Here is a 92,601-nt window from a genome sequence, read left to right as displayed (position 1 = left end):
TAAAAAAGTGACTAAGTCCACCTTTTTTCTTTCTGCCCCTTGGAGTAAAACACATCCAGAGCTTGTGAATCAGATTAAAGAAAGTGGATTTGAGATCGGCAGTCATGGCCATAAACACGAAAATTACAGTAGCTTAAGCGATGAAGATATTCGTAAGCAGATTTCCATTGCTCATACCACATTAACCGAACTGACGGGACAGTCCCCGAAGTTGATCCGTATGCCTAATGGCGACTTTGATAAAAGGGTCCTTCAGGTTGCCGGCACTTTAGGCTACAAAACCATTCAGTGGGATACAGATTCCCTGGACTGGAAAAACCCTGGTACTCAGGTCATAATCGACCGTGTTGTAAATAAAGCGCATCCTGGCGATATCGTCCTTCTGCATGCCAGTGATTCCTGTAAACAAACACATGAAGCCTTGCCCGTCATTATCGACAAGTTGCGCGCACAAGGCTATGAATTCGTGACTGTATCTGAACTGCTTCAACAGGGTACAGTAAAAGGCAAAGAGGTACGCGATCAGGCACTGGGTCTTTAAGGAGTTATTTTACATCGTTCTCAGCTAAAAACCAAAAGCAAATCGACATATTTCTCCGCATTCATCCGCATACTATCCACATTCATGATGAAGGAGGAATACGGCCATGAATTGGACTCGTTTGCGATTTGTTAGCACGGTATGCGTACTGGGCGTTGCACTGAGTGGCTGCGGCTCGGATCAGGGTTCTGCGCCCCCCCAGAACAGTTATAAAGAGATGAAAACGATGGTTGTCGATATCTTGAAAAGCGATGACGGAAAAAAAGCCGTAGAAGAGGCTTTAACCGGGGAAAGCACTTCAAAAGAAGGACAATCCGGTCAAAGCAGTGAAGAGGGTGGGGCTGGTGGTGGATCTGGTGGCAGCATGGGAATGAAAATGCTTATGCCCATGCAATCGGCTGAACAGATGAAGATCGCAGTCAAAGATACTTTGGTATCACCTGAATATAAAAAAGAAATCGAAAAAATTATGACTGATCCGCGTTTTGCCGGAGAATTTGCCAAAGCCATCAACAGCCAAAGCAAACAGCTTCATATGCAACTTATAAAAGACCCTTCTTATCAAAAATCAATTGAAGCGATGCTTAAGTCGCCAGAACTGACCAAGATGTATATGGACTTAACTAAAACTCCTGAATATCGCAAACAATCTATGACAGTCATGCATGATGCCATGCAGAATCCGATTTTTCGGCTTGAAGTCATGAATTTACTTAAAACTGTCGTACAAGAGGAACTCCAACCTAAGGTTGAGAAAAAAAGCGGTGAGCAAGGTGGCTCTGCTGATCAGAAGCAAGATGGTGGTGGTGGTGGAGGCGAAGGAGAACAAGGTGGAGGCCAATAATAAAAAGGCTGGTTCAACAACCAGCCTTTTTTTCTTATTCAAATTCCGCGTGCAACGTCGTAATTTGAGCAGCAATATCATTGTAAATTGCCCCTGTCGCCGACTCGGATTTATATACGGATGGAGAAAAGTCGGCTTCTGAAGGGTGATTGTCTGGGATACCCAGCGGAATTTGCGCCAGCAGCTTCGTATGAAGGGTATCTGCCAGCATAGCCCCGCCACCGCGTCCAAAAACATAGTCCTTTTCTCCGGTAGAGGATACATAATAGGACATGTTCTCCACAACACCAATGACCTTATGATCTGTTTGGAGCGCCATAGCCCCTGCACGTGCAGCTACAAAAGCTGCAGTTGCATGTGGGGTAGTGACAATGATTTCTTCACTCTGCGGAATCATTTGATGTACGTCAAGCGCTACATCGCCAGTCCCTGGTGGTAAATCGAGTATCATATAATCCAGTTGTCCCCATTCAACATCACTAAAAAACTGTCTGAGCATTCTCCCCAGCATGGGACCTCTCCAAATCACCGGATTGTTCTCTCTGACAAAGAAGCCCATAGACATGATTTTGATACCGAATCGCTCCACCGGCTGAATGATACCATCTTCGACAGAAGGAACCTCCTCCACCCCGATCATATCCGGCACGCTAAATCCATAGATATCCGCATCAATTAAACCCACACGCTTCCCCTGTCTAGCTAAAGCAGCAGCCAAATTTACAGCTACTGTCGATTTTCCGACACCACCTTTTCCGCTTGCAATGGCAATAAACCGGACGCCAGATGCTGGGCTAAGCAGCTCATGTTCTTCCATACCGACAGCATGTCCTTTGGTCAAAACCGGGTCAGCGGCTTCCTCGGTATTCTCCACAGCTTGAATTGCGGACTTTTCATGCTCAGATGCCTCACGAATACGAATATGGACGTGGCTTAATCCCGCCTCTTCTAATGTCTGCCGGATTTCCCGCTCCAGTTCTGCACACGTCTCTTCCTGGCTATTCAAACTAATAGCGGTCAGGGATACCCGATCCTCTTTAACAACCACATCCCGAATAAAATGGAGATCGACTAGACGGCGTCCTGTTTGAGGCTCCCGCACTTGTTGAAGTAGCTCTATAACTTGCTCTCTTGATTGCATGAATTATCAGCACCTCTGCTTTAATGAATTACGGAGTGGTAAACACTTACAGTATACCACTATCTGGCCTCAGGTGCTGGTGAGATCCCCTTTTCCCCGGCACTGTAACGCAAAATCCCCTTATATATGGACGCCGCCACCTGCCTTTGATAGGTCACGTCACTTAGTCGTCTAGCTTCCTCTGGATGGGACAAAAATCCGACTTCTACAAGGGCTGATGGCATTTTGAGAGCTTTCAATAAATAAACTGTGTTCACGGTCTTAGCCACTCTGTCCGTATTTTCCAAGTTGCGTTTGATTTCTTCCTGAATTAAAGACGCCAAATTCTCGTTATCTGCATGGTTAGGAACGTAAAAGGTCTGGGCTCCACTCCAACGGCTCGACGGAATACTGTTCATATGAATACTTAGAAAGAGGTCCGCTTTCTGCTCCTCAATTATACGCACACGCTGCTTCAAATCCTCCGTTTTTCTTCTGGAATAACCTTTCGTTTCTTGCTGCGCCAGGTCGCGATCATCCTCACGTGTCATGACAACAACAGCACCTGCTTGCTGTAAATAATCCCGCAAATAAAAAGCGATTGCCAGATTAATATCCTTTTCAATAATCCCTTCTTTGCTAACCGCCCCTCCATCAGGCCCTCCGTGTCCAGCATCTAGGGCAATTACTTTACCAGTAAGGGGTAAACTCCAATGGGTCCAAGCTCTCGAAGCAGGTATCTCATACAATGCCAGTGTAATAAATAGAACGGCGAGACAACAGCCCAACAGCATTTTTTGCAACGTCCGATAGCGAATCCACAGTGTAACCTCGTTTTTACGATTATTTTTTTGCATAACAAAACGCCTCCGTCCTATACAGATACTAATAATCTATATGGGACGAGGCGTGTAGATAGTACAACTCAGGCATGAACAAATTCTTTCATACCTTCAATCAGCACTTGAGCGACTTCTGGTCGTGTAAATTCAGGTGGCGGGCAAACCCCAGAGCGCAACAATTCCCGTACCTTGGTGCCCGAGAGCGTTAAATGATGCTCCTTGGGATGTGGGCATGTTTTACTTGAGGCCATATTTCCACATCGGGTGCAATAAAAGCTGTGTTCAAAGAACAATGGAGTAATCGCCAGCTCTTCAGGTGTAAAGTGCCTGAAAATTTCCTGTGCTTCGTAGGTACCATAATAGTCTCCTACACCGGCATGATCCCTTCCAACAATAAAATGGGTGCAGCCATAGTTCTTTCGCACAATAGCATGGAAAATGGCCTCTCTAGGACCCGCGTATCGCATGGCAGCAGGAAATACCCCCAGAAAAGTCCGATCAGCCGGATAATAATTGTCCAACAGCACCAGATAGCTCTTCATACGCACATCTGCCGGAACGTCATCTGACTTGGTTTCACCAACGAGTGGGTTTAGAAACAAAGCATCCACAATCTCCATCGCGCTTTTTTGAATGTACTCATGTGCCCGGTGTACCGGATTTCGTGTTTGAAATCCGACTACTGTTTTCCAGCCTTTTTCTGCAAAATAGTCGCGTGTCTGTGATGGTGTATAGTAAAACTCACTAAATTGTGTGGGCTCCGGCCGATTCAGCACTTGCACACATCCACCAACATACGTAGCAGGTCGATCTAACAGTTTTTTTACGCCAGGATGAGCCGGGTCATCCGTCTTGAATACTCGTCTGGCTTCCTCAGCCTGATCTACCTGATAAATACTTTCAATATCAAGTACAGCATAAATAGTACCGTCTGTTTCACCCACCAAAGCCACCTGCTGACCTAATTTCAATTCACTGGCTACACTTTCTGCAACTGCAAGAGTAATGGGAATACTCCAGACTGTACCATCGGCAAGACGCATATCTGTTACCACCGACCGATAATCAGATTCATTCATAAACCCCGTCAAAGGAGAGAAAGCCCCCACTCCAATTAAATCCAGATCAGAAATGGTCCATGAGTTTACACGGATTGGGAACAATTCCTCTGCGGCCTGCAAAAGTGCTTTTTGCTTCGGTCCTGTAATGATTTTATCAACAAGTGTTCCGCCATGCGGAAGAATTGCAGTCATAATGCACTTCCCTTCTCTTCAGTAAATATGACTCATAGCTACCTGAATACCATTTTATTGATGGAGCCCACACTCCGTTTTCTCATTGCCTGACCAGCGACCTGCACGAGGATCTTCACCTGGTAGGACCTCACGGGTACATTGCTCACAACCGATACTGGGATAATTGCGATCATGCAATGGATTATACAGCACTTCATGAGTACGGATATAGTTCCATACATCCTCGGATGTCCAGCTTGCCAAGGGGTTAAATTTAACGAGTCCAAACTTTTCGTCATACTCTACCTTTTTTGAATTCGCACGGGTAGGGGCCTGATCCCGGCGAATACCGGTAATCCATGCATCGTATTGTGACAAAATACGTGTCAGCGGCTCAACTTTGCGTATACCACAACATGTGTTTGGATCTGTTTTCCACAGTTCCTCTCCATGTTCAGCCGCTTGCTCTTCAGGAGTAATTAAGGGAGAGACCCTAACAAAATCCAAGTTATATCTGGCTTTCATCTGATCTCGCGTATCATAAGTTTCTTGAAAATGAAAGTCGGTGTCCAAGTAAAAAATGTCGGTGGAAGGGCTAATTTTTTGAAGCATATCTACTAGTACTACATCTTCTGCTCCGAAGCTACAAGCAAAGGTAAGATTGGGAAATGTAAGAACAGCATACTGGATAATTTCCTCTGGCGTAGCCTCTTCCAGTTCAATTGCCTTGACTCTAATCAACGCTTCTTTCTCCAATAAATTCATTATCAATGCGCCTCCATATGAAGATTCATAAATAAGTGTCACTCCAATACCGACTAAACTAATAAGATTAAATACAGTATAAAACTTTCACAATCATTGTCAATCCACGGCAAAATGTCCTGATGCAAGCATTTATCCACCTAAATTTGCAGGAATGTTGCTCTGTCAGCATTCTTTAATGCTTTCTTGCGTATCCAACCAAGTTCATTGGCTTTATATAAAATATTCTTATACCAAACACTTGAAAATGGTCCATAGGCTCTTTGGTTACTAAAAATAACTAGTGTAGCTGAAGGTATGCTTGAATGGAGGCTTTTTACGTCAACAAAGACGGCTTGTTCTCTACTCTGCCGAAGACAAAGGCGTACCACCAGTACGCTTTTAAACAAAGGGCTTTCTTATATAACATTATATGGGAATAGTTTGGTCCTTGAAGGAATACATCCTATAGTTTTGACTTTGGAAGAGCAAGCCGAACGTGCGGATAAGCATTTTTTTGACAACCTACCTTGCTACGCAAAATTACTTAGTTGAATGATTTCTATAGCCAAAATGTATTATTGTACTATACATATGCTTGTGGATCTTCTGAGTGAAATGCTTTAGAGGCATCTAGGAGCAGCGTATCCTAATCTTGGCCTAGTGCGCGGCAGCCATCGGTAATGCTGAACAGCTTTGGGTTGCTTGATCAAGCAAGAATCATCTGTAGAAGAAAGCAACATCGTTTCTGAATCTAAGATTATCGAAGGGTGCTAACCGAGGGAATTGAAAATAACTTTAGGTTTCAAAGCTCTTATTTTGCATTCCAAAGATGAAGTCCGTATGTGGACGAGTTCAGATGAGGGCAAAGGTAAAATAGACTTTACTCGAATTTTTTAGCCAGATGAAACCCACTATACTTTTCTGGAGCTCTGGCATCACCGATGCTTTCATTGTGGAAATTAAAAAGAAATGACTGCGCGCTGAACTCTTGTTATGCCTTTATCCCATCCTAAAGCGCTTGTAGAGGCAATTCCCGAGGAATTGATCCACTGGGACACAAGCAAGACTCTTATCGCTACTGGAAGCCTATTTAAAGCCTGTCATCAAGGAGGGTCAATTTTATGAGGGTAGACACAGTCGGACAATACATGGTGCTCCCAGTTATAGTTTGGAGCGATTGCTGTGTAGACTATTTCCATTACCAGTAACATGTAAATCGCCGTTGCCATTGCAGTAGCCTAGAAAGCGGACAGTGCTAGGCTAAGGAGCGTCCTTCTCTCAGTGCACACAAATAAAAAGAGGTATTCCTTGCCGTATCCCTAGCTACGCCCAAAACAACTGTACAAGAGGCATAGACAGTACCAGCCAGAACATATCAAGGGACTTTACATAAACAACTGAAAGCAAAGTATCTCGTGAAACAGCACTTAGCAGAGAATATTAAGATGAGGCTAATTTGATAGTCGAACATTATATTTTAGTCACAGGTTATAAACATTACAGAATAAACTCCGTGTAAATAGCAAACTGTATTTGTGTATAACAATATCGTCTTCAATTACATCGTGGATAACTTTTCGTGTTCCATGCATTTGCATGCGGTTATTTATGTATTCGCAGAAACATGCTGAAGCCCATGAATTTTAGAGTAGGTCTACTTATCCACATGTGGATAATAATCAGGAAATGACTAAATAAAAAAGAACCCTTTCCATAAGGAAAAGGTTCTTCTGTATTCGAAATATTAACGTTTCGAGAACTGTGGTGCACGACGAGCGGCTTTGAGACCGTATTTTTTACGTTCTTTCATACGTGGGTCACGAGTCAAGAAGCCTGCTTTTTTCAAAGCTGGACGGAATTCCGGATCTGCTTTCAACAGAGCACGGGAAATACCGTGGCGAATTGCGCCGGCTTGACCAGAGATACCACCACCATGAGCGATAACGAGTACGTCATAGCTGCCAACTGTTTCTGTCAGGTTCAGTGGTTGTTTTACGATCAGTTTGAGAGTTTCCAAACCGAAATATTCATTAATATCACGCTTATTGATGACAATGCGTCCTTCACCCGGTACGAGACGAACACGAGCTACCGAATGTTTACGACGACCTGTCCCATAGTATTGTACTTGTGCCATGAAACTGTCCTCCCTTTTAATTATCCGCGAAGTTCGTAAACTTCAGGTTTTTGTGCTGCATGTGGATGCTCAGTGCCTCTGTAAGCTTTAAGTCTCAGCTTCATTTTCTCGCCTTGACGAGTTTTAGGAAGCATACCGTGAACAGCCAATTCCAACATACGCTCAGGCTTGTTCTTAACCATTTCTTGTGCAACCGTTACTTTCAGACCACCCGGATGCAGGGAGTGACGGTAGTATTTCTTGTTCTCCATTTTTTTACCGGTCAATACGATTTTTTCCGCATTGATTACAACAACAAAATCACCTGTGTCCACATGTGGTGTAAATTGTGGCTTGTGTTTGCCGCGAATCAACGCAGCCGCTTCGCTTGCCAGACGGCCGAGCGTTTTGCCTTCGGCATCAATGATGTGCCAGTTGCGCTCAACTTCATTTGGCTTCGCCATATACGTAGTACGCATGAAAAGTATCCTCCTTAAGTTCGTTAACAGAAATCATCATTTATCTTCGTTCGTTAAGTTGCTGCATTATTGATGGATTAGATGTTAATTTAAAGTGATTATCTTAATTGGGGCTGTGGGAAAGCCATTAAGAAAACACAACTTTTATATTACAGGATAACCATCAATTCCGCAAGGGTAAAATCAATGTTTTTTGATGTTTTCGTCGTACTCTACATTCCAGAGCGTTAAAGCGTGTCCAACGGCCGTAGGTCCGGCCTTTGAACGATTTTTCGCCTCTAAAATGGAAGGAATATCATCCGACGATTTTTTGCCTTCTCCCACTTCCAGCAAAGTACCCATAATAATCCGAACCATGTGCTGCAAAAATCCGCTACCTGTAATATAAGTATGGATAATTCCCTGATCATCCGAGTCCGGACGTGAAAAGGAATGGTCTACTGTCATATAGGCTTCGTAAATAGTGCGAACATGATTCGTCTTTTGGGAACGTCGAGATGCGAACGAAGTATAGTCAAAGGTGCCAACTAAATGAGCTAACCCTTCCTCCATCGCTCTTACATCCAGACTCGTTGGATGATGGGCCTGTGTACGACGGTGAAAGATGTCCGGAAACCGGTTCGCATTAATACTGTACCGATATGTCTTCCGCTTCGCCATGCGGCGCGCATGAAAGGACAGTGACACCTCTCTCGCATCCGTAACGATGATATCACGAGGCAACCAGGCATTAAGTGCCAGACACCAGCGCTGTAACGGAATCGGCGATTCAGTGTGAAAATTGAATACCTGCCCGTATGCATGTACACCTGCATCTGTACGGCCTGAGCCTGTAATTTTAAGACGCTCGCCCGTCAATGAGTAAATAGCATGTTCAAGGCAGTCCTGAATGGTGTTACCGTTAGGCTGCGTCTGAAAGCCATCATAGTGGGTTCCGTCATAGTTCACCTTCATGCACAAGTTCCGCATGCTTCTCACACCTTTGTAGGGGTAGTCTCTGGCCTTGCAAGGAATAACCGAACATAACAAAGGAGAAGCCCCTCAAGGACTCCTCCAAGAGAAAAAAAGGGTTGTTCAGAATCAAGCCGATTCTGTCCACCCTTCCCTCATCTTCGCCTGTTTACGCGCGGTCAACCAATTCCAGATATACCATTGGAGCGGCGTCGCCACGACGAGGTCCCAATTTCAGGATACGAGTGTATCCACCTGGACGCTCAGTGTAACGTGTAGCCAATTCGCTAAACAGCTTTTGGATTGCATCCTGCTCACCATCCAAAGTTTCACGGCGAACGAACGCAGCCACTTGACGACGTGCGTGCAGATCTCCTTTTTTCGCTTTGGTGATCAGTTTTTCAGCAATAGAACGAACTTCTTTCGCTTTAGCCTCAGTAGTTTGGATACGCTCATACAAGAACAGATCGGTTACCAAATCACGAAACAAAGCTTTACGGGCACTGGAGTTACGGCCCAATTTTTGGTATGCCATGTAATTTCCCCTCCTTCACAAAAACGTTGCTGTACTATTCTTCCGTACGAAGTCCTAAACCAAGTTCCTCGAGCTTCTCTTGTACTTCTTCCAAAGATTTGCGACCCAAGTTACGGACCTTCATCATATCTTCTTCAGATTTAGTCGTGAGTTCTTGTACCGTATTGATACCAGCGCGCTTAAGGCAGTTATAGGAACGGACGGAGAGATCCAGCTCTTCGATCGTCATTTCAAGAACTTTTTCTTTCTTGTCTTCTTCTTTTTCAACCATAATTTCAGCATCTTTTGCCTCGTCCGTGAGACCCACGAACAACATCACATGCTCGGTCAAAATTTTGGCTCCAAGGCTCACTGCTTCCTCGGGACGAATACTTCCGTCAGTCCAAACCTCAAGTGTCAGCTTGTCATAATTCGTAACCTGGCCGACACGCGTATTTTCTACGCCGTAGTTCACGCGTGCAATCGGAGTGTAGATGGAGTCGACGGGAATGACGCCGATCGGCTGGTCATCACGTTTGTTCCGATCCTGCTTAACGTAACCGCGACCGCGATTGGCAAAAATACGCATGTGAAGTCTCGAACCCGGTCCGAGCGTAGCAATGTGAAGATCCGGATTAAGAATTTCCACATCACTATCCGCACGGATATCTCCTGCCGTTACAACTCCTTCGCCTTCCGCATCGATTTCGAGTACTTTCTCTTCATCCGAGTGGATTTTAAGCGATAAAGCTTTCAAGTTCAGAATGATCTCCGTTACGTCTTCCTTCACACCGGGAACCGTTGCAAACTCGTGCAGAACCCCATCGATCTGAACCGATGTGACTGCTGCCCCCGGTAACGAGGATAACAGAATACGGCGAAGCGAGTTTCCCAGCGTCGTACCGTATCCGCGTTCCAGCGGTTCTACTACGAATTTTCCATAGGTGCCATCATCATTGACGTCAACCGTCTCAATTTTCGGCTTTTCGATTTCTATCACTGCAATATCCCTCCTTCAAAACGTCGCTCCTATATGAAACATTCACCTTATCCATAGTCTATCATGCAGTATACCTAAACATCCATTCTTGGCAGTTTGTGCCGGATCTATACTACACGCAGAGGAGAAATCTCATTAGACGCGACGACGTTTTGGAGGACGGCATCCGTTATGAGGTACCGGAGTTACGTCTTTGATCAGGTTAACTTCCAAACCAGCAGCTTGCAAAGAGCGGATTGCTGCTTCGCGACCTGCACCAGGTCCTTTAACCATGACTTCGACAGTTTTCATGCCGTGTTCCATAGCAGCTTTAGCAGCAGTTTCTGCGGCCATTTGCGCTGCAAATGGAGTAGATTTACGGGAACCACGGAATCCCATGCCGCCTGAGCTGGCCCAAGAGATTGCGTTACCGTGTGGATCTGTGATCGTAACGATCGTGTTGTTGAACGTGGAACGGATGTGTGCCACGCCAGTTTCGATATTTTTACGGTCACGGCGTTTTGTACGTACAACTTTTTTCGGTTTAGCCATTGAATGTTATCCTCCCTTCTTATTTCTTTTTGTTCGCTACAGTCCGACGAGGACCTTTACGGGTACGAGCATTAGTTTTAGTACGTTGTCCGCGAACAGGCAACCCACGACGGTGACGAACACCACGGTAGCACCCAATCTCAGTCAGACGTTTAATATTCAAGGAAATTTCACGACGCAGATCGCCTTCTACTTTAACTTCTTTGTCGATCGTTTCACGTAATTTGCTCACTTCATCTTCAGTCAAATCACGAACACGCGTGTTTGCACTGATGCCTGTTTCCTTCAAGATTTTCTGAGAAGTCGTTTTACCGATTCCGAAAATGTAAGTCAAGGCGATCTCAACGCGTTTGTCACGTGGCAAATCCACACCAGCTATACGAGCCATTTTACGCTACACCCCCTTCTATTAACCTTGTTTTTGTTTGTGTTTCGGATTTTCGCAAATAACCATTACGTTCCCTTTGCGGCGAATGACTTTGCATTTTTCGCAAATAGGTTTTACAGAAGGTCTTACCTTCATGTTGATTACCTCCTCCAAGCTTTACCCTGGTAAAACTCGCTTCGTGAACATTCACATCGTTTTGCCGAGCAAAACAAGTTTTTTAAATGACATACGTTTAATAAAAACCTGCATGAATTACTTGCGGTACGTTATACGGCCTTTGGTTAAATCGTAAGGCGATAACTGTACAACCACCTTGTCGCCTGTCAAAATACGGATAAAGTGCATCCGCAGCTTTCCGGAAACATGAGCAAGAATTTGATGACCGTTCTCCAGCTCTACCTTGAACGTAGCGTTCGGCAGTGGCTCGATTACCGTACCTTCAACCTCAATGACATCTTCTTTGGCCAAAGTCAGTCTCCTTTCTCTTCAGCTTGGTATTCGGACGAGTCCAGGAAAGTTTTCACTGCATGGCGCAGCTTTCCATTCGTCACCCGACCGCTTTCGTATAAACTGTTTACAATCTCGCTACTAATCTTTGGCTGAGGCACCAAATGAAGAACATTTTTCTTCTTCGCTTGATCAAACTTTCGTTTATCCCCATCCGCAATATATACAAACCTGCTATCTGCTACTGAAACGACAACCGCAATCTGTCCGGCACCTCTGCCTTTCAGAATCTTCACCAGCTGACCGATTTGCAGGTTTCCTTGCTGAATCATTACAATCACCTACGCACTCAGTTTCGTGAAAATGTCCATGCCGCCCGTTTCGCACGTCACCGCTTGCTCGTTATGAGCACATGAGGTTACGTTCATCGTAACGACCGTCCAGTTGTCTTCCAGCGTCCCTACATGGTGAGAACCTATCTGAATCATTGATTCAATAGCCAGCCCAATGCCGGTTTTCAGCCTCGGCCCCTGCTCAGGAATACCACGGTTTGGATTCTCAATATATTGCTGAATGGCATGCGACATTGTAAACTGGCGAGTTTTCGCGATGATATCGCCTTTGTTTAACTTGCGTTTGCCGGGAAATCCGTGCACCAGTTGTTCGTTGACTGAAGCGCAAATGCTAGCAGGAAAACCGTTATAACCTTTAAAAGACGGCACAGCTCCCTGACTGCGAATATACCGATCAGCTAAATGATCAAGTTCACCGGTCGTAATACCGGGCTCGATGTGTCCTGCCAAGAGATGATCCGTTTCCGTATCTATTCTCTTAGCTTTCCTCATAAAGCTTGATTCCGTCCCCGACTTGCAAATGATCATTACAGCTAACCCCGCAACAAGGACACGATATTTTGGGAAACCACATCAATATCCTGTTCTCCGTCAATATGACGCAGAAGATTCTGGTTCTCATAAAACGTGAGGAGTGGTGCTGTTTTATTACTATATTCGTCAAGTCGTGTTCTTACGCTATCTTCATTATCGTCAGGACGCTGATAGAGTTCCCCACCGTCTTTATCGCAAATGCCTTCAACCTTAGGAGGATTAAAGACAATATGATAGCTAGTTCCGCAGCTTTTACAAACCCGCCGTCCTGTGATTCGTGCCAACAAGTTGTCACTATCCACTTTCAGGTTGATGACGTCATCTAGCTTCGTATTCAAACGACCCAAAATTTGATCCAAGGCTTCAGCTTGAGCCAAAGTTCTTGGAAAACCGTCCAGCAAGAACCCTTTCTTGCAATCTGGCTGTTGTAGCCGTTCTTCAACGATACCGATTGTTACGTCATCCGGAACAAGTTCACCCTTGTCGATATATTCTTTAGCTTTAATGCCAATAGGTGTTCCCTGTTTCATCGCTAGGCGAAAAGCATCACCTGTCGAGATATGAGGAATGCCGAATTCCTTCACAATGACATCTGCTTGTGTACCTTTACCAGCCCCCGGAGGGCCCATGATCAAAATATTCACAATCTGTCACTCCTCAAGACGACCCCTACACAAGAAACAGCACAAAAGGTGCCGGTAAGCATGCGAACATCCTAAGCCGGTACCTATTGCCTATTTGTTGATGAAGCCTTTGTAATGGCGTTTGATCAGTTGGCTTTCGATTTGCTTCATTGTATCCAATGCTACACCAATGATGATGAGCAATGAAGTACCGCCAATTTGCACGGAACGAGGCAAGCCCGAAAGCGAACCGAAGAATACCGGCAAAACGGATATGACTGCCAGAAACAAGGCTCCTGTCATTGTCAAACGTGACATTACTCGTGTCAAGTATTTCTCCGTGGCTTTACCCGGGCGAATTCCCGGAATATAACCGCCGTTTTTCTTCATATTGTCGGCCATTTGCTGCGGATTCATCTGTACAAAGGTATAGAAGAATGTGAAACCGATAATCATTACGACATACAAAACCATGCCCAGCGGCTTGTCATAATACAAGTAAGTGGTAACCCACTTAGCCCAAACATGATCTGCCCAGAAACTCGCAATAATTGTCGGGAATTGCAGCAATGATACCGCAAAGATTACCGGAATAACGCCTGCCGCATTAATTTTCATCGGAATATGCGTATTCTGGCCACCGTACATTTTGTTGCCAACTACACGTTTCGCGTATTGTACCGGGATTTTCCGAATACCTTGCTGGATGTAGATAACACCAACAATAATCAGAACAATCACCAGGGCAATTATAATTGCCTTCAGAATATTCATAAACAGCTGATCTGCCTGAATAAACTGAGATTCTACAACCGTCCGAATATGTCTTGGAATACCCGCTGCAATCCCTGCGAAGATAACAATAGAGATACCATTGCCGATTCCCTTTTCGGTAATTTGCTCACCGAGCCACATAAGGAACGTAGTTCCTGCTGTAAGCACAATGGCAATGACCAGATAATCTGCAAAAGTGGCTCCTGGAATCATCGCTGCACCGTACAGTCGATTAAAGCCAATCGACGTTCCGAATGCTTGAATCAGGCCAAGTATTACCGTACCATAACGCGTAATTTGAGCCAACTTCTTTTTACCATGCTCTCCTTGTTTAGCCCATTCCGCAAGTTTCGGAATCACGTCCATTGACAGCAACTGTACAATGATGGACGCTGTAATATATGGCATAATCCCGAGGGCGAAGATCGAAAACTGATACAATGCGCCCCCTGAGAAGGTGTTAAGGAGTCCAAACAACTCGCTTCCTGCCTGATCCTGAGAAGTAAAGACTTGCTTGTTCACGCCGGGAACCGGCACAAAGGAGCCAATACGATATACAAAGAGTATAAACAGGGTGAACAGGATTCGGGTTCTAAGATCCTCAACCCGCCATATATTTTTCAGGGTCTTGAACATTAGATCACCTCGGTTTTACCGCCGGCAGCTTCAATTTTCTCTACCGCAGATTGAGAGAACTTGTTCGCTTTAACTGTCAATTTCACAGTGATTTCACCGTTACCCAGAATTTTGATTCCGGATTTAGCGTTTTTCACAATGCCATTGTTCAGCAAAAACTCAGGGCTTACTTCTGTACCCGCTGCAAAACTGTTCAAATCTTCGATATTCAAAACCGCATACTCTTTACGAGTAGGATTTACGAAACCGCGTTTAGGCAAGCGACGATACAGTGGGTTTTGACCACCCTCGAAGCCCGGACGTACACCACCGCCGGAACGAGCGTTTTGACCTTTATGACCACGACCAGAAGTTTTACCCGTACCGCTACTAGGACCACGACCCAAACGTTTACGTTCTTTGCGGGAGCCTGGAGCTGGGGAAAGCTCATGTAACTTCATCGTTCGTTGCACCTCCTTGATTATTGTTAAAATACTTTATTTCTTAAGCCTCAATTTCTTTAACAGAAACCAAATGGCTAACTTGATTAATCATCCCGCGAATAGCTGCATTGTCGGGTTGAACTACTTTATGGTTGATTTTACGCAAGCCGAGCGTTTTAACAGTCGTTCTCTGATTACCAGGACGGCCGATCAACGAACGAACGAGGGTAATTTCTAATTTCGCCATGATATTCCCTCCTTAGCCCAGCAGCTCTTCGATGGATTTGCCGCGCAATTTTGCAACTTCTTCAGCGCGTTTCAAGCGGGACAAACCTTCCAAAGTCGCATTGACCATATTCATGGAATTCGAAGAACCCAAAGATTTTGTCAAGATATCACCTACACCAGCAAGTTCCAGTACAGCACGAACCGGACCACCAGCGATAACTCCAGTACCTTCCGATGCCGGTTTCAACAGAACCCGGCCAGCACCGAACTTACCTGTAACAAGGTGAGGAATTGTTGTTCCTACGAGTGGAACGTGAACCAGGTTTTTCTTAGCATCTTCAATACCTTTGCGAATTGCATCAGGTACTTCGCCAGCTTTACCGATTCCAGCGCCTACCCAGCCGTTGCCGTCGCCCACTACTACCAGAGCACTGAAGCTGAAACGGCGTCCGCCTTTGACAACTTTAGCTACACGATTAATATTTACTACTCTTTCAGTCAGTTCCAAAGTATTCGGATCTACACGCAAGTCGTTAACCTCCTTTTGAGAAATGTCTTAGAATTCAAGGCCTGCTTCGCGAGCTGCATCAGCCAAAGCTTGAATCCGTCCATGATACAAGTATCCACCACGGTCAAATACGATGTTAGCATGGCCTTTTTCTTTCGCACGTTTAGCAACGAGTTCGCCAACTTTACGAGCTGCTTCTACACTACCGCCGTTTTTGATTTCGCTGCTCAGTTCTTTATCCATAGTGGATGCAGATACCAATGTTACACCAGCTACATCATCAATCAGTTGTGCGTAGATATGCTTGGAAGAGCGGAATACGTTCAAACGAGGACGTACAGCCGTACCTTCGATTTTCTTACGTACACGCAGATGTCTTCTGACACGTGCTTTATTTTTATCTTGTTTTGTAATCATCTCAAGTTTTCACTCCCTTCAGTTTGCCTTTTAAAACTTTATACTAAGACGCACTGGGTAAAAAAGAAGTACGAAGTCTTTCCTGCAGAAAGACCGCACAAAGTCGGTAAGAAACTTATTTCTTCTTACCGGCTTTACCTTCTTTACGAATGATGCGCTCGCCTTCGTATTTAATCCCTTTACCTTTGTACGGTTCAGGTTCACGAACGGAACGAATTTTAGCAGCGTAGGCACCTACACGCTCTTTATCAATTCCGCGAACGATGATTTTAGTGTTCGAAGGAACTTCGAATTCGATGCCCGCTTCCGGTGTGATTTCAACCGGGTGAGAGTATCCAACGTTCAGAACGATTTTATCTCCGGATTTGCTTGCACGATATCCGACCCCAACCAGCTCCAGAGATTTTGAAAACCCTTCAGTTACACCACTTACCATGTTGTTGACAACGCTGCGGGTTGTTCCATGCAAAGAGCGGTGAAGTTTGTTGTCCGAAGGACGAACTACATTAATTTCATTGTTTTCCACAGTAACGGACATGTCTTTATGAAGCTCACGAGTCAATGTTCCTTTAGGACCTTTAACTGTGATCGCTGTGTTGTTCAAAGTCACGTCAACACCACTTGGTACTGTGATTGGTTTACGACCAATACGGGACATATCTGTTGCACCTCCTATCTTTTAAACGTTATCTTACCAAACGTAGCAAACAACTTCTCCGCCGGCTTTGGACTGACGTGCTTCTTTGTCGGTCATGATACCTTTGGATGTTGAAATGATTGCGATCCCGAGTCCACCCAATACGCGTGGAATCTCATTGCTCTTCGTGTAAACGCGAAGACCTGGTTTACTGATTCTTTTCAAACCTGTAATAACACGCTCGTTGTTCGCACCGTATTTCAAGAAAATACGGATAATCCCTTGTTTGCTATCTTCAACAAATTCCGCATCACGAATGAATCCTTCACGTTTCAGGATGTCGGCGATTTGTTTTTTCATTGTAGATGCAGGCATTTCTACTGTTTCGTGACGAACTGTGTTCGCGTTACGAATACGAGTAAGCATATCTGCAATTGGATCAGACATAGTCATTGTGTATAAACCTCCTTCCCAAACAGGACTTTTTACCAGCTTGCTTTTTTCACGCCAGGAATCTGGCCTTTATAAGCTAATTCACGGAAGCAAATTCTGCAGATCTTAAACTTTTGCAGTACCGAATGTGGACGACCACAACGCTCGCAACGAGTGTAAGCACGAACTTTAAACTTTGGTGTGCGTTGTTGTTTGACTTTCATTGAAGTTTTTGCCACTTAGCCTGACACCTCCTAAATAGTTTCGGAGAACAGGGTGTCTTTAAAATCAGACGCCCGAAACGTTATGCCAACATTATTTTGCGAAAGGCATGCCCAGCTGAGTCAGAAGCTCACGGGACTCTTCGTCAGTTTTGGCAGTCGTTACGATAACGATGTCCATACCACGAACTTTATCAACTTGATCATACTCGATTTCCGGGAAGATCAACTGTTCTTTCAGACCAAGCGTGTAGTTACCACGTCCGTCGAAAGCTTTTGTCGATACACCATGGAAGTCACGTACGCGAGGAAGAGTAATGTTGAACAATTTGTCCAAGAAATAATACATACGCTCGCCACGAAGTGTTACCTTTACACCGATCGGCATGTTTTCACGCAATTTAAAACCTGCAATAGATTTTTTTGCGCGAGTGATTACTGGTTTTTGACCAGCAATCAGCTGCATGTCGTTGAGAGCTGAATCAAGTACTTTGGAGTTTTGGACTGCGTCGCCAACACCCATGTTGATTACAACTTTCTCGATTTTAGGCACTTGCATCACTGTTGTATAGTTGAACTTCTGCATCAAAGCAGGAGTGATTTCTTTCAAGAAACGTTCTTTCATTCTTGTTGTAGCCATGAATCATATACCTCCTTTCTTCAAAAAATAATTAGTCGATCACTTCGCCAGAACGTTTTGCAATGCGCACTTTTTTTCCGTTGTCCAAAACTTTGTAACCAACACGGGTTACTTTTCCGCTCTTCGGATCAATGTGCATAACGTTGGAAACGTGAATCGGAGCTTCTTTCTCGATGATGCCGCCTTGTGGATTCAGCTGATTAGGCTTTTGGTGTTTTTTAATCATGTTAACACCTTCCACAAGCACACGGTTTTGACGAGGGTAAGCAGCGATAACGCGACCTTTTTTACCTTTATCTTTACCTGTAATCACCAGAACAGTGTCGTCTTTTTTGACGTGAAGCTTGTTGTTATGGGATTCCAGAACTTTTTTCACTTTTGGCATTTCGTACACCTCCTACGGGCACATTTTAAGGTGAGTTTAGATCACTTCCGGAGCCAAGGAAACGATTTTCATGAAGTCCTTGTCACGAAGTTCGCGAGCAACTGGTCCGAAAATACGAGTACCACGTGGGCTCTTGTCTTCTTTAACGACCACTGCTGCGTTCTCGTCAAATCCGATGTAGGAACCGTCTTTACGGCGGATAGAACGTTTAGTACGAACAACAACCGCTCTTACTACATCACCCTTTTTGACAACGCCGCCTGGTGTTGCTTGTTTTACGGAACAAACGATCAGGTCACCAATTTGAGCTGTACGACGTCCCGTACCACCGAGCACACGGATACACATCAGTTCCTTCGCGCCGGAATTGTCAGCTACAGTCAAACGTGTAAATGGTTGAATCATTTATTTATCCTCCTTTCGGAAAAACTACACTACATTAGATTATAACAGCTTTTTCAACGATTTCGACCAGTCTCCAGTTTTTGTCTTTGGACAAAGGGCGAGTTTCCATGATTTTAACAGTATCACCAATTTGTGCAGTGTTGTTTTCATCATGAGCTTTGAATTTCTTAGTTACTTTAATACGTTTATGGTAGAGATCATGTTTTTTGTAAGTTTCTACAGCAATCACAATCGTTTTATCCATTTTGTCGCTGACTACTTTACCGACTAATACTTTACGGGCATTACGTTCGCTCATTGTTGGCCTCCTTCCTAATTACAGGCGGATTTTCCACCCGGTCTGTTATCTTAGCTAATCCCAAGTTCTCTTTCACGGATCACAGTTTTAGCACGAGCAATTTCCTTACGCACAGCGCCGATCCGAGTCGGGTTATCAAGCTGACCGGTAGCGAGTTGAAAACGAAGGTTGAAAAGTTCTTCTTTAAAACCGGAGATCTTTTGTTCGATTTCAGCAGTGGTTAGGTTGCGGAATTCACTAGCCTTCATTTGCTTCACCACCCAATTCTTCACGTTTCACAAACTTAGTTTTGATTGGCAGTTTGTGAGCGGCAAGACGCATTGCTTCACGAGCAATCTCTTCCGGAACACCAGCAAGTTCGAACATAATCTTGCCTGGTTTCACTACTGCAACCCATTTTTCTACGTTACCTTTACCACTACCCATACGAACCTCAAGAGGCTTCTGAGTAATTGGTTTGTCAGGGAAAATTTTAATCCAAACCTTACCACCACGTTTGATGTAACGAGTCATCGCAATACGAGCAGCTTCGATTTGACGGTTAGTAATCCATGCAGGTTCAGTAGCTTGCAAACCGTACTCACCAAAGTTCAGTGTAGTACCGCCTTTTGCACGACCCTTCATATGACCACGTTGTTGTTTACGATGTTTTACGCGTTTTGGTACCAACATGATTAGTTGCCTCCTTCCTGAGGAGCTTGTTTCTTAGCTGGAGGAAGAACCTCTCCACGATAGATCCATACTTTTACGCCAAGACGACCGTAAGTAGTATGAGCTTCCGCTGTACCATAGTCAATGTCGGCACGAAGCGTATGCAGTGGAACAGTTCCTTCGCTGTACCCTTCGGAACGAGCGATTTCGGCACCGCCAAGACGTCCGCCTACTTGAGTTTTAATTCCTTTTGCTCCGGAGCGCATAGTTCTTTGAATCGCTTGTTTCAAAGCACGACGGAAAGAAACACGACGTTCCAATTGTTGTGCAATGCTTTCAGCAACCAGAATTGCGTCCAGTTCAGGATTTTTAATTTCAGAAATATTGATGTGTACCTTTTTACCGCCTGCGATTTTAGTAATTTCATTACGCAGATTTTCAACTTCGGAACCACCCTTACCGATAACCATACCTGGTTTCGCAGTGTGAATCGTTACGTTGACACGGTTAGCTGCTCTCTCGATTTCAACACGGGATACAGCGGAGTCTTTCAATCTTTTTTTCAGATGTTCACGAATTCTAACGTCTTCCAGCAAAAGATCACCGAAATCTTTGCCTGCATACCATTTGGATTCCCAATCACGGATAATACCGATTCGGAGTCCGACGGGATTTACCTTTTGGCCCACACGTTTTCCCTCCTTATTTTTCAGATACCACCAGAGTAATATGACTGGTGCGTTTGTTGATACGGCTTGCACGACCCATTGCACGCGGGCGGAATCGTTTCATTGTAGGACCTTGGTTTACAAAAACCTGAGATACTACCAATTTATTTACGTCCAAAGAGTAGTTGTGATCTGCATTCGCAATCGCAGAATTCAACAATTTCTCAACGACTGGAGAAGCGGACTTTGGAGTGTGACGAAGAATTGCAATCGCCTCACCAACCTGCTTACCGCGAATCAAATCGATAACAAGTTTCACTTTGCGAGCAGAAATCCGCACGGATTTAGCATGTGCTTTTGCTTCCATTGAGTTTACCTCCTCTCAAACACTACGCTGTGTTGATTATCTTCTTGTTTTCTTATCGTCATCCGTATGGCCTTTGTACGTACGTGTTGGAGCGAATTCGCCCAATTTGTGTCCGACCATATCTTCCGTTACGTATACTGGCACGTGTTTACGACCATCGTATACACCAAACGTATGTCCGATAAATTGTGGGAAAATCGTAGAGCGACGGGACCAAGTTTTGATTACCACTTTTTTGTCCGACTCGTTCAAAACCTCTACTTTTTTCAACAGGTAACCATCAATGAATGGTCCTTTTTTGAGACTGCGACCCATTTATGAATCCTCCCTTCGTTAAAACGTAGTCGTTCCTTAATATGTTAACGTGCGACTTAAGCGCACGTTTTATTACTTAGTACGACGACGAACGATGTACTTATCAGATGCTTTACCTTTTTTACGTGTCTTGTAACCAAGGGTTGGTTTACCCCATGGAGACATTGGAGATTTACGTCCGATTGGAGCGCGACCTTCACCACCACCGTGTGGGTGATCGTTAGGGTTCATTACAACACCGCGAACTTCAGGACGTTGTCCCAACCAGCGACTACGACCGGCTTTACCGATTTTCACCAGTTCGTGGTCTTCGTTACCTACAGAACCGATTGTAGCGCGGCAAACTTTCAGAATGCGGCGAACTTCACCAGAAGACAAACGAATTGTAACATACTTTTCTTCTTTACCAAGAAGTTGGGCTTCCGTACCAGCAGCGCGAACGAGTTGGCCACCTTTACCCGGTTTCAATTCGATGTTGTGGATAACCGTACCTACTGGAATGTTTTCCAATGGCAAGGAGTTACCGATTTTGATATCGGAACCTGCACCGGATACCACTTCGTCTCCTACTTTCAGACCTTTAGGAGCGATGATGTAACGTTTTTCACCATCCACATAGTGGATAAGTGCGATGTTGGACGTACGGTTTGGATCATATTCGATCGTAGCAACGCGGCCCGGTATTCCATCTTTGTTACGTTTGAAGTCAATAATACGGTATTTACGTTTGTGTCCGCCGCCTTGATGACGAACTGTAATTTTACCTTGGTTATTGCGTCCAGCTTGCTTGCTCAGAGGTGCCAGCAACGATTTCTCGGGCTGATTAGTTGTAATCTCCTCGAAAGTAGATACAGACATAGCACGTCTGGCCGGGGACGTTGGTTTATACTTTTTAATTGGCACTGAGTTTCCCTCCTTACTTTACAGTTTCAATTATACCGTTTCAAAAAACTCAAGCGGCTTACTGTCTTTGCTCAGCGTTACGAACGCTTTCTTCCACTCGCTCGTATAGCCGGAATGACGTCCGTAGCGTTTTGGTTTTGCAGGAACACGAAGCGTATTTACGTTACTTACTTTCACGTTAAAAATGGCTTCGATTGCTTTTTTAACTTCGACTTTGTTAGAACGAATGTCAACCTCGAAAACGTATTTCAAGTCATTCATCATACCAGCCGTACGTTCGGTGATAACCGGACGTTTGATAATATCACGAGGATCCTTCATTACGCGAGCACCTCCTCTACCTTCTGAACTGCTTCCTTCGTAATGATCAGTTTGTCGTGTCCGAGCACATCAAGAACATTAATGCCGTCTGCGGCTACAAACTTCACACCAGGAATATTACGAGCGGACAGTGCTACATTATCATCATAGCTAGGAGCTACGATCAATGCTTTACGATCAGCTTTAAGGTTATTCAAAATGGCTGCGAATTCTTTCGTTTTAGGTCCGTTCAGTGTAAGAGCGTCCAATACGATAATTTCATTCTCAATCACTTTGGATGACAACGCCGATTTGATCGCCAGACGACGAACCTTTTTAGGCAATTTGTAAGCATAGCTGCGTGGAGTGGGACCGAATACAGTACCGCCACCAACCCATTGCGGTGCACGGATCGAACCTTGACGAGCGCGGCCAGTACCTTTTTGTTTCCAAGGTTTACGTCCGCCACCACGTACTTCAGAACGTCCTTTTACTTTGTGAGTACCTTGACGCAGGGAAGCCAATTGCATAACAACAGCGTCATGAAGAACGTGCTTATTCGGCTCGATACCGAACACTGCGTCGTTCAATTCAATTTCACCAACTTGGCTGCCGCTAATATTAAATAGTGCTACTTTTGGCATTTCGTGTTCCTCCTTTCTTCAGTTGTTTATTTTTTCACCGTTTCTAATACTTTAACGAAGCTATTTTTAGGTCCTGGAATGGAACCTTTCACGAGCAATACATTACGTTCCGTATCGATCTTAACAACTTCAAGACGTTGGATCGTTACCGTTTCATGCCCCATGTGTCCTGGAAGGTGTTTACCTTTAGGAACGCGGTTAGCTTGAATGGAACCCATAGAACCTGGACCTCTGTGGTAACGCGAGCCGTGTGCCATTGGTCCGCGGCTTTGTCCCCAACGTTTGATAACGCCGGCAAAACCTTTACCTTTAGAAATACCTGTTACGTCAACGAATTCGCCTTCTGTGAAGACATCAGCCTTCAGTTCTTGGCCAACCTCGTACGCAGCAAGGTCGATGCCACGAAGTTCACGAACGTAGCGCTTAGGTGCAGTATTTGCTTTTTTCGCATGTCCTGCTTCAGGTTTGTTGGATCTTTTTTCTTTCTTATCAGAGAAACCGAGTTGGATAGCTTCGTATCCATCGTTTTCCAGATCTTTCTTTTGCAGAACAACACAAGGACCTGCTTCGATAACCGTAACAGCAAGTACGTTACCTTCAGGGGTAAACACTTGAGTCATTCCGAGTTTTTTTCCTAAGATACCTTTCATGTTGACACCTCATTTCTTTTCCTAATTACATATTACAATTTAATTTCGATATCTACACCGGACGGCAGGTCCAAGCGCATCAAGGCATCCACAGTTTGTGGAGTCGGGTTAACAATGTCGATCAAACGCTTGTGTGTGCGCATTTCGAACTGCTCCCGGGAATCCTTGTACTTGTGTACCGCACGGAGAATAGTAATGATTTGTTTTTCAGTTGGCAGCGGAATTGGCCCGGATACACCTGCGCCCGAACGTTTAGCTGTTTCAACAATTTTCTCAGCGGATTGATCAAGAATTCTATGATCGTAAGCTTTCAAACGAATACGAATTTTTTGCTTTGCCATTTTAGTCCCTCCTTCTATCGCCCAATTTGGTATCGGACATACTCCGTGAAAATTTTCCGACAGCCCTCCCATGGCAAAGGGGCCGGGTGTGTCAGTAACCTCTCACATCATCGCACAGTCACAAACAACATTAGTTATTATATCGAATAGTTCTGCCTATTGCAAGCAAAAACTAAAAAACAATGCATCTTATTTTCAAAAGATACAATTGTGTTCGCAGCTTGCGATTTTCCCAAGAGAAAAGCCCCCGCACCAGGGCAGGGGCTCGTTTAGCTTCGTTCCAATACAATGTTACTCGTTCCAGTACACTGTTGCTCTATTTAAAGGCTAAAGCCTTCTTATTTGGAGATTGTTGCTACGGCACCAGCGCCAACTGTACGTCCACCTTCACGAATAGAGAACTTAGTTCCTTCTTCGATAGCGATCGGGTTGATCAGTTGAACAGTAACCGTGATGTTATCACCAGGCATTACCATTTCGGAACCTTCTGGCAAAGTAATGATACCAGTTACGTCAGTTGTACGGAAGTAGAACTGTGGACGGTAACCAGTGAAGAAAGGTTTGTGACGTCCACCCTCTTCTTTAGTCAAAACGTAGATTTGAGCAGAGAATTCTGTATGAGGTTTAACAGAACCTGGTTTAGCCAATACTTGGCCACGCTCGATTTGTGCACGATCTACACCGCGAAGCAATGCGCCGATGTTATCGCCAGCTTGAGCAGAGTCAAGCAATTTACGGAACATTTCTACGCCTGTTACTACGGATTTACGGGATTCTTCTTGAATACCGATGATTTCGATTTCGTCGCCCACTTTAACAGTACCACGCTCTACACGGCCTGTTGCAACTGTACCACGACCAGTGATGGAGAATACGTCCTCGACAGGCATCAAGAAAGGCTTGTCAGTATCGCGTTCTGGAGTTGGGATATAAGTGTCGATTGTTTCGAACATTTCAACGATTTTCTTAGCATAGTCGCCCTCTGGGTTTTGCAGAGCTTCACGAGCGGAACCGCGAATGATTGGAGTGTCGTCGCCTGGGAAGTCATATTCGCTCAGCAAGTCACGAACTTCCATTTCAACCAATTCCAGCAACTCTTCGTCTTCAACCATGTCGCATTTGTTCAGGAATACAACGATGTAAGGAACACCAACTTGGCGGGACAACAGGATGTGCTCGCGAGTTTGCGGCATTGGGCCGTCAGCTGCGGATACAACCAGAATCGCTCCGTCCATTTGTGCAGCGCCAGTGATCATGTTTTTAACATAGTCGGCGTGACCTGGGCAGTCAACGTGTGCATAGTGACGGTTAGGTGTTTCATATTCCACGTGTGCAGTGGAGATTGTGATACCGCGTTCGCGCTCTTCTGGAGCTTTATCGATTTGATCGAATGCTACAGCAGCACCACCGTAAGTTTTGGACAATACAGTTGTGATTGCAGCAGTCAAAGTAGTTTTACCATGATCGACGTGACCAATAGTACCGATATTAACGTGCGGTTTGTTACGTTCAAACTTAGCCTTTGCCATTTGAACAATTCCTCCTCAATAACTTGTTTTATTTTAGGCTGCCGGATGCCCTTTTGGTAAAACCTTAAGTATACCGGTCAGCTGATACATTGTATTACTCGCCGCCTTTGGTTTTGGCAACGATCTCTTCAGCAATGCTCTTCGGCACTTCTTCATAATGAGAAAGTTCCATAGAGAACACGCCGCGTCCTTGTGTACCGGAGCGAAGTGTAGTCGAATATCCGAACATTTCGGACAAAGGCACCTTCGCACGAATGATTTGAGCTCCACTACGGGAATCCATACCTTCAATCCGACCACGACGGGAGTTCAACATACCCATTACGTCACCCATGTATTCCTCAGGAACCGTTACTTCAACTTTCATAATCGGCTCAAGCAAAACTGGTTTACATTTGTCTTTCGCTGCTTTCAGCGCCATTGATCCGGCAATTTTAAATGCCATTTCATTGGAATCGACATCATGGTATGATCCGTCCACGATTGTAGCTTTAACGTCCACAAGCGGGAAGCCTGCGATAACGCCGTTTTTCATTTGTTCCTCAATACCAGCAAGAGCAGGTGCGATGTACTCTCTAGGAACAGAGCCGCCGACTACCTTACTTTCGAATTGACTACCAGTACCTGGTTCGAGTGGTTCGAACTCAACCCATACGTGACCATATTGACCACGACCACCGGACTGACGAACGAATTTACCTTCGACACGTGCTGGAGCACGGAACGTTTCACGGTAAGCAACCTGTGGTTTACCCACATTCGTTTCTACCTTGAACTCACGACGCATACGGTCAATGATGATGTCCAAGTGAAGCTCACCCATACCTGCCAAGATGGTTTGACCTGTTTCTTCGTTAGTATGAGCTCGAAGAGTTGGATCCTCTTCAGTCAACTTACCGAGAGCTACAGACATTTTATCTTGGTCAGCTTTGGTTTTAGGCTCAACCGCGATTTCGATAACCGGATCAGGGAAATTCATGGACTCGAGAATAACAGGACTCTTCTCATCACACAGTGTATCACCTGTACCTGTATCTTTCAAACCTACGGCAGCCGCAATATCACCAGAGTAAACTACAGTGATTTCTTGACGACTGTTCGCATGCATTTGAAGAATACGTCCGATACGTTCGCGTTTACCTTTTGTTGCATTCAATACGTAAGATCCGGATTGAAGAACACCGGAGTATACGCGGAAGAATGTCAACTTACCAACGTAAGGATCCGTCATGATTTTGAAGGCCAATGCGGAGAATGGCTCTTCATCGGAAGAGTGACGTTCAACTTCCGTACCGTCTTCCAAATGCCCTTGAATACTTGGCACGTCAGTAGGAGCCGGCAAATAGTCGAGAACAGCATCCAACATCAGCTGAACACCTTTATTGCGGTAAGAAGATCCACAGATAACTGGGAAGATTTTAACTTCTACAACACCTTTACGGAGAGCGGCTTTAATTTCGGCAACCGAAATTTCTTCGCCTTCCAGGTATTTCATTGTCAATTCTTCGTCCAGTTCAGCAACCTTCTCGATCAATTCATTACGGAGTTCCTCAACCTGATCTTTGAATTCCGCAGGAATTTCTACTTCTTCGATATCTTGACCAAGATCATCTTTGTACATATGAGCTTTTTGTTCAACGATATCGATAATACCAGTAAAATCATTTTCTGCGCCGATTGGCAATTGAATCGCAACTGCGTTCGCTTGAAGGCGATCACGCATGTCGGAGACAACATTCAAGAAGTCGGCACCAATGATATCCATTTTGTTTACATATGCGATCCGTGGAACGCCGTAGCGATCAGCCTGTCTCCATACGGTTTCGGACTGAGGCTCAACGCCTTCTTTCGCACTGAAAACACCAACTGCTCCGTCCAATACACGAAGGGAACGTTCAACTTCAACAGTGAAGTCAACGTGCCCCGGGGTGTCGATGATATTGACGCGGTGACCTTTCCAGGCAGCGGTCGTCGCAGCGGAAGTAATCGTGATTCCGCGCTCTTGTTCTTGTTCCATCCAGTCCATTGTCGCAGCGCCTTCGTGAACTTCACCGATTTTGTGCGTACGGCCTGTGTAGAACAAGATCCGCTCTGTTGTTGTGGTTTTACCCGCGTCAATATGAGCCATGATCCCGATATTACGTGTATTTTTCAAGGAGAACTCTCTTGCCATGAAATGGGTCTCCCTTCAAAATTGAAGTTATTTTTTTGAGCTGAATCCTACCAACGATAGTGAGCAAACGCTTTGTTTGCTTCAGCCATTTTGTGCGTGTCTTCACGTTTTTTCACGGAAGCGCCTGTGTTGTTGGAAGCATCGATAATTTCAGCCGCCAAACGCTCTTCCATGGTTTTCTCACCGCGGTTGCGGGAGTAGTTTACGAGCCAACGTAATCCCAGGGACGTACGTCTTTCTGGTTTTACCTCGATTGGTACTTGGTAGTTGGCACCGCCGACACGGCGTGCTTTAACTTCCAGGACTGGCATGATATTCTTGATAGCTGCTTCAAAAACTTCCATCGGGTCATTCCCCGTACGTTCTTGGATAAGCTTGAACGCATTGTACAGAATGCTTTGAGCAACGCCTCGTTTTCCGTCGAGCATGATGCGGTTGATCAAGCGGGTAACCAACTTGCTGTTGTATACCGGATCTGGCAACACGTCTCTTTTGGTAACTGGACCTTTGCGTGGCATGGATATCCCCCTTTCTTACATGTTAAACCGACATATGCGGTTTATATCTCATTAGGATTTTTTAGCTTTAGGGCGTTTTGCGCCGTATTTGGAACGAGCTTGCATGCGGTTGTTTACGCCTGCAGTATCCAAAGCACCGCGAACGATATGGTAACGCACACCCGGAAGGTCTTTTACACGACCGCCGCGAATCAGCACTACGCTGTGTTCTTGAAGGTTATGTCCAATACCTGGAATGTAAGCAGTCACCTCTACACGGTTCGTCAAGCGAACACGAGCATATTTACGAAGTGCGGAGTTTGGTTTTTTCGGAGTCATAGTACCTACACGAGTGCACACTCCGCGTTTTTGCGGGGCACTGATGTCGGTAGCTTCACGTTTCAAGGCATTAAAACCTTTTTGCAAAGCCGGTGATTTCGATTTCTCGATTTTGGCTTGACGTCCTTTACGAACCAGTTGGTTAATAGTTGGCATGTTGGTTGCCACCCCCTTCCTCAATTTTTGCTGTTACTTTACAAACCTTATCTAAGCCCACAGACCCAGGCGGTTCATAAAAGAACAAATGAAAAGTCTTTGCCGCCAAGAATAACAATTCCTTAGACAAAAACGTTCCTTACCCTATTGTTTTACGATAGCAGCCATTGCGGCTCCCACTTCAATCCCACATGCAGCTCCGAGATTTTTCATTGTGTCTACGAGAGTCACTTTGACTCCTTGCTTGTTGCACAAAGCAATGATGTTGGAAGTGAGACGCTGATCTGCGTCTTCTGCCACATATACTTCTGAGGCAAAGCCCAATTCTACCATACGAATGGTTTGTTTGGTACCGATTTTGACATGAGCATCTTGCAGTCCCTGTTCTTTAGACATATCTCATTCCTCCGAAAAGACCCAATAGCATATAGGCTGCTCACGCACCTTTGCTATATTAGCATTGACTATAAGTAATGTCAAGACAATTATAAACTATAATCCATTTAAACAGAATAGTACGATTCATTTTTGAAAAAACACCGGAGCACCGTCTGCTATAGCTTTTATGCAAAGCTTATGTCTACGGTGTTCCGGCAATCATACTATTTTTATATTACTCGGCCGAAATTGGTTCGAGCTCCTCAGATGGAGACTGCCCCTCTTCCGGTTGGGCAAATTTCACGCTACGGTAACGGTTCATACCTGTTCCCGCAGGAATCAACTTACCAATAATTACGTTCTCTTTCAGCCCAAGCAACTGATCGACCTTGCCTTTAATAGCTGCATCAGTCAAGACACGAGTAGTTTCCTGGAAGGATGCTGCTGACAAGAAGGAGTCAGTTTCCAGAGAGGCCTTGGTAATACCGAGCAGTACCGGCTTAGCTACCGCTGGTTCTTGACCGCTGAGAATCGCTATCTTGTTTGCATTTTCATACTCATGGACATCAACAAAGGAGCCTGGAAGTAAGATCGTGTCGCCCGCATCAATGATACGGATTTTACGCAACATTTGACGAATCATAACTTCTACGTGCTTGTCGTTGATTTCCACGCCCTGGTTCCGGTATACGCGTTGAACTTCCTGAAGGATATAGTTCTGCACCCCGCGAATACCTTTAATACGCAGCATTTCTTTAGGATCAATCGAACCATCCGTCAGTTCGTCCCCAGCTTCAACAGTCATACCTTCGCTTACGCGCAGGCGGGAACCATACGTTACTGAATATGTTTTCGTTTCGGCTTCACCCTGAATGTCAATCTCACGGCGGTCTTTACCTTCACGAACTTCTTTAACTGTACCGTCAATTTCACTAATAGTTGCCTGACCTTTAGGATTACGTGCTTCAAAAAGCTCCTGGATACGAGGCAAACCTTGTGTAATATCGTCACCCGCTACGCCGCCTGTGTGGAACGTACGCATAGTAAGCTGTGTTCCTGGCTCACCAATGGATTGTGCAGCGATAATACCAACTGCTTCACCAATCTCAACGTGTTTACCAGTAGCCAGATTGCGACCGTAGCATTTCTTGCAGACGCCATGTTTAGCACGGCAACTTAGTACAGAACGAATCTGAACTTTGTGTACACCGGCTTTAACAATCGCTTCAGCTTTGTCGGAGTCAATCAGTTCGTTACGTCTAGCCAAAATCTCGCCAGTCTCAGGATGACGTACCGTTTCAAAGCAATAGCGACCTTCCAGACGGTCATAGAGATCCTCAATCACTTCTTTACCGTCCTGAATACGACTTACTGTGAAGCCTTTATCCGTTCCGCAGTCTTCTTCGCGCACGATAACATCCTGTGCCACATCTACGAGACGACGAGTCAGGTAACCGGAGTCAGCCGTACGGAGGGCTGTATCCGCCAAACCTTTACGCGCTCCGTGAGTGGAGATGAAGTACTCGAGTACTGTCAGACCTTCACGGAAATTTGATTTGATTGGGAGTTCGATAATACGTCCGGATGGATTGGCCATCAGACCACGCATACCACCGAGCTGAGTAATCTGTGACTTGTTACCCCGCGCTTTGGAGTCCACCATCATCATGATAGAGTTGTAGCGATCCATGGACTTCATCAATACTTCGGTAATATCATCTTTCGCTTTAGACCAAATGTCGATAATCCGGTCATAGCGTTCTTCATTCGTAATCAGACCACGACGATACTGATTCGTCACAACTTGCGCTTTGTCCTCAGATCCCTTAAGAATCTCTTGTTTTTCCACCGGCACGATTACGTCCGATACAGCAACGGTTACCCCTGCACGAGTGGAATACGTAAAGCCAAGCTGCTTGATTTTATCCAGAATTACAGCTGTTTCTGTTGTATGGTAAGTCTCAAAACAACGGGCAATGATATTACCAAGGTAATCCTTGCCTACTCCGTTAGCTTGCGGAGCGTTTTGAATGGCTTCTGTAAGATTTACACCCTTCTCGTAAACAAAGAACTCCTCCGCAGTACCATAAAGCAGGTTCGCACGGGTCGCATCATTGATGTACGGGAAGCTTGCCGGGAAAATTTCATTAAAGATAATTTTACCAACCGTTGTGATCAACATCGCTTCCTGTTGTTTTTCCGTAAAGCTCGTTTTATTCAAAGCTTTAACCGGAATAGCTACACGAGCATGAAGACCAGCTGTACCGCGTTGATAAGCCGATATAGCTTCATTCATGTTGCGAAGGATCATATTGCTTCCTTCTTCTTCTTTGTTATCCATAGTCAGATAGAAAGAACCAAGAACCATATCCTGGGAAGGTGTAACAACTGGCTTGCCGTCTTTCGGATTCAAAATGTTGCCGGATGCTAGCATAAGCAAACGAGCTTCAGCTTGAGCTTCCGCAGACAACGGAACGTGAACAGCCATTTGGTCACCGTCAAAGTCGGCATTATATGCAGTACATACGAGCGGATGCAGACGAATCGCACGACCCTCAACCAAAATCGGTTCGAACGCCTGGATACCGAGTCTATGCAACGTAGGGGCACGGTTCAGAAGAACTGGATGCTCCTTGATTACTTCTTCCAGCACATCCCATACTTCTGCACTCACACGTTCTACTTTACGCTTCGCGCTCTTGATATTGTGCGCCAAACCTTTGTTCACTAGTTCTTTCATAACAAAAGGTTTGAACAGTTCAAGTGCCATTTCTTTCGGCAAACCGCATTGATACATTTTCAAGTACGGACCTACAACGATAACGGAACGACCAGAGTAGTCAACACGTTTTCCGAGCAAGTTCTGACGGAAACGTCCTTGTTTACCTTTCAGCATGTGGCTGAGGGATTTCAAAGGACGGTTACCTGGACCTGTAACAGGACGACCACGACGACCATTATCAATCAAGGCGTCAACAGCTTCCTGCAACATCCGTTTTTCATTTTGTACGATAATATCTGGCGCACCTAGATCTAACAGACGTTTCAGACGGTTATTACGGTTAATAACACGACGATACAAGTCGTTAAGGTCAGAAGTAGCGAAACGACCACCATCCAGCTGTACCATTGGACGAAGCTCAGGAGGAATAACAGGAAGTACGTCCATGATCATCCAATCCGGTTGGTTGCCGGAGTTACGGAATGCCTCAATAACTTCAAGGCGTTTGATTGCACGGTTACGACGTTGTCCTTGAGCTGTACGCAGCTCTTCTTTCAAGAATTCCAACTCTTTGTCTATATCCAAATCTTGAAGAAGCTTTTTAACCGCTTCAGCACCCATACCTGCCTGGAAGCCATAGCCATATTTTTCACGATAGCTACGGTATTCTTTCTCGGACAGGAGTTGCTTTTTCTCCAAAGGCGTATCTCCTGGATCGGTTACAACATAAGATGCGAAGTAAATGATCTCTTCCAGAGATCTTGGAGACATATCAAGAGCAAGACCCATACGACTTGGAATGCCTTTAAAGTACCAAATGTGCGATACAGGAGCAGCCAACTCAATATGGCCCATACGCTCACGGCGAACCTTAGCGCGAGTAACTTCTACTCCACAACGGTCACAGACAACACCTTTATAGCGTACACGTTTGTACTTACCGCAATGACATTCCCAGTCTTTCGTAGGTCCGAAAATTTTCTCGCAAAATAGTCCTTCTTTTTCCGGTTTAAGCGTACGATAGTTAATCGTCTCCGGTTTTTTGACTTCTCCGCGGGACCAAGAACGAATCTTTTCGGGGGAAGCAAGCCCGATTTTCATATATTCGAAATTGTTAACGTCCAACAAGGAGCAACCCTCCTTAACCAAATCCTGAGTTTTTAGGTTTGATACCGCCCAGCAACACCGGGCGGTATCAAGAAACCTGATCCATTCTAGAATGGATCAAGGTATATAACAAAGCTGATATGAGTCAGTCAGCAGTCAAACTACTCTACGCCAACCTCAGAGCCTTCCAGATTCAAACTCAGCTTATCGCCGGTTGTGTCATCCTCATCATCAAGCTCTCTCATTTCGATCTCTTGTTCGTCTTCAGACAGAATCTTCACGTCCATACCCAAGCTTTGCAGCTCTTTGATCAAGACCTTAAATGATTCTGGAACACCCGGTTCAGGTACATTTTCACCTTTGACAATGGATTCGTAAGTTTTAACACGTCCAACCACATCATCGGATTTCACAGTCAAAATTTCCTGAAGCGTGTACGCTGCGCCGTAGGCTTCCAATGCCCATACTTCCATCTCCCCGAAGCGCTGTCCACCGAATTGAGCTTTACCACCCAATGGTTGTTGCGTAACGAGAGAGTAAGGACCTGTAGAACGAGCATGGATTTTATCATCGACCATGTGCGCCAGTTTGATCATGTGCATGACACCGACAGTAACTTCACGTTCAAAACGATCACCCGTACGTCCGTCATACAACACAGTCTTACCATTACGTTGCATGCCTGCCTCTTCCATTGTATCGAATACGTCATACTCCTTGGCACCATCGAATACTGGAGTTGCCACATGAATACCAAGACGCATTGCAGCCATACCCAAATGGACTTCAAGCACCTGTCCGATGTTCATCCGTGAAGGTACGCCCAGCGGGTTCAGAACGACCTGTACTGGTGTGCCATCCGGCAGGAACGGCATATCTTCTTCAGGCAAAATACGGGCAACGACACCCTTGTTACCGTGACGTCCAGCCATTTTATCGCCTTCGGAGATTTTACGTTTTTGAGCAATATATACACGAACCAACTGATTTACACCTGGTGGCAATTCATCACCATTTTCACGTGTAAACACCTTTACATCTACAACAATCCCGTCTGTTCCGTGAGGAACTCTCAAAGAAGTATCGCGAACCTCGCGTGCCTTCTCACCAAAGATTGCGTGTAAGAGACGTTCTTCAGCTGTCAATTCAGTCACACCTTTAGGTGTAACTTTACCAACGAGAATGTCACCTGCGCCGATTTCGGCACCAATACGAATGATTCCACGCTCATCCAAGTTGCGAAGCGCTTCTTCACCGACATTTGGAATGTCGCGAGTGATTTCTTCAGGTCCAAGCTTCGTGTCACGAGCCTCGGATTCGTATTCCTCAATATGGATCGAGGTGTATACATCTTCCTTAACCAGTTTCTCACTCAGCAGGATCGCATCCTCGTAGTTGTAACCTTCCCAAGTCATGAAGGCAACGACAACGTTACGTCCCAACGCCAACTCACCCATCTCTGTAGATGGACCATCCGCAAGAATATCGCCAACTTTGACAATATCTCCTCTGTTCACAATCGGACGTTGGTTGATGCAAGTTCCTTGGTTAGATCGCATAAATTTGTGTAATTTATACTTAACAATGTCGCCCTTCACTTCAGCGCCATCTACAGTTTCGATACGACGCAACCAAATTTCGTTAGCCGAAGAACGTTCGATAACTCCGTTGTATTTGGATACAACGCAAACACCAGAATCTTTCGCAGACTTGTGCTCCATTCCTGTTCCGACCAATGGAGACTTCGGAATCAGAAGTGGGACAGCCTGACGCTGCATGTTGGAACCCATCAATGCGCGGTTAGAGTCATCATTCTCCAGAAACGGAATCAATGCAGTCGCGACCGATACGACCTGTTTAGGCGATACGTCCATGTAATCGACACGGCTACTAGCCATCGGAATAATGTTATCAGACTGTTTATTATAACGGACAATGACGACCTCATCCTTAAAGGTGTTTTCCTCCGTCAATTCCGCATTCGCCTGAGCTACGATGTAGTTATCTTCTTCATCAGCAGTCAGGTAATCAATCTGCTCTGTAACTTTTCCGGTTTTTGGATCTACCCAACGATAAGGTGCTTCGATAAATCCGTACTCGTTGATGCGTGCAAAAGTGGACAAAGAGTTGATCAAACCAATGTTTGGTCCCTCCGGTGTCTCGATAGGACACATGCGGCCGTAGTGACTCGGATGGACGTCACGTACTTCCATACCCGCGCGTTCGCGCGTCAAACCGCCGGGTCCGAGTGCAGACAGACGACGTTTGTGCGTTAATTCAGCAAGCGGATTCGTCTGATCCATGAACTGAGACAGCTGCGAGCTACCAAAGAACTCTTTAATCGAAGCAATTACCGGACGTATGTTAATCAGCGCTTGTGGCGTAATTACATTAGCATCCTGAATCGACATTCTTTCACGCACTACGCGTTCCATACGGGACAAACCGATACGGAACTGGTTTTGGAGCAACTCACCTACAGAACGTAAACGACGGTTACCCAAATGGTCAATATCGTCCGTACTTCCGATTCCGTGAAGCAAGTTAATAAAATAACTGATGGAGGAAATAATATCGGCAGGCGTAATATTCTTAACCGATTTATCAATATTTCCGTTAGCAATCAGTTTTACTACTTTACCATCCTCAATTGGTGAGAATACATCGATCGTTTGAAGTGGAATATCATTGCTTTCTAGCACACCACTCGCAACATGATACGTACGATGTCCTACTGATTCCTCCAGTTGGGCCAAAATCTCGTCCAACAGGCGGCGATCTACCATTTGCCCGGCTTCAGCGATGATTTCACCAGTCGTTGTATCAATCAAAGTCTCAGCAAGTCGTTGATTGAACAGACGATTTTTGATGTGAAGCTTTTTATTGATTTTGTAACGGCCTACGTTGGCCAGATCATAACGTTTTGGATCAAAGAAGCGCGCAACCAGCAAGCTCTTTGCGTTATCCAGTGTAGGCGGCTCACCCGGACGGAGACGCTCATAAATTTCAATCAGCGCTTTCTCGGTGGAATCCGTGTTGTCTTTATCAAGTGTGTTGCGGATATATTCGTCATTGCCGAGCAAATCCAGAATCTCAGCATCAGTGCCAAAGCCCAGCGCACGCAGCAACACCGTAACCGGAATTTTACGGGTACGGTCAATCCGGACATAGATAATATCCTTCGCATCCATCTCCAGTTCGAGCCAAGCCCCCCGGTTAGGAATTACCGTTGCGGTGTATGTTGTTTTCGCATTCTTGTCGACTTTTGTGCTGAAATAGACGCTGGGAGAGCGAACCAACTGGCTGACAATAACCCGTTCCGCACCGTTAATAATAAACGTACCCGTTTCAGTCATCAGCGGGAAGTCTCCCATGAATACTTCCTGCTCTTTCACTTCCCCGGTTTCTTTATTAATAAGCCGGACTTTTACCCGAAGCGGTGCTGCATACGTAACGTCGCGTTCCTTTGCGTCGTCAACGGTATATTTGGGTTCTCCGAGAGAATAGTCGATAAACTCCAGAATCAGGTTTCCAGTGAAATCCTGAATTGGCGAAATATCCCGAAACATTTCCCGTAATCCTTCCTCCAAAAACCAATCATAGGATTTTTGTTGGATCTCAATCAGGTTCGGAACCTCGAGTACCTCATTAATACGTGCATAACTGCGCCGAGTGCGTCGACCATATTGAACAAGATGTCCTGCCAACTTAAACTCACCCCTCATGTCTACTCACTTTAAAAATACATTGCGAACCTCTGTTTGTGACCTTATAATAAGACACATACAGAAGATTCAATCTTACAAATACAGAAAAGCCCTTACTCGAATGCATTCGAAAAAAGAGCAACGTATCTGCAGAATCCTCTTACCGGAAGATCTTCATCACTTGTAGATTTGCCCAAAATGGTTGTATTATACGTAATAGAGATAAATACTATACCTACTACGCATAAATCTATTGACATTTCAACAAACTAAAGCCATGGAGGGCATCCTAATACTGACATTTTATAATAATATCACAGACCAGGATTCAAGTCAATGGTCCTATTGCATTTTCTCAAAAACTTTTTTCAGCCTTCAAAATTCGATAACCTTTATCCTTTGTAACTTCCTCTACATGACCGAAAAGGCTCTCTATCTTAGCACTCGCCGAAGGGGCCCCCTGCTTTTTCTGAATGACTACCCACAAAACTCCACCCTCGTTTAAATGCTCATAAGCAAGCTCAAAAATGGTATGCACTGTTTCTTTCCCTGCACGTATAGGAGGATTCGTCAAGATCACGTCAAAACGTTCATTCTTCACTTCCGCAAACAAATCGCTTTGCTTAATGGTGACATTCTTAACCCCATTACGTTCCGCATTCTCTATCGCTAGTTGAACCGCTCGCTCATTAATATCAACCATTGTGACGTGTCCCTCTGGGACAAGCGCGGCTGCCGCCAGACCAATCGGCCCGTAACCGCATCCTACATCCAATACCGTGGCTTGTGCAGGAAGCTGCATCGCTTCAATCAGCACACGACTCCCGTAATCAATTCCCTGCTTTGAAAAAACGCCTGAATCGCTGGCAAAACGGTATGACCGCCCCCGAAGCACTGTTTCCAGGCTCCGTCGTTCATGCGCCGTCTCTGGCCGCTTGGAGTAATAATGATCAGCCATTCATGCCCACCTCTTTCGGTTGTACTACCATCATAGCCTTTACAATAACCTTTCAGACATGCTGGTACTACCGTTTTACAGCAACAAACCCCTTGAAGATCACCTCAAGGGGTTTGTTTTAGTTCATTGTCTGCTAGAAAGCAGTCAATTATTTTACTTCTACAGAAGCGCCTGCTTCTTCCAATTTTGCTTTAATGGATTCAGCTTCTTCTTTAGCGATTTTTTCTTTCAGTGGTTTTGGAGCGTTGTCAACCAGTTCTTTTGCTTCTTTCAGGCCAAGACCTGTGATTTCGCGAACTGCTTTGATAACGTTGATTTTGGAAGCGCCAGCGCTTGTCAAGATTACGTCGAACTCGGATTGCTCAGCTTCTGCTGCGCCACCTGCTGCGCCACCTGCTACAGCTACTGGAGCTGCTGCAGTTACGCCGAATTCTTCTTCGATTGCTTTCACGAGATCGTTCAGTTCCAATACGGACATACCTTTAATTGCTTCCAAGATTTGCTCTTTACTCATGGTTGAACCTCCATTTAAATTCGTATTTTTTTGTTTTCAACTGCTATACAGCAGGTTTAATCCCTAACTTATGCGCTTTGCTCTTCTTTTTCTGCAACAGCTTTAACTGCAAGCGCGAAGTTGCGCACAGGAGCTTGAAGCACGCTGAGGAGCATGGAAAGGAGACCTTCGCGGGATGGCAGTTCTGCCAGTGCTTTGATTTCCTCAACACCGATAACGCGACCTTCTACAACTGCACCTTTCAGTTCCAGTGCATTGTTCTTCTTAGCGAAATCGTTCAAGATTTTAGCTGCAGACACTGCATCATCTTTGCCGAACGCGATTGCAGTAGGACCTGTCAATACTGCGTCCAGTTCAGTCAATTCTGCTGCCGCAGTTGCACGGCGGAGCAGTGTGTTTTTCAGCACTTGAAATTCGATTCCGGCTTCGCGAAGCTGCTTACGCAGCTCAGTTACTTGGGCAACATTCAGACCGCGATAGTCTGCAACCACAGTTGTTACGCTCTCGCGCAATTTTGCAGCTACAACTTCAACAGCTTCTTGTTTTGCTTGAATCACCTTTGCATTTGCCAAACTGTACACCTCCTGATCAATTTATCCGCTTTGTTCGAAGCACCCGATCTGGTGATCTTACAAAGCTTGCTTTCATAAGCATGAAAAAAGCCTCCGTAGAGTACGAAGGCTTGATAAATCTACATGGACGGGACAAGCCCGTCACATGAAACGTTCTATCATAACACCTCGGTAGGAAATTAAGCCCGAAGGCACCTACTGTCTACGGTAAGCATATTCAACTTTAATGGTCAGTCACAAGGACTCACAACTTTTATAGAATAACAAATTTGATTGAGTGTGTCAATCAAAATATTATCTGTAAACAGATGCGTTCACACGTGCACTTGGTCCCATAGTCGAAGAAATAGCGATGTTTTTCAGGTATACACCCTTAGCAGCCGCTGGCTTCGCACGGTTCAAGGCTTCAACCAAGGCTTTAAGGTTCTCGTTCAGCTGTTCAGCACTGAAGGAAGCTTTGCCGATTGGCGCATGAATTTGACCGGCTTTGTCGAGACGGTATTCGATTTTACCGGCTTTAATTTCTTGAACAGCCTTGGCAACGTCGAAAGTAACTGTGCCTGCTTTAGGGTTAGGCATCAAACCTTTACCACCGAGCAAACGACCCAGTTTACCAACCTCACTCATCATATCAGGTGTCGCAACGCAGACGTCGAATTCGAACCAGCCTTGTTGGATTTTGTTGATCATATCTTGATCACCAACAAAATCAGCGCCAGCCGCTTCCGCTTCTTTCACTTTGTCACCTTTTGCAAATACCAGAACGCGTTGTGTTTTACCCGTACCATGCGGCAGAACAACAACACCACGAACAGCCTGGTCTTGTTTACGGGAATCTACGCCCAGACGAACTGCTGCTTCAACGGTTTCGTCGAATTTAGCAGTCGCAGCCTTTTTCACCAGTTCAACGGCTTCTAAAGGCTCGTAAGTTGCTTCGCTGTCAATCAGCTTAGCAGCTTCCAGGTACTTCTTACCATGTTTAGCCATAATGTTTTCCTCCTTATGTGGTATTAGCGGATATTCCTCCCACACTTGCCGGACAGTCAAACTGCCGGCACACGTAGATTAATAAAATTAATCTACGATGGTGATACCCATGCTGCGAGCAGTACCTTCAACCATACGCATTGCCGATTCTACGGAAGCTGCGTTAAGGTCAGGCATTTTTTGCTCTGCAATTTGACGAACAGCAGCGCGATTTACAGTTGCAACTTTCGTTTTATTCGGTTCACCGGAACCTTTTTCGATTTTAGCAGCAACTTTCAACAGAACAGCAGCCGGTGGAGTTTTGGTGATGAACGTAAAAGAACGATCCTCAAATACCGAAATTTCAACCGGAATAATCAGGCCTGCTTGATCAGCAGTACGAGCATTGAACTCTTTACAGAATGCCATGATGTTGACACCTGCTTGACCCAAAGCTGGACCTACTGGAGGCGCTGGATTAGCTTTCCCTGCAGGAATCTGCAGTTTTACCATTTTAATTACCTTTTTTGCCATGGATGACACCTCCTTGACTCAATAGTGGTAGACGGACCTATCGATCCTCCCACAAGAAACCTGTAAGAAAAATCTATATTTTCTCCACTTGAGTATAATCCAACTCAAGCGGGGTTTCCCGTCCAAACATGTTGACGTGAACCTTAAGCTTGCTCTTCTCAACCAAAATTTCTTCCACGGAGCCCACAAAATTCGCAAAAGGACCAACTTTAATTCGCACGGATTCCTTAACATCGAATTCAATCTTCGGTTTCGGCTCTACCATGCCCATATGCTTCAGAATCTGTTCAACTTCTTCTGGAAGCAATGGCGTCGGTTTGGAACCCGAGCCTGTCGACCCTACAAATCCCGTAACACCTGGTGTGTTGCGTACAACATACCAAGAGTCGTCGGTTTGGACCATTTCGACTAAGACATAACCAGGGTAGACTTTACGCATAACGGTTTTTTTCTTACCGTCCTTGGTTACCAGTTCTTCTTCCATAGGAACAAGAACACGGAATATCTTGTCTTCCATGCCCATGGACTCAACGCGTTTTTCCAAATTGGCTTTGACTTTGTTCTCATACCCTGAATAGGTATGAACGACGTACCATCTTTTTTCCATATCAAGCCACCTGGAACCCTTCCTAGATAATCGCTTCGATCACAGCGGAAATGCCGATATCGAGAACCCAAAAATAAATCGTGACGAACGCAATTGTCCCTATGACAATCAGCGTATAGTTGGTCAGTTCTTTACGATTGGGCCAGCGAACCTTCTTGAGTTCAGCCCAGCTTTCAGAGAAAAAGGAAAACAGAGACTTGAAACTGCGTTTCACGCCGACTACACCTCCAAAAACTATCTGGTTTCCCGATGAGAAGTCTGTTCGTTACAGGACTTACAGAATTTCTTCATCTCCATGCGGTCGGGGTGATTACGCTTGTTTTTCGTCGTTGTGTAATTTCTTTGTTTGCATGTTGTACAAGCCAAAGTAATAATTACCCGCATGATGTGCACCTCCCGAAGACATCCAACACCGGAAGTCTCATAATTGATCCTAAAAAAAACCGCGAATTTAGGCCTACCTAAAACACTTTATCACACGGGGTTTTCCATGTCAACGAATGTTTGCATACAATTCGCAGTCCCGGCTGTGGTGCATTTTAACATCTGTGCATCCTTTAAAACTGTTCTCTGAAAAGCTGCTTCAAAAATCAAGGCGATATCTATTATTCATCTTTTTTAGTATAAATCATTTGTAACACTTATAAACCTGCATAATCTACCTATAACGAATAAAAAAAGACTCGGACTCGAGCCTTTTCCCTGTCAGCCTCTACTTTCAACTATCTCTTACTTCCAGATACTTTTCAAGTTTACGCTTGACCCGTTGCAGCGCGTTATCAATGGATTTCACATGGCGGTCAAGATCCTCTGCAATCTCCTGATACGAACGTCCGTCTAGATACAACATAAGTACCTTGCGTTCCAGCTCGCTCAGAATCTCGGACATCTTGTCCTCAAGGCCCACAAACTCTTCCTGATTGATTATCAGCTCTTCAGGGTCACTTACTTGTGTTCCGCAAATCACATCGAGCAACGTCCGGTCTGACTCTTCATCATAGATGGGCTTGTCCAGAGATACGTAAGAGTTCAGAGGAATGTGCTTTTGTCGTGTAGCCGTCTTAATTGCCGTAATAATCTGTCGTGTAATGCACAACTCGGCGAAAGCCTTGAACGAAGCAAGCTTGTCTCCCTTAAAATCACGAATGGATTTGTAGAGACCAATCATGCCCTCCTGAATAATATCCTCGCGATCAGCACCAATCAGGAAGTAGGATCTGGCCTTGGCCCGCACAAAGTTCCGGTATTTGTTGATCAGAAACTCCAGCGCTTCCCCATCACCTTCATGGACTGCTCCGACAATGTCTTCATCATTTTTGTAATCAAACTTTGACAACATGATATCCTTGAGGTCCACACTCACTAACAATCCCTCCGGCTGCAACGCAAGGTACCCGTTACTCTCTCAAATATACGACAAGTATACGCGATGTAACCTGATACCGTCAACCACAACAACCTAAAAAAGAAGAGCGCTAACAAAATTGTCAATGGTTTCAAAATGGAGGAGGGTCCAATTATTGGTTTATTCTCTTCTCCATCGTTCAAACAACTTTCGAAGCTCCGGACTCAGTTTGGCATCTAGCGAGTTACGGGACAATTTGGCACTATCCTGCTGGATTCGCTTCTGCACTTCCCTTTCGGATTCCTCAATCTCGATCAGTAATTCCCGCGCCGACACCCTGAGTGCACCTTGTCCAAATGTGACATGTTGTTCTACCTGATCGCTTGTGGCTACGTAAATACTTCTTCTTTTACTGCTCAGCTCCCGAACTAATCGCTCGATGCACTCATCAGCAGTTTCTTTTTCTCTGGTAAAATAAATCTGGACTTTGCTCTGGGCAAAAGTTTTACCCAATCCTGGCACCCTGTAAGCATCAAATACGACGATGACTCTTCTGCCGGAATACGCCTGATGATCCGCCAGCCGTTCAAGAAGTCTGTCCCTCGCTTCCTGCATACCAGATTGTACCAGTGCGGAAAGTTCGGGCCAGGCTCCAATCATATTGTAACCGTCCACAAGCAGAACATCCCGCATGTCAGCCATATCATTAGCCCCGTGCCTGTCGTCCGCGCAATACTTCGTACATGACAACACCTGCAGCTACAGAAGCATTAAGGGAATTAATTTGCCCCGCCATTGGCAGCTTGACGAGTACATCGCATTTCTCACGGATCAAACGGCCCATCCCTTTATTTTCGTTACCAATGACAATGGCTACCGGTCCCGTGAATACTCCATTCCCAAAGACAGGGTCTTTCGCTGTAACATCCGTACCAACTACCCATACACCCTCTTCTTTAAGACGGTCAATGGTTTGTCCCAGATTGTTTACACGCGCCACCGGGACGTACTCCACAGCACCTGCCGATGTTTTGGACACCGTTACAGTTACAGCTGCAGAACGCCTTTTCGGCACAATAACACCATGCGCTCCAGTACAGTCCGCTGTACGAAGGATGGAGCCCAAATTATGAGGGTCTTCAATCTCATCCAGCAAAATTAAAAACGGCTCTTCTCCCTTATCACGAGCAGTGGCGAGCAATTCTTCCACTTCAACATAGGCAAAAGGCGCAGCTTGCGCGACCACTCCCTGATGCTGAATGCCCGGAACCATTTGATCCAACTTACGCTTGTCCACCTGCAAAACAATGATTCCTGCTTTTTTCGCCTCAGCTGTAATCGGCAGCGTCAAATGTTTTTGTGCATTATCCGCAATCCATATTTTATTTATCGTTCTGCCTGAACGCAATGCCTCCGTTACCGAATGCTTACCGGCAATCCATTCTTCTTCCATCTCTAGCTTCCTCCCGGGAAACGGACGATGCTTGTTCCATCCAGTCCGTTCCCATTTATGATTTTTCTGTATTTTCCATTTGTGCAATTCCGAACGTAATCAACTCTCTTAATCTGTCCAAATGTCCATCACAATAAAGAGATCCAACCAACCCTTCCAGTGCAGTGGCATGCCGATACTCAAGCACATCAGCATTTTTGGGCAAACTTCCTGATTTAGCATTTCTTCCTTGTCGGACAATATCGCGTTCTTCTTCCGTCAGTACCTTTTCCAATAGCCCCAACATGCGACTCTGCGCCTTGGCGGAGACTAGCCCTGTGGCTCGCCGATGCAGATGGTTTGGACGCAGATTAGGCTGAGCCAACAAATATTGCCGGACAGCTACCTCGTACACTGCATCACCAATGTAAGCTAGTGCAATGGGGGGCATCAAACGGGCTGGCTTGGATGCAGGGTACGGGAACCAGTTCCCCGTACCCTCCGATGCTTCTGAGTTCATTGGCTTATCACTCATTTTCGCCGCCACCGCATACCCTGCGCCGTATCTTCAAGCACAATGCCTTTTGCAGCCAACAGATCGCGAATTTCGTCAGCTCTACCCCAGTTTTTGGTCTTACGAGCTTCGACACGTTCTGCAATTAACTGCTCGATTTCGTCATCCAGCAACTCTTCACTCGGTTCCGAATAAATGCGAAGTACGCTATTCATCGAATGAAAGGTATGCAATACAGCTTGTAGTTCCGCCTGATGTACGACATCTCGCTGCAACAAATGGTTTGCTTCGCTAACCCAATCAAATACAGCAGTAATCGCATCAGGTGTATTGAAATCATCATTCATTTTTTCGCCAAACTGCTGCAAAATTCCGTCGAGCTTCGTTTGCAGTTCCGTCGATACTCCCCCATTACCTTCCAGCGCATTAGCTAAACGATGCTTCACATTGGCAACTGCATTGGCGATCCGCTCGACACTGTTCTCCGCCTGACTCATAGTCTCTTGGTTATAGTTCAACGGATTCCGGTAATGTGTCGACAACATAAAATAACGTAAAGCCTCCGGCTTGTGGTGAGCGCGCAAATCTTTAACCAAAATACCATTACCGAGTGATTTCGACATTTTTTCATTATCTATGCGAATATATCCGTTATGCATCCAGTAGCGAGATAAAGGCTTACCCGTAATCACTTCAGATTGTGCGCATTCACATTCATGATGCGGAAATTGCAGATCCTGTCCGCCCCCATGAATATCCAGTGTATCCCCCAAATAATGGCGAGCCATAGCAGAGCATTCGATATGCCAGCCTGGTCGTCCATCTCCCCAAGGGCTCGACCAATGAATTTCACCCGGCTTCGCTGCCTTCCAGAGTACAAAATCCTCGGCATTTTCCTTGCGTTCATCCACATTGATGCGAATTCCGAACTGAAGCTCTTCCAGATTTTGACCTGATAGTTGTCCGTAATCTTTGAACTTTTTGGTCCGATAGAATACATCGCCATCATTTTCATAAGCATAGCCTTTGTCTACCAATTCCTTAATAAAATCAATAATCAGGTCCATACTCTCTGTTACACGAGGGTTCATGCTGGGAGCAGGAACATTCAATCCTGCCAGATCCTCATGGTAGGCAGCAATAAATTTCTCAGCAACTGCCGAAACATCCATATCAAGTTCCCGAGCTTTGCGGATTAGTTTATCATCGACATCCGTAAAATTCACCACATAGTTTACATCATAGCCCAAGTACTCCAGGTAGCTCCGCACCACGTCAAATACAATTACAGGTCGTGCATTGCCAATATGAATGTAATCATACACGGTAGGTCCGCATACATACATTTTAACCTTTCCAGGCTCCAGTGGCACAAAAGGCTCCCGACTCCTCGTCATTGTATTATAAATTTGAAGCGGCATTGTTATGTTCCTCCCTCATGAAAATCATTTTTCTAATTTATTCTCTTGGGTCACCTGATGTTTCTGAGCGGATGGCCCATCCTTCAAATCAGATATTTCTGCACGCAAACGTTCAATTTCCCGTTGAAGTTCTCTCATAGAGTCCACAACCGGATCAGGCAATTGATGACTAAGTCGGTCTGGCCGCCTACCATCCTGTCTGACAACTCGCCCCGGGATGCCCACCACCGTACTGTTTGGTGGGACTTCTTTGAGCACAACCGAGTTGGAGCCAATGTTGGACTGTGCCCCAATCGTAAAAGAGCCCAATATCTTCGCACCAGAGCCGATAACAACATTATTCCCAATGGTCGGATGGCGCTTCCCTTTCTCTTTCCCAGTCCCGCCGAGTGTGACCCCCTGATACAATACGACATCGTCGCCAATCTCACAGGTTTCACCGATGACAACTCCCATGCCATGGTCAATGAACAGCCGATCTCCGATACGAGCGCCAGGATGAATTTCAATGCCTGTCATAAACCTCGATACCTGGGATATAACACGGGCTAGAGTACACCAGTTTCGCAAATAAAACCAATGTGCGATTCGGTGTGCCCAAAGGGCATGAACGCCGGAATACGTAAAAATGACCTCAAGCTTACTCCGGGCGGCCGGATCATTATCCAAAACAGTCTGAATGTCGGATTTGAAATGTCTGAACATGTCGCCCTCCTATTCCCTTCATATCCTTGCCGCATCATCACAACACTTCACGTTCCGCCAATTTTCGCATCCACCAGCACTCTTCGACATTTTTCTATCTATAATGAGTCTGAGTCTGATAAAAAAGAAAAAGCGCCTCCGCAGCCTAAGCTGCAGAGACGCATGAACGTGGTCCCACTCTGCTTCGAACATATCTGCTGCATAAAAAGCAAAGCAGTTCGTCTTTAGCGTCCTGTAACGGGAACGACTCGGCACGCCCTTGTCACATCAGCATTTGACGCTAATGAGAGTTCGGGCGCACGGCTCCCAGGCGCATTTCCTCCGCAGGTCATCTGGACGGCTCTCAGCCTGGGGTTTCCCCTCGACCGTCCTCTCTGGCAGATGCCCTTATGCAGTGTACTTCTCCTGTTCGCAGCCTTTACACGTAAATATCAATCCGTATCAATGGAGTCATTATAGCGAAAAGACAACAAATTGACAAGAAACATCAGCCTTTAATTTGTGCCTTAAGACGATCCAGTACCTTGTCACGTCCGAGCAAAAAGATAGTTTCATTCAGATCCCGTCCATGAGTTTGGCCTGTAAGAGCCACACGAATCGGCATGAATAGTTGTTTTCCCTTAAAACCGGTTTCCTTTTGAACTTCCTTGATCAGCTTAGCCATTTGTGGAGCTGTAAATTCCTCGCTCGTTTCAACTTTACCTGCAAAAGCTCTAAGTACCTCCGGAACCTGCTCTTCGGCCAATACAGCTGCTGCTTCAGCATCCAGTTCCAGATGTGAACGGAAAAACAACTCAGACAACGCTACAATATCGGATGCAGAAGTCATCTGTTCCTGGTATAAGCGAACCAGGGCCTTAGCCCAATCCAGTTGTTCCGCAGACAGTTCAGTCGGCAACAGCCCCGCTGCCTGGAGATGTGGAATCGCCATGCTGGCAATTCGCTCAGGATCAGCCTTTTTAATATAGTGATTGTTCAGGTAAGCAAGCTTATTTGTATCAAACACAGCCGGACTTTTGGACAAACGATTAGGATCGAAAATCGAAATCAGTTGTTCCCGATCATAGATCTCTTCTTCACCTTCCGGGGACCAGCCCAGCAGTGCAATGAAGTTGAATATAGCTTCTGGCAAATAGCCCAACTTGTCATACTGCTCCATGAACTGAATAATGGATTCGTTACGCTTACTGAGCTTTTTGTGATCCTCGCCTACAATCAGCGTCATATGACCGAAGCGTGGCGGCTCCCAGCCAAGAGCTTCAAAGATCATCAACTGCCGCGGTGTATTGGAAACATGGTCTTCACCCCGTAGTACATGCGATATTTTCATCAAATAATCGTCAACTGCTACAGCGAAGTTATATGTCGGAATACCATCCTTTTTGACGATAACAAAATCGCCGCTTTCCTTGGAATTGAATGTAATTTGACCTTTTACGATATCGTCAAACGTATATTCACGATCTTCCGGTACGCGAAAACGAATACTTGGTACACGGCCCTCTGCTTCAAATGCTTGGCACTGTTCTTCTGTTAGATCACGATGTTTCCCAGAATAGCGTGGTGTCTCCCCACGTGCCGTCTGCTCTTCACGCTCGCGCTCCAGCTCTTCTTCAGTGCAGTAACAACGGTAAGCCAAACCACGGTCCAGCAAATCCTGCCAGTACGTTTTATATATGTCCAAGCGTTCAGTCTGACGATAAGGTCCAAACTCGCCTCCCACGTCTACGCTCTCATCCCAGTCCATACCCAACCATTTCAAATATTTAAGTTGGCTTTCTTCTCCGCCCTCAATATTGCGCTTCACATCTGTGTCTTCGATACGAATAATAAATTTCCCACCTTGATTGCGGGCAAACAAATAATTAAATAATGCCGTTCTGGCATTTCCAATGTGCAGATGCCCTGTAGGGCTTGGTGCATAACGTACACGAACTTCCGTGCTCATATAATCTCCTCCAAATTGAATTACTCAAGATGATAGCATTTACTTGATAAGACAGACAACCGATTGAGCCGCGATTCCTTCACCCCGTCCGGGAAACCCGAGTTGCTCTGTCGTGGTCGCCTTGACGTTCACCTGGGATAGCTCCTCTGCTTCCAGCGCCCGAGCGATGACTTCATTCATCTGCGGAATATACGATGCCATTTTGGGCTTTTGTGCGATAATCGTAGAATCAATATTCCCCAAGCGATATCCTCGCTCTTTAGCTAGTCCCCACACATGCTCCAGTAGCTTAAGACTGTCAGCATCCTTAAATTCTGGGTCGTTATCCGGAAAATGCTTCCCGATGTCTCCCAAGCCAAGCGCGCCCAAGATGGCATCGCTAATGGCATGTAGCAGCACGTCTGCATCGGAATGGCCCAACAAACCTTTTTCATACGGAATGTTTATACCTCCGATGATGCATGGCCTTCCTTCCACCAGCTGGTGGACGTCAAATCCTTGTCCCACTCTGATCACTTGATATCCTCTCCCTCTGTTTTTACCCATAACGCCGCCATATCCAAATCCTCAGGCGTAGTAATTTTGATGTTCTTGTAGCTGCCTTGAACGACAGTAACCGGAATTCCTAGCCGCTCTATCAGCATAGAATCATCTGTTCCCAAGAATCCCGACTGCTCCGCTTCCTCATAGGCTCGCAGCAGATCGGAAAGACGAAAAGTCTGTGGCGTTTGAATACTCCACAGACTTCGGCGATCCGGCGTTGCTGTAATGATACCATCCCCGTTCACTTGCTTGACTGTATCCTTTACAGGTACTGCTGCTACAGAAGCACCAGTACGCTGGGCTGCCTCAAGGCATGAACGTACAAGCTCAGGTTGAATTAGTGGACGCACACCATCATGCACCATCACCCAACCCGCTTGTAAGTGGCGCAGACCGCGATAAACCGAATGCTGGCGTTCACTGCCACCAGCCACCACCCGTACATTTTTACCGATTTTGTATTGATGAATCCAATCTCGGCAGCGTTCCACATCTCCTGTCCCAGTCACCATCACCATTTCATCCACTTCGGGCATAGCTGCGAATATTTCAAGTGTATGTATGAAGATGGGCTTGTCCCGCAAAAGCAGAAATTGCTTGCTCTCCTGCGTCCCCATACGGGAGCCGCGCCCTGCTGCCACAATGACAACTCCTACCCGATTGTTCATTCAAATAACTCCTGCCCTGATCGCACTTGGACGATCCGTATGATAACACATCTACTTCATCATACCGCGTTTATTGAGCTTTTTCCAATAATTTTGGTTTGGCAAAGATCATACGGCCGGCTGAGGTCTGAAGTACACTCGTGACCAGCACCTCCATCAGAGAGCCAATATAGTCACGTCCGCCTTCTACAACAATCATCGTGCCATCATCCAGATAGGCTACACCCTGCCCATGCTCCTTGCCGTCTTTAATAATCTGCACCATAATTTCCTCACCGGGCAATACGACAGGCTTCACTGCATTCGCCAAATCGTTAATATTCAGCACTGATACACCTTGAAGTTCGCATACTTTATTCAGGTTAAAATCATTAGTTACAACTTTACCCTGTAACACCTTTGCCAGCTTAACCAACTTACTGTCGACCTCTGAAATCTCCTCAAAATCACCTTCGTAAATGAGCACATTTACATCCAGTTCTTTTTGGATTTTATTCAAAATATCCAGACCTCGCCGTCCACGATTACGCTTAAGTAAATCTGATGAATCTGCAATATGCTGAAGCTCCTCCAGCACAAATTCAGGAATTACAATTGTTCCTTCAATAAAACCTGTTTTGCAAATATCCGCAATACGCCCATCTATAATGACGCTGGTGTCCAATATTTTATGTTCCTCCAGCTTGCGTTCTTCTACACCCGTTCCCCGACCAAAAAAACCAGAACTCCAAAAGGATGACAGCTCGTCCCGCTTTTCTAGCCCAACCATCAATCCGACATATCCGCATATCACGGTAACAGCCGTCTGGATAAGTTGACCCGGGGCCCCCAACCATGAAAAAAGCGGGTAAACTGCTAAGGAAAGTATCAATCCCACCGCTAAACCAATCACACCTGCCATCATCTCGTTCATCGGAATTCGTACCAAGCCTTCAATGCCCTGCTGCAACCGATTCGCCACGGATGCCCCTACGAATGAACACCCAGCCATAAATAGCACTGCTCCCGCCATCATCCAAACAATCATTCCTGGTAAAGACCCATCACTCAACCATTGCGGCATCCACGTTACAATGCCTCCTACCCGCTGGTATAACGTATAGCCAAACCATGCTCCGCACAATCCTGTAAAAGTTAAAATAGCCTTTCTCCACATTGAGTCTCTATACCTCCTTTATTTTCTTTTCATATAGTCTGCTATTTATTGGATACATAGCATTTCTCTTACCAGTATGATCCATTTTCATCATAACTAACCCTGTGTTTTCACTTTTTATGCATAAAAAAAAAGCATTTATCTCCCTGAAATGCTTCAAGGAAATAAATGCTTATTCTTATTCTTGCTTGATACTAACGCTGTGAATGACGATATTGATCGTCCTGTTCTTCCTGACTGGAACGCTCCCGACCACGTCCACGTCTGCGTGACAGCTTACGAATGTTCAGCTTCATGCCATACAATGCATACAGCACCAGCGGTACAAAAATCAGCTTCGACAGCTGGTCAGGGAATTTAACAGCCAACACCACCGCTGCAATTACGACCCATGGAGCAACCCAGATCGCTTTTTTGGGGAGGCCGACCTTTTTAAAATTAGGATATCTCATGGAGCTGACCATCAAATAAGAAACCAGCAACATGGCAATCGACATGTATAACAATGAAATATCGTTATGGAATAAGGACAAAGTCGCTAATACCCCACCTGCTGCCGGAATTGGCAAACCCGTAAAATAACCTGGTACACCAGGACGTACGTTAAATCGAGCCAAACGCAACGCTCCGCACATCGGGAAAATGGCAGTAACCGTCCAAGCGAGAGCCGAATTCGCATCATGAAAAGCAACCATGTACATAATAACTGCGGGAGCAACACCAAAAGATATCATATCTGATAAGGAGTCCAGTTCTTTACCGAATTCGCTTTGGGCATTCAGGACCCGGGCCATCCTTCCATCCAGTCCGTCCAACAACATGGCGACAATAACCATAATAGCGGCAAGACTGTATTTTCCGTCTACAGCCAATAAAATGGCGATCATTCCGAGAAACAAGTTACCTAAGGTACACATGTTCGGAATTGATTTGGTAATCATCTCTTCACCTCAATGTATGAATTGTTCCATTATAATCCTTTCACTGTATTACATTTACATTTGCCTGTCAATGAAAACTTGTTCCTGCAAACGTTTAAGACCTTCTTTAATCGTACGCGCACGAACCTCTCCAATACCATCCACTTCATCCAGTTCTTCTATCGTTGCTGTCATGACATGCGGAAAACGTCCAAACCGCTCCACCAGATTATGAATAATCACATTCGGCAAACGCGGTATCTTGTTCAGTACCCGATAGCCGCGTGCAGCAATATACTCTTCTGATGTCGCAGCTGAAGAAGGGTAGCCTAGTAAACGTACAATATGATTCACATCCAACAATTCGTCGTCCGTAGAACGTTTGAGTCCCAATATAATTTCACGAATTTTCTCGTCGCTATCGTCTTTGGCATAATCCTTATACAGCAACCATGCTTCTTCCTCAATGTTGCTGACAAGCTCTTCCATCTGCATACTAATCAGACGGCCCTCATTTCCGAGCTCGTTAATAAATCGTTTGATCTCCATTTTGATGCGCAGTACCATTTCGATCCGCTGGATGACATTAACGACCTCCGGCATGGTAACCAGCTCTTCAAATTCAGACGCTGTCAAATTCGTAGAGGCTTGCCCCAACACGGATCTATATTTCTCTAACGTCTGAATAGCCTGATTGGCTTTCGTCAAAATAACCCCGATTTCCTTGAGGGCATACCGTAATGTCCCCTGATACAAGGTAATAATATTACGCCGCTGGGAAATAGACACCACTAGTTTGCCAGTCTGCTTTGCAACTCGTTCTGCTGTCCGGTGCCGAATTCCTGTTTCAATTGAAGAAATGGAGGAGTCCGGAATCAGTTGCGTATTGGCATATAAAATTCGTTTTAAATCCTCGCTCAATATGATTGCGCCGTCCATTTTAGCCAACTCATACAAATAGTTCGGCGAAAAATCACAATTAATGGAGAAACCGCCATCCACGACTTCCATAACTTCTGGGCTATAGCCAACGACCAGAAGAGCACCCGTTTTGGCACGCAAAACGTTTTCCAACCCGTCGCGAAAGGGAGTTCCCGGTGCCACAAGCCGCAGCAAATCGTTCATTTTATCCAGTTGGCTCGCTTCTTTCATTCTCAATGCCCCCTAATCTAATGCGGCTGCCAGTGCATCTGCCACCGTTCCTACTCCTATAATTTGAATCCCTTTCGGATGTGTCCAGCCCTTCAAGCTTTTCTCCGGCATGATCACCCGTTTGAAACCTAGTTTCTCCGCTTCCCGTACTCGCTGTTCTGCTCGGGATACCGCACGCACCTCACCTGTCAGTCCCACCTCGCCAAAAATCACGTCGTACGGCTTGGTAGGAGCATCCCTAAAGCTGGAAGCAATGCTCACAGCTATAGCCAAATCCACCGCCGGTTCATCCAACTTCACGCCTCCAGCTACGTTGAGATAGGCGTCCTGGTTTTGCAAAAACATGCCCATCCGCTTTTCTAGCACGGCTATGATTAATCCCATTCGATGATGATCGACTCCTGTGCCCATTCGGCGCGGAGATGGAAAATGCGTAGCTGCAATCAATGCTTGCAGTTCAACCAATACAGGTCGGGTTCCTTCCATACTGGCTACAACAGTAGAACCCGCTACCCCCAGTGGTCGTTCAGACAGGAATAGTTCAGAAGGATTTGACACCTCACGCAAACCGCTTTCAGCCATTTCAAAAATACCAATTTCATTTGTAGAACCGAAACGGTTTTTAACTGCACGCAAAAGCCGATACGTATGATGACGCTCTCCTTCAAAATAAAGCACACAATCAACCATATGTTCCAACAAACGTGGACCTGCAATGGCCCCTTCCTTGGTCACATGTCCTACCAATACCGTAGCAATACCTAGCCCCTTGGCAATTCGCATAAAGCGTGAAGTACACTCCCGCACCTGAGCCACACTACCTGGTGCACTCGTCACCTCAGGCAAATATACGGTCTGTATCGAGTCGATGACCAAAAATTCCGGCTTCAAGCTGTCCACCGCTTCTTCAATCGTCTCCAAATTCGTCTCACATAATACGTATAGGCTGGGGGACAAGGCACCGAGCCGATCTGCACGTAGTTTCGTTTGACGGACAGATTCCTCACCAGACACGTACAGCACCTTTAAACCAGTTAAAGCTAGCTCATTAGATGTTTGCAGCATAAGCGTAGATTTACCGATTCCCGGATCACCGCCCACCAAAACGAGTGAACCCGGCACCACACCTCCACCGAGTACTCGATTCAATTCGCCAATTCCCGTCAAAATTCGTGTTTCTTTGCCACTCTCCACCTCTATAATAGGCAGTGGCTTGTCTTTTGTGCTATGAGTAAGAAGGGAAGACCCCATTCCTTGAGTTTTTACAACGCTTTCCGTTTCTTCGACCATGGAATTCCACGCCTGGCATCCAGGACATTTTCCGTACCATTTGGGCGATTCATAACCACATTCCGTACAGGAAAATTTAGTTTTCACTTTAGCCATACTTTATTCCTGGGCTCCTTATTGACGACGATAATGTCAAATTTATGTTCATACAGCCCAGAAAGAGCTGTAACAATAAAAGTTTACCATTGAAGCTTGGCGGACGTAAAGCAATATCACAAACTTTCCCAAAGCATTTACCCAACCATTTCACCGTGTTTTATACATAAAAAGGGTGTCTTCGCAATAGCTTTCCAGCCTGCGAGACACCCTTTTCTACTATTTATTTAGTAAACTGCTTTAGGACTTGGCAGATACATTATCCTTTTTCGTTACAGTCAATGCACCATTCTCCTCATCAATGAAGAGAGAGTCACCCTTAGTAATGTTGCCAGTCAACAGTTCCTCGGACAGGCGATCTTCAATATGCTTCTGGATTGCACGACGCAATGGACGCGCACCATACGCTGGATCAAAGCCTTCCTTGGCAAGGAATTTTTTAGCGTTGTCTGTCAACTCGAAGTCCACCTCATACTCATTCAGACGCTTACGCAGCTCCTCAGACATGAGTGACACAATTTCGGCAATATGTTTTTCTTCGAGAGAATGGAAAACGATAATTTCATCAATCCGGTTCAAGAACTCAGGACGGAAGCTTTTCTTCAGTTCATCCATCACTTTGCCCTTCATATTATCGTAATCCGCCCCAGCGTCCACTACAGCTGTAAAACCAAGCGTGGAGTTACGTTTAATCGCCTGTGCACCAACATTAGATGTTAGGATGATGAGTGTGTTACGGAAATCGACGACACGACCTTTGGAATCTGTTAGACGACCATCTTCCAGCACTTGCAGAAGAATATTGAATACTTCTGGGTGTGCTTTTTCAATTTCATCCAGCAACACAACAGAGTATGGCTTACGACGTACCTTCTCAGTCAGCTGACCGCCTTCTTCATATCCAACGTACCCTGGAGGTGCTCCTACCAGACGGGACGTGGAGTGCTTCTCCATATATTCGGACATATCAATACGGATAACCGCATTTTCATCTCCAAACATGGATTCAGCCAAGGCGCGTGCCAATTCTGTTTTACCAACCCCAGTTGGGCCGAGGAAAATAAAGGAACCAATTGGACGCTTCGGATCTTTCAGTCCGGCACGTGCCCGGCGAATCGCCCGGCTTACTGCCTTAACTGCTTCATCCTGTCCAATTACCCGCTCATGCAGCAACTCTTCCATATTCAACAAGCGGTGTGTTTCTTCCTCTTTCAGCTTGCTGACTGGAACACCTGTCCAGATTGCAACGACCTGAGCGATATCCTCTGGTGTAACTTCAGAATCTGTACGACCCTGTTGTTCTTTCCATTGGTTTTTCGTCACGTCTAGCTCTTCACGGATTTTTTGCTCTGTATCACGCAACGCTGCCGCTTTTTCAAACTCCTGACTTTGTACCGCTGAATCCTTTTCCTTACGGATATCTTCCAGACGGTTTTCCAGCTGTTTCAGGTTTGGCGGTACAGTGTAAGAATTCAGCCTTACTTTGGAGCCCGCTTCATCAATAAGGTCAATAGCCTTATCTGGCAGGAAGCGGTCGGTGATATAACGATCTGACAATTTTACAGCCGCTTCAATAGCCTCATCTGTGATCTTTACACGGTGATGCGCTTCGTAACGGTCACGCAGGCCGTACAAGATTTGAATCGCCTCTTCTGGAGAAGGCTGATCCACTGTAATTGGTTGAAAACGACGCTCCAAAGCAGCATCTTTCTCAATATATTTGCGGTATTCATCGAGCGTGGTCGCACCGATGCATTGCAGCTCGCCACGTGCCAGAGCAGGCTTAAGGATGTTGGACGCATCAATTGCGCCTTCCGCTCCACCAGCACCAATCAGCGTATGCAGCTCATCAATGAACAATACGATATTACCCGCTTGACGAATCTCGTCCATAATTTTTTTCAAACGATCCTCGAATTCACCACGATACTTGGTGCCTGCTACCACAGAACCCATATCCAGTGTCATTACGCGCTTGTCGCGCAACGTTTCAGGAATCTCATTTGCTATAATTTTTTGGGCCAATCCTTCGGCAATCGCTGTTTTACCTACCCCAGGCTCACCGATCAGAACCGGATTGTTCTTTGTACGGCGGCTGAGCACCTGAATTACGCGTTCAATTTCCTTGCTACGCCCAATAACAGGGTCCAGGTTGTTTTCCTTCGCAGATGCCGTCAGATCGCGTGCCAGACTGTCCAGAGTTGGCGTGCTGACATTAGCTGGAGCACCGTGATGGCTGGAAACAGCCTCGCTGCTGCCGAGCAATTGAAGCACTTGCTGACGCGCTTTGTTCAGACTGATGCCCAAGTTGTTCAGTACACGCGCTGCTACGCCTTCACCTTCACGAATAAGACCAAGCAAAATATGTTCTGTACCTACATAGGTATGGCCCAGTTTGCGGGCTTCATCCATAGACAGTTCGATGACTTTTTTGGCGCGTGGAGTATAGGCAATGTTCGTCGGTTGCTCTTGACCGCGTCCAATCAGCGTTTCCACTTCATCCTGGATTTTTTCCAGTCCCAGCCCTAAACCGATTAAGGCTTTCGCGGCTATTCCTTCACCTTCACGAATGAGGCCTAGCAAAATGTGCTCTGTGCCAATGTTGTTGTGTCCCAATCGAACAGCTTCTTCCTGAGCCAAAGCAAGCACTTTCTGTGCACGTTCCGTAAATCTTCCAAACATCATATATCCTGCACCTCCACAGTGTGTATTTCAGATCATTCTATATATTAAAGGGTTGTGCCTAATTTTTGCCGGATCAGCTTCGCCCGGTACATATCGCGCTCTTCGGTATTCATTTTATCCCCAAAGCTTTTTTGCAGGAACCCGGGTTGTGTCATCACATTCAGCTCATTCATCGCTGCGGTGGAAGGACGCTCCAAAATCCCTAAATCTACGCCAAGACGTACATCGGATAGCCGCTGTGCAGCCTCCTTGGAATCCAATACTGCTGCATATGACAAAATACCGAATGAACGCATCACCCGATCTGTAATTCGCAGCATAGATTCATTCATTAGCCTTTCTCTGGCAGAACGCTCGTGCTCAATAATTTGTAGCACCACGCCATGTAGATTCTCAATAATCTCCGCTTCGGTTTGTCCCAGTGTAATCTGATTAGATACCTGAAACAAATTTCCGACCGCTTCGCTGCCTTCACCGTAAATGCCACGAACTGTAAGACCTACCTGTGAAACAGCAGACAATATACGATTGATTTGATGAGTCATAACTAATGCAGGCAAATGCATCATCACCGAAGCTCTCATACCTGTGCCGACATTCGTCGGACAACTGGTCAGAAAACCTCTCCGATCATCAAATGCATAATCAACATGCGCTTCAAATGCATCATCAATAATCATAGCGCGTTCCCAAGCTTCCCTAACCTGACATCCCGGATATAAGCACTGGATACGCAGATGATCCTCTTCGTTTATCATAACACTAACCGATTCATCATCGCTAATTAAAACAGCACCGTTACGAGATTCGTTCGCCAAATTTGGACTAATCAAATGCTTCTCAACCAGCACCTGCTTGTCGATCTCATCCAACTCGGATATTTTCAACGTATGAAAAGTACCAAAACCGCCTAAATCATCATACTGAAGGATATCCGTCAATCGTTGAAGTGCTTCTTCCGACTGCTGATTGGTAGCAAGCATGGGAAAAGGCAGATGCTGCAAGTTACGCGCAATTCTCACCCGGCTGCTAATGACAATCTCCGAATCCGCAGCATCACCACGCATCCAGTCACTTAGCGGCTTCTCCGTAAACCGAATATTGGGCATTACGCATCCCTCCTACTCTTCACAAACTTTACTCTTCAGTCATTTCTTTTTCAAGCTCTCTGATTTGATCCCTAAGCTCAGCAGCTGATTCAAATTCTTCCTGTACAATATGCTGTTGCATCTCTTTTTTCAAATCGTCAATTTGCCGTTTAACCTTCAGTCGGCCTCCAGTGCGAACCGGAACTTTACCAACATGATTCGTACTGCCATGCACACGCTTGAACAGAGGGTCCAGACGACTATCAAAATATTGATAGCACGACGGGCATCCGAAACGTCCCAGCTTACTAAACTGTGCATAGGTCATGCCACAATCCTTGCATTGCAGGTTCTGCGGACCACTGTGGCCTGGAGACTGGCTCTTTGTACTGGAGTCAAAATCCAGCATCCCCGACAACAAGCTATGAATCGAAAAGCCGTTAGGTGTTCCAGGGATCATCTCCCCTTTTTCCTTGGCACACGTCTCACAAATATGAAACTCTGTCTTTTCGCCATTCACAATTTTGGTGAAATGCAAAGTTGCCGGCCGCATATTACATTCTTGGCACAGCATAAAAGCACCTCCTTCAATGTCAGGATTTATACCAATCCCTACATCCAAACGTTAGTCTCTTTCCACACACTATTTGGTCGCCAGCAACGAAATCAGCATAGCCTTAAGCAATCTTGCTCGCAGTTGATCACGATAGGGAAGCTTCAGTAATAATGTATCCCTTGATAAAGCAGCCTTCATTAAATTAGCTTCCCTTTTGCTTAAAAAATGGGCTTCCTCTAACTGATAAATCAGTCCTTCGGCTGCCGATTGGCTTATTTCCTCCCCGATGCTCTGATGAAGATGTGTATGGATGGCATGCTGTGCAGGCAGCTGAATTCGCTGAATACGAATGTAGCCCCCGCCACCGCGTTTACTTTCCACCACATAGCCTTTTTCCAGCGTAAACCGGGTGCTAATTACATAATTAATTTGCGACGGCACGCAGGAAAAGCGGTCAGCCAGATCATTGCGCTGAATCTCCACTAAACCTTGGGGACTTTCCAGCAATATACTCTTCAAATATTGTTCAATAATATCGGAAACATTGCGCATTTCATCATCCTCCACTAACGGAAACGCAAGTATTCAAGTACATTTCACGCTCCACAGAGTCCGCCGTATATTGAACTTAACCAAACGGTAAAGTCACGAATCTAAGCTGTATTCAGGCTATTGCCTGATCTACATCCATTGGAATTGTACCGTTTTGTCTCTAGTGTGGCCTTTATTTGCGATTAATCATACACTTCTCTTATGTTCATAAGAGTCAGCTCCTAACTATACGCAAATCATTTCGATCCTCATTTACTTCTTTGCTATCAAAATCACCTTATACAGCTAATCCATCAGCATAGTACTTCTACAGAATCGCACTAGGCTTGATTGACTTTGACTTTCTTTGACTATATTCATATTATAGCACATTATTCATTTTTGCCAAGGGGTCAATACCATTTTTCGCAATCTAATTATGTTTTATACAATACCATAAAAAAACTCTTCCCATTACAGAAAGAGTTTTGAAAATTATGATAACCACACAAGTTATGTTCCCTGAAAGATGGAGCCTAAGAAGAACTAAATGGGCCTTTATCAGAAAAAATCCAATAAGAACGTTTGTTTTACCGGTATTACACGTTTAAGGGCAGACACAGACTCACTGCTGCCTTCAATACGCCCCCATTTATACAGATCATCAGCCTGCTGGTAGCCAAGCATCAGAGTCGTCAGTGACTGAATCCCAAGTTTCAAGTCAGCTACTATGGCGTTTTCAGATAAATTGCTTATATCCACTCTCTCCAGATGTCCTTGCCCCTCCGTAGTAATCGTTAATCTCCATAATCCATCATTCCATGGAGCATACCGATCAGTCAGATTTAAGGTTAAACTTGTTTCTTCTCCAATCTGTTCAAAAGGGTATCTTTCTATAAAAGCAGCTGCATCCACAATACGACCCATAAAATAAGGCACAGTTTCCTGTTGAATTCGTGGATCATCGAGTAAAAATGGCAGATTGTCATCTGCTGGAACGTAATTAAATTTACCTTGGGCTATCATTGAGTCATGATTTGCAAAATAAGTCCATAAAGCCCGACGAGCCGTCTCATTTTCATATACCAACTCATCACAATTCAACTGTTTATCTTCAATTTTGTATAGTGCATATCCCTGAGGATCGCCTGTTTCAGAGTAATATACCGCAGTTCGATAGTTCTCATTTAAAATCCGCTCTTGCCACCATTCCTTATCTCGTACCAGCGTGCCATTATAACGAGATGCATACGCTTGATACACTTGGTCCAGTTCTGAAATATCTTTGACATCGCGTTTGACTGTACCTTCTGTTTTAAGTTTTGCAGGGAATTTATCAATGGGAATGACGTACTTTTTATATTCAATATACGTTTCCCATCCAAATTTACGATAGAAGGCAAAGGAGAATGGATGCAGAAAAGAAAGGCTTTGTCCCGCAGACTTCATTTCTTCAAGCGCATGCGTCAACAAACGTGACACCATGCCTCCGCGACGCTTTTCTGGCCATGTTGCCACACCAGCAATGCCCCCCATATCAAAAACCTGACCGTTTATGTATACCTGTAGGGGTAACAAAGTCAGTTTAGCATTCAAGTCATGTCCGTCGAATATTCCCCATGTTTGCTTTGGTTTGAATTTCTTCTTGGATTTTTCCAGATCCTCCAGGGACATTGTAAACTGAAAAGCATATTGAGATAATTCAATAGCCGCTTCAAATTCCTCACGTTGTAATTGTCTGATCTCCATAACTTCGTCACCTCGCTCGTATACTTGGGCATCCATAAAAAAGATTATACACTTAGAGTGTGGCAAAGCCTCTTCCCTCTGTCAACCTTAGAAGCAGGTGGCCATCTAAAAACACATAAAAAAGGATGATAATCTCATTGAGATTATCATCCTTTTCACTTTTGCTTGGCGACGTCCTACTCTCCCAGGACCCTGCGGTCCAAGTACCATCGGCGCTGGAGGGCTTAACGGTCGTGTTCGGGATGGGTACGTGTGGAACCCCTCCGCTATCGCCACCAAACATGAATTTACATCGTAAATTCTTTAACAGGAATCAGCATCGCCAAATGCTGTGTGTTCGCTTGTTTCATATAAGCTACTTGAGCTTATACAATACAAAACTTACACCCTGAAAACTGGATCCGAAACTCATTTGCGTTTTATTTTTAGGATAAGCCCTCGACCGATTAGTATTGGTCAGCTCCATGCATTACTGCACTTCCACCCCCAACCTATCTACCTCGTCGTCTTCAAGGGGTCTTACATACTGGGAAATCTCATCTTGAGGGGGGCTTCACGCTTAGATGCTTTCAGCGCTTATCCCTTCCGTACATAGCTACCCAGCGGTGCTCCTGGCGGAACAACTGGTACACCAGCGGTACGTCCATCCCGGTCCTCTCGTACTAAGGACAGCTCCTCTCAAATTTCCTACGCCCACGACAGATAGGGACCGAACTGTCTCACGACGTTCTGAACCCAGCTCGCGTACCGCTTTAATGGGCGAACAGCCCAACCCTTGGGACCTACTTCAGCCCCAGGATGCGATGAGCCGACATCGAGGTGCCAAACCTCCCCGTCGATGTGGACTCTTGGGGGAGATAAGCCTGTTATCCCCAGGGTAGCTTTTATCCGTTGAGCGATGGCCCTTCCATGCGGTACCACCGGATCACTAAGCCCGACTTTCGTCCCTGCTCGACTTGTAGGTCTCGCAGTCAAGCTCCCTTCTGCCTTTGCACTCTTCGAATGATTTCCAACCATTCTGAGGGAACCTTGGGGCGCCTCCGTTACTCTTTAGGAGGCGACCGCCCCAGTCAAACTGCCCACCTGACACTGTCCTCGCACCGGATCACGGTACCAAGTTAGAACCTAGATACGATCAGGGTGGTATCCCAAGGATGCCTCCCTTCAAGCTGGCGCTCAAAGTTCAACGGCTCCCACCTATCCTGTACAGATCGTACCCAAATTCAATATCAAGCTGCAGTAAAGCTCCATGGGGTCTTTCCGTCTTGTCGCGGGTAACCTGCATCTTCACAGGTATTAAAATTTCACCGGATCTCTCGTTGAGACAGCGCCCAAGTCGTTACGCCATTCGTGCGGGTCAGAATTTACCTGACAAGGAATTTCGCTACCTTAGGACCGTTATAGTTACGGCCGCCGTTTACTGGGGCTTCGGTTCATAGCTTCGCCCGAAGGCTTACCACTCCCCTTAACCTTCCAGCACCGGGCAGGCGTCAGCCCGTATACTTCGCCTTGCGGCTTCGCACAGACCTGTGTTTTTGCTAAACAGTCGCTTGGGCCTTTTCACTGCGGCCCCCTCGGGCTATTCACCCTACCGAGGCACCCCTTCTCCCGAAGTTACGGGGTCATTTTGCCGAGTTCCTTAACGAGAGTTCTTCCGCGCGCCTTAGAATTCTCTTCTCGCCTACCTGTGTCGGTTTGCGGTACGGGCACCTTCTCCTGGCTAGAGGCTTTTCTTGGCAGTCTGAGATCATGACCTTCGCTACTATAATTTTCGCTCCCCATCACAGCCCAGCCTTAACGATGTGCGGATTTGCCTACACACCAGCCTCACTGCTTAGACGGACATCCATCAGTCCGCGTCACTACCCTACTGCGTCACCCCATCGCTCATAACGGATTACGGTGGTACAGGAATTTCGACCTGTTGTCCTTCGACTACGCCTATCGGCCTCGCCTTAGGTCCCGACTTACCCTGAGCGGACGAACCTTCCTCAGGAACCCTTAGGCTTTCGGCGGATCTGATTCTCACAGATCTTTTCGTTACTCATACCGGCATTCTCACTTGAATGCAGTCCAGCGCTCCTTACGGTACACCTTCAACCCGCATTCAACGCTCCCCTACCCCTGATGCAAGCATCAAGCCATAGCTTCGGTGGTGTGTTTAGCCCCGTTACATTTTCGGCGCAGAGTCACTCGACCAGTGAGCTATTACGCACTCTTTCAATGGTGGCTGCTTCTAAGCCAACATCCTGGTTGTCTGTGCAACTCCACATCCTTTCCCACTTAACACACACTTGGGGACCTTAGCTGATGGTCTGGGCTGTTTCCCTTTCGACAATGGATCTTAGCACTCACTGTCTGACTCCCGGAACTAAATCTATGGCATTCGGAGTTTGACTGAGCTTGGTAACCCTTGCGGGCCCCGCACCCAATCAGTGCTCTACCTCCACGATTCTTTTTTCCGAGGCTAGCCCTAAAGCTATTTCGGGGAGAACCAGCTATCTCCGGGTTCGATTGGAATTTCTCCGCTACCCCCACCTCATCCCCGCATTTTTCAACATGCGTGGGTTCGGGCCTCCAGTGCGTGTTACCGCACCTTCACCCTGGACAGGGGTAGATCACCCGGTTTCGGGTCTACGTCCACGTACTCATTCGCCCTATTCAGACTCGCTTTCGCTGCGGCTTCAGCTCTTCACCTTAACCTTGCACGGGAACGTAACTCGCCGGTTCATTCTACAAAAGGCACGCCATCACCCATAGATCGGGCTCTGACTTCTTGTAAGCACACGGTTTCAGGATCTATTTCACTCCCCTTCCGGGGTGCTTTTCACCTTTCCCTCACGGTACTGCTTCACTATCGGTCGCCAGGGAGTATTTAGCCTTGGCAGATGGTCCTGCCGGATTCATACGGGGTTTCACGTGCCCCGCACTACTCGGGATCCGTCTCGGAGAGAACAAGTTTTGAACTACAGGGCTTTTACCTTCTCTGGCGGGCCTTTCCAGACCTCTTCATCTAACCGGTTCCTTTGTAACTCCATGTGAGACGTCCCACAACCCCAAGGAGCAAGCTCCTTGGTTTGGGCTAATCCGCGTTCGCTCGCCGCTACTGACGGAATCACTATTGTTTTCTCTTCCTCAGGGTACTTAGATGTTTCAGTTCCCCTGGTCTGCCTCTATTCTGCCTATGTATTCAGCAGAAAGTGACTGTCGATGAAGACAGCCGGGTTTCCCCATTCGGACATCCCCGGATCAAAGCTTGCTTACAGCTCCCCGAGGCTTTATCGTTGTTCGCCACGTCCTTCGTCGGCTCCTGGCGCCTAGGCATCCTCCGTGTGCTCTTTGTAGCTTAACCTAGACTTTTCTTTCAAAGAAAGAAAATGTCGATGTTCGATAAAGAATGATTTTTGCCAAAGGCAAAAGATCTTTCCTTACCTGCTACCTTTATTTCACTTGTTTACACAAGATCAGCTTAAAGGAATATTCTAAAACGCAATTTCGTTTCGGTATCCAGTTTTCAAGGTGCAAAGCTGTTTGATTATCAGTCAATCTCCAAAGAGTTAACGATTCTCATACAGTTTAAGATGAAATTGTAATTGGTGGAGCCAAGCGGGATCGAACCGCTGACCTCCTGCGTGCAAGGCAGGCGCTCTCCCAGCTGAGCTATGGCCCCTCACAAGTTCCATCAAAACTGAACAAATGGAATGATGATTTTTTTGAAGCTTACGCTTCATATTTGAATGTTTCCATTGCAGGAAACGATTCTCCATAGAAAGGAGGTGATCCAGCCGCACCTTCCGATACGGCTACCTTGTTACGACTTCACCCCAATCATCTACCCCACCTTCGGCGGCTGGCTCCCTTGCGGGTTACCCCACCGACTTCGGGTGTTGTAAACTCTCGTGGTGTGACGGGCGGTGTGTACAAGACCCGGGAACGTATTCACCGCGGCATGCTGATCCGCGATTACTAGCAATTCCGACTTCATGTAGGCGAGTTGCAGCCTACAATCCGAACTGAGACCGGCTTTTCTAGGATTGGCTCCACCTCGCGATTTCGCTTCCCGTTGTACCGGCCATTGTAGTACGTGTGTAGCCCAGGTCATAAGGGGCATGATGATTTGACGTCATCCCCACCTTCCTCCGGTTTGTCACCGGCAGTCTGCTTAGAGTGCCCAGCTTGACCTGCTGGCAACTAAGCATAAGGGTTGCGCTCGTTGCGGGACTTAACCCAACATCTCACGACACGAGCTGACGACAACCATGCACCACCTGTCTCCTCTGTCCCGAAGGAAAGGCCTATCTCTAGACCGATCAGAGGGATGTCAAGACCTGGTAAGGTTCTTCGCGTTGCTTCGAATTAAACCACATACTCCACTGCTTGTGCGGGTCCCCGTCAATTCCTTTGAGTTTCAGTCTTGCGACCGTACTCCCCAGGCGGAATGCTTAATGTGTTAACTTCGGCACCAAGGGTATCGAAACCCCTAACACCTAGCATTCATCGTTTACGGCGTGGACTACCAGGGTATCTAATCCTGTTTGCTCCCCACGCTTTCGCGCCTCAGCGTCAGTTACAGCCCAGAGAGTCGCCTTCGCCACTGGTGTTCCTCCACATATCTACGCATTTCACCGCTACACGTGGAATTCCACTCTCCTCTTCTGCACTCAAGCTCCCCAGTTTCCAGTGCGACCCGAAGTTGAGCCTCGGGATTAAACACCAGACTTAAAGAGCCGCCTGCGCGCGCTTTACGCCCAATAATTCCGGACAACGCTTGCCCCCTACGTATTACCGCGGCTGCTGGCACGTAGTTAGCCGGGGCTTTCTTCTCAGGTACCGTCACTCTTGTAGCAGTTACTCTACAAGACGTTCTTCCCTGGCAACAGAGCTTTACGATCCGAAAACCTTCATCACTCACGCGGCGTTGCTCCGTCAGGCTTTCGCCCATTGCGGAAGATTCCCTACTGCTGCCTCCCGTAGGAGTCTGGGCCGTGTCTCAGTCCCAGTGTGGCCGATCACCCTCTCAGGTCGGCTACGCATCGTCGCCTTGGTAGGCCTTTACCCCACCAACTAGCTAATGCGCCGCAGGCCCATCCACAAGTGACAGATTGCTCCGTCTTTCCTCCTTCTCCCATGCAGGAAAAGGATGTATCGGGTATTAGCTACCGTTTCCGGTAGTTATCCCTGTCTTGTGGGCAGGTTGCCTACGTGTTACTCACCCGTCCGCCGCTAGGTTGTTTAGAAGCAAGCTTCTAATCAACCCCGCTCGACTTGCATGTATTAGGCACGCCGCCAGCGTTCGTCCTGAGCCAGGATCAAACTCTCCATTAAAGACCAACCGAAGTTGGTTATAGAAAGAGCGATAAGCTCATTTTTAATGCTAGCGATTCTTCTTATAAAAGAAGAAATCTTTATTTCATCATCCATTTGTTCAGTTTTCAAAGAACTTGTCTGTTCTCGTTCATTCAACGAGCCAGGAATTAGATCATACCATGTCAGTTGCTTTCTTGTCAAATCTTTTTTTTGATTATCTTTTCAGCAACCTCGCTTCAAGAAATGTTATTCTCAAAGCAACGTCTAATAATATATCATGCCTAAAGTTATTTAGCAAGCATTTATTTATATCTATTTTATTTCCTACTATACAACAGATAATAAGGCAGCCACCCCGCCCCAGAGCGGAATGACTGCACTCATTGCAAAACTATTTATTCTTGTTCCAGCAGTCTGATAAATTCATCCTCATCTTCTATGGTGTCAATTCCGAGCTGTTGGGCCTTAGCCAGCTTACTCCCAGCCTTTTCACCAGCTATGACTAGATCCGTCTTTTTCGATACAGACCCCGCAACTTTGGCTCCAAGCGCCTCCAGCTTGGATACAGCTTCTTCACGCGTAAGCTGATGCAAGGTACCTGTAAGCACGACCGTTTTGCTACTGAAAAAGCTGTCTGTCTTCTTCTCCTGTGGAGCTTCAGGGGCTTGAGCTTTCACCCCTAGAGACAGCATCTTTTCAATTCCCGCCTGAGTAAATGGATCGGCAAAGAAAGCCACAATGCTTTCGGCTACAATCCCGCCTACATCCGGTAGTTCTATCAGTTCTTCCACCGTAGCGGACATCGTCTTGTGCAAATCACGGTAATGTTCAGCCAACATACGTGTTGTCGCTTTACCGGTATTCGGTATACCCAGAGCATAAAGGAAAGAAGCCAAATCTCTCTCTTTACTCTTTTCTAGTGCCGCCAAGAGGTTACTGGCCTTTTTCTCACCAAACCGCTCCAGCTTCACAAGATCATCATATTGGAGTGTATACAGATCCGCAGGCTCGCGCACTTCCAGTTCGTCATGTAGCTGTATGGCCGTTTTGTCACTGAATGTCTCAATATCCATAGCATCACGTGAAGCAAAATGGGAAATACGAGCCACAATTTGTGGTTTACACCCCAGCTTATTGTCGCAAAACAAATGGGCACCTCGCTGCTGCAACGGAAACCCGCAGGCTGGACAATGATCTGGTACGACAATTTCCTCACCGTCGTTCTCAGACGTTACCTTTCCTAATATCTCCGGAATGACATCGTTTGAGCGACGGATAAACACACGTGCCCCCAAAGCAAACTTCAGGTTTTTGCGCTCAATGTCACCAGCATTGTTCAGTGTACAATTTTGTACAGTGACTCCCGCCAGCTCTACCGGCTCTACCCTTGCAAGTGGGGTGATTTTACCGGTTCGTCCTACATTCCACTCAACCGAGTTAAGCACCGTTGTCGTTTCCTCAGCTTCGAACTTATATGCCACCGCCCAGCGTGGGAATTTATCGGTATACCCGAGAGCCTCACGTGTGCGCATATCTGTAATTTTCAATACTGCCCCATCAATGAGATAATCCAATCCGGCACGAGATTCTTCAATCTCAATCAGTTGCTCCATTACATCTTCAAAATTATCAAAGTAAGTCAGGTAAGGGTTTACCTTAAAATGATTTTCACGCAGGAAAGTCATCATTTCCTGGTGGCTGTCAAATTGGATACGGTCTGCATATCCCACATTGTAGAAAAATGCATTCAATCGTCGTTCAGCTGTCACTTTGGGATTCAAGTTACGCAAAGCGCCAGCTGCGGCGTTGCGTGCATTTTTAAGAGGGTCCACGGCAGTCTCATTATATTTGGACAATACAGAGAGATTCATTATCCCTTCTCCCTGTACTTCAATTGTTCCATTTCGAAAAGGAATTGTAAGTGGTACGGATTTAATCGTCTTCACCTGTGCCAGTATTCCCTCACCCACAACGCCATTACCGCGGGTGGAAGCCTGTACCAGCTGTCCATCTGTATACGTCAGGTTCAGCGTCAGTCCATCAAATTTAAGTTCTATTGCATAGCCTGGAGATGGCAAAGGTTGCTCCGGGTTCTTGGTATTGTAATCATTGACCAGTTTAACAACACGCGCGTTCCATGCACGCAGCTGTTCCATATTCTGAGCTTTATCAAGGCTCCATAATGGGGCAAGGTGGCGATGCGGTGTGAAACCTTTGAGTAACTCCCCACCCACACGCTGTGTCGGCGAATCCGGCAGCACAAGACCGCTCGTCTGTTCAAGCGCTACCAGCTCGTCATAAAGCACATCATATTCTTTGTCGCTGATCTTGGGTTCATCCAGTGTGTAGTAATGATAGTTATATGTGTTCAGTTCAGCAACAAGCTGCTCCATCCTGTGCATTGGGTTCATGCAGGCGTATCCCTCCGGGAACTTCATCAGGGCAGAGGCCTAAGCCAAGCTGCCACTCATGAGGTTCGAGATTTAATGATGTTTGAGATTTATTCTACTTTTGTAATTGGTGCAAAGCCAGCCAGCAGTCGTTTAACCCCTACTGGAGCCGGGAAAGCAATTTGAAGCTCCATATCATTACCCGTCCCTTTTACAGCGACAATGGTTCCAATCCCCCATTTGCCATGCTGTACCTTGTCTCCAGCCGCAAAAATGGAGGGGCCTCCTGCCGAAGCAGCCGGAGTTGCTTTCGCAGATGAAGATGTCGTTACTGTTACGCGGGGTGACGCGGAAGCGGACGAACCACTGCGGCTCATCGTATCAAACGAGCGTTCTCCACCAAAGTTGCTGCCACTACCTTTATTCAGTCCGCGCCCACCATAAGATCCGCCTACATTGCCTGAACGGCGGTAGCGGTCACGTTTAATGATCGTATCCTCTTTTAACTCGTCCGGAATCTCTTCGAGAAAGCGGGAAGGCGGGTTAGCTGTGGTGCGGCCAAACAGAGTGCGCATCTGTGCGCATGTAAGGAACAGTTGCTCCTCTGCACGGGTAATCCCGACATACGCCAATCTGCGCTCTTCCTCCAGCTCTTCGTTATCCAGAAAAGCACGACTATGAGGGAATACTCCCTCCTCCATACCGACAATAAATACGATAGGAAACTCCAGTCCTTTGGCGCTATGCATGGTCATCAATACAACCGCATCGCTTTGCTCTTCTTCATCGTCATTCATGGAATCAATATCGGCAATCAGAGCAAGGTCGGTCAGGAAGGAGACGAGTGACTTGTCTTCCGCTCCTTTTTCAAATTCCATGGTTACCGACAGGAACTCATCAATATTCTCCAAACGCGAGCGTGACTCAAGTGTATTCTCGTTTTGCAGTTCCAATCGATATTGGGTGGTTTCCAACATTTTTTCTGTTAACTCGGTAACCGACAGGTAGTCTACCATCCGACTTAAACCTTCGATCATATCGTAAAACTCTACCAACGCATTGCGCGTACGTCCTGCAAAGCCCAAATCGTCTACAACTTGAAGGACACGGAAAATCGAAACTCCACGTTCCGCTGCAGCTGCCTGCAATTTACCGACGGTCGTGTCTCCGATGCTTCGTTTTGGCACATTAATGATTCGGATCAAGCTGATGTCGTCGTCAGGATTGGAGAGTAGGCGAAGATACGCCAGCAAATCCTTAATTTCTTTACGATCATAGAACTTGATACCGCCCACGATCTGGTAAGGAATATCCGATTTAATCAAAATTTCCTCGACAACCCGAGACTGAGCATTCGTACGGTACAAAATGGCATGATGGCTATAGGTTTTGCCCGCATTAATATTCTTATGAATTTCTGAGGCGATAAAGTAGCCCTCATCATGCTCGGAGTCAGCACGGTAAACTTTAATCTTGGCTCCGCCTTCTTTGTCAGTCCATAGTTTCTTCGGCTTGCGGCCTGTATTTTGACCAATAACTTCGTTGGCAGCATTGAGAATATTTGAGGTGGACCGGTAGTTCTGCTCCAGCAAAATGGTGCGCGCTTCCGGGTAGTCCTCTTCAAAATTCAAAATGTTGCTAATATCCGCCCCCCGCCACCGATAGATGGATTGGTCACTGTCACCTACTACGCAAATCCGGTGATGCTTGTCGGCCAGCATTTTGCACAGCATGTACTGCGCACGGTTCGTATCCTGATATTCATCAACATGAATGTATTGAAATTTCTTCTGGTAGAAATCCAGTACCTCAGGTACTTCTTTAAATAGCTGAATCGTTGCCATGATCAAATCATCAAAATCAAGAGAGTTGTTGTTTTTGAGCCGTTGTTGGTACTTGGTATATACCTTCGCCACAATCCCCTCAAAATAGTCACCAATCTTGCGCTCATACATTTCGGGAGTGACCAGTTCATTTTTAGCCGTACTCATCATAGACTGAACCGCTTTGGGTTCAAACTTTTTGGTGTCTATATTCAGATCCTTCATGCAGCTCCGAATGACAGACAATTGATCCGTAGAATCCAAAATGCTGAAATTGGAGGTGAAGCCAATCCGCTCGATATCCCGACGTAAAATACGCACACACATCGAGTGGAAGGTGGATACCCATACATCTCTCCCCTGCGGGCCAATCAGCTTGGATACGCGATCCTGCATTTCACGCGCAGCCTTGTTCGTAAAGGTAATCGCCAAAATGCCCCATGGAGCCGTCTTGCGGGTCGCGATGAGGTAAGCTATTCGGTGCGTGAGCACCCGTGTTTTACCACTGCCTGCGCCAGCCATAATCAGCAGCGGACCATCTACCGCCTCCACAGCCTGACGCTGAGGCGGATTAAGGCGAGCTACCGCCTCGTGTATATCTATTGATTGCATGCGTGCATGCTCCTTTCCCTGAGCTTCCATAAATTCACGTTCTATACTTCCAATTTCACAGCTATCGTCTCCAGCGCCTTCGCCAAGTCACGATAAATGATGTTACCTACTACAATGGTGTCACAAACCGCAGCCGCTTGTAACGCGGTAGATTTATCCACGATTCCTCCCCCGTATAGGACACGAGAGCGCTCCGTACTGCGATGTATTTTTTGCACCAGCTCCATATCCCCAAAAGCACCGCTATATTCCACATATACAATCGGCAGATGCATGAGCTTGTCAGCAATCTGTGCATATGAGGCGGCAGATGAAGCACCCAGTGAAGCATCTGCTCCGGTAAGCTTAGCGACCGTGGAATCACCGTTCAAAACAATATATCCTTCCGCCACAAGCAAATCCCACGGGATCACATAACCAAGCTGTTCAATCGCACGTTGATGCTGCCCTAGAATCCAATTACTGTCAGTGGTATTCAGTACCATGGGAATCATATATAGATCAAACCCTGGCACTACAGCCTCCAGATCGGACACCTCAAGCACACACGGCACCTCATAACGCCGAACCCGTGACAGCAAATCCACCGTATTTTCATAGGTTACGCCCGATGAACCTCCTACCATAATGGCGTCCGTACCAGACATACACACGGCGTCAAGTGCCTCATCATCCAGTTCCTTGTCAGGATCAAGCTTAAACACATGCTTCCATGATTGAATTGAATCTGCCAACACACATTCCTCCAGCATCCATTGCTTTTGTTATGATCCAGTCGAGCCGAATTCCAATATCCAAAAGCGTTCTATGCTAAGTCTATGACAGTGCTTAAAAGGTGTCAATGTTCGTATCAAATGGGAACACCCCGTTCAGACAGCTCATGGTCGTAGCGCATACAACCAACTGCGTTTACTAAGTTCTTTTTCCGTTAAAATATCTGTATAGAAACCTCGCACACCCATCTGCTCATACTCAGCCGCATCCTTCAACTCATTAATGGTATTTACGTAGCACACTGCCCCTGCCTGACGCAAACTTTCCACTAAAGCACCACTCACCCGATTCTCTGGTAAAGTTACTGCCGTTATATCATTTTGCTGTACAAATCGAATGATCTGGTCATCTTTATCCTCTGTGGCGTAGAGCGTATAAATAACGGATGGATAGGGATAAATACTCCGCAACGTTTGCAGCATTTCTTCATTGTAAATTTGAGGAACAATACGGGACAAAAGCTCGGGGTTTTTCTCCTGTGCCTGACGGGTCAGTTGTGCAAACAACTGTTTGATTTGGGCAGGGTCCTGTTCTTTCGTATCGGTCACAATATAAGCATCCGGGTATGTTTCCAATAGATCCAATACATCCTTCCAATCTACTGGAGTATAGGAACCGTGTATGGGTGTGTTTTTAAATTGATGATAGCTCCAAGGTTTTCCGCCCTGTTCTGTAGCAACTGCGTGTTCCTGTTGCATTTGCTCTGTAAAGGATTCTGTCCATTCATGGCGCGCCACCAAATGTCCGTCCGAAGTAAACATCAGGTCGACCTCGAATACGCGGCTGCCTTTTTTATAATTTTCCACAAACGCTTCACGCGCATTAGTATAGGCCAAACCATCAACGGCTCCCATGGCATGCGAAATCACACGGTGCGTGGTAAAGCCAGTATGTTCTTCTGTAGATTGCCCTTTGTAACCCAGTAAAAATGTGCCGGTTAATATTAAAAGAATGACCGCAGCAATTAGTCGTTTCATAGGGTGTCACATCCTTTTCGTACAGGTCAATACCCCACAGACGCATACTCAAAACAACTGCCAGACGCAAAAACACCCTCCGGCTAAACCGAAGGGTGACTCTGGATTAATACGCGTTCTTGAAACCATTGCGAATCGTACGGAAAATAATTTTAATATCGAATAAGAGCGACCAGTTCTCAATATAGAAAATGTCATGCTTAATCCGTTCCTCAATAGATGTATCTCCACGCAACCCGTTGCTCTGTGCCCAGCCTGTGATTCCAGGACGAACATGATGCTTCACCATGTATTTTGGAATTTCCTCACGGAACTGATCCACATAATAGGGTCGTTCTGGGCGTGGACCAACGACACTCATATCACCCAGCAGAACGTTGAAAAATTGCGGCAACTCGTCGAGACTCGTTTTACGAATAAAAGTACCAAAACGTGTGCGTCTTGGGTCATTAGCAGTCGTCCAGCCCGTATCTTCAGTTCCAGGGGGCAGCACCTTCATCGAACGAAATTTGTACATTCGGAAGGTGCGACGGTTCAAGCCTACCCGCTCCTGCTTAAAAATGATTGGCCCTCTGGATGTAATCATCACACCAATCGCCACCCCTAGCATGATCGGAGAGGTCAGGAGAATCGCGAATAAAGAGAATAAAATATCGAACAGACGCTTAAACAATCGATTCCCCGCCACATCCAGTGGAATATCCCGTACATTGATCATCGGCATACCTGCAAAGTTGTCAAAGTACGGGCGAGCCGGCAAATAATCGAAAAAGTCGGGGATTATAAGCGTGCGCACTCCAGCTTTTTCACACATATTGATAATCTTGGGGTACTTATCATGAGCATCCAGCGGCAGCGCCAGAATGACCTCGTCAATCATCAGACGCGACAGCGTAGCCTCCAATTGATCTAAGCCTCCAAGAATCGGGCGAAAATGCGCCTCTTCCTCTTCACTCCAATGCCGCTTATCATCCAGAAAACCCACTACCTCGTATCCCAGATCAGGATACTGTCCAAGGTTATGATAAAATCGTTGGCCTAGAGTACCCGCCCCGAGAATAAGCATGAATTGCTTGTTGTATCCTTTTTGACGGAGAGCTTTAAGAACTTGCTTCAAAAAAAATCGGTAAAACAAAATAAGCAGAACGTTTCCAATCATATAGATTGCCAAATAGGACCGCGAAATGTCGATTTGCTTCACGAAGAACATTACACTCAACAGCACGAACAGGCCAACGATATGAATCTGGGTGACGCGGAATACGTCGTCTGCAAACCGTTTTTTGCGTTTGGGCGAATAGAGCGAGAATAACATCCCCAACACTACAGCAATCAGGCCGTAGATTAAGCTCCAGCCTCCATATACTTGAATAGGAAGCGGTTCTTTATAGGTGATCCATTCACTTTCAAATTTGAAAAACCAAGCGATCAGAAAGGACAACTGAATGACCGCGAAATCCGCCACAATATATAATTGGGTTAAAAAACGCTGATTTCTGCGTATCATGCTTTCACCTCAGTACGAGATTGTTCCCCGCCGTCTGGCTTGACCGGTGCGGACAACTTATTTTTTAGAAAGGCCATTCCAAATTTCACGGTAATTCCCGCATATACAGCCATATTGGTGATCCAACTGTATTGCTGTTTATAATGCTTACGATGAAATACCCACATTGCTCTATGAAACTCATAAATAATTTTCAAAGGACGACGGCGAGCGCTGCCCCCTTTGATATGAATAATATATGTGCGCGGGTAGTAGTAAATGCCCCACCCGGCTTGCTTAATCCGGTAACACCAGTCAATATCCTCACCATACATAAAAAAGGTTTCGTCCAACCCCCCGACCTGGTCAATCGTCTCCCGGCGCACCAGCATAAAAGCACCTACCAGTACATCTACAGGATACTCATCGTCCGGGCTTAGATGCCCAAGCTGATATTGATTGTACTTCGGGTTATCCGGGTAACGCTTCGACCAGCCGAAAGCGTAGTAAAAAGAAGCTGACGGCGTTGGAAATCCTCGCTTACAAGCCTTGTCTAATGATCCATCCGGCAAGATGACCTTGCAGCCCGATGCCCCTATCTCCGGATGCGTATCCATAAACTGAACCATTGTATCCAGCGTGTCCGGTTGCACCAGCGTATCGGAATTCAACAACAATACATAACGCCCGCTGGCTACTTCCATCCCCTGGTTATTTGCCTTGGCAAAACCTGTATTATCCTTATTGGCTATCAACGTAATCTCAGGGTATGCAGCACGAATAGCCTCAACAGATCCGTCACTGGAGTGATTATCAATAACAATCACTTCATATCGGTACTGCGACTTTGACGCATACACCGACTGCAAACAATCCAGCGTCAATTGACACGTATTATAGTTGACGACCAGTATGCTTACATCCATATTTAAAACGCTCCTGACAAATTCAGTAATCTATTCTACTATCGCCTATTATAGCATACCGCGCAGACCACGGGGCGCAAAAAAGCACATAACTTGTAACCTTACATAGTTAGTAGAATTTCACAAAATTCGATTCCTGTCGCTCCAAAGTGCAAATATAGACAAACGAAACCATTTCGATCTATATATTGTTCATTGGGAGTCGTTTATTAGATTTTTGTAAAATCCTCGGTTGAGGTCTAAAATTCATCGTGGTAAGATATACATGGAAAAAGGGCTGGTGCCAGCCAGCCCCTGCGCAACCAACGCTCCAAGAGCGGACGGTTTTGGAACAATCAGGTCGAAAATAGACCCTTCCTTGCGGGGGCGGTCTATTTTCGTTTGTTAAACTCTAACAGTGTGACGATTAACGCCCCGAACGTCAGCATTAAACTGAGCGCCTCAAACACTGTCACAGGCTTCACCCCCCTCCTCGGGAGAGTTAGCCGACCGCCCTTGCCAGCTCTATCGGTTGCACGTTTCAATTATACTATATTTTTCCATAAAGGAACACGCATTCGATGGTATTTTATCTAGTATTCATTTGCACCTTTGACTATTTGACGCTCATATATGGAAAAAAGTTTCAATATTTTTCTTTCCATACCTCTATAACTTCCTCATTATGAAAACCAACTTATAAATCCAGTTGTCCAACCGTGACTGCCTATAAAATGGAGACTGCCAAATATATTTCATACGAGAAAATACGCCCTTTTGGTAGCTTTCCAGGAACTGATCCATATCTTTATACATTTGAGGAGACATGTCTTGTCCATAAAGTTGAATAAATTGCTGGGCTTGTTTGCTTAAAATATAGCGATTTTTTCCTTTTATAAATCTACTTAGTCTTTTCCTCCACTTGCTAACCCAGCCATCAGTAGAACCTCCCAACACATTGTTTTGATGCTGCCGATACAAAATGGACGGCTCGGGGTCAAAAACAACCTCACCAAAAGAGGAGGTGCATAAGTAAATCCACCAGTCATGCATAATAATGTTATCCAAAGAAGTCGGAATTCTCTTTTTCACGAGCTCGAGTGTTTCTTTATTGATCACCATGGTACAACCTACACACACATTCTCAATGAGAGCATTATAGAAGGATACAGGTCGTGGGATGTCAGCTGGCCATACTTTGAGTGGTTCCAATGTTTGAGAGACCATTTGTGTAGCAGAACAGTACATCAGCGGCCGACTTCCATCCTGATCCCTGAGATGAGACACAGCCTGAGCGAGTTTGTTCGGCATCCACACATCATCCTGATCACAAAAAGCGTAATAGTCGAATGTCTCAGACGATCTTTGAATCAAATCAAAAAAGCTTTTAATAACCCCTACATTGCTCTTGAGGCATAAAATAATCTGTTGAGGATAATGTTGCTTCAGCACTCTCAACTTGGCAACCGTATCATCTGTCGAGCCATCATCACGAATTAGAATCTGAACTTCTACGTCTTTTTGATTGATGAGACTTTCTATTTGCTCATCTAAATAAGCTGCTCCATTATATGTAGACAATAAAATTTGTATGTTAGGTCTGTTCAGAGTAATGACCTCCTTCTTTTAAAATGTGTAATAGAGGGACAATAGGTTCCATCTGCTTATACATTATAATGCTCAGCGTCCTTAATCAACATAGGCTTTAATATAATAAAATCTCCCAATCATGAACTGATGGGAGATTGTTGATATTTATAATAAGGTTTTTAATTACTCGGATTTACTAAGACACTCCTGCAAAAAATCACGCAATCCCTCACGCCAGTCGCGCAAATCATTTAACCCGTTGGTTCGGATCGCTATATGCTCCATAACAGAGTTGCGTGGCCGCGCTGCCGGTCTGGGGAATTGCTCTGTGCTGCACGGCTCCAATTTCGCTGTGATCTTGGCATCTAATATTTCCACCGCATCCTGTAAAATAGCTTGCGTAAATTCATACCAGGTACAGGAGCCACTATTGGATGCATGGTATACGCCATACTTCTCCGTTTGAATCAATTCCGCCAAGAAACGTGCCAAATCCACTGTATAGGTAGGTGAACCCTTCTGATCATTCACCACCTGCAGGAGCGGCTTCTCCTGACCAAGCTTCAGCATCGTTTTGACAAAATTGTTCCCGTGCAATCCATATACCCAAGATGTACGAACAATAAAATACCTAGAGGAAAGTGTTTGGGTCAATACCTCTCCCGCCCGTTTGGACTTTCCGTAGATACTCTGCGGATTGGTATTATCGTACTCATGATATGGCTGCTTTGCCGTTCCATCGAACACATAATCTGTACTGATATAAACCAGCTTGGCTCCAACCTTTTCCGCAGCCAGCGCCATATTACGTGTACCTGCCGCGTTGACTTGATAAGCCCCGTCTACATCGGTCTCGGCTGCATCCACTGCCGTATACGCTGCACAGTGGATTACGGCGTCAGGTTGATATTGTCCTACAATCTTCACCGTCTGCTGCAAATCCGTGATATCTAATTGTTCGCGATCGTAACCCAGGACATCATGTCCTTGCTCCTGAAAAACCTTTACTACATCTTTACCAAGTTGACCGGATGCTCCAGTAACCAATACCTTCATTCTACTCATCCCCCAAGCGGGAACCGTACTGCTTTGCATAGTATTGTTGATATTCGCCAGATTGAATGCGAGTCCACCATTCTTCATTGTCCAGATACCAGCGAATCGTTTCTTTAATGCCGGTTTCAAAAGAGTGCTTTGGCTTCCAGCCCAACTCATTCATCGTCTTCGTTGGATCAATGCCATAACGGCGGTCATGACCTGGACGATCCTGCACATACGAAATCAGAGATTCTGGCTTGCCCAGCTCCTCCAATACCGTTTTGACGATATGCACATTTGTCCGCTCGTTATTTCCCCCGATATTGTATACTTCACCCAGTTTACCCTGATGAATGACCAGATCAATTGCACTGCAATGATCCTCTACATACAACCAGTCGCGAATGTTCAAGCCATCCCCGTATACAGGTAGCTTTTGATCGCTCAGTGCACGTGAGATCATTAGCGGGATCAATTTTTCAGGAAACTGGTATGGACCATAGTTGTTAGAACAACGCGTGATATTCACTGGTAAACCGAAGGTTTCATGATATGCACGAACTAGCAGATCGCCACCTGCCTTGGATGCAGAATAAGGACTATTAGGCTGCAACGGAGTTTCCTCCGTAAACAATCCTGTTTCTCCCAGAGAACCGTACACCTCATCTGTTGATACCTGTACAAACTTGGTCACGTTATATTTCTTGGCTGCGTCCAGTAGCACTTGCGTACCCAATACGTTTGTTTTCACAAACACTTCCGGTTCCAAAATACTCCGATCCACATGTGACTCCGCTGCAAAATTAACTACCACATCGATTCCCTGCTGCATCAGCTGGTCAATCGCTTGTGCGTCGGTAATATCTATTTTGATGAAGCTATGTTTGGGATTATTTTCAATGGATTTCAAATTTTCCAAGTTACCTGCATAGGTAAGAGCATCTATATTTACAATTTCGTAATCTGGATGGTGTTTTAGCATATACAATACAAAGTTACTGCCTATAAATCCGGCCCCGCCGGTGACAAGAAGTTTCATACAGACCTCCTAAATCTTATTATTCCTCTAATCAAAATTAATGTTTGCGTCAGCCAGTGCTGGATGCTTCTGATCCTTCTCCGAAAGAATAGCATGAGAAGTTGGCCAATCAATCCCTAGTGCAGGATCATTCCACAGAATTCCACGATCATTTTCAGGTGAATAATACTCGTCTACCTTATACAGCACTTGAGTGTTAGGAACAAGCGTACAAAACCCATGAGCAAAACCCTTAGGCACCAGTAGCTGACGTCTATTATGCTCGCTTAAGATGACTCCGACCCATTGACCGAACGTCGGAGAACTTTTACGAATATCCAAAATCACATCGTAGATAGCTCCAGAAAGCACACGAATGAGTTTGGTCTGCGCTTTAGGATTAAGTTGGTAATGCAAGCCACGAATCACACCGGCTTCTGCAGACAAGGATTGGTTATCCTGAATAAAAGCATGGTCTATTCCGTTTTCTTTCATGATCTGTTCATTGTAACTTTCCATAAAAAAACCACGGTGATCACCATGAACCACGGGTTCAATGATTTTTGCACCTGAAAGTACTTCCTTTATTATCATTCACGAAACCTCCAACATCTTGAGTATATACTTTCATTTATGATTACTATAAGATTAATAAGCACACTATATTGGGAGGGAATATGCTTTTGAATTTATCGAGAGTTAATAAAAATTTTGTTTGGTCCTATTTGGTTTTGATGTGGCTACTTATCCCGATTCTAATACTGTTTAAAGTCGATTCTTACTATATTTCCATATTATTCGGTCTAAATATTGCGCAGTCGTTTGTCATAGGTGCTACATACATTTTACACATTAGTGGTATCTTAACATATGCCAAGAAAGAAATAATGGTGCAATACCTAGCTTTTGGCGGTTATCTAGTTGGGATAATATTCATTTACGCATTCCTTCAAAGGGAGCATTTCATTTATTATTGGGACTTTTCAGCCTATTGGAATACGTCCATACAATTTAATAACCTTTTAAGTACAGATTTTATAGCAGCATCTAAACAAATCTATGCAAGCATTTTAAGAGACGATTATTCCGTTTTCCCAACAGTCTTTCTCTCTTTACCATTAAAGTTCTTAGGTACAAGCTACATGAGCTATGTCTTGGCAATCTATACCTGCTTCTTGTATCCTTCTTGTTTGATACTTTTCTTATTATGTATCAAGATTGCTGATCAAATCCAGTTAAACACAAAGTTGAACGTTTTTATGATCTTTGTACTTACATTTACCTTTCCAATTATGATAGCTCCTATGTTAGGTGGATATCTGGATTCTATAGGACTCATTTTTATTTGCTTGTCCCTTGTTATCTTATTTAATAATGATTTTGAACGCTTAAATTTAAAAGCAGTTTTACTCTTAGCAGCTTGCTTGGTATTACTAACATTCACAAGAAGATGGTATGGGTTTTGGATCGTATCTCTTTTTGGCTCGATCAGTATCGCTTTTTTGTTCAAATGGATTCTAGAAAAAGAGTTTCGCTTCAAACAGCTCTTGCAGGTTATTTTAAATTTTTTCATTATAGGATCTTCAAGCGCGTTATTTCTTATTATATTCTTCAATGAATTTATTCAAAGAGCCCTAACCAATAACTTCAAAAACGCCTACTCAGCTTATTATTTTGGTGACGTCTTAAGTAACTTACAGAATTTATTTTATCATTATGGTGCCTTCATTTTTCTGATAGCTCTTGTTGGTTGCATAGGCTTGTTATTTATTAGTACAACTAGGTATATATCAATCTTTCTAGTTACGAACTTATTTATTACGTACTTTCTTTTTACAAGAATTCAAAGCTTAGCTTCTCAGCATTATTATCTTCTTACAGTGAACGTATTAATTCTATTTATTTGTGGCGTTATTCTTATTCTAAACTATTTGTCCAAGATAAAGTATGCAAAAAGTGTTTTCTTAGTTATTATAGTTTATTTAGTCGCTTGTAATTTCTTGGTAACGTTCACTAATGTAAATGCACGACCTGTTACCTATTTTTCTTCTTTATTCAGTGACTTTAAACAAACACCTAGAGTAAGAACGGATATACCTGTTTTAAAACAATTAACGGCTTATCTTAAGGAAATCTCATCAGAGCAGCATAAAGTATATGTTCTGTCTAGCTCTGGAATTCTTAATGATGACATACTCAGACAGATTGAAATGCCTGACAATAGCAACGCTCTTCCATTTATGAATCTGACCCATCACGTTGATTTAAGAGATGGCTTTCCAGTGTCGTTTTTTGAGTCCGATTATGTCGTGATCGCATCACCTACACAATACCATTTAGGTGAAAGTGGTCAAAAAGTTGTAGGTATTCTCGCAGAAGAGGTAATGAACGGATCTCTTAAAAATAATTATATACCTTTAAAGAGCTATACTCTTGATAATAACGTAAAAACCATAGTCTTGAAAAAGACATCATCCATCACGAAAGAAAAAATTGAACTTATACGTTCACAATTCAAAAAAATATACCCTGATAATCCAGATCTATTCTAATTCAATACAGATGTCGATGCATACACAAAAGCCCTCGAAAAAAATCGGGGGCTTTTGTGTAAGTTAATTATCAAGCATTCTTATAAGGAATAGTTGTTGTTTTAGAGCTGCCAAAACTAAATTTTTTGCCAATCAGGAAAGGTAAGAATCTATTAAATAGTTCAATAAAAAGAATACAACTTAAGAAGACAAGTAAGGTAGAAATAACAACAAATGAAATACCGTCTAAATACATATTTGTTTTAACAGAAAACTTCTCGTAAAAATTCACATTCTCCCAGAAGCTAAGTATTAAACCATGCAGACCAAATATAATTAAAGAATTTTTGCCAAAATAGGACAGTAAGCTAGACGACTCTATTTTTTTGGATACGTATATATAAAATATTAAACTAGCCAACACTGACAGATAAAATAATACATAATTATGTCCATAGTAATTTCCTGACATGCCTGGTTTATCATTTATTAAAAATAATAAAAGACCCAGGAAACCCGCCGCGTAAGCAAAATATGGTTTGTTAATTCTGATTTTTTCAATAAAATATTGCTCATTCAACTTGAATATATAACCACAAATAATTAAAGAAGCTGCATTAATTGACGTGCCAAATGACCAAGGAAGTGCATGTGTGTCAAGCTTACTTAAGAATGCACCAAGTATGGTTAGCAATATCCAAAATACATACATATAACTTCTTTTAGACGAAATTTTCAAGACTAAGTACGAAATGATCTGGGCTAAGAAGAGACAAGGTAGGAACCAAAGAGACATATTTAGAATACCCAAGTGATTTCCATCTGCATATAAAAAAGTTTCAATAACAACCATTGGATCAAGCGTTCCGACAATCCCCATCCAATGCATCCAACCAAAATACAATAATGAGCATATATAAAGAGTCGTATATGGTAAAAGAATTGTTTTGATTTTAGACCACAAAAAACTACTAAACTTATACTTATGAAAATTAGAAGTAAACCCAGAAGCAAAAAAGAAAAGAGGCATATGGAAGGAATAAAAATAACCTATAATAAAGCTCTTATCCATCATCTCATTCCCTTTAAAACCATGAGGCACCAAATGTGAGAAAACTAAAAAAATAATTGCCAATCCCTTTAGTACATCCACCCACTTTATTCTAGTTGGAAGAGCATTCACAATTTGCATTTAAACAGTCTCGCTTTCTTAATTATTTAGTATCACCATAAGATGTCGCTAGTTCTATGATAATACTAAGAAAAAAGCTCATAATTCATTTCACTTACTAATTTGTTAGCAAGCATCAATGAACTATGTGTTCCCGCATCAGTCCACCAATTCTCTAAAATATCAAATGTAAGTTGGTTTCGTTGAATATAAGCGTTATTAACATCTGTTATTTCATATTCTCCTCTTGCTGAAGGAGTCAAGGTCTTGATGATATTGAATACCGAGTGGTTGAACATATAAATGCCCGTAACTGCATAATCACTCTTAGGAATCTCCGGCTTTTCTTCAATATTTACAATGTTATCGCCTTGTAATTCTGGTACCCCATAGCGGTTAGCATCAGGCACTTTATGAAGTAGTAATTTCGCTCCTGATTCTTGAAGTTTGAATTTTTCAACAAACGATGATATATCATCTTTAAAAACATTGTCCCCCAAAATAACAACCATCTTGTCATTGCCAACAAAGTGCTCAGCTAAAAGCAAAGCCTGGGCAATCCCCCCGGCTTCATCTTGCACTTTGTAAGTCAGAGTAACTCCAAGGTCGACACCACTTCCTAAGAGATTAACTACATCTCCCATATGTTCTTTTCCGGTAACGATTAAAATATCATTTATATTCGCCTTTTTGAGCTTATCAATAGAGTAATATATCATCGGATATTTACCAATTGGCAATAAATGTTTGTTTGTAACTTTAGTAAGGGGGTATAATCTAGATCCAGTCCCTCCAGCTAGTATAATCCCTTTCATATCTAAGTTCCTCCTATTGAAGCTCTTTTATAAGCAGCTCCATAATGGTTTTTGCACGAGCTTCCCAATTATTATGGACTACGAAGTCCTCCAGTTGCTCTTGATCATAAAAAGGGCGTTGCAGGGTATCTATATCCTTTAGATATTTTCTTATTTCCTCTAAACTATTATATAGATAAATCCCTTCCTGATTTAAAAGCCTTGTTTCTTCGCTATCCACCGCTAATATCACTTTATTAAAACTCAAATACTCATAAACTTTTACTGGATTGATCGTATCAATTCTATCCGAATTCCTCAAAAAGGGGTATAAACAAATATCAAAAGCATCAATAATCGCACCAATTTCTGATTTAGGGACAGTCTCATAATATTTAATCCTATTATGCTGTTCAAAATTATAATTCAGGTTATTTCTCCCAACCAAACATACAACAAATTTCTCATCAAATTCAGTAATAGCCCTAACCGCTTCCACATCAAACCAGTGGTCAATCGCCCCTACATATCCAAAAATGTAGTAGCCTTCGTGCTTTAACCATTTTAACTCGCTAACAACCAAGCTAGCTACATTTATATTTAGTATAGCTGTATCAACAGCATTTTTCACCAAATAAGATTGTCTACACAATGTTTGAGAATGCTTATGCAAATGGTTACTTGTAGAAATAACAAGATCCGCCTTGGCAAGTAATTCAAGTTCCCACTTTTCGAGTAATTTCTTCATCAATGCATTGTTAGTTAGAAATACATAGTCGTCCATTCGATCAAACACAATCTTCTTATTATTATTTGATTTAATAAGAGGATAAAAGACTGGACTTCCCAACCAAATGATATCTGCACTGGAAACTAAATCTTCCAACTGTCTCTTTTCAAACCATTGATTCATATGAAATACGTCTAAGCTTTCAAAGCTTCGGGGTAATCTCAGACTGCCCGAAGGCCTGAATATTTGAAGGCTATCATTTATGGTTTGATTTCTTTTTTTATAATCTGAGTTCTGCCTTACAATACTATTAAGTATACTAATGGATGGTTCTACAAAGGTGATGTGAACCCCCGGCATTTTAGCAAACTCTTCGGCCAAATGTTGCGGACGTTGTTTTAAATCATCCCAATAGATCGGGGAGAAATATAAAATTTTCAATTTAACCGCTCCATACTAATAAAGGCGCCCCTTATTTTTATAAAAGAGGCGCCTTTAAAGTTTTATTAATTATCTATACGATCCTGCCAACTGTTTTCGCGAATTCATATCGTTTTCCTTCATTTGTATTAACTCTTCATACGCTTCAACTGTGTATTGTTTATACAGAATATCAATTTCAACGTCTCGATTTTTAGTCGGAATCTTCTGCAAATGATCTAATTCAGCTTTAACAATTTCGAGGTGATTCTTATCTGCCTCAATATCCGATTCCATCGGCGCATACAGATCCTTTTGCAATTGGTAATTGGTTAAAATACTGTTTCGCATTGTCTTTCTAACATGCTCAACAGTATATCGGGAGGTGTCCACATCATGAATGACCTTCATCTTAGGATTAAGACCAACCTTATAGCCGATTTCTCTCATAGCAAAAGATACAACAATTTCTTCTCCTCCAGCGTAATTGTTTCCTTTACGCCCATAGGCGCTTCTAAAGCCCCCAATTCGCATTAGCGCAGCATGTCTAACCGCAAAGTTGGCTCCATAAGGGAACTCCCACTGAAAATTAGAATCGATAATTTCGTCGCCTTCCACAATAAGCTGACTCCAGTATGCTTCAGTACCTGGTTTAACCACTTCAGGCCGTTCCTCGTGTAAATTGAGTATGATATTCCCACCCATGACCCCGATATCGGGACGATCTGAGAATCCTCTGATGGTTTCCTCAAGCAAGTTGGAGTTTGCGATAGCGTCATCATCAATATAGAGTATGACCTCCCCCTCTGCCCCAAATAAACCAACATTACGTGCAAAGGAAAGACCTTTTAATGGAGCCTCCATATATCGCAGGAAGGATTGGTCAATATTATAGGTTGCTCTGAACTCACGAACCAAATGATGAATCTCCTCATTCAGATAATCATTATTTACAACAATAATTTCATAGTCCGCTTTATCCAACGACTGTTCTATGACAGATTTAATCGCATTTGAAAGTTTCTCGCTCCGCTGGTACGTGCAAATAATAACGGATAATCCCTTATTATAAACGGGTTCACTTTCAATTACCGCCTCAATACGGTACAAGTGATCGTTCTTAACCTTCGTATTTATAAGAGAGAACAGAACTTCCGTATCCTGCGCAAAAAAGTCATAGTTGCTATCTGTTTCACCATTCATTTTATCTTTTATTTTCAGATCCCAAGGATAGTCAGCTACAAATGTATCTGTTGTATGCTCTGATTTATCTATAAGCAGTGCATACGTAGACGTTGAAGCATTAAAATCAATAAATTCAAAATCATGGACTTCACCTGTTTTTATATACAAATAGCAAATAGGCGTTGCCAAATTAAGACCAACAATCGTATTCACTTCATCTCTTCCAACCACAGTATGTCCTTTAGTCAGAACATAGTTCTTAAACTCACCAGTTTCAGTAGCATCTCCCTCAATGATCCACACTAATGGGGTCAGATAAAAATCTCTTCTAAAATCATCAAGTACCATGAGTTTATATCTGTTAGAGGTGATGCCCAGTTCTTGATCTAAAGCGGTCAGTGACTTATCGTGCCAGCGATAATCATATATAGGCTCATCGAACGTCACATGTTTGAGCTCAAATAGAGAGTTCACTCTCATCCAGTAATCATAATCTTCAAGGGTATGCTTATAACTAGAATAGTCACCCAATAACTGGGTTACCTTGGCCCTATACATAAAAGCTGCACCAATCGTATTGTTAGGATATACGTTTAACTCCAATGCAGACTTAGGCAGCATAACATTGCCACTGAACTGTGGTTCTTCATACCAGCCATGGTTGGAAATCACTTGACCGGCAGAGTCGATTAACCTCATGTTCGCATACACCATACCAATATTTTCATCACGTTTAAGATCAGCTACCATCTTCTCCAGGAAATTTTCAGGGAGGATATTATCTGCACTTGTCCACGTATGATATTCACCCTTGGCTAGCTTAAAACCTCTAGATAATGTTCTTGGTATCTTACGATTTTCCTGATGAACTACTCTGATACGATGATCTGCTTTAGCATACTTATCAATAATTTCTGCCGTTGAGTCTTTTGAACCATCGTTAATAATAATGAGTTCAAAATACTTGTAAGATTGCTGCAGAATACTATCAATAGCTTTTGATACATAATCCTCACCGTTATATACAGGAAGGACAACCGATATAAGATCCTTCTCAAACTCAATCTCGAACTTATCAAGAGCCAGAGAAAATGAGTTGTCTTTAGATACTTTATAATTGTAAAATTTATACTCATACCAGGTTAATAACTGATTGTAATTCCCTTCATCTTTGCGTAGATCAATCGGCTGATCCCCCGCGTTAGTTCTTTTAAGCTTATGCGACACTTTAGATTTTATCTTTTTCAGTAAAATAGTGGTGCCATAACTTTTCCATACTCTATATCCCTTAAGAACATATATCATTTTGGACTTGTGTAAGATATGTTTAAGTTTATTCGCCATTTTCCACCTTTTAGAGTTATAAATATTATGAATCTCTGTAGACAGTCTTCCATTATATTCTTCCAACTCACTGAACTGGGTGTTCAGTTCATTATATTGACCAAATAGTTGTCTATATTGATGATTTAATATATCCAAGTTGTTTTTTTCATTATTATAATCCTGTGTAAGTTGAACATATTGCTGTTCTAATTCATCTTTCTTTTCAGACAGAGATTTAAAATCTGCTGACATGCTGCTTATTACATTTTCCTGATGATCTCGTGTTTGAATCAATGTGTTAATCTGATCCATATGCTCAACAATGTGTTGTTTTTGCTGCTCTATTTCTTGGCTTTGAGTTTGATTATGAGTTTGTAATTCATTAAATTCATTTTTCAGGCGTGTATGCCCTGCTCTATAAGCATGGTCCACGTCATCTTTTAGAAATCTGTTAATTACATCCATACACTTATCTATCGTCTCTCTTCCTTTAACCGGAAACATCTCTAGAGTAAATTTCCTTCTTTGTTGTATTAGTTGTTCATCTAAGATTGCATTAAGTAAAGTTTGTTTAATATTGCCGTTATCGCTCACAAAAGGAACAATGTTTTGCTGAACTATTTGCTCTTCCAAAGGTAAAATCCCCTCGAAAGATTCTGTTTGGGGATGTTGGAATATTACAATTGGAGTGTCCGTAAACAGCGCATCAAATATAGCTCCAGAGCCGTCAGACAATATCACATCAGCTTCCTCTATTAAATGAACAAGAGAAGCCTTGTGATCAAGCACATCAGGGATATGCAACTTAACTAGACTAACCCGTTCATGCTCCAAAAAAGAAGTGCCATGATGCAATTTCACCTTCATATTAAAGGTATCTGACATTTCTTCAATATGGTTCATAACAAGCTCAATAGACGACTCATTCCCATACGTAGGCAAATAAAGCAAATTATATTTATCCGTTTCGCGCTTCTTCCTTTGAAATTTGGCGTATTTAATCATTCCTACGATTTCTGTCTGAGTGTACGCTGCCAGAACCGAGGAATCATACAGCCCATTACAAAAGATAAAATCGAAATTCCGACTCCATGTATCTAAATTCCAGTTTGGTTTAGCCATTCCATACTGGTATCTAAACTTATAATCGGACTTAACTTCCAAATAATAAGGGAGATAAGGATAGAAAGCTATTTTATATACCTTGTCAGGTACAGAGCTTGTTAGAGTCACTTTTATACCGTTGTTCTTCAAATAATGATAGGTATCTAAGGACATGTCGCCCCAATCTTCTTCTTCAATGTGAGGGACATAAATATCACAAACGATCTGCTTTCTTTCACACTCCTCAATTAAAGGCTTAATCGTTTCATATAAAACTAGATTGTGAATGACAAAAGCTATAGATCTGTTCATATTCACTGCAAAACCTCTTCCTTTCAGGCAAAAATCTTATACTTATTTTCTTAATTTCAGTAATGTCTCATTCAGTAAAGTCGATGATGTACTCTTCGTATAGGGAAAATATATAATTTTCACTCCAACTTCCTTAAACTGCAACTCATACTGGTCCCAACGTTCATTTTGAAACCAATCATCACCAACGAACATTACGTCATATTTTAATTTTTGCCAAACCTCAAATTTATCCATGGAGTCCTGAGGAATTACAGTATCAACAAAGCTGATGTTTCTGACAATCTCAATTCTTTCCTCAAAAGGAATTACTGCTTTTTTGTACTTATATGAAACTAACTCATCTGTTGTCACACCAACAATGAGTTTATCACAGAGTGATTTAGCATTTCTCAACAAATTCAAATGCCCAATATGAAATAAATCGAAGACTCCGGAAGTATAGCCGATAATCATAAGATTTCTCCTAACGTAGTTAAATTGAAGTTAAACCATTTGTCGAATGTCGTCTTCCCTTCAATTTTCTCAGAAGATAGGACTCTTTCAAGTTGAACAGGAAAACCCACCTTTTTTCTGTTTACAATCTCTGCAGGGACAATATCTTTAAAAATTCTCTTGAGAGGAGCCTTAACAACCCCATCCTTCATTTTGTACAGAGAGTCTACACCTGCAAGCCTTTCAATTAATCTATAGTCCAAGAAAGGAGATCTTGCTTCTACGGAATTTAACATTGAGGCACTATCCAGCCTTTTAAGTAACCCTCTCAAATGGGCTTGCTGGAAGAATGCAGCTACGATTTTTTGAGGTGACTTTAACTTCATGAAAGGTGTCAAAGCGTCTTCTACAATCTCTATATCATCTTCAGATCCGTAGGTGTAGAGTTCACTAAAGGCTCGGATATCAAAGTCTGTAGCGCTACTAGCCCATCTGAAAATACGGTCATACCCAAAAAAAAGCTCATCAGCGCCTTCTCCGCTTAATATGACTGTATTTTTAGCAGATGCTTGCTGAGTCATATGATACAGTAACACTTCGTTGGGCACAGACAGAGGCTCTTTTTTTACAGTTATAAGCTCTCGAGCTAATGATAAAAAGTGATCAGGTTCAAACAATATCGGATGATGAATGGTATTGTATCTTGTTGCTGCGATTTCAGACCACTGAAACTCATTATAATCTTCAAAACCAACAGTCCAAGTATGCTCTACTCTGGCAAGTGCAGTAATAATCGTGCTGTCCAATCCCCCGCTTAGGTAACTTCCAATTTCAACATCTGCGATCTTACGGTACTCTACTGCAGAGCGAATTAGAAACTCAAGTTCCTCATCGGAAGGAGGTTCTTTTTCAGAGTAATCAATTTCCCAATATTTAATAAATTCGCCATTCTCGTAATAATATCCTGGTGGAAACTCTTTTATTTCATTATAGATAGTACGATCATTAAAAAAGCATCTCATCTTTTTATATTGTCTTACGGCTTCTTGATCTATAGAAATGTTGTGGACTAATGGGAGCAATGGAGCAATTTCAGAACTGAAAATGAACTTTTCCCCATATCTGTTGTAATAAAGCGGTTTTACTCCCATACGATCTCGTGCTACAAAAAATGATTTCTGCTGGACGTCTAAAACAATAAAACTGAACATTCCATTAAGCCAATTCAACATTTGGGGACCATATTGAATATAAAGCTTCAATAAAAGTTCAGTATCTGAGTTTGTTCTCATTTGAATTGAATAATTGGAGGCTAATTCTTTATAATTATAAATCTCTCCGTTAAATATAATCACATATCTTCCGTCATCAGAGAAAAAAGGCTGATCACTTCTCCGATCCAAATCTAAGATACTTAATCTGTTATGCCCCAGCATAAAGTTTTCACTCTGATATACACAAAGTGGGGCCGTAGGCCCCCGGTGTTTCATTATATTTAATGAATTAAGAAATACTTCTTTATTTATGGCTACATTAGAAAACAAAATCCCACACATTTTATCACCAGCCTTAATTAATGACTTGCAAATCTATTGTGTTATCTACAAATATTAATCCTGGTACGTAATTATTCTCTGGCTTAGGAACCTCAAAAACAGCTGCTATACTTACGCTATCCAGATAAAGAGGCTCAAAAGGCTTAGGCTTCAAACCAATAGAAATGGTGTATTTACCACTTTCAGATAATAGATTACGGAAATTAAAGTTAACCTCCAGAATGCCCCCCGCTTGCATTTTCGGAACTAATTTTGCTTTATTATAGATATTCATGCCAAACACATCGACACCAGTATGGTTTCTAACCATGTAGCCAATGGTTCCCTCAGAATCTATATCTTTATAATATTGTGCCAATAAACGCAAAGTAACCATTTCTCCAAAAGGGACCTGGTTAACAACTTCTCCATTGACTAACAAGTCTGCTCTTATAAAGCGCGCATCTCCCGTTCCAGAACGAAACTCATTAGCACGTTTTGCAAAAGCAGGGTCCTCTTCTAATAGCAACAGCGAACTTTTCTTATCTGTTTCAGAATTAACAAATACATCCAAAGATTGAACACGTTTCATATCTGCAATTTCCTGGTTAACAATGTTTTCATAAATTTGTGCTACACGTTTCACTGGACCAATTTCGACCATGTGTCCTTTATCAATCAGCAGCGCTGTATCACAAAAACTTTTAATGGTATCCATGGAATGTGAGACAAATAAAACCGTACTTTTTTTGGAGAGCTCTTTCATTTTGGTAATACATTTTGCCTGAAAATAAATATCTCCAACAGACAAGGCCTCATCCACAATCAAAATATCTGGATCAACATTGATAGCTACTGCAAAGGCTAAACGGGCAAACATACCACTGGAGTACATTTTGACTGGTTGATTAATGAAGTCCCCGATATCCGCGAAGGATACAATAGATTCAAGTTTACCATCCATCTCTATTTTGCTATACCCCATAAGGGTTCCGTTCAAATATATGTTTTCCATTCCTGTTAAATCCGGATTAAAACCCGCGCCCAATTCCAAAAGAGCAGCAACTTTCCCATTCACTTTAATGCTTCCGTTGGTGGGAGTAATCACGCCTGTGATCATCTTTAAAAGAGTCGATTTTCCAGAACCATTTTTACCAATAATACCAATCGCTTGTCCTTTATTTATGGAAAAGGACAGGTCACTGATGGCCTTAAATTCAGAATGATACTTTTTTTTAAAGGGATGAACAGCCTCTTTTAATCGCTCATTGGGATTATCATATATTTTATATATTTTAGTGACGTTATTAACTTCCACAGCAACTGATTCTGTTTGATTCATCATTTTCTCCTCACAATACATCTGCAAAATGAGATTTCATTTTTTTGAAAATTTTGATTCCTATAGTACCTGCGATAATCACAATAGCCCAAAAGTAGATCGTCATTGATGGATGCTCCCAGAACCATTTGTGATCAATAAAAGTATCCCGATATCCTTCGACGATATAAAAAACAGGATTTAGTTTAAAGAAAAATTGATACTTATCCTCAACAATATTTAAATTCCAGAAGATCGGCGTAAGCCAAAAGAATAGCTGAATAAATACCGCAACAACTTGACCAACATCCTTTACAAAAACAACTAATGTCGCTGTTATGTAAGAAATGGACAAGGAAAGAAAAATCGTGGCTAATAAATAATAAAGGATTTGAATGTTATAAATCGTAAATTCAACATTGTATATTTTAAACATAATGAAAAGAACAATGATAAAAAATACATGTACAAAAAGAGCAGACAAAATTTTCACCATCGGCAGCAAACCAACTCGGAAAACAATCTTCTTTACCAAATAATTGTTTTCTATAATACTATTGGTTGCAGTTGCTAAGCTTTCAGAAAAGAATAACCAAGGCACCATTCCTGTTAATAACCAAAGTATAAAGGGAGTATCTCCAATAGGTACATTTTTAAAACCAACCTGAAATACGACCCAATAAACAAGTATAGATACCATAGGATGTATAAAAGCCCAGAGTACCCCCATAAATGAACCAAGGTATCTAGATTTAATATCTTTTTTAGACAATTCCCAGAGTAACTTTAAATTTTTCGAAAAGTTTTGAGTTAAATTCATACGAGTGTGTCACGACCTTAAACATGGTTTGGTAAGTCTCTTATAATACAAAAAAGTAAAAATTTGACATGATTACTCTTGCGATATGGCTCTAACAGCTACGATATGCTAAAATGTTGACGTATCTACAAGAAAAGGAGATTGTAAACCTTGTCGAATCCAGTATACGGGAAACAGGCCAAAACGTCGACCCGTGACGATAAAAGGCCGGCTATGTTTTGGGTGTTAATTGTTGGCATGATTCTGTTTTTAGCTTGGGCTCCCTTCCAGGCTGCACTTTTTAATGGGCAAATGCTCGATTTTGAAAAGCCTCTCTATTGGGCTGTTATCAT

The 92,601-nt window shown here is 44.2% G+C and carries 95 protein-coding genes, 1 tRNA gene, 3 rRNA genes and 1 other annotated feature (2 of these 100 cut by a window edge); of the genes, 5 read left to right on the top strand and 94 right to left on the bottom strand.

All coding sequences use genetic code 11. The annotated features are described in order from the left end of the window. Both pdaB and gerD read left to right on the top strand, forming a co-directional pair. Window positions 1-541, top strand: the 3' portion of a protein-coding gene (gene pdaB, locus MKX59_RS03990; RefSeq protein WP_023990485.1) for a polysaccharide deacetylase family sporulation protein PdaB. Its footprint begins 239 nt before the window's first position; the window shows 541 of its 780 coding nt (coding positions 240-780); its start codon lies beyond the left edge, outside the window; the stop codon is at window positions 539-541. A gap of 106 nt (window positions 542-647) precedes the next feature. Then, a complete protein-coding gene (gene gerD / locus MKX59_RS03985; RefSeq protein ID WP_069080584.1) occupies window positions 648-1,385 on the top strand; it encodes a spore germination lipoprotein GerD in 738 nt (245 codons plus the stop codon). 34 nt (window positions 1,386-1,419) lie between these two features. Here gerD and MKX59_RS03980 read toward each other — a convergent pair whose 3' ends face one another. The 4 genes from MKX59_RS03980 to MKX59_RS03965 form a co-directional block, all read right to left on the bottom strand. Next, entirely contained in the window at window positions 1,420-2,526 is a 1,107-nt protein-coding gene (locus MKX59_RS03980) for an Mrp/NBP35 family ATP-binding protein (protein ID WP_023990487.1), read from the bottom strand. Between the two features lie 59 nt (window positions 2,527-2,585). Next, window positions 2,586-3,362, bottom strand: a complete 777-nt coding sequence (cwlD, locus tag MKX59_RS03975) for an N-acetylmuramoyl-L-alanine amidase CwlD (protein ID WP_340857658.1) — start codon at window positions 3,360-3,362, stop codon at window positions 2,586-2,588. A 68-nt stretch (window positions 3,363-3,430) separates the two neighbouring features. Then, the gene (sat, locus tag MKX59_RS03970; RefSeq protein ID WP_340857657.1) at window positions 3,431-4,600 is read right to left on the bottom strand and encodes a sulfate adenylyltransferase; all 1,170 of its coding nucleotides are present in this window, start codon (window positions 4,598-4,600) and stop codon (window positions 3,431-3,433) included. A gap of 54 nt (window positions 4,601-4,654) precedes the next feature. Next, complete coding sequence (locus tag MKX59_RS03965) at window positions 4,655-5,347, bottom strand: phosphoadenylyl-sulfate reductase (RefSeq protein WP_013312138.1); 693 nt, start codon at window positions 5,345-5,347, stop codon at window positions 4,655-4,657. 975 nt (window positions 5,348-6,322) lie between these two features. Between MKX59_RS03965 and MKX59_RS27565 the strand changes: the two genes are divergently transcribed. Further along, entirely contained in the window at window positions 6,323-6,454 is a 132-nt protein-coding gene (locus MKX59_RS27565; protein WP_418026622.1) for a malic enzyme-like NAD(P)-binding protein, read from the top strand. 619 nt (window positions 6,455-7,073) lie between these two features. Here MKX59_RS27565 and rpsI read toward each other — a convergent pair. The 82 genes from rpsI to rfbC form a co-directional block, all read right to left on the bottom strand. Continuing rightward, on the bottom strand, window positions 7,074-7,466 hold the full coding sequence (gene rpsI / locus MKX59_RS03960) for a 30S ribosomal protein S9 (protein ID WP_013312140.1): 393 nt from the start codon (window positions 7,464-7,466) through the stop codon (window positions 7,074-7,076). A gap of 20 nt (window positions 7,467-7,486) precedes the next feature. Beyond that, window positions 7,487-7,924 carry a 50S ribosomal protein L13 gene (rplM, locus tag MKX59_RS03955; RefSeq protein WP_013312141.1) on the bottom strand — a complete coding sequence of 146 codons (438 nt, stop codon included), beginning with the start codon at window positions 7,922-7,924 and terminating at the stop codon, window positions 7,487-7,489. A gap of 183 nt (window positions 7,925-8,107) precedes the next feature. Then, window positions 8,108-8,893, bottom strand: coding sequence for a tRNA pseudouridine(38-40) synthase TruA (gene truA, locus MKX59_RS03950; RefSeq protein ID WP_028542615.1), 786 nt, complete (start codon window positions 8,891-8,893; stop codon window positions 8,108-8,110). Between the two features lie 151 nt (window positions 8,894-9,044). Further along, window positions 9,045-9,410, bottom strand: coding sequence for a 50S ribosomal protein L17 (gene rplQ, locus MKX59_RS03945; protein ID WP_013312143.1), 366 nt, complete (start codon window positions 9,408-9,410; stop codon window positions 9,045-9,047). A 34-nt stretch (window positions 9,411-9,444) separates the two neighbouring features. Next, the gene (locus tag MKX59_RS03940; protein ID WP_007432558.1) at window positions 9,445-10,389 is read right to left on the bottom strand and encodes a DNA-directed RNA polymerase subunit alpha; all 945 of its coding nucleotides are present in this window, start codon (window positions 10,387-10,389) and stop codon (window positions 9,445-9,447) included. 135 nt (window positions 10,390-10,524) lie between these two features. Beyond that, complete coding sequence (gene rpsK / locus MKX59_RS03935) at window positions 10,525-10,920, bottom strand: 30S ribosomal protein S11 (protein WP_013312144.1); 396 nt, start codon at window positions 10,918-10,920, stop codon at window positions 10,525-10,527. 19 nt (window positions 10,921-10,939) lie between these two features. After that, complete coding sequence (gene rpsM, locus MKX59_RS03930; protein ID WP_007432560.1) at window positions 10,940-11,308, bottom strand: 30S ribosomal protein S13; 369 nt, start codon at window positions 11,306-11,308, stop codon at window positions 10,940-10,942. A gap of 21 nt (window positions 11,309-11,329) precedes the next feature. Next, window positions 11,330-11,443, bottom strand: coding sequence for a 50S ribosomal protein L36 (rpmJ, locus tag MKX59_RS03925; protein WP_003333770.1), 114 nt, complete (start codon window positions 11,441-11,443; stop codon window positions 11,330-11,332). Between the two features lie 117 nt (window positions 11,444-11,560). Further along, window positions 11,561-11,776: a translation initiation factor IF-1 gene (infA, locus tag MKX59_RS03920; RefSeq protein WP_006212898.1), complete on the bottom strand. Its 216-nt coding sequence runs from the start codon at window positions 11,774-11,776 to the stop codon at window positions 11,561-11,563. Window positions 11,777-11,778: 2 nt separating this feature from the next. Beyond that, window positions 11,779-12,087: a KOW domain-containing RNA-binding protein gene (locus MKX59_RS03915; RefSeq protein WP_028542616.1), complete on the bottom strand. Its 309-nt coding sequence runs from the start codon at window positions 12,085-12,087 to the stop codon at window positions 11,779-11,781. A gap of 9 nt (window positions 12,088-12,096) precedes the next feature. Further along, on the bottom strand, window positions 12,097-12,636 hold the full coding sequence (locus tag MKX59_RS03910; protein WP_023990556.1) for a M24 family metallopeptidase: 540 nt from the start codon (window positions 12,634-12,636) through the stop codon (window positions 12,097-12,099). Window positions 12,637-12,641: 5 nt separating this feature from the next. Further along, window positions 12,642-13,286 carry an adenylate kinase gene (locus tag MKX59_RS03905; RefSeq protein ID WP_013312147.1) on the bottom strand — a complete coding sequence of 215 codons (645 nt, stop codon included), beginning with the start codon at window positions 13,284-13,286 and terminating at the stop codon, window positions 12,642-12,644. Between the two features lie 90 nt (window positions 13,287-13,376). Then, a complete protein-coding gene (secY, locus tag MKX59_RS03900; protein ID WP_013312148.1) occupies window positions 13,377-14,675 on the bottom strand; it encodes a preprotein translocase subunit SecY in 1,299 nt (432 codons plus the stop codon). Beyond that, window positions 14,675-15,115: a 50S ribosomal protein L15 gene (gene rplO, locus MKX59_RS03895; RefSeq protein WP_013312149.1), complete on the bottom strand. Its 441-nt coding sequence runs from the start codon at window positions 15,113-15,115 to the stop codon at window positions 14,675-14,677. The genes secY and rplO overlap by 1 nt, the downstream gene beginning before the upstream one ends. A 43-nt stretch (window positions 15,116-15,158) precedes the next feature. Beyond that, window positions 15,159-15,344 (bottom strand): 50S ribosomal protein L30, encoded by a 186-nt coding sequence (gene rpmD, locus MKX59_RS03890; protein ID WP_013312150.1) that lies wholly within the window; start codon window positions 15,342-15,344, stop codon window positions 15,159-15,161. A gap of 12 nt (window positions 15,345-15,356) precedes the next feature. After that, window positions 15,357-15,854: a 30S ribosomal protein S5 gene (gene rpsE / locus MKX59_RS03885; protein WP_013312151.1), complete on the bottom strand. Its 498-nt coding sequence runs from the start codon at window positions 15,852-15,854 to the stop codon at window positions 15,357-15,359. A 27-nt stretch (window positions 15,855-15,881) separates the two neighbouring features. After that, on the bottom strand, window positions 15,882-16,250 hold the full coding sequence (rplR, locus tag MKX59_RS03880) for a 50S ribosomal protein L18 (RefSeq protein ID WP_007432568.1): 369 nt from the start codon (window positions 16,248-16,250) through the stop codon (window positions 15,882-15,884). A 115-nt stretch (window positions 16,251-16,365) separates the two neighbouring features. Continuing rightward, window positions 16,366-16,908: a 50S ribosomal protein L6 gene (gene rplF, locus MKX59_RS03875; protein WP_013312152.1), complete on the bottom strand. Its 543-nt coding sequence runs from the start codon at window positions 16,906-16,908 to the stop codon at window positions 16,366-16,368. A 33-nt stretch (window positions 16,909-16,941) separates the two neighbouring features. After that, on the bottom strand, window positions 16,942-17,340 hold the full coding sequence (gene rpsH, locus MKX59_RS03870; protein WP_007432570.1) for a 30S ribosomal protein S8: 399 nt from the start codon (window positions 17,338-17,340) through the stop codon (window positions 16,942-16,944). A 32-nt stretch (window positions 17,341-17,372) separates the two neighbouring features. After that, complete coding sequence (locus MKX59_RS03865; RefSeq protein WP_013312154.1) at window positions 17,373-17,558, bottom strand: type Z 30S ribosomal protein S14; 186 nt, start codon at window positions 17,556-17,558, stop codon at window positions 17,373-17,375. A gap of 76 nt (window positions 17,559-17,634) precedes the next feature. Beyond that, window positions 17,635-18,180, bottom strand: coding sequence for a 50S ribosomal protein L5 (gene rplE, locus MKX59_RS03860; RefSeq protein ID WP_007432571.1), 546 nt, complete (start codon window positions 18,178-18,180; stop codon window positions 17,635-17,637). Between the two features lie 31 nt (window positions 18,181-18,211). Continuing rightward, entirely contained in the window at window positions 18,212-18,565 is a 354-nt protein-coding gene (rplX, locus tag MKX59_RS03855; RefSeq protein ID WP_013312155.1) for a 50S ribosomal protein L24, read from the bottom strand. 36 nt (window positions 18,566-18,601) lie between these two features. Then, window positions 18,602-18,970, bottom strand: coding sequence for a 50S ribosomal protein L14 (gene rplN, locus MKX59_RS03850; RefSeq protein ID WP_007432573.1), 369 nt, complete (start codon window positions 18,968-18,970; stop codon window positions 18,602-18,604). Between the two features lie 34 nt (window positions 18,971-19,004). After that, window positions 19,005-19,268: a 30S ribosomal protein S17 gene (gene rpsQ, locus MKX59_RS03845; protein ID WP_007432574.1), complete on the bottom strand. Its 264-nt coding sequence runs from the start codon at window positions 19,266-19,268 to the stop codon at window positions 19,005-19,007. Window positions 19,269-19,318: 50 nt separating this feature from the next. Next, window positions 19,319-19,516, bottom strand: a complete 198-nt coding sequence (gene rpmC / locus MKX59_RS03840; protein ID WP_007432575.1) for a 50S ribosomal protein L29 — start codon at window positions 19,514-19,516, stop codon at window positions 19,319-19,321. Next, entirely contained in the window at window positions 19,506-19,940 is a 435-nt protein-coding gene (rplP, locus tag MKX59_RS03835; protein ID WP_007432576.1) for a 50S ribosomal protein L16, read from the bottom strand. Before rplP ends, rpmC begins: the two co-directional genes overlap by 11 nt. A 2-nt stretch (window positions 19,941-19,942) precedes the next feature. Further along, window positions 19,943-20,608, bottom strand: a complete 666-nt coding sequence (gene rpsC / locus MKX59_RS03830; RefSeq protein ID WP_013312156.1) for a 30S ribosomal protein S3 — start codon at window positions 20,606-20,608, stop codon at window positions 19,943-19,945. A gap of 13 nt (window positions 20,609-20,621) precedes the next feature. Further along, window positions 20,622-20,954: a 50S ribosomal protein L22 gene (rplV, locus tag MKX59_RS03825; protein WP_013312157.1), complete on the bottom strand. Its 333-nt coding sequence runs from the start codon at window positions 20,952-20,954 to the stop codon at window positions 20,622-20,624. Between the two features lie 36 nt (window positions 20,955-20,990). Further along, entirely contained in the window at window positions 20,991-21,269 is a 279-nt protein-coding gene (gene rpsS / locus MKX59_RS03820; RefSeq protein ID WP_007432579.1) for a 30S ribosomal protein S19, read from the bottom strand. 72 nt (window positions 21,270-21,341) lie between these two features. After that, complete coding sequence (rplB, locus tag MKX59_RS03815) at window positions 21,342-22,172, bottom strand: 50S ribosomal protein L2 (RefSeq protein WP_023990557.1); 831 nt, start codon at window positions 22,170-22,172, stop codon at window positions 21,342-21,344. A gap of 30 nt (window positions 22,173-22,202) precedes the next feature. Beyond that, window positions 22,203-22,493, bottom strand: coding sequence for a 50S ribosomal protein L23 (rplW, locus tag MKX59_RS03810; protein ID WP_013312159.1), 291 nt, complete (start codon window positions 22,491-22,493; stop codon window positions 22,203-22,205). Further along, complete coding sequence (rplD, locus tag MKX59_RS03805) at window positions 22,493-23,116, bottom strand: 50S ribosomal protein L4 (protein ID WP_013312160.1); 624 nt, start codon at window positions 23,114-23,116, stop codon at window positions 22,493-22,495. The genes rplW and rplD overlap by 1 nt, the downstream gene beginning before the upstream one ends. A gap of 26 nt (window positions 23,117-23,142) precedes the next feature. Then, window positions 23,143-23,766, bottom strand: a complete 624-nt coding sequence (gene rplC, locus MKX59_RS03800) for a 50S ribosomal protein L3 (protein ID WP_013312161.1) — start codon at window positions 23,764-23,766, stop codon at window positions 23,143-23,145. Window positions 23,767-23,798: 32 nt separating this feature from the next. Next, window positions 23,799-24,107: a 30S ribosomal protein S10 gene (gene rpsJ, locus MKX59_RS03795; protein WP_005544556.1), complete on the bottom strand. Its 309-nt coding sequence runs from the start codon at window positions 24,105-24,107 to the stop codon at window positions 23,799-23,801. Window positions 24,108-24,445: 338 nt separating this feature from the next. After that, window positions 24,446-25,636: an elongation factor Tu gene (gene tuf / locus MKX59_RS03790; RefSeq protein ID WP_028542619.1), complete on the bottom strand. Its 1,191-nt coding sequence runs from the start codon at window positions 25,634-25,636 to the stop codon at window positions 24,446-24,448. Window positions 25,637-25,730: 94 nt separating this feature from the next. Then, the gene (gene fusA, locus MKX59_RS03785; RefSeq protein WP_023990559.1) at window positions 25,731-27,809 is read right to left on the bottom strand and encodes an elongation factor G; all 2,079 of its coding nucleotides are present in this window, start codon (window positions 27,807-27,809) and stop codon (window positions 25,731-25,733) included. Between the two features lie 47 nt (window positions 27,810-27,856). Next, window positions 27,857-28,327 (bottom strand): 30S ribosomal protein S7, encoded by a 471-nt coding sequence (gene rpsG, locus MKX59_RS03780; RefSeq protein WP_007432586.1) that lies wholly within the window; start codon window positions 28,325-28,327, stop codon window positions 27,857-27,859. A 51-nt stretch (window positions 28,328-28,378) separates the two neighbouring features. Continuing rightward, window positions 28,379-28,801 (bottom strand): 30S ribosomal protein S12, encoded by a 423-nt coding sequence (gene rpsL, locus MKX59_RS03775; protein ID WP_007432587.1) that lies wholly within the window; start codon window positions 28,799-28,801, stop codon window positions 28,379-28,381. Window positions 28,802-28,945: 144 nt separating this feature from the next. Next, window positions 28,946-29,197 (bottom strand): ribosomal L7Ae/L30e/S12e/Gadd45 family protein, encoded by a 252-nt coding sequence (locus tag MKX59_RS03770; RefSeq protein WP_007432588.1) that lies wholly within the window; start codon window positions 29,195-29,197, stop codon window positions 28,946-28,948. A gap of 217 nt (window positions 29,198-29,414) precedes the next feature. Next, window positions 29,415-33,029: a DNA-directed RNA polymerase subunit beta' gene (rpoC, locus tag MKX59_RS03765; RefSeq protein WP_013312165.1), complete on the bottom strand. Its 3,615-nt coding sequence runs from the start codon at window positions 33,027-33,029 to the stop codon at window positions 29,415-29,417. A 140-nt stretch (window positions 33,030-33,169) separates the two neighbouring features. Further along, a complete protein-coding gene (gene rpoB, locus MKX59_RS03760) occupies window positions 33,170-36,715 on the bottom strand; it encodes a DNA-directed RNA polymerase subunit beta (protein WP_028542620.1) in 3,546 nt (1,181 codons plus the stop codon). Window positions 36,716-37,070: 355 nt separating this feature from the next. Then, entirely contained in the window at window positions 37,071-37,673 is a 603-nt protein-coding gene (locus MKX59_RS03755; protein WP_076265417.1) for a class I SAM-dependent methyltransferase, read from the bottom strand. Window positions 37,674-37,821: 148 nt separating this feature from the next. Then, window positions 37,822-38,187 carry a 50S ribosomal protein L7/L12 gene (gene rplL, locus MKX59_RS03750; RefSeq protein ID WP_010348819.1) on the bottom strand — a complete coding sequence of 122 codons (366 nt, stop codon included), beginning with the start codon at window positions 38,185-38,187 and terminating at the stop codon, window positions 37,822-37,824. A 68-nt stretch (window positions 38,188-38,255) separates the two neighbouring features. After that, window positions 38,256-38,759 (bottom strand): 50S ribosomal protein L10, encoded by a 504-nt coding sequence (rplJ, locus tag MKX59_RS03745; RefSeq protein WP_013312168.1) that lies wholly within the window; start codon window positions 38,757-38,759, stop codon window positions 38,256-38,258. A gap of 74 nt (window positions 38,760-38,833) precedes the next feature. After that, window positions 38,834-38,985: a sequence feature (ribosomal protein L10 leader region), on the bottom strand. Between the two features lie 68 nt (window positions 38,986-39,053). Then, window positions 39,054-39,746, bottom strand: coding sequence for a 50S ribosomal protein L1 (gene rplA / locus MKX59_RS03740; RefSeq protein WP_013312169.1), 693 nt, complete (start codon window positions 39,744-39,746; stop codon window positions 39,054-39,056). Window positions 39,747-39,833: 87 nt separating this feature from the next. Further along, complete coding sequence (gene rplK / locus MKX59_RS03735) at window positions 39,834-40,259, bottom strand: 50S ribosomal protein L11 (RefSeq protein ID WP_007432595.1); 426 nt, start codon at window positions 40,257-40,259, stop codon at window positions 39,834-39,836. A gap of 73 nt (window positions 40,260-40,332) precedes the next feature. After that, window positions 40,333-40,866 (bottom strand): transcription termination/antitermination protein NusG, encoded by a 534-nt coding sequence (nusG, locus tag MKX59_RS03730; RefSeq protein WP_007432596.1) that lies wholly within the window; start codon window positions 40,864-40,866, stop codon window positions 40,333-40,335. 22 nt (window positions 40,867-40,888) lie between these two features. Beyond that, the gene (gene secE / locus MKX59_RS03725; protein WP_013312170.1) at window positions 40,889-41,080 is read right to left on the bottom strand and encodes a preprotein translocase subunit SecE; all 192 of its coding nucleotides are present in this window, start codon (window positions 41,078-41,080) and stop codon (window positions 40,889-40,891) included. Window positions 41,081-41,100: 20 nt separating this feature from the next. After that, window positions 41,101-41,250, bottom strand: coding sequence for a 50S ribosomal protein L33 (gene rpmG, locus MKX59_RS03720; protein ID WP_023990562.1), 150 nt, complete (start codon window positions 41,248-41,250; stop codon window positions 41,101-41,103). Between the two features lie 334 nt (window positions 41,251-41,584). Next, window positions 41,585-42,229, bottom strand: a complete 645-nt coding sequence (sigH, locus tag MKX59_RS03715; protein WP_016324748.1) for an RNA polymerase sporulation sigma factor SigH — start codon at window positions 42,227-42,229, stop codon at window positions 41,585-41,587. A 162-nt stretch (window positions 42,230-42,391) separates the two neighbouring features. Further along, on the bottom strand, window positions 42,392-42,913 hold the full coding sequence (locus MKX59_RS03710) for an NYN domain-containing protein (RefSeq protein WP_340857641.1): 522 nt from the start codon (window positions 42,911-42,913) through the stop codon (window positions 42,392-42,394). A 4-nt stretch (window positions 42,914-42,917) separates the two neighbouring features. Continuing rightward, window positions 42,918-43,664, bottom strand: coding sequence for a 23S rRNA (guanosine(2251)-2'-O)-methyltransferase RlmB (gene rlmB, locus MKX59_RS03705; protein ID WP_023990564.1), 747 nt, complete (start codon window positions 43,662-43,664; stop codon window positions 42,918-42,920). A 55-nt stretch (window positions 43,665-43,719) separates the two neighbouring features. Further along, the gene (locus MKX59_RS03700; protein WP_028542623.1) at window positions 43,720-44,178 is read right to left on the bottom strand and encodes a Mini-ribonuclease 3; all 459 of its coding nucleotides are present in this window, start codon (window positions 44,176-44,178) and stop codon (window positions 43,720-43,722) included. Continuing rightward, window positions 44,175-45,578 carry a cysteine--tRNA ligase gene (cysS, locus tag MKX59_RS03695; RefSeq protein WP_340857639.1) on the bottom strand — a complete coding sequence of 468 codons (1,404 nt, stop codon included), beginning with the start codon at window positions 45,576-45,578 and terminating at the stop codon, window positions 44,175-44,177. Before cysS ends, MKX59_RS03700 begins: the two co-directional genes overlap by 4 nt. 24 nt (window positions 45,579-45,602) lie before the next feature. Next, a complete protein-coding gene (cysE, locus tag MKX59_RS03690; RefSeq protein ID WP_013312176.1) occupies window positions 45,603-46,283 on the bottom strand; it encodes a serine O-acetyltransferase in 681 nt (226 codons plus the stop codon). Between the two features lie 487 nt (window positions 46,284-46,770). Continuing rightward, window positions 46,771-48,231 (bottom strand): glutamate--tRNA ligase, encoded by a 1,461-nt coding sequence (gene gltX, locus MKX59_RS03685; RefSeq protein WP_013312178.1) that lies wholly within the window; start codon window positions 48,229-48,231, stop codon window positions 46,771-46,773. Window positions 48,232-48,270: 39 nt separating this feature from the next. Beyond that, on the bottom strand, window positions 48,271-48,747 hold the full coding sequence (gene ispF, locus MKX59_RS03680) for a 2-C-methyl-D-erythritol 2,4-cyclodiphosphate synthase (protein WP_023990567.1): 477 nt from the start codon (window positions 48,745-48,747) through the stop codon (window positions 48,271-48,273). Then, the gene (gene ispD / locus MKX59_RS03675; protein ID WP_023990568.1) at window positions 48,744-49,442 is read right to left on the bottom strand and encodes a 2-C-methyl-D-erythritol 4-phosphate cytidylyltransferase; all 699 of its coding nucleotides are present in this window, start codon (window positions 49,440-49,442) and stop codon (window positions 48,744-48,746) included. Before ispD ends, ispF begins: the two co-directional genes overlap by 4 nt. A 70-nt stretch (window positions 49,443-49,512) precedes the next feature. Then, window positions 49,513-50,598 carry a PIN/TRAM domain-containing protein gene (locus MKX59_RS03670; protein WP_340857637.1) on the bottom strand — a complete coding sequence of 362 codons (1,086 nt, stop codon included), beginning with the start codon at window positions 50,596-50,598 and terminating at the stop codon, window positions 49,513-49,515. Window positions 50,599-50,792: 194 nt separating this feature from the next. Further along, complete coding sequence (gene pssA, locus MKX59_RS03665; RefSeq protein ID WP_023990570.1) at window positions 50,793-51,539, bottom strand: CDP-diacylglycerol--serine O-phosphatidyltransferase; 747 nt, start codon at window positions 51,537-51,539, stop codon at window positions 50,793-50,795. Between the two features lie 54 nt (window positions 51,540-51,593). Next, window positions 51,594-52,670: a DNA integrity scanning diadenylate cyclase DisA gene (gene disA, locus MKX59_RS03660; RefSeq protein WP_013373290.1), complete on the bottom strand. Its 1,077-nt coding sequence runs from the start codon at window positions 52,668-52,670 to the stop codon at window positions 51,594-51,596. Between the two features lie 12 nt (window positions 52,671-52,682). Then, complete coding sequence (radA, locus tag MKX59_RS03655; RefSeq protein ID WP_013312184.1) at window positions 52,683-54,056, bottom strand: DNA repair protein RadA; 1,374 nt, start codon at window positions 54,054-54,056, stop codon at window positions 52,683-52,685. Window positions 54,057-54,296: 240 nt separating this feature from the next. Further along, window positions 54,297-56,741 (bottom strand): ATP-dependent protease ATP-binding subunit ClpC, encoded by a 2,445-nt coding sequence (clpC, locus tag MKX59_RS03650; protein ID WP_023990572.1) that lies wholly within the window; start codon window positions 56,739-56,741, stop codon window positions 54,297-54,299. Window positions 56,742-56,785: 44 nt separating this feature from the next. After that, window positions 56,786-57,850: a protein arginine kinase gene (locus MKX59_RS03645; RefSeq protein ID WP_071558181.1), complete on the bottom strand. Its 1,065-nt coding sequence runs from the start codon at window positions 57,848-57,850 to the stop codon at window positions 56,786-56,788. A gap of 28 nt (window positions 57,851-57,878) precedes the next feature. Beyond that, window positions 57,879-58,403 (bottom strand): UvrB/UvrC motif-containing protein, encoded by a 525-nt coding sequence (locus MKX59_RS03640; protein ID WP_023990574.1) that lies wholly within the window; start codon window positions 58,401-58,403, stop codon window positions 57,879-57,881. Between the two features lie 69 nt (window positions 58,404-58,472). After that, a complete protein-coding gene (locus MKX59_RS03635; protein ID WP_013312188.1) occupies window positions 58,473-58,937 on the bottom strand; it encodes a CtsR family transcriptional regulator in 465 nt (154 codons plus the stop codon). Window positions 58,938-59,477: 540 nt separating this feature from the next. Continuing rightward, complete coding sequence (locus MKX59_RS03630) at window positions 59,478-60,665, bottom strand: GNAT family N-acetyltransferase (protein WP_340857635.1); 1,188 nt, start codon at window positions 60,663-60,665, stop codon at window positions 59,478-59,480. Window positions 60,666-60,828: 163 nt separating this feature from the next. Continuing rightward, window positions 60,829-60,945: ribosomal RNA gene (gene rrf / locus MKX59_RS03625) — 5S ribosomal RNA — on the bottom strand. 146 nt (window positions 60,946-61,091) lie between these two features. Beyond that, window positions 61,092-64,017 (bottom strand): 23S ribosomal RNA (locus tag MKX59_RS03620). A gap of 242 nt (window positions 64,018-64,259) precedes the next feature. Next, a tRNA-Ala gene (locus tag MKX59_RS03615) sits at window positions 64,260-64,335 on the bottom strand. Window positions 64,336-64,434: 99 nt separating this feature from the next. After that, window positions 64,435-65,990: ribosomal RNA gene (locus MKX59_RS03610) — 16S ribosomal RNA — on the bottom strand. Together the 16S, 23S and 5S rRNA genes with 1 tRNA gene alongside form the textbook arrangement of a ribosomal RNA operon. A 377-nt stretch (window positions 65,991-66,367) precedes the next feature. Further along, window positions 66,368-68,383, bottom strand: a complete 2,016-nt coding sequence (gene ligA, locus MKX59_RS03605; RefSeq protein WP_279835315.1) for an NAD-dependent DNA ligase LigA — start codon at window positions 68,381-68,383, stop codon at window positions 66,368-66,370. 89 nt (window positions 68,384-68,472) lie between these two features. Continuing rightward, window positions 68,473-70,797 carry a DNA helicase PcrA gene (gene pcrA, locus MKX59_RS03600; protein ID WP_023990577.1) on the bottom strand — a complete coding sequence of 775 codons (2,325 nt, stop codon included), beginning with the start codon at window positions 70,795-70,797 and terminating at the stop codon, window positions 68,473-68,475. A 41-nt stretch (window positions 70,798-70,838) separates the two neighbouring features. Continuing rightward, window positions 70,839-71,549: a heptaprenylglyceryl phosphate synthase gene (locus MKX59_RS03595; RefSeq protein WP_049828463.1), complete on the bottom strand. Its 711-nt coding sequence runs from the start codon at window positions 71,547-71,549 to the stop codon at window positions 70,839-70,841. Window positions 71,550-71,675: 126 nt separating this feature from the next. Further along, entirely contained in the window at window positions 71,676-72,548 is an 873-nt protein-coding gene (locus MKX59_RS03590; RefSeq protein ID WP_023990579.1) for a phosphatidylinositol-specific phospholipase C/glycerophosphodiester phosphodiesterase family protein, read from the bottom strand. 106 nt (window positions 72,549-72,654) lie between these two features. After that, window positions 72,655-74,055: an undecaprenyl-phosphate glucose phosphotransferase gene (locus MKX59_RS03585; RefSeq protein WP_023990580.1), complete on the bottom strand. Its 1,401-nt coding sequence runs from the start codon at window positions 74,053-74,055 to the stop codon at window positions 72,655-72,657. After that, window positions 74,052-74,960 carry a glycosyltransferase family 2 protein gene (locus tag MKX59_RS03580; RefSeq protein ID WP_069080815.1) on the bottom strand — a complete coding sequence of 303 codons (909 nt, stop codon included), beginning with the start codon at window positions 74,958-74,960 and terminating at the stop codon, window positions 74,052-74,054. Before MKX59_RS03580 ends, MKX59_RS03585 begins: the two co-directional genes overlap by 4 nt. A 371-nt stretch (window positions 74,961-75,331) precedes the next feature. Next, on the bottom strand, window positions 75,332-75,409 hold the full coding sequence (locus MKX59_RS27560; protein WP_354005523.1) for a putative holin-like toxin: 78 nt from the start codon (window positions 75,407-75,409) through the stop codon (window positions 75,332-75,334). A gap of 199 nt (window positions 75,410-75,608) precedes the next feature. After that, window positions 75,609-76,520, bottom strand: coding sequence for a glycosyltransferase family 2 protein (locus tag MKX59_RS03575; protein WP_445669761.1), 912 nt, complete (start codon window positions 76,518-76,520; stop codon window positions 75,609-75,611). A gap of 192 nt (window positions 76,521-76,712) precedes the next feature. Then, entirely contained in the window at window positions 76,713-77,585 is an 873-nt protein-coding gene (gene rfbD / locus MKX59_RS03570; protein WP_340857632.1) for a dTDP-4-dehydrorhamnose reductase, read from the bottom strand. Between the two features lies 1 nt (window position 77,586). After that, the gene (gene rfbB, locus MKX59_RS03565) at window positions 77,587-78,606 is read right to left on the bottom strand and encodes a dTDP-glucose 4,6-dehydratase (protein WP_340857630.1); all 1,020 of its coding nucleotides are present in this window, start codon (window positions 78,604-78,606) and stop codon (window positions 77,587-77,589) included. A gap of 27 nt (window positions 78,607-78,633) precedes the next feature. Beyond that, window positions 78,634-79,179, bottom strand: coding sequence for a dTDP-4-dehydrorhamnose 3,5-epimerase (gene rfbC / locus MKX59_RS03560; RefSeq protein ID WP_028542096.1), 546 nt, complete (start codon window positions 79,177-79,179; stop codon window positions 78,634-78,636). Window positions 79,180-79,262: 83 nt separating this feature from the next. Here rfbC and MKX59_RS03555 point away from each other — a divergent pair, with 83 nt between their 5' ends. Further along, on the top strand, window positions 79,263-81,137 hold the full coding sequence (locus MKX59_RS03555) for a hypothetical protein (protein WP_340857629.1): 1,875 nt from the start codon (window positions 79,263-79,265) through the stop codon (window positions 81,135-81,137). Between the two features lie 70 nt (window positions 81,138-81,207). Here the strand turns inward: MKX59_RS03555 and MKX59_RS03550 are convergent, their stop codons facing one another. The 8 genes from MKX59_RS03550 to MKX59_RS03515 all read right to left on the bottom strand — a co-directional run bounded on the left by MKX59_RS03550 (window position 81,208) and on the right by MKX59_RS03515 (window position 92,269). Beyond that, window positions 81,208-82,308 (bottom strand): acyltransferase family protein, encoded by a 1,101-nt coding sequence (locus MKX59_RS03550; RefSeq protein ID WP_340857627.1) that lies wholly within the window; start codon window positions 82,306-82,308, stop codon window positions 81,208-81,210. A 65-nt stretch (window positions 82,309-82,373) separates the two neighbouring features. Then, on the bottom strand, window positions 82,374-83,102 hold the full coding sequence (locus tag MKX59_RS03545; RefSeq protein ID WP_028542099.1) for a sugar phosphate nucleotidyltransferase: 729 nt from the start codon (window positions 83,100-83,102) through the stop codon (window positions 82,374-82,376). A 13-nt stretch (window positions 83,103-83,115) separates the two neighbouring features. Beyond that, window positions 83,116-84,252, bottom strand: a complete 1,137-nt coding sequence (locus MKX59_RS03540; protein WP_028542100.1) for a hypothetical protein — start codon at window positions 84,250-84,252, stop codon at window positions 83,116-83,118. A 69-nt stretch (window positions 84,253-84,321) separates the two neighbouring features. After that, on the bottom strand, window positions 84,322-88,158 hold the full coding sequence (locus MKX59_RS03535) for a glycosyltransferase (RefSeq protein WP_340858988.1): 3,837 nt from the start codon (window positions 88,156-88,158) through the stop codon (window positions 84,322-84,324). Window positions 88,159-88,200: 42 nt separating this feature from the next. Then, window positions 88,201-88,614 carry an adenylyltransferase/cytidyltransferase family protein gene (locus MKX59_RS03530; RefSeq protein ID WP_013312205.1) on the bottom strand — a complete coding sequence of 138 codons (414 nt, stop codon included), beginning with the start codon at window positions 88,612-88,614 and terminating at the stop codon, window positions 88,201-88,203. Next, on the bottom strand, window positions 88,611-90,149 hold the full coding sequence (asnB, locus tag MKX59_RS03525; protein ID WP_340857626.1) for an asparagine synthase (glutamine-hydrolyzing): 1,539 nt from the start codon (window positions 90,147-90,149) through the stop codon (window positions 88,611-88,613). The genes MKX59_RS03530 and asnB overlap by 4 nt, the downstream gene beginning before the upstream one ends. A 13-nt stretch (window positions 90,150-90,162) precedes the next feature. After that, on the bottom strand, window positions 90,163-91,470 hold the full coding sequence (locus MKX59_RS03520) for an ABC transporter ATP-binding protein (protein ID WP_028542103.1): 1,308 nt from the start codon (window positions 91,468-91,470) through the stop codon (window positions 90,163-90,165). A gap of 10 nt (window positions 91,471-91,480) precedes the next feature. Beyond that, a complete protein-coding gene (locus MKX59_RS03515; RefSeq protein WP_028542104.1) occupies window positions 91,481-92,269 on the bottom strand; it encodes an ABC transporter permease in 789 nt (262 codons plus the stop codon). A 150-nt stretch (window positions 92,270-92,419) separates the two neighbouring features. Here MKX59_RS03515 and MKX59_RS03510 point away from each other — a divergent pair, with 150 nt between their 5' ends. Further along, window positions 92,420-92,601: the 5' portion of an O-antigen ligase family protein gene (locus MKX59_RS03510; RefSeq protein ID WP_053326210.1), read on the top strand. The gene runs 2,275 nt beyond the window's last position; 182 of the gene's 2,457 nt are visible here — the first part of the coding sequence; it begins with the start codon at window positions 92,420-92,422; the stop codon falls past the right edge of the window.

The organism is Paenibacillus sp. FSL R7-0340, assembly GCF_038002205.1.
GTDB lineage: Bacteria > Bacillota > Bacilli > Paenibacillales > Paenibacillaceae > Paenibacillus > Paenibacillus polymyxa_B.
This window is presented reverse-complemented; position numbering and strand designations above follow the sequence as displayed.

Coding starts and splice junctions, on each gene's coding strand:
- pssA (WP_023990570.1), bottom strand. CDS start 51,539: ATGATTACCAAATCAATTCCGAACATGTGTACCTTAGGTAACTTGTTT.
- MKX59_RS03630 (WP_340857635.1), bottom strand. CDS start 60,665: ATGGAGATCAGACAATTACAACGTGAGGAATTTGAAGCGGCTATTGAA.
- rpmD (WP_013312150.1), bottom strand. CDS start 15,344: ATGGCGAAATTAGAAATTACCCTCGTTCGTTCGTTGATCGGCCGTCCT.
- MKX59_RS03710 (WP_340857641.1), bottom strand. CDS start 42,913: ATGGCTGACATGCGGGATGTTCTGCTTGTGGACGGTTACAATATGATT.
- MKX59_RS03965 (WP_013312138.1), bottom strand. CDS start 5,347: ATGAATTTATTGGAGAAAGAAGCGTTGATTAGAGTCAAGGCAATTGAA.
- rplV (WP_013312157.1), bottom strand. CDS start 20,954: ATGGAAGCAAAAGCACATGCTAAATCCGTGCGGATTTCTGCTCGCAAA.
- rplA (WP_013312169.1), bottom strand. CDS start 39,746: ATGGCTAAACATGGTAAGAAGTACCTGGAAGCTGCTAAGCTGATTGAC.
- rplM (WP_013312141.1), bottom strand. CDS start 7,924: ATGCGTACTACGTATATGGCGAAGCCAAATGAAGTTGAGCGCAACTGG.
- disA (WP_013373290.1), bottom strand. CDS start 52,670: ATGAAAGAAGCGAGCCAACTGGATAAAATGAACGATTTGCTGCGGCTT.
- rpsH (WP_007432570.1), bottom strand. CDS start 17,340: ATGACTATGTCTGATCCAATTGCAGATATGCTTACTCGTATTCGTAAC.
- rpsJ (WP_005544556.1), bottom strand. CDS start 24,107: ATGGCAAAGCAAAAAATTCGTATTCGTTTGAAAGCTTACGATCATAGA.
- MKX59_RS03770 (WP_007432588.1), bottom strand. CDS start 29,197: ATGTCTAAAGAACAGGGACTGCAAGATGCTCATGTCAAAATCGGTACC.
- MKX59_RS03645 (WP_071558181.1), bottom strand. CDS start 57,850: ATGCCCAATATTCGGTTTACGGAGAAGCCGCTAAGTGACTGGATGCGT.
- MKX59_RS03910 (WP_023990556.1), bottom strand. CDS start 12,636: ATGATCATTTGCAAGTCGGGGACGGAATCAAGCTTTATGAGGAAAGCT.
- MKX59_RS03915 (WP_028542616.1), bottom strand. CDS start 12,087: ATGATTCAGCAAGGAAACCTGCAAATCGGTCAGCTGGTGAAGATTCTG.
- rfbB (WP_340857630.1), bottom strand. CDS start 78,606: ATGAAACTTCTTGTCACCGGCGGGGCCGGATTTATAGGCAGTAACTTT.
- rplK (WP_007432595.1), bottom strand. CDS start 40,259: ATGGCAAAAAAGGTAATTAAAATGGTAAAACTGCAGATTCCTGCAGGG.
- MKX59_RS03535 (WP_340858988.1), bottom strand. CDS start 88,158: ATGAACAGATCTATAGCTTTTGTCATTCACAATCTAGTTTTATATGAA.
- rplO (WP_013312149.1), bottom strand. CDS start 15,115: ATGAAGTTACATGAGCTTTCCCCAGCTCCAGGCTCCCGCAAAGAACGT.
- rpmG (WP_023990562.1), bottom strand. CDS start 41,250: ATGCGGGTAATTATTACTTTGGCTTGTACAACATGCAAACAAAGAAAT.
- rplF (WP_013312152.1), bottom strand. CDS start 16,908: ATGTCCCGTATTGGTCGTAAACCAATCACAGTACCAAGTGGTGTTGAC.
- secY (WP_013312148.1), bottom strand. CDS start 14,675: ATGTTCAAGACCCTGAAAAATATATGGCGGGTTGAGGATCTTAGAACC.
- MKX59_RS27565 (WP_418026622.1), top strand. CDS start 6,323: ATGCCTTTATCCCATCCTAAAGCGCTTGTAGAGGCAATTCCCGAGGAA.
- nusG (WP_007432596.1), bottom strand. CDS start 40,866: ATGGAAAAAAGATGGTACGTCGTTCATACCTATTCAGGGTATGAGAAC.
- MKX59_RS03555 (WP_340857629.1), top strand. CDS start 79,263: ATGCTTTTGAATTTATCGAGAGTTAATAAAAATTTTGTTTGGTCCTAT.
- MKX59_RS03585 (WP_023990580.1), bottom strand. CDS start 74,055: ATGATACGCAGAAATCAGCGTTTTTTAACCCAATTATATATTGTGGCG.
- rplN (WP_007432573.1), bottom strand. CDS start 18,970: ATGATTCAACCATTTACACGTTTGACTGTAGCTGACAATTCCGGCGCG.
- rpsK (WP_013312144.1), bottom strand. CDS start 10,920: ATGGCTAAACCGAAAAAAGTTGTACGTACAAAACGCCGTGACCGTAAA.
- pcrA (WP_023990577.1), bottom strand. CDS start 70,797: ATGCAATCAATAGATATACACGAGGCGGTAGCTCGCCTTAATCCGCCT.
- fusA (WP_023990559.1), bottom strand. CDS start 27,809: ATGGCAAGAGAGTTCTCCTTGAAAAATACACGTAATATCGGGATCATG.
- rpmC (WP_007432575.1), bottom strand. CDS start 19,516: ATGAAGGCTAGTGAATTCCGCAACCTAACCACTGCTGAAATCGAACAA.
- cysS (WP_340857639.1), bottom strand. CDS start 45,578: ATGCCGCTTCAAATTTATAATACAATGACGAGGAGTCGGGAGCCTTTT.
- rplQ (WP_013312143.1), bottom strand. CDS start 9,410: ATGGCATACCAAAAATTGGGCCGTAACTCCAGTGCCCGTAAAGCTTTG.
- sat (WP_340857657.1), bottom strand. CDS start 4,600: ATGACTGCAATTCTTCCGCATGGCGGAACACTTGTTGATAAAATCATT.
- MKX59_RS03545 (WP_028542099.1), bottom strand. CDS start 83,102: ATGAAAGGGATTATACTAGCTGGAGGGACTGGATCTAGATTATACCCC.
- rplC (WP_013312161.1), bottom strand. CDS start 23,766: ATGAAAGGTATCTTAGGAAAAAAACTCGGAATGACTCAAGTGTTTACC.
- MKX59_RS03980 (WP_023990487.1), bottom strand. CDS start 2,526: ATGCAATCAAGAGAGCAAGTTATAGAGCTACTTCAACAAGTGCGGGAG.
- MKX59_RS03595 (WP_049828463.1), bottom strand. CDS start 71,549: ATGCTGGAGGAATGTGTGTTGGCAGATTCAATTCAATCATGGAAGCAT.
- rplX (WP_013312155.1), bottom strand. CDS start 18,565: ATGCCAAAAGTGAAAAAAGTTCTGGAATCCCATAACAACAAGCTTCAC.
- gerD (WP_069080584.1), top strand. CDS start 648: ATGAATTGGACTCGTTTGCGATTTGTTAGCACGGTATGCGTACTGGGC.
- tuf (WP_028542619.1), bottom strand. CDS start 25,636: ATGGCAAAGGCTAAGTTTGAACGTAACAAACCGCACGTTAATATCGGT.
- radA (WP_013312184.1), bottom strand. CDS start 54,056: ATGGCTAAAGTGAAAACTAAATTTTCCTGTACGGAATGTGGTTATGAA.
- truA (WP_028542615.1), bottom strand. CDS start 8,893: ATGCGGAACTTGTGCATGAAGGTGAACTATGACGGAACCCACTATGAT.
- MKX59_RS03635 (WP_013312188.1), bottom strand. CDS start 58,937: ATGCGCAATGTTTCCGATATTATTGAACAATATTTGAAGAGTATATTG.
- rplD (WP_013312160.1), bottom strand. CDS start 23,116: ATGCCAAAAGTAGCACTATTTAATATTAGCGGCAGCCAAGTTGGTGAA.
- rfbC (WP_028542096.1), bottom strand. CDS start 79,179: ATGATAATAAAGGAAGTACTTTCAGGTGCAAAAATCATTGAACCCGTG.
- MKX59_RS03520 (WP_028542103.1), bottom strand. CDS start 91,470: ATGAATCAAACAGAATCAGTTGCTGTGGAAGTTAATAACGTCACTAAA.
- cwlD (WP_340857658.1), bottom strand. CDS start 3,362: ATGCAAAAAAATAATCGTAAAAACGAGGTTACACTGTGGATTCGCTAT.
- rplP (WP_007432576.1), bottom strand. CDS start 19,940: ATGTTGGTACCAAAACGCGTAAAACATCGTAAACAACAACGTGGTCAT.
- rplW (WP_013312159.1), bottom strand. CDS start 22,493: ATGAAGGATCCTCGTGATATTATCAAACGTCCGGTTATCACCGAACGT.
- cysE (WP_013312176.1), bottom strand. CDS start 46,283: ATGTTCAGACATTTCAAATCCGACATTCAGACTGTTTTGGATAATGAT.
- MKX59_RS03670 (WP_340857637.1), bottom strand. CDS start 50,598: ATGTGGAGAAAGGCTATTTTAACTTTTACAGGATTGTGCGGAGCATGG.
- rpsM (WP_007432560.1), bottom strand. CDS start 11,308: ATGGCTCGTATAGCTGGTGTGGATTTGCCACGTGACAAACGCGTTGAG.
- rpsL (WP_007432587.1), bottom strand. CDS start 28,801: ATGCCAACTATTAACCAACTGGTTCGTAAAGGACGTCAAGCCAAAATC.
- clpC (WP_023990572.1), bottom strand. CDS start 56,741: ATGATGTTTGGAAGATTTACGGAACGTGCACAGAAAGTGCTTGCTTTG.
- rplE (WP_007432571.1), bottom strand. CDS start 18,180: ATGGCTACAACAAGAATGAAAGAACGTTTCTTGAAAGAAATCACTCCT.
- rfbD (WP_340857632.1), bottom strand. CDS start 77,585: ATGAAGGTATTGGTTACTGGAGCATCCGGTCAACTTGGTAAAGATGTA.
- MKX59_RS03530 (WP_013312205.1), bottom strand. CDS start 88,614: ATGATTATCGGCTATACTTCCGGAGTCTTCGATTTATTTCATATTGGG.
- ligA (WP_279835315.1), bottom strand. CDS start 68,383: ATGAACCCAATGCACAGGATGGAGCAGCTTGTTGCTGAACTGAACACA.
- rpsI (WP_013312140.1), bottom strand. CDS start 7,466: ATGGCACAAGTACAATACTATGGGACAGGTCGTCGTAAACATTCGGTA.
- rpsS (WP_007432579.1), bottom strand. CDS start 21,269: ATGGGTCGCAGTCTCAAAAAAGGACCATTCATTGATGGTTACCTGTTG.
- rpsG (WP_007432586.1), bottom strand. CDS start 28,327: ATGCCACGCAAAGGTCCAGTTACCAAAAGAGACGTGTTGCCAGATCCG.
- rplL (WP_010348819.1), bottom strand. CDS start 38,187: ATGAGTAAAGAGCAAATCTTGGAAGCAATTAAAGGTATGTCCGTATTG.
- MKX59_RS03550 (WP_340857627.1), bottom strand. CDS start 82,308: ATGCAAATTGTGAATGCTCTTCCAACTAGAATAAAGTGGGTGGATGTA.
- MKX59_RS03640 (WP_023990574.1), bottom strand. CDS start 58,403: ATGCTGTGCCAAGAATGTAATATGCGGCCGGCAACTTTGCATTTCACC.
- ispD (WP_023990568.1), bottom strand. CDS start 49,442: ATGAACAATCGGGTAGGAGTTGTCATTGTGGCAGCAGGGCGCGGCTCC.
- gltX (WP_013312178.1), bottom strand. CDS start 48,231: ATGAGCACGGAAGTTCGTGTACGTTATGCACCAAGCCCTACAGGGCAT.
- asnB (WP_340857626.1), bottom strand. CDS start 90,149: ATGTGTGGGATTTTGTTTTCTAATGTAGCCATAAATAAAGAAGTATTT.
- rpsQ (WP_007432574.1), bottom strand. CDS start 19,268: ATGAGCGAACGTAATGCCCGTAAAGTATTAGTCGGTAAAGTAGTCAGC.
- MKX59_RS03515 (WP_028542104.1), bottom strand. CDS start 92,269: ATGAATTTAACTCAAAACTTTTCGAAAAATTTAAAGTTACTCTGGGAA.
- MKX59_RS03590 (WP_023990579.1), bottom strand. CDS start 72,548: ATGAAACGACTAATTGCTGCGGTCATTCTTTTAATATTAACCGGCACA.
- MKX59_RS03755 (WP_076265417.1), bottom strand. CDS start 37,673: ATGGCTGATCATTATTACTCCAAGCGGCCAGAGACGGCGCATGAACGA.
- rlmB (WP_023990564.1), bottom strand. CDS start 43,664: ATGGAAGAAGAATGGATTGCCGGTAAGCATTCGGTAACGGAGGCATTG.
- MKX59_RS03700 (WP_028542623.1), bottom strand. CDS start 44,178: ATGAGTGATAAGCCAATGAACTCAGAAGCATCGGAGGGTACGGGGAAC.
- rplR (WP_007432568.1), bottom strand. CDS start 16,250: ATGATTACAAAACAAGATAAAAATAAAGCACGTGTCAGAAGACATCTG.
- rpmJ (WP_003333770.1), bottom strand. CDS start 11,443: ATGAAGGTAAGACCTTCTGTAAAACCTATTTGCGAAAAATGCAAAGTC.
- MKX59_RS03580 (WP_069080815.1), bottom strand. CDS start 74,960: ATGGATGTAAGCATACTGGTCGTCAACTATAATACGTGTCAATTGACG.